This is a genomic window from Bacillus sp. 05T22, assembly GCF_056396765.1.
In genome coordinates, this window is record NZ_JBFTMC010000003.1 from 1 (window position 1) to 115,343 (window position 115,343).

Consider the following 115,343-nt stretch of genomic DNA (forward strand, 5'->3'; position numbering starts at 1 on the left):
GCACAAGATATCGTCTCAGTGGGAAACAAACTAGTAATAAGAAAATTCCATTTAACAATAAAGTAGCAAGGAGACGATCTGAGAAAAAGATATGCGCCGGTACATGAATACGTCCTAGTAGCGTTAAAAATCCATATACATAATACTCTAATGCTGCAATTCCCGTTAATACGATAAAAGAAACAATAAATAAATTCAATTGCAATACTCTCATCGTACTATACACAAGATACGCCAAAATTGGATAAGCAAATATATATACACCAACAAGTTCTGTATATACAGTATCAAATAAAAAACCAAATAATAGCCCATAGTAAATACCTTGTAAAGGACTAAAATAAACGGTAATAAAACACAGCACAATCATAAAGAAATGCGGAGCTGCAATACTGTCTTTCCAAAACAATGCTGTTGGAACTACAGTAGAAAACATATTTTCGAATAAAAACACAAAAAGAAGCAGCAGAGGAAGAATTGCTCTTTTCAAAATAGCCATATCTTCTCCCCCTTACTGTTCTAACGCTGCTGAGGGCATAACTCTTTTTGTAACCATAATATGGTCTACATCATTTAAATCCGCAGCAGGTTTTACGTAAGCTGTTTGTGTTAATCCATATTCATCTGGTGCAACATCTACAATTTTCCCAATTACTAATCCTTTTGGGAAAATATCACTTAATCCTGATGTTACAACCGTTTGATCTTTTTCTACTTTTACATCAGATGGAATCTTTGTGAAAACAAGAGTTTGTTTTTCCTTGTCGTATCCTTCAATCAATCCAAAAATACGCTCTTGCCCTTCTACTACAGCAGAAATACGATTTGTTCGATTCAGTGAGCTCAATAATTCTACAGTTGATGTAAATTGAGACACACTTTTCACTCGTCCAACTAACCCTTTTGAAGTCATAACAGCCATATCCTTCTGGATTCCTTGCTGTGCACCTCTATCAATTCCGATTAAGTCATACCACTTGTCCGGATTGCGTGCAATCACTGTAGCTTGGATTGGCTTATAGTCACGAAGAGAATCTTTTTTATCAATCGTTTCACGAAGCTTCGCATTATCTTTTTCTAAATCTTTTACTTTCACGGATAATTCCGCATACTTATCTAATTTTTCTTTTAATGTTTTATTTTCTTCATACGTGCGCTTTACATCTTCTACGTTCTCAAAGAATCCGGCAACATAATTCGCTGGCTTTTGGAATACACGTTCTACAACACCGACAGTATCTTTTACAAACTGCTCTGGCCATGTTAGATTTTTTCGTTCTTTCAATGAGATTCCAATCAATGCCACGAGAAGAATAATACTAACTAGCAAAACAATTAATCTTTTGTTTAAGAAAAACTGTGGCACGTTCACACCCTCTTAATTTCATTGATTTTTATTTTGAAATATTATCGAGCAGTTTTGAAAAGGTCGATATTATCTAAAGCTTTACCTGTTCCAATTGCTACACAGTCAAGTGGATTTTCTGCAACAAGAACTGGCATTTTCGTTTCTTCACTAATTACTTTGTCCAAGTTGCGAAGTAATGCACCGCCGCCTGTTAATACAATTCCACGGTCCATAATATCCGCTGCTAATTCAGGTGGCGTTTTTTCTAATGTGTTTTTCACTGATTCTACAATTGCATCTACTGTATCTTTTAACGCATCTGCAATCTCTTCTGGCTTGATTAATACTGTTTTTGGTAAACCACTTACTAAATCACGGCCACGAATTTCCATTGGCTCAATACCTTCTGGCTCGCCTGCAGAACCGATTTCTAATTTTAATGCTTCTGCTGTTCTTTCACCGATCATTAAGTTGTAGCTTTTCTTAATGTATTGAATGATTGAATCGTCCATATCATCACCAGCAACACGAACAGATTGACTTGTTACAATCCCGCCTAAAGAAATGATCGCAACTTCTGTTGTTCCGCCGCCAATATCAACAACCATACTACCAGTTGGTTCCCAAACAGGTAAGTTTGCACCAATTGCTGCTGCAAATGGCTCTTCAATTGGATATGCATCACGCGCACCTGCTTGGCGAGTTGCATCGATTACTGCACGTCTTTCTACAGCAGTAATACCAGATGGCACACATACCATTACATAAGGCTTACGAGAGAAAAATCCATTTGATTTTTGCGCTTGTTGAATATAGTATTTCATCATTGTCGCTGTTGTTTCATAATCAGCGATTACACCATCTTTCATAGGGCGAAGAGCCACTACGTTTCCTGGTGTACGACCAATCATTTGTTTTGCATCGCTACCAACTGCAACGATTTGTTTCGAATCTGTTTGCAATGCTACAACTGAAGGTTCACGTAAAACTACACCTTTTCCTTTCACGTATACAAGCGTGTTTGCTGTTCCTAAATCAATTCCAAGATCACGAGTAAAACCACCAAATCCAAACATATCATCTATCTTCCTTTCTCATTTTCACGGACTCATTTTCTTACTTTATATTTATAATAAAACAGTACGTTTTTATATTTTCTATCTTTTATTGTAAGCGAATGCCTACAAAAAACTCATAAATCACATTATAAAACAAAATAAGTAAAAAGAATAGTCTTAAATATGACCTTTTTCTTTTAAACTCACAAATTTATGGTCGCCTATAATAATGTGATCAAGGACTTCAATCCCAATGATCCTTCCACATTCCACCAATCGTTTTGTCACTTCAATATCTTCCCGACTCGGCGTAGGATCTCCTGAAGGGTGGTTATGCAGACATATAATAGAGGCTGCTGCGCGACGAAAAGCTTCTTTGAAAACCTCGCGAGGATGCACAATTGAGGCATTTAAACTCCCAATAAACACAGTCTGCCGATGCATAACTTGATTTTTCGTATTCAAGTATAAACAGACAAAGTGCTCTTGTTGTAAAAAGCGCATCTCTTCCATCATATAACTAGCGCAATCTTCTGGACTCCGAATACTATATCGATTTTGGTACTCTAAACGCACCATCCTTCTCCCTAGTTCAAAAGCAGCGATTAACTGAGAGGCCTTTGCTATTCCTACACCATGAATACTCGTCATCTCTTCTATTGTAGCATCTTTTAACATTCGTAATCCGTCAAAATGATATAAAATTTGATCCGCTAATGTTAGAACTGATTCTTCTTTAGAACCAGTTCTAAGTAGCACTGCGAGAAGTTCCCGATTCGATAAACTGCTTGCTCCTTCTACTAATAAACGCTCCCGTGGTTGTTCTTCTTTCAAAACATCACGAATACCGTTCATATTTTCACTCCTTTTTCAATTTTCCGCAAAGAAAACCCCATGCAATTTTACGCATGGGATGCATCATTATCGAACTGTTTTAATTCACGAACAAGTCGTGCAATTGGTAATCCCACTACACTGTAGTAATCTCCTTGAATATGTTGAACAAAGATAGAACCTTTTCCTTGAATACCGTAACTTCCAGCCTTATCAAGCGGTTCTTTCGTCGCAATATACGCATCAATCTCTTCTTCTGTTAACTCCCAAAACATAACTTCTGTACGTTCGTAGAAAGTTACTGTTTTTTCTTTTGAAATGAGCGCAACGCCTGTATATACTTCATGTGTTTTTCCTGATAATAGCTGCAGTATTTCTTTCGCTTCCGCTTCATCTTTAGGCTTTCCAAGAATACGCGATTCATATGTAACAATTGTATCTGCACCTAATACCACACTATCTTCGTGATGTTCTACTACAGCAGACGCTTTTTGCAAAGCAAGTGACATCACAATATCGGCGGGCGATGAATACGCACCGATTGTTTCTTCTATTTCACTCACAACAATTTCAAATGGTACACCCGCTAGTTCAAGTAATTCCTTCCGGCGCGGTGACCCAGATGCTAAAATAAGTTTTTTCATATATGCTCCTTTCTTACATAAAGCAGAAAAATATAGCTTGATCGTATCAAACGAATACCTTTCCTACAAATTGCAAAAACATCATTTTCTTTTTAAGAAATGATGTTTTCTCACTATAAGGTGAAAACATTTCTATAGCTATATAATTCAAAAGAAAAGAAAGAAGTATGCATACTTCTTCCCTCTTATTTCATTATCCTACTCTTTTGCTTTTTGCGAAACCACTTTTTCATAAGAAAGCAAACCATCCATGATAACTTGATTCAATTTAGCTACTGCTTCTTTATCAGTCTTTCCCTCTTTTATTGTTTGCACAGCTACTGATGCATACGTATATATTTTTTTTACATCCTCACGCTTAATTGATTTCCCCTCTTTTTCAATTGCCCTCCATTCCTTTTCAATCGCTTCTATTTCTTTTGAATTACTTTTACTTCCAGGTTGTATACTAGTCGAGTATTTTACAAAATGGACGTATAAGGGTTGCAACTTACTTAACAATGGACCAGACTCTTTATCGCTTTTCAGCAATGCCCGATCTGTAATTTCCCATTTCTTTTTCAAAACTGATACGCCATCTTTCTTATATTGTCCGATTAATTTATCTAGCGATTCTTCATCACTAGCAATTCCAACTACAAGTGAATATTTATCATCAGTCGGTTTAATCGCTGCTATGCCCCCATTGTCTTTCCATTCCTGAGTGGCTGCCTGTCCTTTTTCTTCAGAAGAATAGAGACCTCCCTGAACGAAATATAAAGTGATTGGTTCTAAAGCAGCTGCATTCCCCACCTTTTGTTTTTCTTCTTTTTTCTCTCCAGCTGTTACTTCTTTTTGCTCTGCTCCATTATTCTTTTCTCCACTTGTTATCGTAGTTTCCCGAACTGTACCTTGTCCCGTTAACAAGTGAAGCATTCCCATCCCTAACACTGTGCCAATGATAACCGCAGTAGCAACTGTAAAAACAAGCACATTATTCCATTTTTTTCGGTGCTGCCGGATAGATGGTAACTTGTTTTTTTGAAAGGGCACTACATTTTGCGACGTTTCACTATCAACTACCATCCAATCAAATTCTTCCTTTTCTTTCTGCTTTTCTTCATACTTTGCTTCCGTTCCGTTTACTTTAACCGAGATTGTTCGTGATTGCTTGTCCATACCCTCACACCTCACCTCTTATCATTGTCCGCATCATATCATATTCACTTCACAAAAAAACGAGATATCTGTCGGAGGGATTCGTCAAATTTTCCCATATAGTTATCTTATCCCGCATTAATGGGCAGTACTATTCCCTACCTCAAAATTGCGGATAAAAATTATGAAGGTTGCTAGGGGATAAACTGCCCCTAAAAGCCCGATTGGTGAAGGCTAACCATCAGTGGGAAATAAAAAAACCTTCACTGATGGAAATTTCACTTTATATGTATGCATTTGACTTCATTTGTAGAACAAAAAACTAGGGCAGCAAGTTGCTGTCCTAGTTTTTTTCACGAATGTATTTTCGAACTTCTGAAATGAAGTAAAGAGAGCCTGTTATGATGAAAACATCATTTTCTTGGAGGTTGTTCATTTTCGCATCAATAGCTTCTTTCCAATTCTCAAAAACTTGTTTTGTTTCCTTACGCGAGTAGGCTGCAAGCTCCTCAGCAGAAATCGCACGATCAAATGTGAATGTTGTAAAAATCATTTCATCTGCAATTGTTTCTAATTTCCCTACCATATTGTCTAGCTGTTTATCACCTAAAGCGGTAAATAAAACAAGGATGTTTTTATCGTTATAATGAGCCTTTACTGTTTTCACAAGGCTTGCAATTCCTTCTGGATTATGAGCGCCATCTATAATTACGTCCGGATTGCTTTGCAGTCGTTCAAATCGGCCAATCCAATATGCTTCACTTAATCCTACGCCAATATGCTCTTCCTCCATTAAGAATGATAGGTATGTTTTAAGATACATAATCCCCATCAACGCCAATGCCGCATTTCCGACTTGATGACTTCCTTTCATCGAAATCTGAACTTCCTCAAATGAAGCAAACGGGCAAGAAAAATCAAAATGCTCTCCATCTTCATCGGAACGCTGATGAACAGCTGTAAATTGCTTTCCAAACTCATAAAGATTTGCATTCTTTTCCTGAGCAACCTTTTTGATAACCTCAAGTGCTTCTTCATCCTGCACACCAGTAATAACAGGAACTCCTGATTTAATAATTCCTGCTTTTTCATATGCAATTTTAGCTAATGTATTCCCTAAAATATGCATATGATCATGGCCGATATTTGTAATTATTGTAAGAACTGGATGAACTACATTTGTAGAATCAAAACGACCACCAAGTCCTGTTTCAAACAAGACGATGTCACAGAAGTTTATTTTACCAAAATAGCAGATTGCCATTACTGTAATAATTTCAAACTCCGTTGCTTCTCCTAAATCTGTTTCATCTAATTTTTCAACAACCGGTTTTACCATATTTACAAGCTCAGTAATTTCTTTATCTGCAATCGGTGTACCGTTAACACTAATTCGCTCATTAAATGTTTCAATGTATGGAGACGTAAATGTACCAACTTTATATTTTCCCGCCTCTAGCATATAACGCATATATGTTAAAGTTGAACCTTTTCCATTTGTTCCTGCAAGATGAACGCATTTTATGTGACGCTCAGGATTTCCAAGCTCCCCTAGCATCCACTGCATTCTCTCTAATCCTGGTTTAATTCCAAACTTTAATCGGCTATGAATCCAACCTATCGCTTCTTCGTATGTATGTACCACGCTTGCCATTCCCCTTTCAAATCAATAAAAAAGAACTAAAACAAAGAATTATCCTAGCTCTATTATACGCAAATAAAAGAGACTCACCAATATGGCGAGTCTCTTTCGAATGACTTTATTTTTGAAGATCAGCTAGACGTTGACGAACTGCTTCGCGTTTTTCTAGATAATCTTGCTCTTTTGCACGCTCTCCTTCAATAACTGCCGCTGGAGCTTTTGCTACGAAACCTTGGTTTGCAAGTTTCTTCTGTACACGTTCTACTTCTTTATCGAACTTCTCAAGTTCTTTTTCAAGACGCGCTTTCTCTTCATCAAGATTGATAAGATCAGCTAACGGTAAGAATAACTCTGCACCTGATACGATTGCAGTCATCGCTTTTTCTGGCGCTTGTAAATCAGTCTTAATTGTTAATTCACTTGGATTACAGAAACGCTCAATGTAAGAGCTGTTTTTCATAAGCTGTGCTAGTACTGCTTCGTCTTTTGCTTTAATTTGCATTTGAACTTTTTTGCTCATTGGCGTATTTACTTCAGCACGAATGTTTCGAACAGAGCGAATGATATCAACTAGAAGGTGCATTTCTGCTGCCGCTTCTTTATCTTGTAAATCTTCGCGAGCTGCCGGCCATGCTGCTACTGTAATAGATTCACCTTCATGCGGTAAGTGTTGCCAAATCTTCTCTGTTACGAATGGCATGAATGGGTGTAGTAGACGCATCGTTTGGTCTAGTACGTATGCTAGAATTGAACGAGTTGTTTTCTTAGCCACTTCATCTTCACCGTATAATGGAAGTTTCGCCATTTCAATATACCAATCACAGAAATCATCCCAAATGAAGTTGTATAATGAACGGCCAGCTTCACCGAACTCATATTTATCCATGTTACGTGTTACACTTTCAATTGTTTCATTTAAGCGAGTTAAAATCCACTTATCTGCAACTGATTTTTCGCCAGTTAAATCGATATCTTCATATTTCATGTCATCCATGTTCATTAATACGAAACGAGATGCATTCCAAATTTTATTAATGAAGTTCCAAGTAGATTCTACTTTCTCCATGCTGAAGCGTAAATCTTGTCCTGGTGCACTTCCTGTTGATAAGAAGAAGCGCATTGCATCTGCACCGTACTTATCAATAACATCCATTGGGTCAATACCGTTACCAAGAGATTTACTCATTTTACGTCCTTGCTCATCACGAACTAAACCGTGAATTAATACGTCTTTAAATGGGCGCTCTCCTGTAAACTCTAAACCTTGGAAAATCATACGAGATACCCAGAAGAAGATGATATCATAACCCGTTACTAGAGCATCTGTTGAATAGTAACGTTTGAAGTCTTCTGCATCTTCATTCGGCCAACCAAGTGTTGAGAATGGCCATAACGCTGAGCTAAACCATGTATCAAGTACGTCGTTATCTTGATTCCAGTTTTCAATATCTGCTGGTGCTTCCGTACCTACGTATACTTCACCAGTTTCTTTATGATACCAAGCTGGAATGCGGTGTCCCCACCATAATTGACGAGAAATACACCAGTCGTGAATGTTTTCCATCCAGCGTAAGTATGTGTTCTCGAAACGTTCTGGTACGAACGTTACTTTTTCTTCTTCTTTTTGTTGAAGTTCTACTGCCTTTTCTGCAAGTGGTCCCATTTTTACGAACCATTGTGTTGATAAGTAAGGCTCAACAACTGCACCGCTACGCTCACTATGTCCTACCGAATGCATATGAGGCTCGATTTCTACTAATACGCCAGTATCTTGTAAGTCTTTTACTAACTCTTTACGGCATTCGAAACGATCCATACCGTTATACTTACCAGCTTTTTCGTTCATCGTTCCATCTTCGTTCATTACTAAAATACGAGGTAAGTCATGACGGTTACCTACTTCAAAGTCATTCGGATCGTGAGCTGGTGTAATTTTCACAACGCCTGTTCCGAAATCCTTTTCTACGTACTCATCAGCAATAATCGGAATTTCACGGCCTACGATTGGAAGTGTAACTGTTTTTCCGATTAAATGCTTGTAACGATCATCTTCTGGATGAACTGCTACTGCTGTATCGCCAAGCATTGTTTCTGGACGAGTTGTCGCAAGTCGAATGTGACCAGATCCATCTGTTAATGGGTAGTTCATATGGTAGAATGCACCTTGAATCTCTTTATGAATTACTTCAATATCAGAAAGAGCTGTGCGTGTTGCTGGATCCCAGTTAATGATATATTCACCGCGGTAAATTAAACCTTTTTCGTATAATTGAACGAATACTTTATTAACCGCATCAGATAAACCTTCGTCTAATGTAAAGCGCTCACGAGAGTAATCTAATCCTAAACCAACTTTTCCCCATTGCTGACGAATGTGAGAAGCATATTCTTCTTTCCATTCCCATGCTTTCTCAAGGAATTTCTCACGGCCAAGATCGTAACGTGAAATACCTTCTTCACGAAGTTTTCCTTCTACTTTTGCCTGCGTTGCGATACCAGCATGGTCCATTCCTGGAAGCCATAATACATCGTAACCTTGCATACGCTTTGTACGCGTTAAAATATCTTGAAGCGTCGTATCCCAGGCGTGCCCTAAGTGCAGTTTACCTGTTACGTTTGGAGGCGGGATTACAATTGTATACGGCTGCTTTTCCGCATCTCCTTTTGCTTCGAAATATTTGCCGTCTAGCCACCATTTATAAAGACCTTCTTCAACGGACATATGATCATATTTAGTCGGTAAATTCTTTTCCGTATTTGACATTATTTTCCCTCCTTAAAATAAAAAATGCCCCTCATCCAAAAAGGACGAGGGACATCGTGGTACCACCTTTATTTACAAACAAATTCAAAATTTGCTTATACTCTTAATTTGATAACGGACAAATCCGTCTTTTCCTAATGAGAATGACTCCGTTCAGAAAAGATGCTCCAGAGCTACCTTCTAACATGACTATCTAGAGAATCTCACAGCTAATAATTCTCCTCTCTGCAGACGTTTAATGTTATACTCTTCCCCTTCAACGCATTTATATAATTGTTATTTATTATATACAATAGTGTAAAAAACGAAACCATATTCGTCAAGATAAAAATATTTTTCAGCAAGTTTCTACAATTAATAAATTCTATTTTGATAAAAACAACATACAATTACCAATCAGCTTAACTAATTTTTCTGTAATATATACACGGAAAATGAAAGTATGCAGCACAAGCACCTTAGGTACTTACCCCGCATACTGTAATATTACCCTTTCATCTTTTAAGGTTCATGTGCAGCAATAGCCTTTCTATACGGAGGAATGATTATGCGACGATACCGACGCACCTACAATTTCTCGGCCCCTTCATGGGTTAGAAATTTACAAACGATGTTTGCTGATTTTGCAATTCCCCTTACGATTTTCCAAGGGATTCGTACATTACTACTTCCAACTTTCTTAGACTTCATCATCCTTATCATCTTTGTTGTAGCAACGATTCGCTTGCATTTTCAGCCGTAGCCTCAAGGACACTTGAGACTACGGCTGTTACTCATTCCCTTGCTGCGCTGCTTGTAATTGTGAAATAAAATATTCTATATTACTTACAAGCCAATGCGCTTGTTGTAACATTTTCACACCTTGAAGTTCTTGCTTTTCACTACGGCCCTGCTGTTTGCTTGTATAAGATTGGATTTGTCGAATAAATGGGGACGGATATGTTAGATACGCAAACATAAGGAGTTGTTCTTCTTTCGTAAACGGAAAATTCTTTTGATACACCTGATACCATTCAAAGCGATCGCTTCTCGCAATTGGATATGTGTTCAATGAGCGGGAATAAAAGCGAACAAGATCTTGAACTGGTGTTGCAAATTGAGATCTTTCTAAACTAATAAAATAACCGTTCCGTTCGTAATCGAATAAAAAATGATTCATCGATACATTGCCATGGATAAAAGAAACTCGTGTTTTTTCTTTTTCTTTCATCGTTTCATGCCACTCCGAAAGCTGTTTCGTTGCAAATTCACGTGCCCTCATCACATGATGAAAATACGTACAATACTGCAATTCAAACGGCGACATATACCATTTCGCCTCAGACTCTACGAGGAATTGCTCTAAGAATTCTCCATCTTTCTCCCAACGATCAGAGACATTTGTATAATGCTCCTCTAACGCTTCTTCAGTATACGTTTCTTCTTTTACCGTCCTTTGATGAAGCAGCGCTAGCGTCTGAAACATTTTATGATATTGATCATTGTCCTCTCCGTTCCCTTCTGCTCGCTCAAGCCAAGGCATTAAATAATAACTATATGTTTCGTCACTCAAAATATGATTTCCATCWGTCGCATGGTAAATCGGTACACAATGTGTAAATCCCTTTTCACGTAAAAATTGAACATGATACATTAAATTATTTCGCTTCAATCGATGGGATGGTAATTTTTTCAATGCATATGGACCTTGATTCGTATAAATTTTTATTACACTCCCGTGCTCTTCCATATGGTGGGCATCCAATTGATACCGCTGTACGATCGGCGCATAACGATCTCGCAATTCTATATCCATACGAATGATCCTTTCTCATTCAAAAACGTAAGATAAACTATAGTAAAAGAAAAGAGATGAGTGGAGAAAATTCTCCACTCACTTTGTCTTCGCTTTTGACACAGGTATATATATAATTTGCCCTGCAGTTAAATACACATCATCTGTTTGATTCACACGATGTAAATGCTGGACAGACGTTTCATATCGATCTGCAACCGATTCAATTGTATCCCCTTCTTGCACAAAATACATACGTAATTTCGTAAATTCTTCTTCCGGCTCTTTCGTAAACAATTTTGTTAAATATAATGCATTTTCATCCCGTTGTGAGTATGCCGTTTCTGCTTCTTCCTGTAATTCCTTTTCCTTCTTTTTCTGAAAATCCTTCCGGCCAAAGAATTCAAACTGTGGTGTAGTTTCTTTTGCTTCCTCTTCTCGTTCTTCCTCTTTATGTTCTTCTAGATCTTCTACCTCTTCTTCTAATTCTTGTTCTTTGCGCTCCTCTAATTGGAAAGGCTCAAATGCATAATCTTCCCATCCGTTTGATTCTGTATGAACTGTTACTTCTTCCACTTCTACCGGCAATGTATCCTCATCCACCGCTTTTATTTCCTCGGTTCTATCAACTTCCACATTCTCTATCTCTTCCTCTTGCACTTCATTCTGTATTCTCTCATCCTCACATAATCCAGATATCGATATATCCGCTAATAGCTGTAAACAACCATTTTCCTTTAATTCATAATCAAATTCCTCAATGGAAACATACAATTCTTCAACTTGTTTCACTCGGTTTCGTGGAATCGAAATTTCTAACGGAAAAGAGTGTACAAGTTCGTTTACACCATCTTCTCGCGTTTCTACATAATCAATGGACTTCGCCGGAGATAAATCTCGTAATGAAAAAGCAGAATCATCTTGTCTTGCAACATATTCTCCCGTTAAATCCAATTGACCTCTCACAATTACTTCGCATTCAAGCTCTTCTATCTCAACGTCTGGATCTAACGAAATTGACAAAAGTTCTTCGACTTCCTGTCCTTTTTGGAACCAAACCGATTCTTTTAATGAAAAACGTAATGAATGATCTGTTGCCACTTCTTTTCCCCCTCCCAAACTGTATGTCATTACAGGTTTATGTGTCTGGGAATCATTTTATGAGTAAAAAATCAAACTGCACATGTGATCTTCCTATTCATTTTTCATATATCGACGCTTTTTAAAATATATCGGCGTTCCGACAATATGCGACATGATCTCTAGTCATTAATAAAAAAGGTTGCCAGGACGATCCCCGGCAACCTTTTTATTTACGCTTTTAATTTCGACATCGCAATTTCTGCCGCTGCAATTGTCGCTTCAATATCTGCATCACTATGTGCTGTTGATAAGAATAATCCTTCAAATTGAGAAGGTGGTAAGAATACACCTTGCTCTACCATTTCACGATAGTAAGCTGCGAAAAACTCTAAGTTAGACGTTTTTGCTGCATCGTAGTTAATAACTGGTTCATTCGTGAAGAATATACCAATCATTGAACCTGCGCGGTTTATATGATGCGGAATACCGTATTTTTCAGCAGCTTTACGCAGGCCATTTTCTAACATTTCAGCTTTACGCTCAAACTCTTGATAACACTCTGGCGTTAATTGTACTAATGTTTCATAACCTGCAGTCATTGCTAAAGGATTACCAGATAATGTACCTGCTTGGTAAATCGGTCCGCTCGGTGCAACTTGGCGCATAATTTCCGCTTTACCACCGTATGCTCCTACTGGTAGGCCGCCACCGATTACTTTTCCTAAACAAGTTAAATCAGGTGTTACACCGTAATAACCTTGTCCACAGTTGTAAGCAACGCGGAATCCTGTCATCACTTCATCAAAAATAAGCAATGCACCACTTTGCTCTGTCACTTCACGAAGTCCTTCTAAAAATCCTTGTTGTGGTGGAACTACTCCCATATTTCCTGCCACTGGCTCTACGATAACACAAGCAATATCGTCACCGAATTGCTCGAACGCATATTTTACGCTCTCCAAATCGTTATACGCTACTGTAATCGTATTTTTCGCTACACCTTCAGGTACACCTGGGCTATCTGGTAAACCAAGCGTCGCAACACCTGAACCTGCTTTAATTAATAGCGAATCACCATGACCATGGTAACAACCAATAAATTTCAAAATTTTATTACGACCTGTATAACCACGCGCTAGACGAAGGGCACTCATCGTCGCTTCTGTTCCTGAATTTACCATACGTACAATTTCAATCGATGGCACACGCTCAATTACAAGCTGCGCTAATTTATTTTCAATCTCTGTTGGCGCACCAAAGCTCGTTCCTTTTTCAGCAACAGCTTTTAATGATTCCACAACACGTTCATTTGCATGTCCGTGAATAAGCGGTCCCCATGATAATACGTAGTCGATATATTCGTTCCCGTCAATATCATACACTTTAGAGCCTTTTCCGCGCTCCATAAAAAGCGGATTCATACCAACGGACTTAAATGCACGAACTGGACTATTTACGCCGCCAGGCATTAAATCTTGCGCTGTTTCAAATGCTTCAATCGATTTATCAAACTTTTTCATTATTGTATCCCTCCTTCTTGTAACCATCGTGCTGCGTCTTTCGCATGATACGTAATAATTAAATCTGCTCCTGCACGTTTCATGCTTAATAGTTTCTCAAGTACAATCTCTTTTTCATTAATCCAACCATTTTGCGCTGCCGCTTTAATCATTGAGTATTCTCCGCTCACATTATAAGCTACGATTGGTAAATTGAAATTGTTTTTCACATCGCGAATGATATCTAAGTAAGAAAGGGCCGGTTTTACAATTAAGAAATCCGCTCCTTCCATTACATCTGATTCAGCCTCACGGAATGCTTCCATACGGTTTGCTGGATCCATTTGATACGTTTTACGATCACCAAATTGCGGTGCACCGTGCGCAGCATCGCGGAATGGACCGTAAAATGCAGACGAGTATTTCACAGCGTATGACATAACCGGTACGTGTGCAAAACCGTTCTCATCTAACGCATGGCGAATCGCCGTTACAAATCCATCCATCATGTTAGATGGTGCGATAATATCTGCTCCTGCTTTTGCTTGGCTCACTGCTGTTTTTGCAAGAACTTCAAGTGATTCATCATTTAAAATGATTCCATCCTCAATAACCCCGCAATGCCCATGGCTTGTATATTGGCATAAACATGTATCCGCCACTACTACTAACTCTGGAAACTGTTCTTTAATTTGTTTGATCGCACGTTGTACAATGCCGTGTTCACAAAATGCAGAAGATCCAACTTCATCTTTTTCAGCAGGCAAACCAAATACGATAACAGAACGAATACCTAAATCTACCACTTCTTGCATTTCAGCTTGCAGAAGATCTAAAGAAATTTGATATACATCCGGCATAGAAGGAACTTCGTTACKAACATTCTCTCCTTCTAATACAAAAATAGGATAAATAAAATCTTCTGTATGTAAAAATGTTTCACGTACAAGCGCACGCATATTTTCGCTTTGTCTTAAACGACGATGACGATTAAATTGTAAAGAATTCATAGATTTCTATCTCCCATTCTTTTTATTTAGACTATGCATTTTGATTATATTTTGAAATGCACTGTATTAACGCTTCTACTGTATATTCTTTTGGAACGATTACATCGGCAAAATAACGCCTTGCCTCTTGCTCTGTTATCGGTCCTATACAAGCAATTGTACATTTTTTTGTCCATTCTCTCCAGTTTGTGCCCTCAAGTAATTTCACAAAGCTTGTAACGGTAGAGGGACTCGTAAATGTAACAACATCTACCTTACCTGACTCTAGAGCTGCGATAAGGTCTGACTGCTTCTCATGATTTGTTTTCGTTTCATACACAACAAATTCTTCTAAAAACACATCAAGATTACGGAGTTTATTTGGAATAATATCTCTAGCTAAATTCCCTTTAGGAAATAAAATGCGTTCTGTCCCGTTTAACTCTCTTACAAATTCTAAAACGAAAGCTTCCGCGACAAAAGTCTTTGGGACAAAATGAACCTCATAACCTCGCTTTTCTAATTCTTGCCCTGTTTTCACCCCTACTGCAGCAATGCGAACAGTAGGGGGTATTCCCTGACACAAACCATCTAAAAAAAAACTCACACCATTTTTACTCGTAAAAATAACCCAGTCATATGTGTGAAGCTGCTGAGATATACCTTGAAATTCCTGCTGGGATACACCTTCTATATGCAAAAGCGGAATTTCCAATGGAATTCCGCCCTGCTTTTTCACCGCTGCACTCATTTGTTTTGCTTGATGCTGGGCACGCGTAATCAGTACTGTTTTGCCAGCAAGAGCATCCATGATTAATGTTGCTCCTTATTCGCAGCAAGAATGAGCTCTTTTGCTCCTTGCTTAATTAAACGATCCGCTGCCTCTAAGCCAACTTGCTCTGGATTCACACCTGTGACAATTTCTTTTAACAAGACTGAACCATCCATAGAACCGACAAGAGCTGTTAATTCAATTTCATCATTCTTCTGAAGCGTTGCATAACCAGCAATCGGTACTTGGCAACCACCTTCAAGTTTATGAAGGAATACTCGTTCAGCCGCTACTGTTCGTTCTGTTACAGCATCATTCATATGTGATAATAATTGCAATAGATCTGCATCATCCTCACGACATTCAATCGCTAAGGCACCTTGTCCTACAGCTGGTACACATAATGTTTCATCTAAGTGTTCTGTAATTACATCATCATCCCAGCCCATTCTCTGCAATCCAGCCGTTGCTAAAATGATTGCATCATAATCTTCTTCTTTTAATTTACGTAATCTCGTATCAATATTTCCACGAATCCACTTCACTTGTAAATCTGGTCTAGCAGCGAGTAACTGCGCACTACGTCGTAAACTACTCGTACCAAGAATTGCACCTTCTGCTAAGTCCTCAAATGATTCCCCGTTTTTTGAGATGAACGCATCACGCGGATCGACACGTTTTGGTATACACCCAATTGTTAATCCATCTGGAAGTACAGCTGGCATATCCTTCATACTATGTACAGCCATATCGATTTCTTTCATAAGTAGTGCGTGTTCAATTTCTTTTACAAACAAGCCTTTCCCACCTACTTTAGAAAGCGTCACATCTAAAATAACATCACCTTTTGTAACAATTTCTTTCACTTCAAATTCATATGGTAAACCAAGCGCTTTTAATTGATCAATAAACCAATTTGTTTGCGTTAATGCTAGCTTACTCTTTCTTGAACCTACAATAATTTTGCGCATAATGTTCTCTCCTCATTATAAATACCAAAAGTGGAAGTTGGATAAACTGCTTAATAGAAAAATATTGATTAACATAACGAGAAAGGCTCCAATGTTCCAGTTTATAATTTTCTTACCTTGCAATATATCTGACCCTCGTAAATATAGACCCAAGCAATAGACAATCAAAACAACAAAAGACCCGATTACTTTCGTGTCATACCAATGGAAATTATCTAGTTTTGTATATCCCCATATACATCCAAGCAAAATAGCTAATAGGAAAAACGGAACAGAAAATAAATTTAATCCATATGACATCGACTCAAGCTTCGGTAAGTTTCCTAACCTTCTTAATCTTGCATTCCATTTTTTTTGTTTTAATAATCGATATTGCAACAAGTACATAATGGAAAAAATAAACGATACTGTAAACGTCGCATAGGAAATAATCGCCATTCCTACATGCACGTATACAAGCTCTGAAACTAATTGATGTGCGAGTACAGGCGACATTTTTCCGAGCGGAGTGAAAATAGAAAAAGCGCTTACGCCAAAAGCAATGACATTTGTAAAAAAGACTAAAAAGTCAATGCGCATAAATCGATTGATTACGAGTGACATTGTAATTAATAGCCACACATAAAAATAAATCCCTGACAATAATGTCAAAATCGGATTCGTCTCTGATTCCGTAGCTCGAAGTAACATAAAAATAGACTGTAATACCCATACAATCGCAAGTAACCAAAAAGCAATTCGATTCGCCTTTCGGTTACTTTGGAAATAATCTATAAAATATAAACTAATGCTACAAGCATATAAAATAATTGCGATATGATAAATAATACTATTATTTAAAAAACCCATCCGATCATCCTTCCAGTTATAAAGATGGAACGGATGCTGTCCACACTCGTTTATGCTCTGGTTCTTCAATATGTTCCATGGCCGCTTCTTGCGCTTCTAAATCAAAAATTTTCGCAAATAAAGCGAGCTTTTCCGTAGCTCCCTCTTCGGCCGCTAACTCTTTCGCTACTAAAATTGGATCCTTTAGCAGTTGATTGATAATACTTTTCGTATGCTTACTAATCACTTTTCTTTCACGATCACTAAGCGTTGGAATTTTTCGTTCAAGACTTTGCATCGTATCACTTTGAATCGCTAATGCTTTATCACGTAAAGCTGATATTAAAGGAACAACGCCAAGCGTATTTAACCAAGCTTTAAATATAACGATTTCCTCTTCGATCATAAGCTGAATTTTTTCCGCCTCTTTCAAACGTTCAGCACGATTGGCTTCTACTACACCTTGTAAATCATCAATATCGTACAAGAAAGAACCTTCTAGCTCATCGATTGTCGGATCAATATCACGCGGTACTGCAATATCTACCATAAATAATGGACGACCACAACGTATACGCTCCACTCTTGTCATCATTTCTTTCGTAATCACGTAATCTGAAGCACCAGTTGAACTAATTAAAATATCCGCTTCTAAAAGCGCACACTGTAATTCACTTAACGGTTTTGCATGCCCCATATATTTCTCGGCCATTGTTTCCGCTTTCGTAAACGTACGGTTCATAACGGTCACTTTACGAGCTCCGCTTCCATATAAGTTTTGCAGGGCAAGTTCACCCATCTTTCCAGCGCCAAGAATCAAAACATGACAGTCTGTTAAATCACCGAAAATTTTCTTTCCAAGTTCAACAGCAGCATAACTAACAGACATGGCACTTTCACCAATTGTTGTTTCTGAATGCGCACGCTTTGCTAACGTAATGACTTGTTTGAACAATTCATTAAAAATTGTCCCTGTTGCTTTCACTTTTTGCGCCTCTAAGAAGCTATTTCGAATTTGTCCTAAGATTTGTGTTTCACCCACTACCATAGAATCTAATCCGCACGTTACACGGAATAAATGTTCCACGGCACCATCTTGTTCAAAAATAGACAAATATGGTGAAACCTCTTCTATACCAAGCTGAAACCAATCAGCTAAAAATTTCTTAATGTAATATCGTCCCGTGTGTAATTGATCAACGACAGCATAGATTTCTGTGCGGTTACACGTTGATACAATGACATTTTCTAACACGCTTTTTTGATTTTGTAACGTTGTCATTGCCTGCTCTAACTCCGCTGCCTGAAATGTTAGTTTCTCACGAAATTCTACAGGGGCTGTTCGATAATTTACACCAACAACAAGAATATGCACGCAGCATGTCCCCCTTCAACCGTTTTATCACCTTATCTACTATCATAATACAACTTTCCTGTTATGAATCTGACAATCGTGTGAACATCAACAAATTATTTTTTCTGCTTTTCACACCTAGCAGGAAATACATTACTCATCTGACTATATAAATACAAATTGAAAAACGACATAAAACCTAATCTTTAGGTGGAAGAGCATCCAGCCACGCATAGAAGTGGTCAGACCCTCTTCCTGCCCCATGCCAAGTGAAAACAAAGAGAGAAAATGAGTACATGTCACCTTTTGTTCTTCATAACAGCGACTTATATGTTAGAAAATCAAAATGTATATACACCTTACTTTATAATCATTATAAAATAATAATTCTATTTGTACGTTACCAAAAAAATCTATCAGAATCAAGTGATGGAAACTATTCCATACGAATTGAAATACTCTCTTTCTCTATCTTCTTTCATCATACAGAAAAATATGTATGATTGTTCCAAAATGTAACAACTTCTTTCATGTGACACATTTCTCAAAATTTTTTCGTTGCAATGTATTTGACATCTCATTTCTTTTTCGCTATATTTATTTCACAAAATTTAATTGTGCACAATTTAAAAGGAGGGATGCTCATGAAAGATAATCCTTTGCATCTCGATAATCAGCTTTGCTTTTCTATTTATGCTTGCTCTAGGGAAGTAACACGCTTTTATCGACCCTATCTAGAAGAAATGGGTATTACGTATCCACAGTACATTACATTATTAGTACTTTGGGAGCAAGATGGATTAACTGTAAAAGAAATTGGTGAACGTCTATTTTTAGATTCTGGCACTTTAACCCCTATGTTAAAACGCATGGAAACATTAGGATTAGTTAAACGTGTTCGTTCTAAGGAAGATGAACGCAAGGTGTGCATTGAACTAACAGAACAAGGACACGCTTTAAAAGAAAAAGCATGTTCATTGCCAAAAACCATTGCTACCAATTTAGGGATTACAGAGCAAGAATACCGATCATTATTGGTTCAATTAAATAAATTAATTGAAACCATGAAACCAATTAATGATAGAAAAGGGGAATGAAAATGGAAAAATTATACACAGCAACTGTAACTGCAACAGGTGGAAGAAACGGGAAAGTTGTTTCAGAGGACGGCATTCTAAACCTTGATGTCAAGATGCCAAAAGCATTAGGCGGTATGGGCGGCGAAGCAACGAACCCAGAACAATTATTTGCAGCTGGTTATGCAGCATGCTTTGATAGTGCATTACAACTTGTTATTCGTACAAAACGTGTAAAAGTAGAAAGTACAGAAGTGACAGCTCATGTTTCAATTGGAAAAGATACGGACGGTGGTTTTGGATTATCTGCTGCACTTGATGTACGTGTAGCTGGCGTTTCTCATGCTGAAGCACAAGAGCTTATAGAAGCTGCACATGGCGTATGTCCATATTCAAAAGCGACTAGAGGAAATATTGAAGTTACATTAAACGTACTATAAGCAGATGTTCAAAAAGTCCGGTAAAGATAGCTTTCGCATTTCTTCATTACGTCGCCACTCCGGTACTCATATAGTCCGTATCCTCGTGGCTTCCGCGCCTCGAACTACTCGGCTCTCTTTATCCTCCTTTTTGAACCCGTACTATAAGTAAACAAAAAAACGTGCGACGAATCGTCACACGTTTTTTGTTTTTGTAAACTTATGAATGGCTTTCCACGCTTCTTCTTTTCCAAGCCCTGTTTCCGATGAAAATAGAACAACTTCATCACCTTGTTCAATATCAAGCGTTTCCTTCACAACCTTCAAATGCTTTTGCCATTTCCCTTTCGGAATTTTATCGGCTTTTGTTGCAATGATGATTGTTGGAATTTCATAATGCTTTAAGAAATCATACATCATAACATCATCGTTTGTCGGCGAGTGACGTAGATCCACTACTAATACAGCCGCATCTAATTGCTCACGCGTTGTAAAATAGGTTTCAATCATTCTGCCCCATGCCGCTCGCTCTGTTTTCGATACTTTCGCATATCCATAACCTGGAACATCGACAAAATGCATCATTTCATTAATTAAGAAAAAGTTGAGTGTCTGCGTTTTTCCTGGTTTAGAAGAAATACGAACTAACTTTTTACGATTTAAAATTTTATTAATAAAAGAAGACTTCCCAACATTAGAACGACCTGCTAATGCAATTTCTGGTAAGTCACCATCTGGATACTGTTCTGGTTTAACAGCACTAATGACAATATCTGCTTTTGTTACTTTCATTGTTTCACTCCTACTAATGCGTGCTCCAATACTTCGTCTAAATGAGACACAAGCACAAACGTAAGGTTTTCTTTTACGCTTTCTGGAATATCATCTAAATCTTTTTCATTTTCGGCCGGCAAAATAATTTTTGTTAAGCCTGCGCGATGAGCACTTAATGTTTTTTCTTTTAAACCACCGATTGGTAATACACGACCACGAAGGGTAATTTCACCTGTCATCCCTACTTCTTTACTAACAGGTACACCTGTCAATGCGGAAATAAGCGCCGTTGCCATCGTAATACCAGCTGATGGACCATCCTTTGGCACTGCTCCTTCTGGAACATGAATATGGATGTCATTCTTTTCATGGAAATCTGAATTGATATGAAGTTCTTCTGCACGAGAGCGAATATAACTAAATGCAGCTTGTGCGGATTCTTTCATAACATCTCCAAGTTTCCCTGTTAAAATTAATTTTCCTTTTCCTGGTGATACAGATACTTCAATTGCGAGTGTATCACCACCAGCAGCTGTATACGCTAAACCAGTTGCCATTCCAACTTGATCTTTCGTTTCAGCTTGCCCATAACGGAATATGTGTTTACCAAGTAGGTCTGTAATATTTTTTTCCGTTACAATAATACGTTTACGCTCTTCTGTAACAATGATCTTTGCTGCTTTACGACAAATCTTTGCAATTTGACGTTCTAACGTTCGAACACCAGCCTCACGCGTATAGTAGCGAATAATTTCAAGCAGGGCTTCATCACGAATTTGTAAATTCCCTTTTCGCAAGCCATGTTCTTTTAATTGCTTCGGCAATAAATGTTCACGAGCAATATGTACCTTTTCAATCTCTGTATAACCAGCAATCGAAATAATTTCCATACGATCAAGGAGTGGACCTGGAATGCTTGCAAGCGTATTTGCAGTTGCAACAAACATTACTTTTGATAGGTCGTACGGCTCTTCAATATAATGATCGCTAAAATTATGGTTTTGCTCCGGGTCTAATACTTCTAATAATGCAGCAGACGGATCGCCACGGAAATCATTGGACATCTTATCAATCTCATCTAATAAAAAGACTGGGTTGATTGTTTTTGCCTTCTTCATCCCTTGAATAATACGCCCTGGCATTGCTCCCACATATGTACGACGGTGACCACGAATTTCAGATTCATCACGAACACCACCAAGGGAAACACGGACAAAATTACGATTTAACGATGTGGCAATCGAACGAGCTAAAGATGTTTTCCCAACACCCGGAGGGCCTACTAGACAAAGAATTGGTCCTTTTAAAGAATTTGTTAGCTTTTGTACAGCTAAATATTCCAGTACACGTTCTTTCACTTTCTCAAGACCATAATGATCTCTATTTAAAATTGTTTCAGAATGTGCTAAATCGATCATATCCTCTGTCGCTTCTGTCCACGGAAGTGCTAATAACCAATCCAGATAATTGCGAATGACACCACTCTCTGCAGAACTTACTGGCAACTTTTCATAACGATCTAATTCTTTTAGGGCAGCTTTCTTCGTTTCTTCTGGCATTCCAGCCTCTTCGATTTTTTCGCGAAGTTTCTCTACTTCGCCGCCTTTACCTTCTTTATCACCAAGTTCTGTTTGAATCGCCTTCATTTGTTCACGCAAGAAATATTCTTTTTGTGTACGTTCCATTGAACGTTTCACCTTTTGTCCAATTTTCTTTTCTAAACTAAGTAGTTCCTGTTCATCTTGAATAATAGAAATGAGCGTATGTAATCTTTCTTTCGCTGATCTAATCTCTAAAATTTCTTGCTTTTGTTTTGTTTTAATTGGTAGATGAGAAGAAATTAAATCAGCTAGGCGGCCAGGTTCTTCAACATCTACTACTGTCGCAAACGTTTCATTCGATACCTTTTTCGAAACTTTAATATATTGCTCGAAATGTTCAAGTAACGTGCGCATTAGAGCCTTTTCTTCTAAATCGCCTTCTTCTTCCTCTGTTACTGTTTGAATAGAAACCTGTATTGCATTTTCTTCTTCAATAAATTCTACAATTTCTGCTCTATGTAAACCTTCTACAAGGACACGAAGCGTGCCGTTCGGCAGTTTTAACATCTGCTTTACTTTCGCTACTGTACCCACACTATATATGTCATCTTCTTTTGGATCATCGATATTCATTTCTTTTTGCATCGCTAAAAAGATGATATTTTCATCCATTGCTGCCTGCTCTAGTGCTTGTATTGATTTATCACGTCCTACATCAAGATGCAGAACCATCGTTGGATATACGAGAACGCCTCTTAATGGTAGGAGGGGCACAATTCTTTCGTTCGTATTCATACTAGACATAGCACCTCCATAATAAATTAAACTCCTGTTCAACTATTTTATATTACAATACACTTGGATGCAATTGCAGAGATTCCTTACAATTGCAAATCTCCTACTTTTTCTTTCTCTATAAAGTGAAACTTCCAGCCGTAGGGGCCTTAGTTAACCATCACCAATCGGGCTTTTACAGGTAAGTTGCCCTACCTATTTTCTCCTCTTCTCTCTTAGCTTTGAAGTAGGGGCCTATTGCCCACGAATAGCGGGATAAAAGAAAAAGGGACCTCGCTTAAGCATACAAACTTAAACGAAGTCTGGAAAATATTACATGTTCTATTTCCCATTTACCTAAAAGGAAATCACTTCTTAGAACCCGATTTAATTTACATCGATTGTACATCGCCTTCATCTAGCTCGCGGTGCACATCAATTTCACGATGCAATTTTTCCTGAACGAATGTTAAGGCAAAAACTTCTTTTAATTTTCGAACAGGAATAATCTCGATACCCTTTATCGTATATAAAAATGGCTGCATGTTTTCAGCAGGAATAATAACCTTTTTCGCTCCTGCCTTTTTTGCTGCTTTTACTTTTGCATATACGCCGCCTACTGGTTTTACTTCTCCATGAATGCTTATTTCTCCGGTCATCGCTATTTCGTTATTCACATACACTTGGTGAAGCGCTGAATATACCCCTGTTGCCATTGCAATGCCTGCTGAAGGACCATCAATTGGAATACCACCTGGGAAATTAATATGTATATCATATCCTTCTGGTAACAAGTCTAGGGAGCGGAGCACGGTTAATACATTATCAACGGATCCTTTTGCCATACTTTTACGGCGAATCGATTTTGTTTGACTACCAATACTCTCTTCTTCCACAATTCCTGTAACATTTATCGCACCTTTTTCCGCAGCTGGAATTGCCATTACTTCAATTTCTAATAGCGCCCCTGTATTCGGTCCATATACTGCAAGACCGTTTACAAGACCGATCTTCGGAATTGGATAAATACGCTTTTCATATTTTGGAGTCAGCTGACTAGAATGTACAACCCATTCAATATCCTCATCTTTAATAAAAGAACGTCCCTCATTAATCGCCATTCCTGCAGAAATTTGCACAAGATTAATGGCTTCTCTTCCATTTCTTGCATACATGCCGATCATTTCAACACCTTGTTTTCCTATCTCCATTTTCACTTTTTCAGCTGCATTCTTCGCTACTTTTTGAATTTCTTCTGTATCAAGTTCACGGAAGAAAACTTCTAAACAACGAGAACGAATAGCAGGAGGAATTTCATCTGGAGAACGAGTTGTCGCTCCGACTAAGCGGAAATCTGCTGGTAAGCCTTTTTGAAAAATATCATGTATGTATGTTGGAATCATTGAATTTTCTTCACTGTAGTATGCACTTTCTAAAAATACTTTGCGATCTTCTAATACTTTTAACATTTTATTCATCTGGATTGGATGCAACTCACCAATTTCATCAATAAATAAAATGCCACCATGTGCATCTGTTACAGCACCTTTTTTCGGTTGTGGAATTCCTGCTTGCCCCATTGCACCTGCACCTTGATAAATCGGATCATGTACCGAGCCAATTAAAGGATCAGCAATGCCGCGCTCATCAAAGCGGGCAGTTGTTGCATCTAGTTCAATAAATGTTGCATTCATACGAAATGGTGATTTTTGATTTTTCTTCGCTTCTTCTAACACAAGACGTGCCGCCGCTGTTTTCCCTACCCCAGGAGGTCCATATATAATGACATGCTGCGGGTTCGGTCCACAAAGCGCTGCCTTTAATGATCTAATTCCGTCCTCTTGACCAACAATATCTAAAAAGGATGCAGGACGTACCTTTTCGGCAAGTGGTTCTGTTAAAGAAATCTCGCGCATTTTGCGAAGTTGTTCTAATTCTTTTTTCGATTCTCGATCAATTGAAACTTTTTGTGTTCGCTGGTTTCGGAGCAAATGCCAAAAATACAATCCGACAATTACACCAAAAACAAGTTGAACAAGTAAGAATATGTTTGTCCAGCTCATAATTCATTTCCTCCCGCTATGTTTTACCATTTAGTATTTCCTGGGAGGAATAGTGCTAAACATAATAAGAAACAGCAATTATAAAAATTGCTGTTTCTTTTTTACACTATGCAGATGTTTTTGTATCAAGTACAGTACCGTCTTGTAACACCAATTTTGGCGGTGCATTGTCCGCTACTGTTTCTTTTGAAAGAATACACTTCTCGATATCTTTACGAGATGGAAGCTCAAACATTACATCTAGCATTAAGCCTTCAATAATAGAGCGAAGTCCACGAGCACCTGTTTTACGTTCAATTGCTTTTTTCGCAATTTCAATCAGTGCTCCTTCTTCAAATTCCAGCTCAACATCGTCAAGCTCCAATAATTTTTGGAACTGTTTTACAAGCGCATTTTTCGGTTTTGTTAAAATATCAACAAGAGCATCTTCATCAAGTGGTTCTAGATTCGCAATAACTGGAAGACGACCAATAAACTCTGGAATTAAACCAAATCGTAAAAGGTCTTCTGGTAATACGTGAGATAAAACATGCTTTTCATTTACATCAGCATTTTTCTTCTCTGAACCAAATCCAATTACTTTTTCACCAAGGCGACGTTTAATAATTGGCTCAATGCCATCAAACGCACCACCACAAATGAATAAGATGTTCGTTGTATCAATTTGAATAAACTCTTGATGCGGATGTTTACGACCACCTTGAGGCGGAACGCTTGCTACAGTACCCTCTAAAATTTTCAGAAGGGCCTGCTGTACACCCTCACCAGATACATCACGTGTAATTGATGGATTTTCTGACTTACGCGCCACTTTATCAATCTCATCAATATAAATGATTCCTTTTTCAGCTTTCTCTACATCGTAATCAGCTGCTTGAATAAGTTTTAGTAAGATGTTTTCTACATCTTCCCCTACATATCCAGCTTCTGTTAAAGATGTTGCGTCCGCGATTGCAAATGGAACATTTAAAATACGCGCTAATGTTTGTGCCAATAATGTTTTACCACTACCTGTTGGCCCGATAAGTGCGATATTACTTTTCGCCAATTCTACATCATCAATTTTGCTGTTAGAATTGATGCGTTTGTAATGATTATATACCGCTACCGCTAATGCTTTCTTCGCATTATCTTGTCCGATTACATACTCATCTAAGATTTCACGAATTTCTACCGGTTTCGGTACATCTTTGAATTCTACTTCTTCGTCCTTCGCAAGCTCCTCTTGCACAATCTCTGTACAAAGCTCAATGCACTCATCACAAATGTAAACACCAGGACCAGCAACAAGCTTTCGGACTTGCGTTTGTGTTTTACCACAGAAAGAACATTTTAATTGCCCTTTTTCATCATTAAATTTAAACATATTTTCACACCCCTTACAAAGTGCTAATATCTTGCCTTCGTATGTACACGATAAATGTATCGTATGTAAATACATATTATGTCACTACGTGGCGAGAAATACAAATAATATGACCAGTTATGTACAAATAAAAAATTTTTAAAACTTTTGAAATATGTATATTCGACTTTAGAAGGTTCATTTCCTTCTTCATCGAAAAAATTTATAAATATATTTATATCTATATTTATAAAACAAGGCACGATCCAAAATCGCGCCTTGTTATTTTATTATGCAGCTTTGCTGTTGTCTACTAAGAAGTCTACAGCTTTACGAACTTTAATGTCTTCAGATAAAGCATCTAAGCTTCCAAGAGCTTGTGTGATAGCGTCAACTGGCATATTGTACATTGCAGCCATTTTTTCAACTTCTGCAGTTACTTCTTCTTCAGTAACTTCGATGTTTTCAGCTTCAATGATCGCTTCAAGAACAAGGTTGATTCTTACACGTTTTTGTGCATCTTCTTTCATTTGTTCTTTTAGCTTGTCAGCGTCAGTACCTGTGAATTGGTAGTAAAGCTCAAGGTTCATACCTTGTTGGCTTAAGCGTTGTTCGAATTCACGAATCATACGATCTAACTCAGTTTCGATCATAGCTTCTGGAAGTTCGATTTCAGCGTTAGCAGCAGCTTTTTCTACTACTTCGTCACGAACTTTGTGCTCAGCTTCGTGCTTTTTGCCTTCTTCTAAGTTTGTACGAAGTTTTGCTTTTAACTCTTCAAGAGTTGCAACTTCTTCGTCTGCATCTTTAGCGAACTCGTCATCTAAAGCTGGAAGTTCTTTTGCTTTAATTTCATGAACTGTTACTTTAAATGTTGCTGGTTTACCAGCAAGTTCTTCTGCATGGTACTCTTCCGGGAATGATACTTCAACGTCTTTTGACTCGCCAGCTTTTAGACCAATTAAATGCTCTTCAAAACCTGGGATGAATGTACCAGAACCGATTGCTAGAGAGTAGTTCTCGCCTTTTCCGCCTTCGAATGCTTCGCCATCAACGAAACCTTCAAAGTCGATTACAGCTGTATCGCCATTTTCAGCAGTACCTTCTTCTTTAACAACTAGTTCAGCTTGACGCTCTTGTAAAGATTGTAATTCGTTCTCTACATCTTCGTCAGTTACAGTTGTTTCAACTTTTTCTACTGCTAGTCCTTTGTATTCACCTAATTTAACTTCAGGTTTTACAGTAACTTTTGCAGTGAAGATTAAGTTTTCATTTTTCTCGAACTTCTCGATGTCGATTTCAGGATGAGCAACTGGGAAGATACCAGTTTCATCGATTGCTTCACCGTATGCTTTTGGTAAGATAATATCTAAAGCATCTTGGTATAAAGATTCAACACCAAAGCGTTGTTCGAATAACGGACGAGGCATTTTTCCTTTACGGAAACCAGGTACGTTAATTGTTTTTACTACTTTTTTGAACGCAGCGTCGATAGAGTTGTTTACTTCTTTAGCATCAACTTCGATTGTTAAAACGCCAACGTTACCTTCTAATTTTTCCCATTTTGCAGCCATTTATTCTTTCCCTCCAACTATAATAATGTATGCACATACCTCTACAGATTGAGATTTTCATTATTTCTTTTTTAGAAACAACAAAAGCATGAGAGCCAATTTATTTAAGCTTTCTAATCTTCTAGCAATAAGCCTTAAGACACGCGATTCTCAATCTATTATTTGTCTATAAGACAAACACGGTATATTTTGTTCGAGAATAATATGAAACATATTAAGTAAGAGAATTATACTTCTCTCCTCTTACAAGCAGGCATAATTCAGCCTTTTGCAACCCTTACATTATAACATAGAATATTCTCGTTTCAATAACTGAACGATTCTTTTTCATAATTATACAGGTAAATGCCCTTCTCTCTCCACGCGTAAAAACCATTGATAGGCAATATGAAACTCTTCAACGGTAATATTATACGCCGCCATAAGTTCCTCTTCATCGATGATTAATCCGAAACGCTTTCTCCCGATTCGCTCTAAAACCGCTGCCCATACTTCTACTTTATCCATTAGTAATGGGAACGGGAAAATACTAGCTTGCATTTCTCTCCAATATGTAATAATCGCCTCAAACATATTTGGATTATCACTTTCTAAACGATTAGATAATATATGTATAACTTTCTTCGAGTACTCATCATTATGATCCAAATGAGCTGGAATAATCATTATTCTTTCGCCAAATTTCTCTACTTCTATTTCTTCTTCCATACGCTTCTCTACCATTTTGTATATAATAGAAGTTTTTAAATATGGATGTCGCGTGCTATCAACGAGAAATTTCCGTAAAGCTGGCAAAGCTTTTTCGAGATTTTTAATTAAAAGAGCATGAATTACCTGTAGCTGCTGCCCAAAATTTTCTACAAATAGACCTTTTGAAAATTCTTCCAGATCAAAATCTGATTCTACTAGCGTCGTTTCCTCACCATTTAGCATATTCTCCGCAAATTGGGCAAGCTGCGCTAACTTTTCTCTTTGCTCTACAGTCAATTCTTTCTTCTGCACAACCTCTTCAACAGTCTCAATTACACCTACATAATCATTTGTTTGAACTAAAATAGTCACGTATGTTTCAAGAATATCCCCAAACAAGACTGTTCCTGTTTCAAGCAACTTCTCACATCGGTCTTTTGATTCTTCCATTCGCTTTAATTCTAATAAACAAATAACTGAAGCTAATTCTGTTTGCTCTGTTTCTCCATTATACTGGCGTAATATTTCAAAACAGCGCAATGCATCTTCGAACTTCCGCTCCCGCAGCGCCATAAACCCTTGATCAATATAACGCTCTGACAACTGCGGAAACAATACGACCGTATTTTCTTTTTTATCCATACGTCCGCCTCTTTTTTTAGATTTTAAATATCTTCAAAGTAAATATAACAAATGGCTGTTAAGAAAACAACATTCCAAATATATTTATTTGAAATATGAAAATATTCGACTTTTATAATTAAAACGAAAAAATCATATCAGAAAATCCGCTTTATACATATAAAAAATCCTCAGCAAATAACGCAGAGGATTTCCTCATTAATGGGCAGCTTTTATAATTGTAGGATATACGAAAAGAGTAATCATTTGGAGAACAATAATTGTAACAACAACTATGCTAAAAAAGAAGATTGGCTTACTTCGTTTCATCAAAAACATAATAATAAGTATAATGCAGGCAAGTAAACACATAAAAAATAAACTTGTAGTAGGACTCAGTATTCCGCTAGGGACAAATAACAATAATATAACACTACAAACACCTATAATTCCAAATAACCATTCCATTCATTTACCCATTCCCTTTCCCTCTCATAACAATTCTCTCTATGCTACTAAATGTTTTACAACCTCAATTACATCTGTTAATTTCTCATATGCAACAAACCCGAAAGCTACTGTTAAAGCTGTTACAACTAATCCTTTCATGTTTTCTTCCTCCTCGCGTCATCTTCGTTACCTTAATTATAAAGAACTGGCATTTTGTTACCATCGAACTTTCTTACACTTACCTTACAGAATTGTAAGATTTCAAAAAAAAAGAAAAACCACCTAACAGAATTGAAAGTGGTTTTACGGGAGTTCTCTATAATCGTCTGCAAAATTAACATTCTTTTCTTAGTACTTCTTTGGTGGATTTATTCTTAAACTAATTGATTTACGAAACACCTTTGTAATCATTTATTACATCACATTCGAGATATTTCTCTCCTTCACCTTCTTATAAATTTTTAAATACAGCCTAATTCCCTTGTTAAAAAATGTTAAAATATTTTTATGCAATTCAAAATCCAGAAATTAAAGGGGAATGATCCATATGTTCAAAAAGGTAGCTGCCGATGTTCTCGGACTAAGCGATGTAGGTTCTGTAATCACACCGAAAGATTATGATAAAGTGGATGCTGATGATTATGTGATGCATGAAGATGGAGAGAAAATTTATTTTCTAATTAAATCAAAATCAGATGAATATTGTTTTACAAACAAAGGGTTAATTCATTTAGATGGAACGAGTGCAACGAGTAAGAAGCGCACATTACGCCGTTATAGTTATAGTAAATATCAAATTAGAAACGTAGCGCTAGAAACTGCTGGTACAATCGATTTAGATGTGGAGATTAAATTTCATATGGGGGATGAGTATTACTCAATTGACGTTCATAAAAAGCACATTGAAGAGCTCAAAGACTTATATAAAGCCCTTCTCAAAATTGAGGAAATTTCATATGAAAATGATATTACATTACAGTACGCTCACAAAAGTTTAGATATGGCTTCTAACACATTTAGCCGTATTACAAATGCACAAGTTAATTTAGCAGAGCAATTTAAAGAAATGAATCAAATTGCGTTTAATTGGCTTGTGGATACGAAGAAGCAATATAACGTGAAAGATTATGGGTTTGTGTTTGAAAAGTTTATTAATAACTAATGCTAAAACAAATAAAAAACCTTGCTATCAAAAGATAACAAGGTTTTTTTAGCGTCCCAGGAGAGATTCGAACTCCCGACCGACGGCTTAGAAGGCCGTTGCTCTATCCTGCTGAGCTACTGGGACATGGAGCGGGTGAAGAGAATCGAACTCTCGACCAGAGCTTGGAAGGCTCTTGTTTTACCACTAAACTACACCCGCATATTTTGTTTTCATTTCCGCCTGATGTCTTATCGACAAGTTTTATTATATTTGCACACGCAGATAAAGTCAACACCTTTTTTCAAAGAGGATAATTTTTCTTATCCTCTTTGAAAAGTTTTATGTGCGACAACTTTTCCAGCTAATGTTTCAAATCGAATTTCAATGTCCTTTTCATTTACTTCTAACAAAGTAAATGTTTTTTCTTTACGGGAACGTGGCAGTAAAATGCTTCCTGGATTGATGAATAAAATACCATCAATAAATTCCGCTCCCAACATATGAGAATGTCCAAAACATACAATATTCGCCTCCACTTCTTTTGCACGATATAAAAGTGTTTGCAAAGTCATTTTAATATTGTATCGATGACCGTGTGTAGCAAAAAAGCGTATTTCATCTACATCGGTAATGATTTCTTCTTCAAAACTATGATAAAGATCGCAATTCCCTTTTACTACTTGGAACCCTCGTAAATCTGGATGATCTGGTGCTAGTTCTGAATCACCGCAATGAATCATAACATCTACATTTCCCTCATATGTATCTTTTAATTGCTGTAATTCTTTCGTAGAACCGTGACTATCGCTTACAATTAAAGCTCTCATCGGTCTCTCTCCCTTATTCTTCTAAAAACCACGCTGAAATTTTTTCTTCTAACTTACGAAGAGCACGCCCGCGGTGACTGATTTCATTTTTCTCATCTGAAGTTAACTCTGCCATCGCTCGTTTGTATTCTTCTACATAAAAGATTGGATCATATCCGAAACCATTTTCACCACGACGTTGCTCTAGAATTTTCCCTTCGCACGTTCCATTTACAATAACCGACTCTYTATTTTCTTCTGGAAAAGCAACCGCTAACGCACAATAAAAACGCGCTGTACGCTTTTCCATCGGAATGCCATCTAATCCTGTTAAAACTTTATCGATATTTGCCTGATCATCTTTTTGCTCACCAGCATAGCGAGCAGAGCGCACACCAGGATTTCCATTCAACGCATCAACAATTAACCCTGAATCATCCGCAATAACAATTGAATTTAACTGTTTACATAAACTGTCCGCTTTCAAAAGTGCATTTTCTTCAAATGTTTCACCAGTTTCCTCAACTTCTTCAATATGAGGGAAGTCATGAAGAGATTTTACTTCTAAGTCAAATCTCTCAAATAGCTCGGCAAATTCACGTACTTTCCCTATATTTTTCGTTGCTACAACAACATGTTTCATATTTCCCACCTCTACTCTATATGAGATACGATGTCACCTAATGCTTCTTTTTGTTTTTCAATGAGTTGTAAAATCCCATTTTCAGCTGCATCAAGTAATTCATTTAACTCCGCACGGCTAAATGTTGCTTCTTCTCCAGTTCCTTGCACTTCAACAAAATGGCCTTTCCCCGTCATAATAACGTTCATATCAACATCAGCTTGAGAATCTTCTGCATAGTTTAAATCTAAAACTACACCTTGGTCTTCAACAATTCCAACGGATGTTGCAGCTAAATAATCTTTTACTGGAATTTTAGATATTTTTTCTGCTTGTAATAACTTTTCAAATGCTAACACCATCGCAACATAAGCACCCGTAATAGACGCTGTTCGTGTTCCTCCATCTGCCTGGATTACATCACAATCAATCCAAACCGTTCTTTCCCCAAGTGCTTCCAAATCAACAACCGCACGTAATGCTCGTCCAATTAAACGTTGAATTTCCATTGTGCGACCAGTTACTTTCCCTTTACTGGACTCACGAATTGTACGTTGTTCTGTTGCGCGTGGAATCATGGCGTATTCAGCTGTTACCCACCCTTTTCCTTCGCCTCTCATAAATGGTGGCACACGTTCTTCAATCGTTGCCGAACAAATAACCTTCGTATCTCCAACTTCAATTAGTACAGACCCTTCTGGATGTTTTAAATAATTTGTATGAAGATGTATATCGCGCAGTTCTGCCGCTTGTCTACCATCTACTCGCATAAAATAACCCCCTACCTAGTAACTGCTACTTGTTAGTATAGCCCGTTTTAAATTTATGATTATGTATATCAACAGAAGAAGGGGAACCCAAAAAGAAATTCCCCTTTTCTACATAAGTATATCAAATTATTTACGATTAAAAACTACCTGTATTCACGTTTTGCGGACGATCAACAGGTTTTGTTAATTTCTCACCCTTCTCGTTAACAAGATTTGCTTTTCCATTTACTTCAACAGAAACATTTTTCACACCTTGTTTTTCCGTTAAAGATAGAACGAGTGATTGCAGTACATAATTTGAAATCATACTTTTTCCTTTGTCCACATATATATTTTCATTGAAATTCAATGTAACCTTTCCATCTTGCACTTTCGGTTCACTAACGAGCTTTACATCTGGATTAAAATCATTAAGTAAAGCTGAACCCGACGGTCCTTTAACAAGCTCATTCACAACCGTTGCTACTTCATGTTCCTTTCMTTCTGCCACGCGGCGTGTTACTGGCACATAGTACTGTTTTTTATTATTTCGCGCTAGGAAATAAAGTGTAACCGGCTTCGTATTCGTTACATCCGCCACTTGCTCATCATCAAAGTTAATTCCATCCGCACGGCTAACCCCTTCACCAATCGGTGTACCAGCAACCGGCATCGTTTCTAAATTTTTACCGTTCATCTGGAATTTGACTTGCTTAATTTCTTTAAATTGCGTCAATGTCCATGCTACAGATTCCACGATTTGACGCTCTTCTTCTTTTTTATAATTTTTTATTTCCTTTGAGAAATCAACAACTGCTGTCCCATCTGTTTTCACATCAACTGACAGCGTTGTATTTGCTGGAAGAACCGCTTGAAATCCATTTGGCAACATATTTGTTACAGGACCATCCTTCACAAGATATTCCAATGTTTGCTTCACAACTGCATTCCCTTTGGGCGCAGGTAAATCAAATGTTTGCGGTACAACATAACCATTTTTATCAACGAGGTATAAATCATATTTCTTCGTTTGCCCTTGTTTTTCTTTTGTAGCAGTCTCTTTCTTCGCACCATCTGTATACGTAACTTTTTTCGGTGGATCAATTTGTTCCGTTTCTTTCTCCTGATTTAACAAACCGCATCCTGATAATAAAGCTACGCTTACTGTAACACAAACAAGCCATTTAAAAGTGGATTTAGGCATACCATTTCCCCCTAAAATCTAAGTTTGTACTATATGTATACGAGCTGTTTATCATTTTAGAACAAGCAATGACAACTTATCTTACAATTTACTAAACAAAAAAACTCCTGATTTCTCAGAAGTTTTTTATACAAATCTATTATTAACTTGTTTACAAATTAATATGTTTTACATTTTCAATGGGCTGTCCAAACCATTTAGAAGCAATTTCTTTGAATAAATCTATTTTTCCTGTGGTTAAGAAGAGATGGTCGCTTTGTTCTTCCCCTTCATTTAACATTTTACTATGATATAGTATCGTACTTACTTCACGAGCTGTTTCATCTCCAGAACTAATTAACTGCACCTTATCTCCCATTACCCGCTTAATAACCGGGCCTAGAATCGGATAATGTGTACATCCTAAAATCAGCGTATCGATTTCAGTATTTTTCAGTGGTTGCAACGTTTCTCTAACAACCTCATACGCCATCTCACTCTCAAAGTTTCCACTTTCAACAAGTTCAACAAATGGCGGACACGCTAAGCTTTCTACCATAACGCGGTTATTAATGGACTTTAACGCATCTTCATACGCACCACTTTTCACCGTTCCAATTGTTCCAATAATACCAACATGGTACGTATTCGTTACTTTTAAAGCTGTACGCGAACCAGGATGAATCACACCCACTACTGGAATTTTTAATTGTTTTTGCATCTCTTCAAGTACAACCGCAGTTGCAGTATTACAAGCAATAACTAGCATTTTAATATCAAGTGCTAATAAATACTCTGTCATTTCCCATGTGAATTGACGCACTTCCTCGCGAGAACGCGGGCCATAAGGACAACGTGCTGTATCTCCTAAATATATAATACGCTCTTTTGGCAGCTGACGAATTAACTCTTTCGCTACCGTTAATCCCCCTACTCCCGAATCAATGACACCAATTGCTCTATTCAACATAATCACCCGTTTTCTCATTCATCATCTTATTTTTTTGCATATCATTATATCTTACATACTTTAGATCTTTATAGATCCAAAATATACCTGTTAATAGATTTCCAAATATGTACCTGTATAGACCAGGACTTTTTTATTTTGCTCCTTTTCTTCGTAATTTGCAAGACAGAAAAATAGCCGACCTTCTATAAAAAAGTCGGCTCACCCATTATAATTCGAGTTCCCCCATACGAAGAAGCTCAACAACCGCTTGCGAACGCCCTTTAACCCCTAGCTTTTGCATTGCATTTGATATATGGTTGCGCACGGTCTTTTCACTAATAAAAAGTTCACTTGCAATTTCTTTCGTCGTTTTATCTTGAACCAGTAATTCAAATACTTCTCTCTCTCTCTTTGTGAGTAACGGTTTAGATTGATATGCTTTTTCCTTCAACTGGTATAACCCTCCTTGCTTAAGCCAGAGCTGTACATGTGTAAGTTGGGTGTTTATTTAGTCAAGATATTGTATGAACGAAATGTGCAGGTGGTGAATGAAAATAGGCGAAATTACATACGTTATTTACAGTCGATACACAAATAACTGAAAAACATGGTGATTAAATGAAACTTATATTTATCTCTATTGTCCTGCTATTATTTACAATGGGCATCGTCATTTCAATGGACATATTACAAGGTTTAAGTATTTTCCATACATTAAGTTCATTTACTAAATTAAAATATAAAATGGTGACGGAAGATTATATATGATCCCTCATCTTCTTTTTGCCCCTCTTCATTTCAAAATCACTTCAAACAAAACGAAAATAAACACAATGTAAAAAATACTACATTGTGTTTATTTTTTCTTAATCCATATAGTAACTAACAACAAAATAGGGATTACAATTTGTAACGGTAAGGACAAATAATATAGAGAAACCCATCCAATGCACTTGCCCCAAATTTTACATATATAAGTAGTAAGCGGCACAGCCGCGTATACTAAGAATTGTTCCCACAAACATATTGAACAACAAAAGAAAGAGATTGAAGTACAACGGATTGAAATATAGTTCCCGTTCTCTCCCTAAATTATCTTACTCCATTTATTACCTCTTTCTTTTCAGAAAGATTCACCGAAAAGCCGCGAATACTACCAAATAGGAATGTATGTATTCATAGCAATCCGCTTTGAACACAAAATTTTAAGTATTGGTGGTGTCATTATGTTTTCGACCTTCAAACGATTGTTAATCGGTAGACCACTTAAATCAACAGCACTAGGAGAACAAAAATTAAATAAACTAAAGGCACTCGCAATCCTTTCTTCTGACGCACTTTCTTCTGTCGCTTACGGAACAGAACAAATTTTAATTGTTCTTGCTGCATTTGGAGCGATTGCTTTTTGGTATTCCATCCCGATTGCAATTGGCGTTTTAATCTTATTAACAGCGCTCATTTTATCATACCGGCAAATCATTTTTTCTTATCCGCACGGCGGAGGTGCTTATGTTGTTTCTAAAAAAAATTTAGGTACAAATGCTGGACTTATTGCAGGAGGATCGCTACTTGTTGATTATATCCTTACTGTAGCTGTAAGTGTTTCAGCCGGAACCGATGCTATTACATCGGCTTTTCCAACTCTGCACACATACACCGTTCCCATCGCGATCATACTTGTTTTATTTATTACAATTTTGAACCTACGAGGCGTAACGGAGTCAGCATCAATTTTAGCTTATCCTGTCTATCTCTTCGCTTTTGCGCTTGTCGTTTTAATTATCGCTGGTGTTTTTAAAATCATTTTCGGACAAGCTCCAGCAAATTTACATACACCAATTGGAACTGTCGTGCCTGGCATTACACTCTTCTTCTTGTTGAAGGCATTTTCATCCGGTTGTTCCGCTTTAACAGGGGTAGAAGCAATTTCCAATGCAATTCCAAATTTTAAAGAACCCGCTGCGAAAAATGCTGCAAAAACATTAGTTATCATGGGAACGATTCTTGCTATTTTATTTACGGGTATTACATTTTTAGCCTATTGGTATGGAATCGCACCAAAACATAATGACACTGTTGTGTCTCAAATCGCTTCAAATATATTTGGAAGGAATTTTGTATACTACTTTATTCAAGGAACAACTGCTCTTATTTTAGTACTAGCTGCAAACACAGGTTTTTCAGCATTTCCACTTTTAGCATTTAATTTAGCATCAGATAAATATATGCCGCGTATGTATTTAATGCGTGGAGATCGCTTAGGGTATTCAAATGGGATCATTACGTTAGGTATTGGTTCTATCCTTTTAATCATTGCATTCCAAGGTAAAACCGAGCAATTAATCCCGTTATATGCTGTCGGGGTATTCATTCCTTTTACATTGTCACAAACAGGGATGATTATAAAATGGTTACGAGAAAAACCACAAGGATGGCTGCCAAAGTTACTAACGAACTTATTAGGCGCTCTTATTTCATTAACTGTGCTTCTCATTTTCTTTATTACAAAATTTGCACAAGTATGGTCCATTCTCATCTTTCTACCTATCATTGTTTTCATCTTTCATCGCATCCACAATCACTATGTTGCAGTAGGAGAACAGTTGCGCATCAATTTTAATGAAATTCCTGAAAAAGTAACTGGTAACATCGTAATCGTTCCCATCGCTGGCATTACAAAAGTAGTCGAACAATCCATCAATTACGCAGAAACAATTAGCGATCAAGTTATCGCTGTGTATGTAGCTTTTGATAAAGAAAGTGAACTACGTATGCAGGAAAAATGGAAAGAATGGCAACCGAATATTCGTCTCGTTACCTTTATCTCATCTTACCGAAGCTTAATGCGTCCTATCGCAAAATTAATTACAATTATTCAGCATAAGGCGCAAGAAAAAAATCGTTTCGTTACCGTTTTAATTCCGCAATTTATTACAAAAAAGAACTGGCATAACTTTTTACACAACCAATCGAGTGTATTACTACGTGTCTATCTTCTATATAAGAAAAATGTTATAGTCACAACAGTTCCTTATCGTTTCCGAAAATAAAAGCAATATATACGTAAAAGAAAGGAGGCTATTCTCTCCTTTCTTTTATGTGTACAACTGCCTTACAAAACTGTAATCTTCTTTCAGAAAAATGTAATATAATTCGATAGTTTACATATTCTTTTCCATGTAAGATAAAAGTATAAAGAATCACCAATACATAAAAGAAACAAAATGGTGATTAAAAAGGAGAGGGGTTTATAATGGAAAAAAAGTTACGTAGATCTGAAACTGATAAAGTTTTATTTGGTGTATGCGGTGGTTTAGGAGAATATTTTGATATAAGCGTTAGTATGATTCGCATACTTTGGGTTATTGCGATTCTATGCTTCGGAACAGGCTTTTTAGCCTACCTTGTTTGTTTGTTGCTTATGCCACGTTCTTACTAAAAAGGCACCGGTGCCCAATCGGTGCCTTTCTTTCATCTTGTCACTTTTTGATAGAGCACACTTTCTTTTTGTGTTAACAAATACTTATTTGCTAAAATAAGAAACACACTAGAAGTCCATGTAAACGCTAAATCACGCAATCCTTGCCCGGTTTGTGCATGAAAATTTTCAGCCATCCCACTTTTATTTGCCATCCTACAAAAACGAACAGCAATATCCTTTGCAAATTCATTTTTGCCAACTGCTTGTAAAGCCTCAGTCATAATAAATGTTGTCGGTGCCCAAATTGGTCCGCGCCAATATCCATCATCACGATAATATGGACTCCTTATACTCTCTGTTGCAAAACCATACTTTGTCAAAAAGTGATTTTCTTTTTTCAATTCTGCAAGTAAACTTTCAATGATTTCTTCAGGTAACCTTTTTCCTAAAATGAGAGGAATATATAACACAAGACTATCTGATACTTCATATGAATGATTCCCAGATTGCGGGGCAATAAAACGCTTTTCTCTCCAACAATGTTGAATCATACGATTGAGCGTTGTATTTGCTCGCGCTTCCCATCGCTTTGCTTCTTCTTCAAATCCAAGCTTCTCTGCGACCTCCGCTAATACCTCCATTTGTAAAATAAGAAATGAGCTTAAGTCCGGACTCTCAATAGGGGCACCACGGTGAAAAATCGTACTATTATCCCAACCGCTATCATTCCCATGATTATATTGAGGAACCCCATCCCCATCATCATCTCGATATGTAAACCACCAATCCGTCCATTTGCATAACGGTTCATACACTTCTTGTAAATGCTCTTCTGTTATAAAATCTGTATGTTCCATCATCCATTTCAGCGTCCACCCATGAATAGGTGGTTTACAGCAATTCCATAGCCCACTGTTATCGTTAATATAATCCGGTAATACACCGCACTCATCTTGCTTATCAAAGAAAATCATAAATTGATCCCACGCTACTGTCGGCTGATGCATCGCTAATGCCATCGCATTAAAACAATGATCCCAACTCCATATATTTGTCATCCAGTTTTTTGACATATACATCGCTTTTCTCGGTAAATACCCTTCCGCTTCTACCATACAAGACCATGTAATATAAGCCGCTAACTCTCTTCCTTTCAATAAGTCTTTCGGGACAGCCAATGTATGACGTAACCAATTTACAAAATCCGCTTCAGCAGCATCCACCGTCTCCGCGAATGTCTTTGTCTCCTTCGGCTTCTGCAATACTGTTTTGTATTCCGTTAGTTCCACATCAATCCCTGATTCTTCATCTTGCGCATAAATATCAACAATAATATGTTTACAACGAAGTTCTTCAAACGGGGCATCCATATGCATAACCCCTTCTATAGCAGATAAATGAAATCTCATTTCTTTTGAAAAGCTATTAATTTCCCACCCACCTTGTGCACTTGGAATACAGTAATCATACGAACTTGTAATCCCAATAAAACGTAGCTGCAATCGATCCGAATAAAAACGAATTGTATCAGAATGAGAGAAACAAATCTTCACATCACCTTCTACAGTTTGGAGCGTTAGTAAAGATGGCGACATCTTTGTTTCACATGGTAAAACCTCTCCTTTCCGATTTAATACCTCTATTTTAAACACTTCACCAAAATCGTCGTCACCACCGCGAATGTTTCGAATCAGTAATCCGTTATCATAGTTTAAAGAAATAACTAAAAAAGAACCGTACCGACTAAATGGAACTTGTTGTAAATCAAACATTTATATCCCCCTAGGAAAGAGCCCTAGCAATAGAAGGGCTCTCTTGTAATTTAAGATTCTTTTACGATCTCAAAAGCTCGTTTATGATCCCAATTAAAAGGAACAATGTACACTTCAAACTGGCACGGCTCCGGCTTCAACTGATACTCCGGAAGCTGAGCCGGCCCACAACTCGCGCTTCCTAAACCATTTTGCTTATAATCTAGATGGAATGTAACAAACTCCCTTTCTTGTAGTTCATATAAACGCTCTGCTTTCTCTAAATCTTCTGTCGTGTAAGGCAAGGCGCTAAAATTAAAATCTTGCGTACTATGCGCAACAAATCCAACATGATATTGATCATATAACGAAACCCACTTTACATCTGTTCGATTTCCCGTCTCTTGCGGAAAAACATACGGGAAAAATAAATCTTTTACAGTCATTTCATACAAATCTATTTTGTTCGCTTCTTTACTATCCACATATGATTCTCCTGGTCCACGTCCAAACCAACTTACATTTTGATATTGTTTTGGCAGACGCATTTCGAGCCCAATTCGCGGAAACATCTCTGGTAAAGTACCGCTTGGATTCAACTTTGTCTCTATTTTCATAGCCCCGCTTCTTTCAATTTCATACGTATAAGTAAAAGTAATTTTCCAGTTCACAACAAGCGGGGAAATAAATCCTTTCACAACAACTTCAACATTTCCATTTTCAAGTTGTACAGCTTCTATACTCGCTACGTCATGTTTCACAAGGTGTACATATTGTTCTTTCCATTTTTCAACTACATACATATCATTATCAATTGTTGCCCGCCAAATATTTAATTCAGGCCCTTCTTCCATAAGTGATTGTCCTTTAAAGGTCCAGTCTTTTATACGCCCTGTTACAGGGTGAAAAGAAATAGCAAAACTTTCACCAGCAACACGAATTTCCTCCTTTGTTTCATGTAAAGTTACTGGCTCATATAACTTCGAATCTCTTTTTCTTCTTATCTTTTTTAGAGCTGGAATACAAAATTGTTCCCAAGCTATTTCATGTCCTGCTACTCCCCAATTTGTATCTGCTCCTAATACAATCGATACTGTTACATAGCAATCCTTCTCTGTATGAAGGGCTATTTCATCTTTAAAAAGCAACTGAATCTCACAACTCTCTTTCGGTAACAAAGGCGGGGCATCTATAGAATCACTCGCAATTACTTTTCCTTCTTTTTTGACAGTCCACTGCACACGATAGCCTTTCAATGAGCGAAAATCATATATATTTTGTATCGAAATCCTACCACTTCGTATGTCTATCTCTCCTACTTTAATAGGTTCAATTATTTTCTTATATTGCAACAAAGCTGGCGATGGCGTTCGATCTGGCAAGAGTAGTCCATCAATGCAGAAATTACTATTATGCGGAGTATCTCCAAAGTTACCTCCATATGCAAAGTACTCTTCTCCATTTTCATTCACTTGACGTAATCCATGATCGATCCATTCCCAAACAAAGCCACCTTGTAATCTTTTATGACTATAAATCGCTTCCCAATATTCTTTTAATCCGCCTGGTCCATTTCCCATCGCATGAGCATACTCACATAAAATATGAGGTTTTTCCCACTTTTCTTCTTCTGCATAACCAATAATCTTTTCGACTGAAGAATACATTGTACTAAAAATATCAGCGACTTTCGTTTCTCGATCCCCTTCGTAATGAATGATTCTTGATTGGTCCAATTCCCTACACTTATTCGCCATTGCAATAAAATTACAACCGAACCCAGATTCATTTCCGAGTGACCACATAATAATTGAAGAATGATTACGATCTCGACGTACCATACGTTCCACACGATCTACATAAGCATTTTCCCATTCAGGATCATCACTTAATACGTTTGCATTACCAATTAACTCAAATCCATGGCATTCCAAATCAGCCTCATCAATTACATATAAACCATACTCATCGCATAGATCATAAAAACGTGGATCATTCGGATAATGTGCTGTTCGCACCGCATTAATATTATGCTGTTTCATAAGCATTACATCTTGTTTCATTGTTCCATATGTGACATATCTCCCTGTATCCGGGTGGTGATCGTGACGATTCACCCCTTTAAATATAATGGGAATACCATTGACAAGAAGATTTCTATCCTTCATCTCAATCATACGGAAACCGATCTTCTGTGAAATCACTTCTACAACTTCACCATTTTCGTTTCGAATCGTGAACAATACAATATACAAATACGGGTCTTCTGCGGACCATTTCTGCGGCTTTTTGACAAAAAACGAATGTGTATCATCTATAACCCTTTTCCCCTGTAAGTCCAAATACGATGTATGTTGATCTAATACTTCCCCATTCTTATTACAAAACTTATACTCTAGTACATAATTTTTATTCAGTAATTGTTCGTTGCAAATCTTTGTACTGAGTTGTAATACACCATTTTCATAATTTTCATCAAGCGTTGTACATAACGTCATATCATAAATATGTACAGCAGGTTCATGCACAATGTATACATCACGAAAAATACCACTTAACCACCACATATCTTGATCTTCTATATAAGATCCATCACACCATCTATACACACATACTGTCATCGTATTCTTTCCGGCATGAACAAACGATGTAATATCAAACTCTGCCGTCAAACGACTTCCCTGGCTATATCCCACTTCTTCTCCATTTATCCATAAATGAAAGGCACTATCCACACCTTCAAATCGAATACGAATACATCCTCCGTTCCAACTTTCTGGTATATAAAATTCATTTTTATAACAACCCACTTGATTTTCAAATGGAACATGGGGTGGCTGAACCGGAAACGGATAATATAAATCGGTATAATGCGGCTTTCCGTATCCTTGCAATTGCCAATGCCCAGGTACATGAATCGTATCCCATTCACTACAATCAAATTCACTTATGAAAAAATTCTCTGGAAGTTGCTTTGGGGATTCTAAGTACAAAAACTTCCACATTCCATTCAGCAATTTGTAATAAGAAGAGCTTTCACGCGTAAAAGATAGAGCCGCTTGTTCAGTTTGAAAGGGAATAAAATGTGCTCTTCCCTCCATGCGATTCCGCCCTGTTACTTGAACATTTTCTAAGTCCTCTAACATGTTATGTCCCATATCGATCCTCCTTTTTGCATTCACTTTGTCACATCATTTCTACGCTCTATTATTTAAGGCCCGTATGCCCCGATTCTTCCACAATATAGCGTTGTGCGAAAAAGAAGAGTGCAAGAGGTACAATACTAATTAACAATGTCACCGCCATAATCCCTTCCATATCAACGCCAAACATACCTTTAAACTGTGCTAAGCCTAGCGTTAATGTATATTTGCTTTGGTCATTTAAGAAAATAAGCGGTCCTAGATAATCGTTCCAACATCCTAAAATATTAAAAACAGCAACAAGAATTAAAATCGGTTTCATAATCGGTAAATAAATACGGTAGTAAACTTGAAAAGCGTTCGCACCATCCATCCTTGCAGCCTCATCTAGCTCCTTTGGAACAGACATAATAAATTGTCTCATTAAAAAGATAAAAAACGCACCGCCAAACCAAGATGGAATAATTAAAGATTTTAACGTATTAATCCAGCCGAGAGCATTAAATTCCATATAAAGCGGAATCATCGTTACTTCCCACGGAATCATCATCGTCGCTAGCACAATCATGAACAAAATATCCCGTCCTTTAAATTTAAAACGTGCAAAACCGTATGCTACTAAAGAAGATGATATTAACTGTCCGATTGTTGAAAATACTGTTACCACAATTGAATTCCATAAAAAGGTATTAAATGGTTGACTCGTCCACGCCTTTGCAAAATTACTGAATTTAAACTCAGATGGAATCCACTTTGGCGGATATAAATATAATTCTCCTGGTGATTTCACAGATGTTGTAATCATCCAAAAGAAGGGCAATAAAAATAAAATGGAAAAACCTATTAATAGTGCGTACACTACAATTCGATGTATGCGCTTCTTCGTTCTCACACTGCATCCTCCTTATTCATCTTTTACTTTGACTTCATCTCATTTTCATAATAAACCCACGCTGCTGATGATTTAAAAACAAGTAGTGTTAACCCTAAAATGATTAAAAACATAAACCAAGCATTCGCTGATGAATAGCCCATTTTAAAATACTTAAATGCATTTTCATATACATACATCGCGTAAAAATAGGTGGACTTTAATGGACCTCCGCCGGTTAATACAAGCGCTAATGTTAATTGTTGAAACGCACCGATAATTGTTGTAATTAAATTAAATAAAATCGTCGGCGTTAACATCGGCAATGTAATTTTGAAAAATTGTTGCACTTTTCCAGCTCCATCAATGGAAGCAGCCTCATACAAGTTTTGCGGGATATTTTTTAATCCTGCTAAAAAAATGAGCATAAGCGTACCTTGTCCCCATAAACTAGCAATTACCATCGCAATTAGCGACCAGTTCGGATCACTTAACCAATTTGGTCCTTTTATACCAACAAGCGATAGAAAATAATTCAAAATACCATACTCCCCGTTATACACCCATGCCCAAATCATCGCTAAAGCCACACCAGAAATAACGCTTGGCAAATAGAAAAATGTTCGAAAAAACGCATATCCTTTTACCTTTTGATTTAGCAAAATCGCTAAAAATAGGGCAATAATTAAATTAAATGGAACAAATAATGCTGCAAATTTCACCGTAACCCATAACGAGTCCCAAAACATCGGGTCATTTAGAAACATATCTTGATAGTTTTTTAGTCCAACAAATTGAACTTCTCCAATAAGCGGCCAGTCAAAAAAACTAATAAATAATGAAAATAAAAGAGGACCAAGGGTAAAGGCTACAAAGCCAAATACCCATGGAAATATAAATGCATAAGGAACGAGTTTCTCCCTTTTCATTTTCTTTTTCCTAATGGCTATATTCGTTTCACTCTCTATAGATACTCCATATTTCAACATCCACACCTCTTTGCTTTTACAATTATTTATCCATATATTTCTCTGAATCTTGAACAGCTTTATTTAATAATTGCTCTGGGTCTTGCCCAAGCATAATTGCATTTATTGCCGCTGATAAATTCCGGTTTACTTCATCCCATTTTGGGTTAAGTAAAAATGCTGGTGTATTTGTTGAACGTTCTAGCATTGTGTAGAACGGTTTAATATTCGCATCTTCCTCTTTCTTCAATTCTTTTACAACACTAATTCGAACTGGCAAATCAGAAGTTCGCATTTTAATTGCTTCTGGTGAAGAATAAAACTTAACAAACTCCCAAGCTAACTCTTTATGCTTTGCATCTTTTGCAATTGAAACAGCTGATGTACCAACAAGTCCCTTCACTGGTTTCCCTTTAAATGCGGGAGGTTCTACTGTACCAAAATCAATTTTTGCATCTTTAAATCCTTCTAATGGCCAAATTCCACTCTCCCACATCGCTAACTTCCCAGCTTTAAAAATATCATCACCGCTCTGTTGATTTTTTCCACCTACTAATACAGCCGTTTTATCCTTTAGCATACTTTGGAAAGATTTCATAACTTCAATTGTTTCTGGACTGTTCATATGTCCTTTTATTTGTTTTCCATCTTCACTTACAAAACTACTACCGTTACTCCAAATAAACCCTTGTAAATCATACGTATCTGGCTCAGGTCGTAAAGCAAAGCCATATTGTTTATTGCTTGCATCTGTTAACTTTTTCGCAGTGTCTACAAACTCATCCCAAGTCCATCCATCTTTCGGGTATGGAATATTCGCTTTATCAAATAACTTTTTATTGTAATATATAACCCGCGTTGTAAAACCTGCTGGCATACCATATAATTTCCCGTCAATACTAGAGTAGTTAAATAGCCCTTGATAAAAGTCATCTAATTTCATATCTGGATCTTTCTTTGCCAGTTCATCTAAAGGCTCAAGAGATTTATAGTAAGATGGGAAATTCCACATATACATAACATCCGGTGGGTTTTTCGCCCCGAAAGATGCTGCGAGCTTTTGATCAAAACCATCACCATAAGCCTCCACCTGTACTTTTACTCCCGGATTCTTTTCTTCAAATTTCTTTGCAATTTGCTGCTGAATCTTCAAATTCTTTCCAGCATCCCAAGTTGCAAATCGCAATACTGTTCCATCATTTGATGTTTGTTTCTTTTCATCATCCTTTGATGATTTTTTACTTGTAGTCTCATTTGAGCTACAACCAGCTAAAAAAACAATAAGTACGAGCATAAAACTAAGACATACATGTACCATTTTTCTCACTGCACACACTTCCCTTCTCCAAAAAGCTTTTTTATTTCTGTTTTTTCAGAATAAATGATTTAACCGCTTTCATTTTACCTTTTATGAAAGCGGTTAAAAACATCGATTTGTTCGATTTTTGTTATCAAATTGTTCGTTCGACGAAATCAGGTGTCAATTTGTTTTATATAAAGTTCCACATTGTTTTTCTCGATATTCTGATGGCGTTGTTCCTGTACACTTTTTAAACCATTTACTAAAATATTTACTATTTGAAATACCAATATGTTCCGCTACCTCTTGAATCGTAAGTGAGGTTGTTTGAAGCATTTGCATGGCAAGTTCAAGTTTTCTTCGTTCTGTAAAAGAATGAAAACTTTCACCTATTATCTTTTTAAAAAGCATACTAAAATGACTTCTGCTTAGCCCTACCATCTCCGCCACTTCTGAAACAACAATTGGCTCTGATAAATGATTCATTGTATACAAAATAGCCTCTTTAATTGTTTTTGGCCAATTGTTAATCGTTACTTTATACTTAATCTCAAGTTCTGCAAATTGCTTCATCGATTTAACTGAATTCATCCATTGCTCTATACTGAACAGCTCCCCTGACGTAATCCAATATAGCTCTTCGTATTTACTCTTTACATCCATAAACATTTGTTCCATCATTTCCTTATATTTTTCATTAAGAAATAAGAAACATTGATCCTTTCCACATAATATCTTCACATGCGGATTTGATACCTTTTGATCCATCTCTTGTAATATGAGATGCAATCTCGATTCTGACCTTATAAAACAGGCATAATACCCATCGTTCATCCATTTCCATTCATTACGAAATAAATCCACAAGTATCTCTTGGAACTGATTTTGAAAACCACATAACCATTGAAAAAAATCTTCGTAAAAGAGAGATTTTTGCTGTTCAATCGCTTCCGTTTCTTTATGAATGGTTAACTCTGTTTGAAATGCTCGTAAATATTGATCCAACTCCTCATCATGAAACGATGTTTTCAATAAATAACCTGAAACTCCCAGTTTAATTCCTTCTTGTGCATATTCGAAAGCACGATGACAACTTAATAATAATACCTTTGTTTTCGGCGCATGTTGTTTAATCTTTTTCACAAATTCAATTCCATTTACAACAGGCATAACAATATCTGTAATAACCACCTCTGGTTCATGCTGTACAAACTCCTCCCATCCCCTCTCACCATTGGGTACATCCGCTACTACTTCCATATTATACGCCGACCAATCTACCGCCATCTTCAAGCCCCTTCGAACAATCGTCTCGTCATCCGCAATGAGCACTTTAATGCGTTTCATTTCTGTATCCCTCCCTTTGGCCAAAGAATCTGAATTATAGTTCCTTTCTTTTCTTCTGATTGAATCGTTAATCCGTACTCTAGCCCAAAATGCAATTTAAATTTTTGATCAATATTATATAATCCAAGCCCCCCCTTTTGTTCTGCAGATGGCTCTTGTAATAAATCTCGTTTTCGCCTATCAGAAATACCACGGCCATCATCGGTAATATGTATACATAAATCTCCATTATCCTTTTCAAATGCTGATAATGTAATAGCTCCTTCTCCATCATCGAAAGCATGAAAAAATATGTTTTCAAATATAGGCTGAAGCGACATTCTTGGAATCTGCTCCTCTTTCATAGAAGATGGGACGTTTTGCGTATAAGAAAAATAATTTCCAAATCGAATCTCCTGCACCTTTAAATAATGCTCAATAATAGTTAGTTCACTTTGGAGTGTGACAAGATCATTCGCAAAATTTAAATTCCCTTCTAACACAGCAACAAGATGATAAATCATTTCACTTACATCATTTGCCCCCTGAAGCTTTGCTTTCCATTGAATCGAATTTAACGTATTAAATAGCAAGTGCGGATTAATTTGATAATGAATTGCCTTAAGCTCAGCGTCTTTTTTCAACTTTTCTTTCTCATATATTTCTTCTACTAATGATTTAATTTTGACAACCATTTTATTAAAATTCACAGTTAAATTCCCTACTTCATCTTGTGAATTTACTGGTATATTTGTATAAAAATCTCCTTTACTTACTTGAGATATTGCATGATCCAAATTCGTGACATTTTCCGTTAGCTTAGCCGAGATTAAAAATGCCAACATAAAAGCTAGGCATAGCGATACAACAATTCCAATTAATGTAACAAACAAAATAATTGTAGAAGATTGATAAAATTCTTTTTCTGGAATAATAATTTCTAGACTCCATTTATTTGATGGAATTGGCTTTTCCCAAATGATATCACCCTTGTTTTTTTTATAATTTTCATCTGTCGTATAAATCACCTGTTTTTTTTCATCACGAATGGTAATCAGTGCATGCAAATCTGTTTCTAATGAATCAATAAACTTAAATAAATCCGTCGCATCTGTTTCCACTAATATCCGGCTATCTTTCAAGCTACCGAATGATGTTTTGACTGGAACAAGTAATCCAATTACTTTGCTTTTATCAGCTACAGAGTAATGGTTCGGAACATAAATTCCATTCCAATACCCTTGTGATAAATTCCCTTGTTCTTCCCAAAATTTTTCTTTTTTTAGTTTCTGCACATCTAAATACCGATCTCCATAATAATAACCGCTAGGTGTAATTAAAAAGATTCCCTTCGTTTGTGCTGTTTTATGCGCTTCTAAAAACCTTTCAAAATTTTTCTCAATAATAAATTCCGAATACGATTTCGGTGCTTCTTTTTTTAAAACAATTAACGTCGGGTCTGATAAATATTCTTGAATATCACTAGCAATTAAATGCATATGGCTTAATGTTAATTCAATTTGAGTTTGAAGCTGCGATATAGCAAACTTTCCATAATCCCCAAACTGTTCATTTACAAGATTGGATGACTTTTCATATGACATCCAGCTAAACAACATGAGCGGAATAAGTGCGACAACTAAAAAACATGTTAATAACTTTAAACGAAGGCTTGTTCGAATTTGTTGCACCAATCTCCATAATCTAAATTTCGTCATTCGCCTCATCCCTTATCCTACTTAATTTATTTTGTTTTTCAGAATATTCCAACTTAATTGTATTTTATCAAAAATATAGTTAAAATCTATAAAAAAAGAGCGCTTTATTGCAAGCGCTCCTTTTTATAGCTAAGAAGAATACTTCATCGTTAAATGCAAAACAGCTATTTCATCTCCGGCATTTTTATAACTATGCTTCTTATTCGCTTCAAACTGAATCGAATCAAATTCATTTAATTCATACACATCATTTTCAACTTGAATAGCAACTTGCCCTTTCATAACAGTAACGAATTCAATTGCTCCTTCATGGTGAGACTCTGGCTCATAAATACTTTGCGGTCTTAAACAAGCACGATGCATCTCCATGCCCGTTTCTTTCGTATACCGGAACATTGTCTCTAACCGCCATGCCTGTCCTACGTCTACCGCAAATCCTTCCCCACAGCGCGCAACCGCTACTGGTTCTCCAACTACCATTAACCTCGACAATGGAATTGACAGCCCCTTCGTAATTTTCCAAATGACGGCTAATGTTGGATTCGTTTCACCTCTTTCGATTTTTCCTAATGTTAATTTACTAACCCCTGTTTTTTGCGCCAATTCTTCTAAACTCAGTTTTTGTTCATTACGAATTTGTCTTAATAACTGACCAACTTGCTGAATGACTTCTTTTGTTTGTATATCCTCTTTTTCTTTCATAGTAACAAAATCACCTCTAAGTATAAAATAATTTACTTTAATTAACTTTATGTATATTATAATATACATAAATGTTTCAAATCTCGAAAGGAGTGCTTACGCATCATGCGCGCAATATTATTAGGTATTTTATCATCCGCCTTTTTCTCTGCAACATTCATTATTAACAGAGCAATGAATGTATCTGGAACAAGCTGGGCTTGGACTGCTTCTTTCCGCTTTTTATTTGCTCTCCCTATTTTATTCCTTATCGTTTTATTCCGCAAAAACCTTCGGCCCTTATGGTCAGAAATGCGAAAACATCCCTTTGCATGGCTAGGATGGGGATCTTTAGCAGGGATCGGCTTTTATTCTTTATTAAGCTTTGCTGCTGTCTTTTCTCCAGCTTGGCTTGTTGCAGGAACTTGGCAAGTTACAATACTCGCTGGCTTGCTACTATCGCCATTATTTTTTATTACGATTGAAACAAAAACAGGTACAAAACGCGTACGCGGAAAAATCCCACTTCGCAGTTTATACGTATCACTTTTCATTATAATTGGTGTCATTTGTATGCAAGCAACAGAAGCTGGGCATATTACAGCCACTCAATTTATATCTGGTTTTCTTCCTGTTGTTCTTGCAGCTTTCTTATATCCATCCGGCAATCGAAAAATGATGGAAGTTGTAGGAGGACGCCTTGATACTTTCCAGCGTGTATTAGGAATGGCAATCGGCAGTCTGCCTATAGCAATTATTCTTGCAATATATGGTTTTGGGGCAACAGGCATTCCAACATCCGGTCAAATGCTTCAAGGATTTTTATTAGCATTATGTTCTGGTGTTATCGCCACAATGACATTTTTCTTTGCAACAGATTTAGCGAAAGATAACCTTTCCTTATTAGGTGCTGTAGAAGCAACGCAAGCCGGAACGATGGTATTTACTGTTCTTGGTGAAATGATTTTCTTAAATGGTTCATTCCCTATCGGACTCTCACTTATTGGGATGATTATCATTATGGCTGGAATGGTAGCAAATAGCATTTTAAATCGGTCTGTTCCAGTTGCTAAACGAAAGAAAACAGCATAACAAATGAAAACACTGCATAAATAAAAAACATGATTATTCTTTGAGAATCATGTTTTTTATTTGATTAAAATTGTATAATCCTTCCCAATTTTTTTATCAGAATAATATTTCATTTTCCATTTATACTTAAAACCACCTAATTTTGTGTTACAATGCGATTTATGTGTACAAGAGGAGGGAAATTATGTCAAAAAAGGAATCGCTGAATTGATTGGTACTTTTGTACTTGTATTATTCGGAACTGGAACAGCTGTTTTAGGCGGTGGAATTGAAGGAATTGGAACTTTAGGGATTGCAATGGCTTTCGGATTATCAATTGTTGCTATGGCATATAGCATTGGAACAATTTCTGGATGTCATGTAAACCCGGCAGTATCAATTGCCATGTTTGTAAACAAACGAATGAATGCTATGGAACTTAGCTACTATTTATTAGCTCAAGTTTTAGGTGGTTTATTAGGAACTGCAACATTAGTGACAATTCTAAAATCTTCTAATATGTCTTTAGATAACTTTGGACAAAATGCTTTTGGAAATCTTGGTTTGTCAGGATCTTTCTTAGTGGAATTTGTTTTAACATTCGTCTTTATTTTAGTAATTATTGCAGTAACAGGTAAAAAGGGCAACGCACAATTAGCTGGATTAGTAATTGGCTTTACACTGGTATTAGTTCACTTATTAGGTATTCCATTAACAGGCACTTCTGTTAACCCTGCACGTAGCCTAACACCAGCTTTATTTGCTGGCGGAGAAGCTGTATCCCAATTGTGGGTATTTATTGTTGCACCAATTCTTGGTGGTATCGTTGCTGCCATTGTAGGAAAATTTGTATTAAATACTGAAAAATAGAATCTTCGATCTTTCTGAAAGTAAAAGAAGCGAGCCCACTTATACGAGGCTCGCTTTTTTTACTTTTTAATTTTTGATTGTAAATTTGTAACAAGTTGCTGAACTGTTACATTCGCAAGTACGCTTTCCATCGCTTCTTGCGCCTGCATTAATATAATTTCTAATACCGATTGAATATTCGCACCTACTGGACATTCAATATTTGGATTCTCATGGAAAGAAAATAGATGTCCTTCTTCTACTACTTCCACTGCTTTATATACATCAAGTAATGTAATCTCATCTAAATCACGAGCAAGTGATGTACCACCTTTCCCTGCTTGTACATCCACTAGACCTGCTCTTTTTAACATTCCTGTAATGCGGCGAATCACAACTGGGTTTGTATTCACACTGCCAGCAATCCATTCAGAGGTACAGCGAGAGTTTCGATCTATCGCAAGTAACGTTAACATATGAACACCTACTGTAAAACGGCTACTAATTCCCATCTGCACACCCTCCTTTACGTTCATTCTGTCAAAAGACGATACATACTATTATATACTATTTTTTATTTGTGCATAAAGAAAAAGCATGATTCTCTTAGAAAATCATGCTTTTATGATTATTGACGCTTAATAAATTTAGTTAAATCTTTGAATTTCACCTTATCAGAGTAATTCATAACACCGTTGACGTAAATGCGGCTTGTAACAGCATTCAATATACCAATTGTCCCAATTAAAATAGCTAGTGTTATAGTAATTTCTAATGTACCTGCTTCTCCAGCTACAACTCTTGAGAATGTAACCATTGGTGTAAAGAATGGAACGTAGGAACTCAAGACAACGATTGTACTATTTGGATCACTTAATGATTTAATACTAATAAAGAATGCGGCCATTATTAAAATCATTATAGGAAGAGAGACTGCCTGTAAATCCTCCGTCTTGGATACAACCGCCCCAGCAGCTGCATACATCATCGCATATAGTAAATACCCTGTAACAAAGTAGATAAGAAACATACTTACAACTTTTGCATCTAATTTTGTAAAATCAATTGGAACCCCAAATAATGACGCACTTTCTAAATTTACCCATCCTAATACGTATGGAATGAGATAACCACATGCTAATATGATAAGTTGTAATAAAGCCGTTGAAACAACTGCCAAAATTTTTGCATACATCATCGTAAGAGGCTTTACTTTCGGAAGCATCACTTCCATAACACGAGATGCTTTTTCAGAAGCAATATTCATCGCAATTGTATTACCAAAAGCGATAATAAACATATACAATGCAAACGTAAAGAAATATGCAATACCGAAAGAAGACGTACGATCTTTTATCGCTTCTTGTTTCACAGGAATTTCTGTTTGTAATTGTTTGGCTACTTCTGGTGAAACATTATTTTTAGCAATTGTTACCGCTGTATATTGTTGTTTTAAATAACTTGCCATAATTGCAGAAGTTGCTTGACTTGGGAATCCGTTATACATATACGTAACTTCAGGTACTCCATTCTCTTCTGTTACATGGAATAAACCGTCTAAATCCCCTTCTTCTACTTGTTTATGCAGTTTATCAAAATCCTCTTTTGAACCAACAGTTATTTTCGCTGATGGTAGTAACTTGTTTAATTCCTCTTTTTGCACTTTATATGTGGAACTTTCCGTTACAACTGCAATCTTATCTTTCTCCTTACTTTTATCTCCATCAGAAGTGAAATGGTTAAATGCAAAGATTCCAAACACAACTAAAAATAAAATCGCACTCGTAATCAATGATTTTTTAGAAAAAAATGCTTCCCTGAAATAAAATGAAAATACATGAGAAAATTTACGCATTGTTATTTCGCCCTTTCTACAAATATTTCGTTTAGCGTCGGCTCTAGCATTTTAAATTGCCTTAAGCTTACACCTTGCTCTTGTAAATTTTTTAAAATAGTTAAGGCCTCTGCATCATCATGAACTTTCATATAAAGCAGTCCTTGTTGTTTTTCATACGAAATATGTAAGGCTTGCAATGCCTGTTCATTTTCCACCGCATCTTCAATTGTTAAATTACGAAAACCGTATTCTTTCTTAATATCACTTAGCTGTCCTTCTACAACCGCTTCACCTTTCTTTAAAATACAAACGTGCTGACAAAACGCCTCCACTTGTTCCATGCGGTGGCTTGATAAAATAATTGTTTTTCCTTTTTGTACTTCTTCTTCAATAATATTTGCCAGCATTCCAGCATTAACTGGGTCAAGTCCACTAAACGGCTCATCTAAAATAAGAAGCTCTGGATCGTGAAGAAGTGCAGCAATTAATTGGATTTTTTGCTGATTTCCTTTTGAAAGTTCTCCAGCCGTTTTATATTTATATTCCGGGATTGCTAGTTTTTCTAACCAACGATCAATCGCACGGTCTACTTCTTTTTTCGTCATTCCTTCTAATCTACCGAAATAGCGAAGTTGATCTATTACTCTACTTTTTGTATATAATCCTCTTTCTTCCGGAAGATAACCAATCGTTACATCACTTTGAGAAATCGCTTTCTCATTCCATGTAATAGAACCTTCATTTGGGGTTAATAAACCAAGGAGCATTTTAATTGTTGTCGTTTTCCCTGCGCCATTCCGGCCAAGTAGTCCTAATACTTCACCTTTTGGTAATGAAATTTCTAATTGATCGACCGCTTTTGATTCTCCGAATATTTTCGTTAAGTTTTGAATTTGTAAACTCAAAGTATAAACCCTCCCCTTTTTCACTATTCTTACAATCTTCTAAATGGTATGTTGCATATAGGAAAAATATTGTAACATATATAAATCCATCAATTTCTATAATAAAATTCTAAAATTAACGTTATATATCCCGCACCTTTCCTATCCACCATTTGTTTTATTTAGTTAAAATTGTAAATAAAAAACTGACTTTTATCAATTATAATTGTCATTACTCATCATATATCCCCTTACTTATTATACTGAAGTAGGACATACTACTGTATATACAAATAATAGTATGTAAAAGTTCATAAAAAAGGTATAAAAAATATTATATTTTAATAWATAATATTAAAGGATTTAGTTACATCAAGGAGGATACATATGAAGATGAAAAGAGGCATTACCACATTATTATCTGTAGCAGTTCTTTCTACATCACTTGTAGCATGTTCAGGAACAGCTGAAAAAACTGTAGCAAAAGAAGAAAAAGTAAAATTAACAGATCAACAGCTAATGGCTGATCTATGGTATCAAACAGCCGGTGAAACAAAAGCTTTGTATTATCAAGGTTATAACATCGGGCAATTAAAACTCGATGCAGCTCTTGCAAAAGGGACAAGTAAAAAACCAGCAATTGTACTAGATTTAGATGAAACCGTTTTAGATAACAGCCCCCACCAAGCGATGACTGTGAAAGAAGGAAAGGGCTATCCTTATAAATGGGATGAGTGGATTAATAAAGCAGAAGCGGCAGCTCTTCCTGGTGCAATTGACTTCTTAAAATATACTGAATCTAAAGGTGTCGATATCTACTACATTTCAAACCGTAAAACAAATCAATTAGATGCAACGATTAAAAACCTTGAACGCGTTGGCGCTCCACAAGCAACAAAAGAACATATTTTACTACAAGACCCGAAAGAAAAAGGGAAAGAAAAACGTCGTGAACTTGTTTCACAATCGCACGATATCGTCCTATTCTTCGGTGATAACTTATCTGACTTCACTGGATTTGATGGAAAATCTGTAAAAGATCGCAATCAAACAGTTGAAGAAACAAAAGCACAATTTGGCGAGAAATTCATCATTTTCCCTAACCCAATGTATGGTGATTGGGAAGGCGCTCTATATGATTACAATTTCAAAAAATCTGATGCAGAAAAAGATAAAATTCGTCGTGATAACTTAAAATCATTTGAAGTAAACAAATAACGTGAAACTTCCATCAGTTGGGGTTTTCTTTATCCTTCACCTATCTTCTTTACTTTCGCTGAGTCTTGAGGTGGGGGTCTTACTGTCCGCGAATAACGGGATAAAAGGATGGCTTAAGCCATCCTTTTATCTTATTCCTTCTTTCTTAACTCACAGTTTATTCCAATCCATTCATGTGTATATCCGAACAATATACATATCCATTTTGATTTTTCAACATATAAGTCGCGGCTGTGAAAATAAAAAAGAATCTCCACTCGTTTTCTCCCTTTGTTTTCACTCGGCATGGGGCTAAAAAAAGCCCGGACCGCTTCTATGCATGGCCGAACGCTCTCTCCCACCCAAAAGAGAGGTTTTGTATTGTTTTTTCCATTTGCATGTATATAAACCGACAAAATTACACATTTTTTGACATTTTCTTTGCAATTCTATTACGTTACGACTCTAATATTTCTTTTTATAGAAACTAGACTTATAATTAACATACTAGAAAAATTATAAGAAAGGACTGAGATTACACAGCGTTATGAAAAAGGTAATTATTATTTCTGCCACCACGATTGTAATCGGTATCACATCCTTCGCTTACTTCGGCTCGAAGTCTCCACTACAAAATGAAGCGAAAGCTGTAGAAACAAAGAAACATATTGAACATCCAAAAGAAGAGATTCCTGCWTTTCCAAAAGCWRATCATAMWGCAAARAAAMTAGATGAKAAYTTYTCCSTTGTWACAAAYCCRGATTCWSCTCTTGTRTTAGTMAATAARCATCGTAAATTACCAGATGGCTATACACCAGATGATCTTATAAGACCAGACGTTCCATTTGCATATCCAAAAGATAAAGAGAAAACATTACTTCGTAAAGATGCTGGTGCAGCTCTCGAAAAAATGTTCCATGCAGCAAAAGAACAAGGACTAGAGCTTACTGCTGTATCAGGATACCGTTCTTATAAACGACAACAATCATTACATAATATGTATATAAAACGACAAGGACAAGCTGAAGCAGATTCGGTAAGCGCAATCCCTGGAACAAGTGAACATCAAACAGGCCTTACAATGGATATTAGTTCTAAATCAGCAAATTATCAATTAGAGCCTATTTTCGGTGAAACAGAGGAAGGTAAATGGGTAGCAGCACATGCCCATGAATTTGGATTCATTATTCGTTATTTAGAGGATAAAACAGATACGACGGAATACGCATACGAACCATGGCATATTCGCTATGTTGGTAATCCATATGCTACATACTTACATAAACATCACTTAACATTAGAAGAAGCAATGGATGCAAAAAAATAAGAGAGCATAGCGCTCTCTTATTTTTTTTGCATTCATTATTGCAGTAGCTTTTGCTTCCATTCTTCAAGCCAAGGTGCCCCTTTTCCCGTTTTCTTTGAGGCTTGCACCATTGCCCCGCGCCCTACTAAGCAAACTTCTCCCGCTTCATTTTTCACCATATAGTGTAAATCCAAAGAAGAATTCCCAATTGTTTCAGCTTTTACATATACCTTTAAATGTTCATCGAAGAAAATTTGTTTAAAAAAATTACATTGTAAATCAGCAACAACAATCATTGTTTCTGATGCTTCATGTGTCCATTCTTGCATAAAACCAAGCTCTTTAAAAAATTCAATACGTGCTTCTTCAAAGTATGTAAAAGCAACACCATTATTCATGTGTCCAAACATATCTGTTTCACAAAAACGAACTTTCACAGGAATGTAAAATGAAAAATCTTTTTCCCAGCTAGCAAAGTTTTCAATATAGGAAATCTTCTTCATGTTTTTCTCTCCTTTTTCTCTCATTCTCATAAGTCACATAATAACTTTCGGAATAAACAAAAAATTAAAACGATAAAAAGCCATATATCCATTCTGATTTTCCAACATATCAGTCGCGGCTATGGAAAACAACAGGTGACCTACACTCATTTTCTCCCTTTGTTTTCACTCGGAATAGGGCTACCGTTTCTATGCATGGTCGGATCCTCTCTCCCACCCAAAAAGAAGAATTTCATGTCGGTTTTTCCATTTGTATTTATATAAATATTGCCTCTTCGATTCGAAGAGGCAATATAAATTAATAGTTATTGTCGCTACCAAAGAAATCTTTAAACGACTGAATTGTTGTATCGCGGTTTAATGCTGCAATTGAAGTTGTTAACGGGATACCTTTTGGACATGATTGTACGCAGTTTTGCGAGTTACCACAGTTCGCAAGGCCACCATCACCCATAATTGCACGTAAGCGCTCTGCTTTATGCATTTCACCAGTTGGATGTGAGTTAAATAAACGTGCTTGTGAAAGCGGCGCTGGTCCGATAAAGTCAGATTTACTGTTTACGTTCGGACATGATTCTAAGCAAACACCACATGTCATACATTTTGAAAGTTCATATGCCCATTGACGCTTTTTCTCTGGCATTCTTGGTCCTGGTCCTAAATCATACGTACCATCGATTGGAACCCAAGCCTTAACACGTTTCAAAGCATCAAACATACGACTACGATCAACTTGTAAATCACGTACTACCGGGAATGTCTTCATCGGTTTTATACGAACTGGTTGTTCTAATTTATCGATAAGCGCTGTACATGATTGACGTGGTTTACCGTTAATCACCATAGAACAAGCACCACATACTTCTTCTAAACAGTTCATATCCCATGCAACAGGAGTTGTATGGTTTCCTTTTGCATCAACAGGATTACGACGAATTTCCATAAGAGCCGAAATAATATTCATATTTGGGCGATATGGAATTTCAAATTCCTGATCAAACGATTGTGCATCTGGTCCATCTTGTCTCGTAATGATGAGGCGGATTGTTTTCTCAGACATGTTGTTTATCCCCCTTCTCTTCACCCTTAGCAGCTACATCATGTTTTGAAGAATAGTCACGCTTACGTGGTTTGATTAATGAAACATCAACGTCCTCGTAATGGAATGCCGGTGCATTTCCTTCTCCTTCAAACTTCGCCATTGTAGTTTTTAAGAAGTTCGCATCATCACGATTTGGGAATTCTGGTTTATAATGCGCACCGCGGCTTTCATTACGGTTATACGCACCAATTGTAATAACACGAGCTAATTCAAACATATTTGCCAGTTGGCGTGTAAACGAAGCACCTTGGTTACTCCATTTTGCTGTATCGTTAATGTTAATGCGTTTATAACGTTCCATTAACTCTTCGATTTTCGCATCTGTTTCTAATAACTTTTTATTTTCACGAACTACTGTAACGTTATCCGTCATCCATTCTCCAAGCTCTTTATGAAGAACATATGCATTTTCATTACCATCTAACGTTAAAATATTGTTAAATTTCTCTGTTTCGATTAATTCATTTTGCTCGTATAAAGTAGATGAAACAGCATCAGATGATTTTGAAAGACCTTTCATATATTCAATCGCATTTGGTCCCGCTACCATACCGCCATAAATCGCTGAAAGTAACGAGTTAGCACCTAGTCTGTTACCACCGTGCATAGAGTAATCACACTCACCTGCTGCAAATAACCCTGGAATACTTGTCATYTGCTTATAATCAACCCATAGTCCGCCCATTGAATAATGAACAGCAGGGAAGATTTTCATCGGTAGTTTACGAGGATCATCACCTGTGAACTTTTCATAGATTTCAATGATTCCACCAAGTTTAATATCTAGTTCTTTCGGATCTTTATGAGAAAGATCTAGATATACCATGTTTTCACCATTAATACCTAGTTTTTGCTCGACACACACGTCAAAAATTTCACGCGTTGCGATATCACGAGGCACAAGGTTTCCGTATGCAGGATATTTCTCTTCTAAGAAGTACCATGGCTTACCGTCTTTATACGTCCAAACGCGTCCACCTTCACCACGTGCAGATTCACTCATTAGACGTAACTTATCGTCCCCAGGAATTGCTGTTGGGTGAATTTGAATGAACTCACCATTCGCATAATATGCACCTTGTTGATATACAGCAGATGCTGCTGTACCTGTATTAATAATAGAGTTTGTTGATTTTCCGAAGATGATACCAGGGCCCCCTGTTGCCATAATTACAGCATCAGCTTGGAAACTCTTAATCTCCATAGATTGTAAGTCTTGTGCAACGATTCCGCGACATACGCCTTCGTCATCCACAACAGCACGTAAGAAATCCCAACCTTCATATTTCGTTACAAGTCCTGCTACTTCATGACGGCGTACTTGCTCATCTAATGCGTACAATAATTGTTGGCCAGTTGTTGCACCAGCGAATGCTGTACGGTGATGTTGTGTTCCCCCGAAGCGACGGAAATCAAGAAGTCCTTCTTCTGTACGGTTAAACATAACACCCATACGGTCCATTAAATGAATGATACCAGGCGCTGCTTCACACATCGCTTTAACTGGTGGCTGGTTCGCTAAGAAGTCACCACCATAAATTGTATCGTCAAAGTGGATCCATGGAGAATCCCCTTCACCTTTCGTATTTACAGCACCGTTCATGCCACCCTGTGCACATACAGAATGCGAACGTTTTACTGGTACTAAAGAGAACAGTTCCACGTTTACTCCTGCTTCTGCTGCCTTAATCGTTGCCATTAAGCCGGCTAAGCCACCACCGACTACTATAAGTTTCCCTTTCATGCTCTCCCACTCCTTACTGATTTGCTAGCTGTGGATCGATGAACGCTAATAATGCACTCACACCTACATAAGATAAACCTAAGAAAATAGCTAATGTTACATAAGTAGAGATACGTTGTGAACGTGGCGATACTGTAATTCCCCAGCTAATGCAGAATGTCCATAGTCCATTCRCAAAGTGGAAAATTGTTGATACAACCCCAACTAAATAGAARCCAAACATAGCTGGRTTGCTTAAAATATCTGCCATCATATCATAATTTACCTGTTTACCTAACAATGCTTGAATACGAGTTTCCCAAACGTGCCAAGATATGAAAATCAGCGTAACGATACCTGAGATTCGTTGGAAGACGAACATCCAGTTACGGAAGTAACTATAAGATGTCGCATTGTTCTTAGCTGTAAATGCAATATATAATCCATATATAGCATGGTACAGTATCGGTAAAAAGATGACGAAAATTTCTAGCGCATACCGGAATGGAAGGAGCTCCATAAAATGAGCAGCTTTGTTAAAAGCCTCTGCCCCTCTTGTTGCAAAATTGTTTACTACTAAATGTTGCGTCAAAAAGACACCAACCGGAATGACCCCCATTAATGAGTGCCACTTGCGAAACGTATACTCGCGGCCTTTCATGTCCCCATTACCCCCCTTGAGTGTTTGACTGCTGCTTTCAGTATTAGTTTATAACAATAATGTTTTTTCACTATTGCTATAAGAAAAACTGAAAAAATTATTCGAAATATTTCAGCATAATTTGATACCAAATTCATTTTACTCCTATTTTTGTCGAAGCGTCAAGAAAACGTATACATAATTTGTACATAATTTGCATATAATTTGCCACTTCCGTTTTTCTTCCTATATATTTAGATTTTCCTAAAGAAAGTACTGTTTTTATAAATGGGAAATGTTATATAATAATCCCTATAGAAAGAGGGGAATATTGTGAGCAAAAATACACTTGATATAGCATCTTTAGAAGATGTTTCATTGAACGCTTTCGCTTATGAGCTGCTGCGTGAAGAAGTACTACCTGACCTAATTGGTAAAGAATTAGATGACATCTTATACTGGGCCGGCAGAAACCTAGCACGAAAATATCCGCTAGAGACGATTGAAGAAGTCATTCATTTTTTTGAAAAAGCTAGCTGGGGCCGCTTGAACATCATCGAGCATAAACGCCGTGAAATGCATTTTCAGCTAACAAGTCCGCTCATTACAGAGCGTCAAAAGCAAAATAGACATTCTTCTTACCAATTAGAAACTGGATTTGTTGCAGAGCAAATTCAAAAACAACGAAATGTTGTTGCAGAGTCATATGAAGAGCAAAAAAAACGTTCGGAATCTATCACGTTTCTTGTAAAATGGGACGTAAAAGATCCTATCGAAGTGTAGAATCTACACTAACAGTCAACTAGACATATAGGTTTAGTTGACTTTTCTATATAAATCCAAATTAAAAAAACGACATACACCATTTCTTTTAGGTGGGAGAGAGCATCCGGCCATGTATAGAAGCGGTCAGTGCCTTTTTCCCCCCATGCCGTGTGAAAACAAAAGGAGGAAATGAGTGGAGAACTGTTTTTGTTTTCATAGCCACAGCTTATATGTCGAAAAATCAAAATGGATTTATATATTTTTGCATATTCATTCGTTTTCAATGATTTTTAATCTTCTGAAATTATACCAAAAAATAAAAGACATTGTAAACTACAACGTCTTCTTATCTGTTAAATAGGAATAAATAGTTTCTGCAACATTTTGCGGCATTCCCGCTTCGACAAATTCCATCACAGAAGCTTCTTTCATCTTTTTTAGGGAGCCAAAATGTTTTAACAATACTTTTTTTCGCTTTTCACCAACTCCAGGAATCCCATCTAAAGCAGATTGAATCACTGATTTCCCGTGAAGCTGACGGTGAAATGTAATTGCAAATCGGTGTACCTCGTCTTGAATACGCTGCAATAAATAAAATTCTTGGCTATTTCTTTCAAGCATAACAGGCTCGGGAGGATCACCAATCATTAAATGTGATGTACGGTGCTTATCATCCTTAACAAGTCCAGCCATCGGAATATATAAGCCAAGTTCATTTTCAAGCACATCACTAGCAGCTGCAAGATGTCCTTTCCCGCCATCAATCACAATTAAATCAGGTAGTGGCAAATTCTCTTTTAAAGCACGCGTATACCGCCGGCGCACAACCTCTCGCATCGATTCATAATCATCTGGCCCTCGAACTGTCTTTATCTTATATTTTCGATACTCTTTTTTCGCTGGTTTTCCATCAATAAAGACAATCATTGCTGAAACTGGATTCGTCCCTTGAATATTTGAGTTATCAAATGCTTCAATACGATATGGTGTTTCAATGCCAAGCTGCTTACCTAAATTTTCAACAGCCTTAATTGTCCGCTCTTCATCACGTTCAATTAAATAAAACTTCTCCCCTAAAGCGATCTTCGCATTCTTGTTTGCTAATTCAACGAGGTCTTTTTTCTTTCCTCGTTTTGGCTGCGTTACATCCACTTCTAAAAAACGCTCTACTAATTCAGGATCAATACTGCCTGGCACTACAATTTCCTTTGGTTTAAAATGATTGTTTTGTTCATAAAATTGACCGATAAATGTTAAAAACCCTTCTTCAGGCTCATCATAAATTGGGAACATAGAGACATCGCGCTCGATTAACTTACCTTTTCGGACAAAGAAAACTTGCACGCACATCCAGCCTTTATCCACCGCATAACCAAACACATCGCGGTCAACTAAGTCGCTCATAATCATCTTCTGCTTTTCCATAATCGCATCTATATGAGAAATTTGATCCCGTAATTCTTTTGCACGTTCAAACTCTAATTTTTCCGATGCTTCATACATTTTCGCTTCTAATTCTGAACGAACTTCTTTATGTCCACCATTCAAAAACTTAACAATTCCATCTACAATTTCTTGATTCTGTTCATCCGTTACCTCTTGTACACAAGGTGCTAAGCATTGTCCCATATGATAATATAAACAAACTTTATCTGGTATATTTGTACATTTCCGAAGCGGATACATGCGATCTAACAGTTTTTTTGTTTCATGAGCTGATTGCGCATTTGGATACGGACCAAAATACTTTCCTTTATCCTTTTTTACATTTCTCGTAATGAGCAAACGTGGCTGTTTTTCAGCTGTAATTTTAATAAATGGATATGTTTTATCATCTTTTAATTGGATATTATATTTTGGATCATATTTTTTGATTAAATTTAATTCTAAAATAAGTGCCTCCAGATTTGAGGAGGTAACAATATATTCAAAATCAACAATTTCTCCGACAAGACGGAGTGTCTTCCCATCATGTGAACCAGTAAAATACGAGCGCACACGATTTTTTAACACCTTTGCCTTCCCGACATATATAACCGTTCCTTGCTTATCTTTCATTAAGTAACAGCCTGGTTGATCTGGTAAAATTGATAATTTTTCTTTTAAATGCTCGTGCACTCGCAAACCCCCGTTTCTACATATTTATCATTATTATTCCAAAACACCCAACATACGTTCTTTTATTGTAACGGAAAGAACAAAAAAATGAAAACATTATACATATTTTCTTCTTTTCACATAGAATTGTACTATTAATTTTCATGTTAAACTAACAAAATAGAATTTTTGATTTTGTTTTTTAACCTTTGATCATGATGTATTATATAAACAATTCGTGCATGAAATATCCAAAAGAAGCTTTCAAATAAAACATCAAAGAAAAGCGTAAAAAGGAGGATACAATGGAGAAATATTTTGAAGAAGCACACCGTTTCTGTTCTCAGAATAGAATTTACTAAAAAAAGACACTATGTGTGGTTGTTTTTATTGTTTAGAAATTTTCATCCCAAGTAAAATTAATGAATGGTGGGATGATGATACAGCAGTTTGCCCCTATTGTGGTATTGACTCTATTATAGAAGAGGGTTCTGGATTTAAAATCACTGAAACCTTTTTAAAAGAAATGCGCCAAAGATGCTTTGAATAATTAAATTTATTCTCCTCATTACACAAACCATAACGTGAAATTTTAATCAGTGGTGGGCTTTATCCCTCACTGATTATCAGCCCTCACCAATCAGACTTTTACGGGCAGCTGATCCCCACCTAACTTCTTTGCTTTCACTGAATTTTGAAGTGAAGTCTTAATACCCATTAATGAGGGGTAAAGTGAAACTTTAATCGGCGGGGTTCTTCATCCCTTACTAATTGTATTATTATCGTCTAACAGAGACTTAAAACAAAAAAGCTACCTCATGGCAGCTTTTTTGTTTTAGAAGTGTTTAGAAACTAATTCTACTAACGCTTCTTTTGGTTTGTATCCTAACGCTTGGTCAACCACTTTACCATCTTTTAATACGAAAAGAGATGGAATGCTCATTACTTCAAAACTGCGAGCTGTTTCTTGGTTTTCATCAACGTCTACTTTTACTACTTTTACTTTATCGCTTAATTCTGCATCGATCTCCTCTAATACAGGAGCGATCATTTTACAAGGACCACACCATGGTGCCCAGAAATCTAATAATACAATCCCTTCGCTTGTTTCAGCTGCGAAGTTTTGGTCAGTTGCGTTTACAATTGCCATTTTATTTCCTCCTTCAAGTGTATTCTACCAAAAGTATATCATTAAGTTATATACGTGGCGAATATTATGTATCGTTATGTATTGTAACAAAAAAATGTTCCTTTATACTATACAAAAATATAAAGTCTATGCTAAAAAACGAGAGGCAGGGGACCTCTCGTTTTTCTATATATAGGGGTATTTCACTTGGAACTCAAGGGTTACTCAAATTAAGAATGTACTTTTAACTTTTTAAACTCTTCTGTTAATAAAGGAACCACTTCGAATAAATCGCCAACAATACCATAGTCAGCTACTTTGAAGATACTTGCTTCTGGATCTTTATTAATTGCAACGATTACTTTTGAGTTAGACATACCAGCTAAATGCTGAATTGCGCCAGAAATACCGCATGCAATATATAAGTCTGGCGTAACAACCTTACCTGTTTGTCCAATTTGTAATGAGTAATCGCAATACTCTGCGTCACAAGCACCACGTGATGCACCAACAGCACCACCTAATACATCTGCTAATTCTTTTAACGGTTTAAAACCGTCTTCACTTTTCACTCCGCGTCCACCAGCAATAATAACTTTCGCTTCTGAAAGGTCTACACCTTCTGCTGTTTTACGCACAACATCTTGAATGATTGTACGTAAATCTTTTACATCAACTGTAATAGAAGATACATCACCTGTACGCGCTTCATCTTTTTCAAGTGGCGTAATGTTATTTGGACGAACTGTCGCAAATAGAATGCCATCTGTTACAACCTTCTTCTCAAACGCTTTACCAGAATAAATTGGGCGTGTGAAGACAACATTTCCACCTGCGACTTCTAATGCAGTTACATCAGAAACAAGGCCAGCTTCAAGCTTAGCAGCTAACTTTGGTGATAAATCTTTACCGAGTGCTGTATGTCCAAAGACAATACCTTCTGGCTTCTCTTCACCATACACAGCTAAAAATGCTTGTGCATAACCATCGGATGTATATGATTTTAATTTATCATTTTCAACTGTCACAACGCGATCTGCACCGTAATGAATCAATTCATTTGCAAAAGATGCAACGCTCTCTCCAACTAGAAGGCCAACCACTTCACCGCCTTCTGCGATTGTTTTCGCTGCTGCTACTGCTTCAAAAGAAACGTTACGTAGTGATCCGTCACGAACTTCACCCATTACTAATACTTTACGAGCCATAGATTTTCCCTCCTGCATATATAATTTCGTATTTTATTAGATTACTTTCGCTTCTGTATGGAGCAACGATACAAGTTCTTTTACTTGATCTTGCAGCTCGCCTTGTAACACTTTTCCTGCATCTTTCTTAGGAGGTAAATAGATTTCGATTGTTTTTGTTTTTGCTTCCACATCATCTTCCTCTAAATCTAAATCATCTAATTCTAGTTCTTCAAGCGGTTTTTTCTTCGCTTTCATAATACCTGGAAGCGATGGATAACGCGGTTCATTTAAACCTTGTTGCGCTGTTACTAAAAGTGGTAGTGATGCTTCAATCACTTCAGTATCACCTTCGACATCGCGCTCAATTTTCACGCTTGTACCATTAATTTCAAGCTTCGTAATTGTTGTTACGTATGGAATATTTAGCGCTTCCGCTACGCGTGGTCCAACTTGTCCAGACGCACCATCAATCGCTACGTTTCCACCTAAAATTAAATCTACTTCTTTATCTTTTAAATATTCAGCAAGCACTTTCGCTGTTGTAAATTGGTCACCATTCTCAACATCATCTTCAATATTGATTAATACCGCTTTATCACAGCCCATCGCTAGCGCAGTGCGAAGTTCTTTTTCACTATCTTCTCCGCCAACTGTTACAACCGTAATTTCACCGCCTTGTGCGTCTCTTACTTGAATTGCTTCTTCAATCGCATATTCATCGTAAGGGTTGATGATGAATTCCGCTTCGCCATCATAAATTGCACCGTTTTTAATTACGATTTTCTCTTCTGTATCAAATGTTCGTTTCATGAGTACGTAGATGTTCATTCCATTTACCCCCTTGTTTTTCAGAAAGATTCTATCAATTTTAATATTCCGTTAATTTATATTAAAAAAATAATTTGAACTACCTGCCACTAAATGAAGGTTTGCGTTTTTCTAAGAATGCCGCTACACCTTCTCTTCCATCTTCACTCGTAAACACTTCACCAAATATTTGTGCCTCACGCTGTACACCTTCATAATAATGAGATGATTTTGTTGTTTGTAATAGCTCTAACACAGCACGAGTTGTCGCTGGGCTTTTGCCAGCAATTTGTTTTGCGATTTTGAGAGTCTCTTCTAAAAGTATTTCTTCTGAGAACACGCCGTTAACAAGTCCCCATTCTAATGCCTGTGCACCTGTAATTGGTGTACTTGTTAGCATCATTTCACAAGCCTTCGCTTTACCAACATAGCGTGGCAAACGCTGTGTACCTGCAAAGCCAGGAATAAGTCCAAGCGTTAGCTCTGGTAAACCAAGCTTTGCACTTTCAGTTGCAAAGCGCATGTGGCAAGACATAGCGAATTCAAGGCCACCGCCAAGTGCCGCTCCATGAATTGCCGCAATGATTGGTTTTGAGCACTTTTCAACACGCTCAAACGTAACTTGTCCAAGCTGTGCTAACTCTGTTGCTTGTTTCGCTTCCTCAACAGAWGTAAAYTCTTTAATATCTGCYCCTGCTGARAAGAAGCGKCCTTCACCATGWAGAACAACAACRCGRATRTTWTCATCCTTTTCSACTTGATCRATTARYTCAGTAACGTCATGCATAACTTGTGAAGACATCGCATTAGCTGGTGGATGATTTAACGTTGCCACCGCAATATGGTCTTCTACTGTTACAGATAGGAATTTCAACATGATCCCTCCCATTATTGACGATAACCACAAGCTGAAATAAGCAGCCCATGTACCGTTTTTGAAAGTGCGACCAAATCATATTTATGATCGCTCATTACCCAATTGGTCACAACTTCATCTACTGTTCCGAAGATCATTTGTCTTGCTACGCGAACATTTAAATCCGCTTGGAATTCTCCTTGTCTTATACCTGTTTCCAAAATCTCATCGATGACTTGTAAGTATCCTTTTAATACTTCATTTATTTTGAGGCGTAACTCTTGGTTGGATTGACGAAGCTCTAGTTGCGTGACAATAGCAAGAGGATCATTTTGTGACAACAGCAAGAAGTGCGTTTCTACCAACATAAATAACTTCGCTACAGCGCTTTCAATTCCTGCTGTTTTTTGGCGAATTTTTTCTATAAATTCTCCCATCTTCTCTTGGAATAAGGATATTAATATATCTTCTTTATTTTTAAAATATAAATAAATAGTTCCATCAGCAACACCAGCTTGCTTTGCAATTTTAGAAACTTGCGCTTGATGGTATCCATTTTCTGCAATCACAATAACCGCAGCATCAATAATTTGGTTATATTTTGGTCGATTTTTTTTCACTTTACTGTCCCCTTCAAGAAGATGACTGAATGAGTGGTCATTCATATTTCATATAATACTGACTATTTAAAAAAATGTCAATCCTATATCCTATATTTTCAAAAAGAAAGGGCCTTTAGCCCGTCTTCTCATCCTCTTTCTTCTTCTGTTCTTCATCTATAAGGACACGGCGTAAAATCTTCCCTACTGTTGTTTTTGGTAACTCGCTCCGAAACTCATATACTTTTGGGACTTTATAAGCAGCCAAATATTTACGAGCAAATTGATCTAACTCTTCTTCAGAACAAACTTCTCCTTCTTTTAGCACAACAAAAGCTTTCACAGTCTCACCGCGATACGGATCTGGAACACCAATCGTAACCACTTCCTGCACTTTTTCATGCTCATATAATACTTCTTCCACTTCGCGCGGATAAACATTGAATCCGCTGGCAACAATCATGTCTTTCTTGCGATCTTTCACATAGAAAAAACCCTCTTCATCCATATACCCAATATCACCTGTGTGTAACCACCCGTCCTGTAATACCGCTGCTGTTTCCTCAGGCTTATTCCAGTATCCTTTCATCACTTGCGGGCCCTTCACTACAATTTCACCAATCTCACCGGGTGGCAAATATTCTCCTGTTTCAAGTGACATAATGCGTGCATCTGTATCTGGCCACGGAACACCAATACTTCCCGGCACACGTTTTTTCCATAAGAAATTGCCGTGTGTAACTGGAGATGATTCTGTGAGTCCATATCCTTCTACCAGCTTACCGCCTGTAATCTTTTCAAATTTCTCTTGTACCTCTACTGGAAGTGGGGCAGAGCCACTAATACAAGCCCGAATCGAAGAAATATCATATTCCCGAAGTAGAGGACTATTTAAAAGGGCAATATAAATTGTTGGAGCTCCCGGAAATAGTGTAACTTTATGTTTTTTAATCGCTTCAAACACCATTTTCATATCAAACTTCGGAACCAGTACCATTTTATACCCTTGCATAATAGCCAAATTCATTACAGCAGTCATTCCATACACATGAAAAAATGGAAGAACACCGAGAATGACTTCCTCTCCCTCTGTACAGTTATATAGCCAATGCACACCCATCAGTGTATTCGATACAAGGTTTTTGTGTGTTAACATAACTCCTTTCGGAAAACCTGTCGTACCTCCAGTATATTGTAAGAGTGCTAAATCATTTTCAGGGTCACACGGCACTTCTACCGTTTCATCACTTTCTTTTTCTACCGATTTCCAAACATGAATCGTATCACTTTCCGTTACTGTTACAACCAGGTTGCTTTGCTTCTTTTGTACAACTGGATAGAGTAAATTTTTTGGAAATGGCAAAAAGTCAGCAATGCGGGTTACAATAACGTGCTCCACCTTTGTAGCAGATTGAACATTGGTGACTTTCGGAAAAACTAGGTCAACACAAAGAATAACTTTCGCCCCGGAATCATGGAGCTGATATTCTAACTCCCTCTCTGTATAAAGGGGATTTGTTTGTACCACTATACCACCTACAAGTAACGTACCATAATATCCAATCACAGCTTGCGGACAATTTGGTAACATAATCGCAACTCGGTCACCTTTTTTCACACCAAGCCTTTTAAGGTAATTTGCAAATTGTCTCACCTTACGATCTAACACTGCAAATGTAATATCTTTCCCTAAAAAATGAAGCGCTTTCTTTTCTGGGTACCGAGAAGACATCTGCTGTAAATATACATGGAGCGGCCGCATATCATTAGAAATTGTATGTGGAATTTCCTTTGGATAATTTTGTAACCAAGGTTTCTCCATTCCCATTCCTCCTTCCTGTTCTTACACAAATAAAATGAATGTCCATTCATGATGATTATTTTCATTATATTATAGTCATAACAGTGTTACAATCATAATATTCTGACTCTTACACAACTATTCATTTATAATCTCACCCTATATGTACTAGCCCTCCTACAAGATCTTTTGCATCTATTCTAATTGTATAGGGGAGCCAAGATGTACATTCTAATATTTATTACATACAGCTTTTTTCTCTTTCGGCTTATATTTTTTGTCTTGATTGTATAATCTAAATTCAGTTGATCTATCTAATGTATGAAAAAGGAAGGCTTCCTCATCATTTAGAAGCCTTCCCCCTTTTATGCACTATTTTTTATTTTTCTCTTCTCGCACCAAATCAATTACTACCTCTTTACCATCCACATCTTTTAGTAGTACTTTAAACTGTTGGATATTATCAAAGGAAAAACCTCCTCCTTTCACGAATTTACCCTATGAATGTAACCATAGGGGGGATAACATGTATCAAACAATTGAAGGCTTTTTAAAAACGTGGAAATACGAGGCTGATTCTACGCAAAAGGTATTGGATGCATTAACGGATGAATCGCTGACTCAAGAGATTGCACCTGGTCATTGGACTTTAGGTAGAGTTGCTTGGCATATCGTCACCGCGATTCCAGTAATGCTGTCAGGGACAGGTTTACAGTTTGAGGAGGAAACAAAAGATTCTCCTGTACCAACTTCCGCAAAGACGATTGCAGAAAATTACCGTAAAGTAAACACAGCTTTTGTTGAAGCAATTCAAACGCAGTGGACCGATCAAGATTTAACAACAATTAACGATTTCTTTGGACGTCCCATGCCGAATTCTATATTTTTAATGACTCTCATTAACCATCAAAACCATCACCGCGGTCAAATGACTGTTTTAATGCGCCAAGCTGGCTTGAAAGTTCCGGGTATTTATGGACCTACAAAAGAAGAATGGGATGCTACTGGTATGGAAGCTCCGAAAATGTAGCAGTATGTTATAATGCTAAATAAGACAAGGAGACTAAATACCTTGTCTTTTTCTGTAACTTGTTTCATGTGAAACTATTTTCTATACAACGATTACTTTATTATCGAGTATAAAGGACCGAACCGCTTTGACATTTCTCCAGAAGTTCAGGAGTATTTAAGTCAACATTCTAAAATTACAAAGTAATACGGCTAAAACATAGAAGTAAAAAAGAGCTAGCGTCATGCTAACTCTTTTTTACTTCTTTTGGTCACGCTGCTATATCTTCGTTCTCAATATTTTTAATCCCATAATAAGCAATTATAATCCCAATAGCTGCAAGCGCGAATTGAAGCGGGAGAAAGGTCGCTGGTGAAAACTCTGGTTGATTTTGACATGCAATCGCCACAACAACTAAGGAAGAGAGAATTGTTGTTGGTACAGAATATTTACGCATACCAAAGTATAACGGAATTAAACTTGTTCCTGCAGCTGCAATGGCAAAAGGAACCACTTTTATACTTTCTTGAATCAACGCATCTATCGTTATTGTATTCGGAATAACTAACATATAGCTATTTAACATAAAGAAAACACTTACTACAAAAATGTTAGATAATACAACTGTTATAAAGGTTAGCATTGCTGTAATTAATAACTTACTAGCGATGATTTTTTTTCGATTAATCGGATACGAAAACATGAGCAATATTGTTCTGTTTTTATATTCTTCAATTACTAATTTTGCAATTAATACTCCTGCAAAGACAATAAATGTTCCTCTCACCATTGTACTAGCCATTAAAAGCATCATTTGAGAATTTCTTAGTTCTAAACCTCCTTCAATTTGTGACACATAGCCTACAAAAAACAAAAGCGCAACCATCAATATATTTGCGATAATCGTACCCTTCACATACCACCCAAGCTTAAATTTCTTCATTTCTAGCTTCATGAGTTGCAGCATTTCATTCCCTCCCTAGTTCATCTATGTTTATTTAACAAATCGATTCGATCTTTCTTACTGGCATATAAGCAACAAGTAGGTCAATACAAACTAATATAATTGGAATAACGATAAAACTTAGCAATTAATCATGTATTTTAAAAACATTCTAATTCCAGTTATAATGACGCTTACTATCCCTATTGCCATTAAAAGCAAAAAAACCTTCTGCTTTGGATTTCTGTAATATAAGATTCCTCCTATTAAAAGTGCTATAAACCCACCGACTATATTAAGTACCAGTAAATCCATAACCATTCCTCCCTAATTGCATTTATTATTCTGAACACTGTTGCTATTCCTATCAAAACAGCACTTAGTATAGAGTAAATCACTGGCATTCTCATACGTATTGATTCATGAGTAAATCCAAGAAAATCAAAGTTATGAATTTATATTTATAGTTCCTTTTTTGCTTAAGAGCTCTAGTGTATTTAATGCATCACCAATCGTGCCTTCTTTTGATTTTTCCGTATTCGTTTTTTTGTTAAATCCATTTAAATTCACTGCTATATCAGATGAATTACTGTTAGCAGTAAGCTTTAATGAAGTAGGAATTTCTTTATAAGACACCTCAATATCTCCTGACTTTGTTTCTACAAGTAATGTTTTTCCTTCTTTTATATCTTTAATTGATACTTCACCATCTGTTGAAGTGATTTTCATATTATTGCCGTTCACATTTGTCATATAGCTATCACCAGTAGTAGAAGATACGAATAGTTCTTTTAATGAACTATCTTTTAAACTTAGTTCCCCAGTTTTTGATGTAAACATACCTTTTTCTGCTGATAGTCCTACGATCTTTTCAGAACCAGAGACGTTTGAAAATACAATATTTTTAGTCGTTATATCATTCATTTTTATATCACCAGAGCTATTATTCAATTTAATCGTACCTACTCCATTTTTGGGGATGGAAATATAAATAGTACCGTTCTTTCCAAAACTGAATCCTCCCCAAAAACCTTCCTTTTTCTCTTTCTGACTAACTACAATTTTCTCCCCATCATTTTTAATTGTTACAGGATCATTTTTCTTATCTTTTTGTTTTCCTTCAACTGTGATTGTTATTTTTTTTGATTCCGTATTTTTGAATTCAACATCCCAATCTTCGTTATTTATTTCTATTTCTTCCACACTATCTACTGCAAAGGAGATTTCTTTTTCAAAACTCTTTGTCCCTACTTCTTTGAGACTAAAAGCTACTCCAACAATTACAATCATTAAAATAGAAGCTAATATAATTTTCTTCACTCTTTATTCCCCAGTTCATTTTAAATCTACGCATTATTCATGATCTTATCTTTATTTAAGCCACATCCATTTTGTCAACTTTATGATACGAAAGATAGCCAATTGTAAGACCTAATAGACAAAATGCAATTGGTACTACAATGAAGTCAAACAAACTAATCTGTAATTCCCCATTAGAAACAGTTGAATTAATCAATAGTCCAATTAATATAGATGACGTAATCGTTGTAGGAGTTGACTTTTTTCTCATACCAAAATATAAGGGAACTAAGCTGATTCCAGCCATCATAAATGCGCTAAGAAAAGTAGCTGGAATGGTAGCAATGATTTGATCCATAGTAACAGGTGTTTCAAAGAATCCTATCATTGGATTTAAGAAGAAAGTTAACACATTGATCATAAAAGTAGTAACAATTATGCTGCAAAAACAAAATCCAAAAACAATTGCTAACTTTGCTTGCATGATTTTTTTTCGTTGTAATGGATAGGTAAATAATAATTGCATTGTTTTACTCCTGTATTCATCAATGACTAAACGTGATAAAATGACAGCTGAAAAAATGATAAATGTTACTCTAATAAAAATATTCGCTAAAGACATAAATCCCGCATAATCCGTAAACATTAAATCACTATCAACTTTAGAACCCCATGCCATAAGACCAACTGCGGCAAAGATTGCTACAATACAAATTGCGACTCCTCTAAAGTAACCAGATAAGTGATGTTTTCTCCATTCTAGCTTCATTAGTTTAAACATGTTAACTGCCTCCATTAATATGATTTAAGACGTATTTTTCTAGATTCACCTTATTGAAACAAATCTACCTGTTCGATTTTTCTTATTGCCATATAAGCAATCAACAGACCAACACAAGCTAATGTAATGGGAATTACGATAAAATCAAAAACCGAAATTTCCCCATTCAAACTAGCAGTAACTAAACATACGATAATAATTGCGGATACGAATGTTGTCCGAACTGAATACTTTTTCATTCCGAAGTAAAGTGGGATTAAACTAATTCCTGTTGTCGCTAATGCATTTACAAATAATTTGACCGCGTTCTCGGCTAAAATAGATATCATTAATGGTTCAGTAATAACTGGATAATATATATTCACAACATAAACGAAACTAAATATGATAATTTCTGAAATGATAATTGCGCATAAAGTAAACAAAATAACGATAAGCATTTTTGCTGCCATCATTTTTTTACGATTAATCGGGTACATGAACATAACCGTCATCGTCTTATTTTGAAACTCTTGAATAATAAATTTGGCAATTAAACTTGCTCCAAAAATCATAAATGCCGCTCGTGGAAAACGATCAATCAATTGAAATGCACTATCATAACTATTCACTTCTCCATCAAGCATAATTAATGAAATAAGTATAGAAATAATAAAAGTTGCAAGGAATGCCCCTCTAATAACCGGCCACAACTTAAATTTCATAAGCTCAAGTCTCATTAAATTAAGCATGGATCCCCTCTCCATTCACGAGATTCAAGAAATATTCTTCTAATGAACTATGCTTTTTGTTTATACTTTCAATTTCTACGTCATTCATGATGAGCGCTTTAGAAATCGCTTGCTGCGTCGCTGTCACTTCATACACGCGAATCATACTCTCACTCATAATTTTGTAGTTTGTTATACGTAGTTTATTTTCTAAAACATAAGCTGCTCGTTTCACATCTTGAACTTGAATTTCAATATACTCTGTTTGCTTACCATTAATACTTTTCATAGAAACTTCTTTTATTAATTTTCCATTTTGAATGACCCCAATTGTATCTGCCATCTGCTCCATTTCACCTAAAATATGACTAGAAACTAATAGAGTAATTCCATATTCTTTGCAAAGCATTTTAAATAAGTCGCGCAGTTCTCTAATACCGATTGGATCTAAACCGTTGATTGGTTCGTCTAAAATTAATAGCTCCGGTTTTGTCAAAATTGCTCTGGCAATTCCTAACCTTTGCTTCATCCCCAGTGAAAAATCTTTTACTTTTTTATTCTCCACGTTGTGTAAATTGACAAGATCTAATGCATGCTCAATCTCCTTCTTGTCGTAATAACCCATATATTCACAATGTAAATATAAATTTTCTTTAGCTGTTAATTTGTCATAAAAGATTGGATATTCAATAATTGTTCCCATTCGTTTTAACACGTCATAAGATGTATCGGTTAATTTCTCACCGAAAATTTCAATATCCCCACTCGTTGGTTTTATTAAATTGGTAATCATCTTCATAATCGTTGTTTTACCAGCACCATTCGGTCCTAAAAAGCCATAGATTTCTCCTTTTTTCACATGCATATTAACCCCAGAAATCACTTCTTTCCCCTCAAATACTTTTGTTAACTGATTTGTTTTTAATACATAGGACATATCATTTTCCCCTTTCGCTTTCACTTCATACTTCCCCCGCATTAACGGGCAGTAAGATTTCCCTAACTCGAAGGAAGATAAAACTGCCCGTAAATGCCCGATTGGTTCAACTAACCATCAGTGGGGGATAAAGCCTCCCCACTGATGGAAGTTTCACTTTATATCATAGACAATGAAAGTCTCTTTTTTCTTACCCATTCCTTACAAATTCCTTACGTTCAAAAAAAGCTTGTAGAATACTCTTTTCTACAAGCTAAAACTCTATTTTTTTCAGCATAATTGTAAATATTGTTTTCTCATACGGCGTACTGGAAAGATGAATTTCTCCGCCTAAAGCTTCTACCAATCGTTTTGTAATCGTAAGCCCAAGGCCGCTTCCTTGATACAATCGGTTCCTTGAATCCTCTAGCGTATACATGCGTTCAAATACTTTATCAATATGAGATTCATCAATTCCTTTCCCGCGGTCCCATACCTCAACATACACGCACCTATCATCTTCTCTTAATGTAATACCGAGTGTTTTTCCGCCATATCCATACGCAATCGCATTGGATATTAAATTATTTAACACCCTACCTAGTACTTCTGCATTTCCAAGTGCATACACATTCTTCTCAGGTATATCAATATGCACCTCAAACCCTTTCGTCGTCAATAAATCATAAAAGGATAAAATCTTTTCTCGGCACACTTCATTCATGTTTACCTTTGTCATTTCGATTGCTTTATCTCCAGACTCTAACTTTGCCAAATCAAAGAATTTATGAATGAGTTCCATGACTTCGAGTGTTTTCAAATGTACCTTTTCTAGCAATGCTTGTTGTTCCTCTTTATTCATCGTTTTATCTGTATTTAACATTTCTGTATATCCAAGAATAACAGTGAGCGGTGTTTTTAAGTCATGTGAAATGTTAGAAAGCATCTTTCTCATCGAAATTTCAACCTTCGCATGATCAGCATTCGTTTTTTGTTTCGCATCTAATAAATGATTAATTGCTACTAATAATTTTTGCAGTTCTTTATCATCCGTCACAACTAATAATTTCTCACCTGTTTGCTGCTTTACAATATCCTGTAACTTTTCATATGTATAGCGTACATTTGCACTTTTACTTTTCTGTATTCTATATTGAAAATAAATAACACCTAATAATATGAAGATAACGATCGTTAAAAGAGAGATCATACTACATCACTTCCAACTTATAGCCAATGCCCCATAATGTTTTAATATATTCTGGATTAGAAGGATCATCTTCAATCTTCTCACGCAACCGTCTCATGTGAACATTAATCACGTTATCATCACCATAATATTCTTCATTCCAAATCAGGTTATAGATTTGTGCTTTTGTAAATACACGATTTTGATTCTTCACAAATAGTTTTAAAATCTCAAATTCTTTCAAAGTCAGTTTTAGCTGTTTTTCTTTTTTTTGCACAGTGAAATTGATCAGATCAATTTTTAAATCACCAATCTCAATCGTTTCTTCTTTCTGCTCCGTGGCTGAATACTTTGTAGATCTTCGAATGCTTGCCTTTACCCGAGCTGCCAGTTCAATCATAGAAAATGGTTTACAGATGTAGTCATCTGCTCCAAGTCCTAAACCGACCGCCTTATCCACATCCGTATCTTTTGCGGACATCATTAAAATCGGCACAGCACTTTTTTCGCGAATGATTCTCACAACTTCTAATCCGTCTAGCTTTGGCATCATGATATCGAGAATGATTAAATCAAATGAGCCTTTTAGAAATGTGAGAACTCCTTCTTCTCCATCGGATGCAATTGTTATTTGAAAGCCCTCTTTGATTAAATATTTCTCGACCATTTCTTGAATCGCGCTATCATCTTCCACGAGTAAAATATGATGTGACATGCTTCTATCCCCTTTTTTTACAAACATTAACAATTTAATTGTAACTGAAGTCGATAAAGGTGAAAAGAATTATATGAAAATTCAATCCGACTTCATTTCTTTTCATAACAATGTTATGATGGAACTCACAACTATTGTTTACAATTAACCTAATATAAAGGAGTTTTACCATGTCAGAAAATAAAAAAGTAAGCTTAGCTGATTTAATGCGCGAACAACTTGCAAAGAAAAAGCAAGGAAATGGAAACGGATCAAATACTGCAAATCAAAGTCAAGCAACGAAAAAATTACAAAATCAACAAACAAAGAAAACAAACAACCAACGTAGACGTACAGGTGTGTAAATGAACGGGCAAAAACGAGCTAACATTTCACCAGGTCTTGAAGTTGACATTGTCTTAAAGAAAGATCAACGTACTGGCACACTCACTCGAGGGATTGTAAAAGATATTTTGACAAATTCATCGTCTCATCCACACGGCATTAAAGTGCGCTTACAAGACGGACAAGTTGGCAGAGTGCAGCATATTGTTCAATAGGAAAAGGAGCTCATTTTGAAATTGAGCTCCTTTTCTTATATCGTTTTTTATCTGTAAGTCGATATCCTTTGTCAAAATGCTGATATGTTTTAATTATCCTTTAATTTTTTCAATAAAAACAACCTTTAAATAGTCGCCTTCTTTAAATTGGTCAATCGTACGGAAATCTTCTGGCAAAGAATGTTCTTCTAATATTTTATATTTGCCATTCATTTCTTTGAACGCTGTATCAATAAAACCTTTAAATTTTTTCATATCAAATGTACTGCAGTTTGTAGAAGCAACGATAATACCGTTGTTTTCTGTAATGGCGATTGTTTCTTTTAATAGGTTTTTATAGTCGTTTGCTGCACTAAATGTATATTTTTTAGACCGTGCAAAGCTTGGTGGATCTAATACAACCATGCCAAACTTCATCTGTTTCTTCGCTGCGTATTTAAAGTAATGGAAAACGTCTTCTACAATAATATCTTGTGCTTCATAGTCAATGCCGTTCACGCTAAATTGTTCAATTGTTTTACTTAAACTACGATTCGCAAGATCAACACTYGTTGTTTTWSTCGCTCCGCCAAGCGCTGCRAATACAGAGAAAGCMCCTGTATAAGAGAACATATTTAACACTGTTTTACTTTTCGCGTATGTGTCACGAATTTGTTTTCGAACGTTACGCTGATCTAAGAATACGCCAACCATCGCACCATCATTTAAATACACGGCAAAGTTTACACCGTTCTCTTTCACGATGATTGGGAACTCGCCGCGCTCTCCAGCAACAAAATCATCGTCTTCAATATACTTTCCTTTTGTATCAAAACGCTTCTTCTGATAGATTCCTTTGAAGTTTGCTACTTTCTGAAGAGCCTCAATGATTTCATTTTTGAATGAATAAATCCCTTCGCTATACCAGCTTATTACATAAAAACCGTCATAATAATCAATGATTAAACCGCCAAGTCCATCACCTTCACCATTTACAACACGAAATGCAGTTGTATCATTCGCTTTGTAAAAACCTTTTCGTTTATGTAGCGCCGATTTGATTTTTCTTTCAAAGAAAGCTTGATCAATATGCTCTTGCTCTTTTCTTGTTAAAACCCAGCCATATCCTTTATTTTGCTTTCCGTAGTAGCCTTTACCAAGAAATTGGTTCTTCTCATCAACAATTTTGATGATTTGCCCCTCTTCACGTATATCATTTAAGTTTTGAATTGCATCTTTTAAAATAAGTGGATAGCCACTTTTAATTTCTTTTATAAATTTCGGTTTTATCTTTACAGTTACTTCTGATCGCATGTAATGTCTTCCTTTCCATTTGAATGCTTTCTATTTAGTAGGAAGCATTTAAAAAACGAGGCTCAAAAAACAGCCTCGTTTCACTATACCATATTATTGCTTTGCGGGTACAACTAGCTCTTCATCTAGCACGACCGTTATATATTTATACAATGTAGAAGATGAGACTCTTATCTAGAGATCAGTCTTAGAGCACTGTCCAATGGAAAAAACCTGTACATAAATAAGGATTTTCATTCCTCTCAAAAATCAAATAATTAATTTTAAATATTGTGGTTTTTCACGAAACCATAATGTAGCAATCCATTTTTCCCCTTCATGTACTGGGCTACAAAAGGATCATCATGGAGAACAATTGGCATTTTATTCATAATGTACAATCCTCCTCAAACTTTATTGAACGACGATATTATAACCGAATAGGTGTTACAAACAAGGATTAATAAAATGACAGTCTTTTTTAGTTCAAAAACTCCTTCATCAATGAATAATAGATTTAGATAACGTGAAACTTTCATCAGTGAGGGTTTTCTTCATCCCCCACCAATCGGGCTTTTACAGGCAGTAATACAGGATAAATCCCCCTATAAATGTGTGTGTAGGCTTTTCTATCAAAAAGAGACTTCCTTTACATGAAAGTCTCTTTTCCTCATTTTTCGACGACAACCTCTCCCTTTCGAAAAGCAGAAACGACATACCCAACAAACATACCGATCATTCCTGGAATTAACCATCCAATCCCTACACTATAAAACGGAACTTTTTCTAAAATCGGCGCTAATGCTGCAATTTGAATGTGTGCATTATTTAATCCATCGAAAAAGCTAATAACAAATGCTCCTATAATACCACCCACATACATTGCCAACGGGATACGAAGGTAATTTTCAATTAGCGATAATATGATTAATACGATTCCAATTGGATAGATTGCTATTAAGATTGGTAATGCTAATGCATTTAATTGTGTTAAACCTAGGTTTGCTACCATAAATGCTAACACGCAGAAGATAAAAACAACCTTTTGATAAGACAGCTTTGGTAGTAGTGCTGAGAAAAAATCTCCACAAGCTGCGACAATCCCAACAGAAGTTGTTAAACATGCAGCCGCAATTGCTACCCCAAGTAGTAGTATGCCGTAATTTCCAAATAAATGATGAACAACGTTTGTTAAAATAACACCGCCGTTTTCTCCCACTCCAAGCGATACACTAGAAGCCCCAAGGTAAGCGAGCGCTAAGTAAACGATAAGTAAGCCAAGTGCTGCAATAATCCCTGCAAAGATTGTTACTTTCGCAATACTTTTCTTATTTGTAATCCCTTTTCCTTTTAAAGCATTGATAACCACATTTCCGAAAACAAGTGCTGCTAATCCGTCTAATGTTAAATATCCATCAATAAATCCTTTAAACAGTGGATCTTTGTATGTTTCTGTCGGTGCACCGAACTCTCCAATTGGTGTAATAAGTGCTTTAATAACAATAATTGCAATGACAGCTAATAAAATTGGTGTTAATACTTTTCCGATGCGCCCTACTAATTTTGAAGGGTTTAATGCTAAATAGAAAGTAACTGCAAAGAAAATGAATGTAAAGATAACAAGTGGATATGCTTGGCCCGCTACTGAACTTGATAAAAATGGAGCGACTCCCATTTCATAAGCAACCGTTCCTGTACGCGGAACGCTGACGAATACACCTAAACATAAATAAATCACAACTGTAAAAACAAGTGCAAATAACGGATGTACGCGACCTGCTAATTCATTGATATCTCCTTTTAAAGCAATGACAATAACCCCTAGTAAAGGAAGTCCTACCCCTGTAATGATAAAACCAAGCAACGCAATCCATACATCTGTTCCAGCACCTTGTCCTAACGCTGGTGGGAAAATCATATTACCTGCGCCGAAGAATAGCGCAAATAACATTAAACTTATTGCAAACATCTCAGATAACTTTAAAGATAATTTCACTTTGATTTACCTCCTAAAAATTAATAAATAGACAAAATATTCAGAAATAAAAACTCGTTACATTTCCTCTTTCAATCCTACTTCCCCTATAAAAGAACGCAAAAAACACCCGTCCCTAACAAAGGGACGAGTGTTGAAATCGTGGTTCCACCCTTATTCTAATAAAATGAATGTATAACGAAATAAACTCATTTTATAGCTCGTGTAAATTGATAACGGTTTTATCCGTCAAGAATTACAATGCATCACGCCGTTCACTCTTGAAGTTTAGAGGTGGTAAGTATATCTTTTCGTATTAGGAAGCTCACAGCCTAAGGCTTCCCTCTCTGAGAATCGTAAAAAATAACTCGTGTCCTCATCATTACTTTTATAAAATATATTGTCGAATATTGTTGTTTTTTATTATATGGGCTATTTTAAAAAAAATCAATAGTTTTATTTTTTTTAAAATAAACACAGAAAAACAACTATAACTGCTTCAATAATTCCTGTAACTCTTGCTCTGTGACATTCCGCCACTCTCCAGCCTCTAATCCATCAAGCTTAATATTCATAATTCGTACACGCTTCAGTTTTGTTACTGTATATCCAAAAGCACGGCTCATTCGACGAATTTGTCTGTTCATTCCTTGCGTTAAAATAATTCGAAATGTAGAACTATTTACTCGTGTCACTTTACACTGCTTCGTTATTCCATCTTTAATCTTCACGCCACGGGACATTCCGTCAATAAACCAATCTGTAAATGGCTTATCGACCGTTACAATATATTCTTTTTCATGCTCATGATCTCCGTGTAAAATTTGATTGGCAATCCTTCCATCATTCATTAACAAAATCAATCCTTCCGACGCTTTATCTAAGCGGCCAACTGGAAAGATTCTTTCGGGATGATTGATATACTCGATGATATTCCCTTCAATATGATCCGCAGCTGTACAAGTAATGCCAACTGGTTTATGGAAGGCAATGTAGATTTTTTCTTTGTCCTCTTTTTCAATCGTTTTGCCATCAATCGTTACAATATCATTCTCCGTAACAATCGCACCGTGCGTACACACTTCACCGTTAATTTCCACGCGGTCCGCTTTAATAAGGCGGTCTGTTTCTCGCCTTGAGCAGGATAATGCTTCGCTTATAAATTGGTTAATTTTCATGTCATATTCCTTTTTTCTTATAGATTATCCGAAAAGAAAAAGCGTCAATCTCAGGCGGTATACTGATGCCGAGATTGACGCTCCTTTACTTCGCAAAAACCACTAAATAAATAACCCCAATCACCAAAAATATTCCGCAACAAGCTAACAATACTTTTGCAAGTTTGTCCATAAACATATAATGGTTTCCCCTTTTGCTTGGTTTTGTGCTATTTTAATTCGACAACTGTTACGCCTAGGCCTCCCTCGCCCATGTCACCGTAACGGTAGTTTTTCACGCCGCGATGCTTCTTCAAGTAATCTTGTACACCTTGGCGAAGTGCTCCTGTTCCTTTACCGTGAATGATTGATACGCGAGGATAGTTCGCAAGCTGTGCATCATCTAAATATTTTTCAACGCGCATCATCGCATTTTCAAAACGCTCGCCACGAAGGTCAAGCTCTAAGGAAACGTGATAGTCTCTTCCCTTAACAGTCGCGACTGCTTTCTTCTCAACCGGTTGTGGCGTATTAATGTACTCCATATCGGATTCTTTCACTTTCATCTTCAGAATACCAATTTGAACGTTCCACTCATTATCGCTTACTTTTTTCAGCAGCTGTCCTTTTTGACCGAACGTTAATACTTTYACTTCATCRCCTGCTCGYAAYTGTTGTTTTGGCGCTGTGTTTTTCACTTTTACTTTTTGTTTTTTCACAAGCTCTGGCGCTGCCCCTTCTAGACGACTTTTCGCTTCAATGAGCTCATGATCTTTCACGTTTGCAAGCTGCGCTTTACGCAATTGACGCAGTTCATGAATGATGCCTTCTGCTTCTTTTTTCGCAGCTTCTACTTTTTCTTCGCCCTCTTTTTGTGCTTTTAATAATCTCTCATCACGCTCATCGTTAAATTCAATGATTTGACGCTGTAATTCACGATGAAGTTTTTCAGATTGTTTACGATGCTCTTCTGCTTCGTTCCATTCGCGCTCTGCATTTTTTTGACTTTCTTCTAGCTTCGCAATCATATTTTCGATTTTATTCGTGTCTGTACTAATATGATTACGAGCACGGTCAATCACGCGATCAGATAATCCAAGGCGTTTGGAAATTTCAAAAGCGTTACTGCGTCCTGGTACACCGATTAATAATTTATACGTTGGGCTTAATGTATTTACATCAAACTCAACACTTGCGTTAATAACTTGTTCACGATTGTAACCATATGCTTTTAGCTCTGGATAATGCGTTGTTGCGACAACGCGCGCTCCGCGGTTATATACTTCATCTAAGATTGAAATGGCAAGCGCAGCCCCTTCTTGCGGGTCTGTTCCGGCACCTAATTCATCGAATAATACTAAGCTTTCAAAATCAGCTTTTTCTAAAATATCTACAATGTTCACCATATGTGAGGAGAACGTACTTAAGCTTTGTTCAATCGATTGTTCATCACCGATATCAGCAAAAATGTTTTTAAACACACAAATCTCTGATTCGTCTAACACTGGAATATGAAGGCCAGATTGCGCCATTAATACACAGATACCAACTGTTTTTAATGTAACTGTCTTACCACCTGTATTCGGACCTGTAATAACGATTGTTGTGAAGTCTTTACCAAGCATAATATCGTTTGGCACAATAATTTCCGGGTTGATAAGCGGATGACGCGCTTTTCTTAAATCCATATAGCGTTCATTATTTACAATTGGTTTTGTAGCTTTTATTCGCTTTGCATAAAATGCTTTCGCAAAAATGAAATCAAGATTCGCAATAACCTCTACGTTTGCTAATACAGTATCTGCTTCTAATGCTACTTCTTCTGTTAACATCATTAAGATACGCTCTACTTCTTGTTTTTCTTTCACGCGTGCTTCTTGCAATGCGTTATTTAGTTCTACAATGACTTGTGGCTCAATAAATAACGTTTGTCCAGACGCCGATTGGTCATGAACAATACCACCATATACACCGCGGTATTCCTGTTTTACAGGAATTACATAGCGATCATTACGGATTGTTACGATTGCATCTGATAGCATCTTCTGTGCATTAGAAGATCGCGTCATATTTTCAAGTTTCTCACGAATGCGGCTTTCCGCAGTACGGATTTGGTTACGAATGCCGCGCAGTTTATCACTGGCACTATCAACTACTTCGCCACCATCACCAATGCAGCTTGTAATTTTCTTTTCTAAATCATATAAAGACACAATTTGCGCCACATAAGTTTCTAAGATTGAAAGCTCTACGCCATTATCGACCATATCTTCAATAAATCGCTTCATTTGGCGGCTACCATACATCGTACTTGCAATATCAAGAAGTTCATGTGGGCTTAACATACTTCCAATTTTCGCACGTTTTACATTTGGACGAATATCAAAAATCCCACCGAGCGGCACATGTCCTTTTAAGCGAATGACTTTTGCTGCTTCATCCGTTGTCTCTTGCATTTCTACAATTTCTTCAAAATCTGTACTTGGCACAAGGCTCTTCACTTTATCACGACCAAGTGAAGAAGCAACATGCTCAAGTAATTGTTCTTTTACTTTGTTATATTCTAATACACGCAACGTTCGTTCTAACATAAGTTGCCTGTCCCCCTTGTGTTACTTATTCCGTTTAATAAAATCTAATAAACGGTTCATATCCCATGTGTTAATCACGGTATCTTTTTGAATCCAGCCTTTACGTGCTGCCGCTACACCTGTTTCCATATCTTCTAACATTTCAAGTGTATGAGCATCCGTATTAATTGCTACTTTCACACCAGCATCTTGCGCTTGCTTTAGTAATTTTGCGCTTAAATCTAATCGGTTCGGATTCGCATTTAACTCTAAAACTGTATCTGTTTCTTTCGCAAGTTCAATGAGTAAATCTGTATCTACATCATACCCTTCGCGTCGTCCAAGGAGACGACCTGTTGGGTGGGCAATCATTGTAACATGCTTATTTTCAATTGCTGTGCGCAAACGTTTCATAATCGTTTCACGGTCTTGTGAGAAACTAGAGTGGATTGCACCAATTACATAATCAAGTTCTGCTAATACTTCATCATCAAAATCTAGCGTTGCATCTGGTAAAATGTCCATTTCGATTCCGCGTAAAATTGTGATATCCGGGTATTTTTCGTTAATGCGCTCAATCTCTCTTCCTTGTTCACGAAGACGCTCTTTCGTTAAACCATTTGCTACTTTCAAATATTGCGAGTGATCAGTAATTGCCATAAATTTATACCCACGTCCGCGGCACGCTTGTACCATTTCTTCAATGGAAAAAGCACCGTCGCTCCATGTTGTATGCATATGTAAATCACCTTGTATGTCAGAGAACTGAATTAAATTCGGATATTCTTTAATTAATTCGACCTCTTTTCCATCTTCACGTACTTCTGGTGGAATGAACGGCAATCCAAAATGAGCAAAGAATGCTTCTTCTGTTTCAAACGTCTTCACTTCTCCCGTTTCTAAGTTTTCCACACCGTACTCACTAATCTTTTCACCTTTATCTTTCGCAATTTGGCGCATTCTTACGTTATGATCTTTTGAACCTGTGAAATGATGAAGAGTTGTAATAAATTCTTCAGGTTTTACAAGACGGAAATCAATCGAAATATCATATTCATATTGAAGACGAACGGATACTTTTGTATCACCGCTTGCAATGACTTCAATCATATTATCAAACTGTAATAAATGTTCACGTACCGCTGCTGGCTCTGCCGTTGCGATGATGAAATCTAAATCTTTCACTGTTTCGCGAACGCGTCGTAAACTACCAGCGCGAGAGAATCGAACAATTTCCTGGATATTCGACAATTTCTCTTCTATTTCCCCGGCAATAGGTAGGACCATTGCAATCGGTAAACGCTCTGGACGAGATCCAACTTGAGCAATCGCTTCTAATATTTTCTCTTCCGTTTTCTTACCGAACCCTGCTAATTCCTGTACTTTATTTTCTTCACAAGCCCTTTGCAATGTTTCCATATCAATAATGCCAAGCTCTTTGTACAACTTTGCTACTTTCTTGCCACCAAGCCCCGGTAATTTTAATAATGGTAATAGGCTACTCGGCACTTCTTTTTCAAGTTCCTGCAATACTTCTGAAGTTCCAGCTTCAATATATTCTTGAATAACTGTCGCTGTTCCTTTTCCAATGCCCGGAATCTTTGTGAAATCTTCAATTTCAGAAAGACTACGATCATCGCTTTCTAATGCTGCTGCCGCTTTACGAAATGCGGATATTTTAAATGGATTTGCGCCCTTAAGCTCCATAAAAAGGCCGATTGTCTCTAGTAATTTAATCACTTGTTTTTTATTCACTTTCATTCTTGCCCCACCTTTCTTTCATAGAAAAAAACTTCTCTTTCCGAGAAAAGAGAAGTTATACTTTGCTACCTGTCTGCCATAGTTCCTTCACTTTTTCAGAAAGAATCGGTGTATCGTCTACAATTATTTTGCTGATTGATGATTTTTGCAGTGGCGTTTGTACTTGTTCAATCGGAAGAATTGTTCCAATAATAATTAAGACAAACAAAATAATGTACACTTCTAAAAAGCCAAGAAGTGCCCCAGCAAACGCATTCACCTGTTTTATAACTGGGATTTCTGTAAACATATTCAGCAAATTCCCAAGCAATGAAAGTGCGATTTTTGTAATAATAAATAATACAATGAACGCAATTGCTTGATAGAATACTGCTTCGATATTATTCGCATCAATCCATTCTGGAACAGATACGTTCTTATCAAATGGATATGGAATAAATTTCTCAAATGTTGGTGCTAAATCTTTGCAGTACCAGTACGCAACAAGGTATGCGATAATAAAGCTTGTTAACTTTACAAGTTGCAGGACAAATCCTCTTTTTAAACCGAGGAAAAATCCCATAACAAGCAGTAAAATGATAATAATATCAATCATGTTATTCCATTCCTTTTTTTGTCATACTTTCTTTCAATTTCTCATGTTCATCTTTTAATTTTATGTAATCGTGTATGACGTTTACCGCCGTCAATACCGCTAGTCTACTCGTATCAAGCGAAGGATTCTTGGCATTGAGTTCGCGCATTTTATCATCCACAATCGCTGCTACCATGCGGATATGACTTGTACTTTCATCGCCAACAACTGAATATTGTTGACCATAGATTTCTACATTAATTCGACTTTTATTTCCCTTTTGTTGTGACAACTCACCGGCCTCCAATCACGTACAGAATCCTAAAGTTTATCATACCATGAACCATCATAATATGGAAACAGAAAGAACAATCCGATATGATAAAAATAACAATATAAAAAAGGAGCGACTACTTTGTCAAATTCTATCGTAATCCAAACAAGTTCTAGAACAATTGAAGATATGAAACAGCAATATAAACAAGCAATTGCACCGAAAGTTCCGCAAGGCGGTGTCTTTATGGCAAAAGTCCCATCTTGTACAATTACAGCCTATAAATCAGGCAAAGTAATGTTTCAAGGTACTCGTGCTCTAGAAGAAGCAGCACGTTGGCAAAATGTTTCTCAAGCACCTAAATCTTCTGTTAAAAAAACGGCAAATTCACACTGCTATGCCCCGCCTTCTTCCATTGGAACAATGTCTATAGCAGGATCCGATGAAGTAGGTACTGGAGATTACTTCGGACCGATGACAGTTGTTGCTGTATATGTAGATGCAAAGCAAATTCCATTGTTAAAAGAACTTGGTGTAAAAGACTCTAAAAATTTAAACGATGCGCAAATTGCTGAAATTGCAAAGCAACTACTTAGCGTTGTTCCTTACAGCTCTCTCGTTTTGCATAATGAAAAATATAACGAACTGTTCGAAAAAGGGAACAATCAAGGTAAACTAAAAGCGCTCTTACACAATAAAGCTCTTACAAATTTACTAAAAAAGATCGCGCCGACAAAGCCAGAAGGCATCCTAATTGACCAATTTACACAACCTGATACATATTATAAATACTTAACAAAACAAAAAGAAGTCCAGCGTGAAAACGTGTATTTTGCAACAAAAGGCGAGAGTGTCCATTTAGCAGTTGCAGCAGCCTCCATTTTAGCTCGCTACTCATTCGTAAAACAGTTTGATGAACTAAGCAAAAAAGCGGGTATGCCACTTTCGAAGGGGGCAGGCAAGCAAGTTGATATTGCCGCGGCTAAATTGATTCAAAAACTTGGAAAAGAACGACTTCCTGAGTTTGTGAAACTTCACTTTGCAAATACAGAAAAAGCATTTCGTTTACTGAAAAAATAACTATTTTTCAGTATCGACAATATATAAATGAACTAAACAAAATAAAAACATATAAATAAGAGTAGTCGACATGACTACTCTTATTTATATGTTTAGCTTCGTTTTTGTCTCTTATTTGATGAAGATACTTTAAAAGAACCCGTTTCGTTTGTTGTAGTTCCTTGCCCTTCGACTTGCGAGGAACCAAGACTTGCTCTAGAAGGATCTTTTTTAATCTTTTTGCCCATTTTATTCACCCCTTCGCGTTACTTTTTACTTAGAGGCGAGAAACTATACAGCATAATAATCAAAATATATACTGCCGATCCAATCAGTATAAAGTCACTCTTACACTTTCATTTCTATTAACGCTAGTTCTATTTTCCTGAGAGATGAGTCTGCTCTTCACTAATATCCCATAGACGCTTTGCGGCATCCATATCCAATGCAACCTCAGCTGTGCGAGAGAAAGGCTTCAATATAAAAAAAGCGAGAGCAATTGCTCTCGCTTTTTTACCATCTTAAAACTCCGAAGAACCTGGAGTTCTTGGGAATGGAATTACGTCACGAATGTTAGCCATACCAGTGATGTACATTAGGAAACGTTCGAAACCTAGGCCAAATCCAGCGTGTTTTGTGCCGCCGTATTTTCTAAGTTCTAAGTACCACCAGTAGTCTTCTTCATTCATACCTAATTCTTTAATTCTGTCTACTAAAACATCCATTCTTTCTTCACGTTGACTTCCGCCGATTAATTCACCAATGCCAGGAACGAGAAGGTCAGTAGCAGCTACTGTTTTACCGTCATCATTCATACGCATGTAGAATGCTTTAATGTCTTTCGGATAGTCAGTTACGAATACAGGGCGTTTGAAGATTTCTTCTGATAAGTATCTTTCGTGCTCTGTTTGTAAGTCAATACCCCATTCTACTGGATATTTGAAGTCTGCACCTGACTCTTGAAGCACTTTAATTGCTTCTGTATATGTGATACGGCCGAAGTCAGAGTTAATTACGTTGTTCATGCGCTCTAGAACTGTTTTATCAACAAAGCTGTTGAAGAATTCCATTTCTTCTGGTGCATGCTCTAGTACATATTTCATTGCATATTTCAGCATATCTTCTGTCAGATCCATTACATCTTCAAGTTCAGCGAATGCAATCTCAGGCTCAACCATCCAGAACTCAGCTGCGTGGCGAGTTGTGTTTGAGTTTTCTGCGCGGAATGTAGGTCCGAATGTGTATACATCACGGAACGCTAATGCATAAGCTTCAGCATTAAGTTGTCCACTTACTGTTAAGTTTGTTTCTTTGCCGAAGAAGTCTTTTGATTCATCAACTTTTCCATCTTCACCTTTTGGCACGTTATTCATGTCTTGTGTTGTTACGCGGAACATTTCGCCTGCACCTTCTGTATCACTACCAGTAATAATTGGTGTATGAACATGTACAAAACCGCGCTCTTGGAAGAACTGGTGAATCGCAAATGCCGCGATAGAACGCACTCTAAATGTTGCAGAGAATGCATTTGTTCTTGGACGTAAATGAGCAATTGTACGTAAGTATTCAAACGTATGACGTTTCTTTTGAAGTGGGTAATCAGAATCTGATAAGCCCTCGATATCAATTTTTTCTGCTTTAATTTCAAATGGTTGCTTTGCTCCAGGTGTTGCAATTACTTTACCTTCTACTTTAACTGAAGAGCTAAGTGGAAGTTTCGCAATTTCTTTGAAGTTATCTAATTCTGTATCGAAAACGATTTGAACGCTTTTGAAGAAGCTACCGTCGTTTAATTCGATGAAACCAAATGCTTTTGAATCACGTAAGTTACGAATCCAACCTGATACTTGTACTTTTTGATCTACGTATTTATCTGTATCTCTATACAGACTTTTTACTAATGTGTTTTCCATAGTGAAATTCTCCTTTGCTGATATATTTGAATACAAAAAAACCTTTCATCCATAAAGGGACGAAAGGTTAAACTTCGCGGTACCACCCAATTTGTCATAAAGACCAACTTTAACTCGTATGTATGTACATACTTCCCGGTTTGTAACAGGCCGGATTCCCGTCTAAGTCTACTCTTGAATACAAGCTTCAATTTCGGTTAGCAACTCCAAGGTGTTCTTCACATATACCGCCTCATCAGGCTCTCACCGCCCCTGACTCGCTATGGATTATAGTATATACTACTTTTCCTTATCATCGTCTTTCATTTTGTTAAACTAAAATTAATGTACTACATTCGTAGGAAAGATGCAAGTTGTCTTATATCTTTCACTTTATTTCCTAACTAATTCTATTTCTCCAAACTTCTTCATTTGGAGCTTCAATGTATTCGCTTTGTCATAAGAAGTAATCGAGAAATTAACATAGACAATCGTTTTACCATTCTCAACATCCTGACTATACCCTTTTGATTTATATTCTTTTCCTGTTTCGTCTACCATCTTCATAGCGTTGCACAAGAGAAACAAAAGCTTCCCCATCTCCCTTTTTCGCCTTTTTCACCAAGGCTTCTAACTTTCCCATTCAAGAACCCCCTTGCTAATTAATTTCAATATACGATTGTTTTCATGTTCTTTACACCCTATTAGATACAAAAAACTAGTATTTGGTTGCATTGATTTTTTCTTTTCATAAAAAAAGAGGATCATCACTCTTATCATGAGTGATGATCCTCTCTTTCACATGTAAAAATTATTTACGTAACTCCGCACCAAACTTCTCTTCTACTACCGTTAATACACGGCTATGTGCTTCTGTTACTTCTTCGTCTGTTAATGTACGTTCTGGATCGAAGTAGTTCATAGAGAATGCAAGTGACTTCTTGCCTTCTTCCATTTTCTCACCTTCGTATAAGTCAAATAGTGTTACTTCTTTTAGAAGTTCTCCGCCCGCTTCGCTAATAACTTGCTTCATTTCGCCTGCTTTTACATCTGTCGTTACGACAACAGCCATATCACGTGTCATAGATGGGAAACGCGGGATTGCTGTATAGTAAGTTTCTTCTACGTCTGCACCGAATACTTTTACAAGAGATAGTTCGAATACGAATGTATCTTTCACATCTAATTGTTTTTGCGTTTCTGGGTGCAACTGACCGATGAAACCAATTACTTCTTCGTCTAGTAAGATATCGGCTGTACGTCCTGGGTGCATACCTTCACGTTTTGCAGGAGCATATGTGATATTGCTTGCAACGCCAAGTCCGTCGAATAATCCTTCTAACACACCTTTTGCAACGAAGAAGTCAACGACTTTCTTCTCACCTTGCCATGCATGATGAAGAGCAAGACCTGTCATAACACCAGCAAGATGCTGTTCTTCTTTCGGAAGTTCACCTGCTTCTGTTGGTAAGAAGATAGAACCTACTTCATATAATGCAACACTGTCATTTTTACGAGCGTTGTTATATGAAACTGCTTCTAGCAATTGTGGTACTAAGCTTAAACGAAGTTGACTGCGCTCTTCACTCATTGGAAGTGCAAGGTTAACAGGTGCTTTTTCGTTCGGCTCAACCATAAATTGTTTCGCTTTGTCAGCGCTTGTTAATGAATACGTAATTGCTTCATATAAGCCAGCGCCTTCTAAGTAACGACGTACTTTACGGCGTTTTGTTTGTGCAGCTGTTAATTTACCACGTGTCATTGTACCAGTTGGTAATGTAACTGGAATATGATCGTAACCATACAGACGACCTACTTCTTCTACTAAGTCTTCTGAGATTGTAATATCAGGACGACGTGCTGGTACGTTCACATGGAATGTTCCTTCTACTTCTGTGAATGGGAACTTGAAGTTTGTGAAGATTGTACCCATCTCACTTGCAGAGATTTCTGTACCTAATACACGGTTTACTTTTTCAGCTGTCACAGACACTGTGCGCTCTTGCACTTGTAAGTTATCAACTTCTGCTACACCTTCAAGCGCTTCTCCGCCAGCGTATTTTGCCATTAAAGCAGCTGCATGTTGAATTGCTTCAAATGTACGTGTTGGGTCGATTCCTTTTTCAAAACGTGCACTTGATTCACTGCGAAGACCTAAGTCTTTTGATGTGCGGCGCACTGTTTGCCCTGCAAAGTATGCAGACTCGATCAGAACGTTTACTGTATCGTTGTCAACTTCAGATTCTGCTCCGCCCATTACACCAGCAACCGCTAACGCTTTTGTGCCGTTTGTAATAACAAGGTGATGATCATGTAATTTACGCTCTTGATCATCTAATGTTTGAATTGCTTCGCCTTCTTTTGCAAGACGAACAATGATTTCTTTTGAACCTAATTTATCATAGTCAAATGCATGTAATGGTTGGCCGTATTCAATTAAAATGTAGTTTGTAATATCAACTACGTTGCTAATTGGACGAATGCCCGCTGCCATAAGGCGAGTTTGCATCCACATTGGTGATGGACCAACTTTTACGTTTTTCACCATTTTTGCGATATATAATGGGTTTTGCTCTGTTGCTTCTACACTTACAGAAATATAGTCAGAAGTTTTTTCTGCTATTTCTTGTAAGTCACTAGCTGGAAGCTTCACTTCACGGCCATAAATAGCAGCTACTTCATATGCAACACCTAACATGTTTAAGCAATCTGCACGGTTTGGTGTTAAGCCAAGCTCAAGCACTTCATCGTGTAAGTTTAAGATTTCAAGTGCATCTGCACCAACTTCTGCATCGCTTGGGAAAATGAAGATACCGTCTGCATATTCTTTCGCAACTAGTTTTCCGTCAATGCCAAGCTCTTGCAATGCACAAACCATACCATGAGAAGCTTCACCGCGTAGTTTTGCCTTTTTAATTTTGAAGTTACCAGGAAGAACAGCGCCAACTTTCGCAACTGGTACTTTTAAACCTTTTGCAATGTTAGGAGCACCGCAAATGATTTGTACCGGCTCTTCTTCACCGATGTCGATAAGACATTTACTTAATTTATCAGCTTCTGGGTGTTTTTCACATTCTAATACGTGACCAACGACAACACCTTTTACACCTTTATTTAATACTTCAATACCTTCTACTTCAATACCACTTTTCGTGATTTTATCTGCTAGTTCTTGTGCCGTTACATCTTTAATATCTACATACTCTTGTAACCAACGATATGATACGAACATATTTATCCTCTCCTTCCCTTACGCTCGTTTGAATTGTTGTAAGAAACGTACATCATTTGTATAGAAATGACGAATGTCATCAACGCCGTATTTTAACATTGCGATACGCTCTGCACCCATACCGAATGCGAAACCTTGATATTCTTTTGAATCATAACCAGCCATTTCAAGTACGTTCGGATGAACCATACCTGCRCCTAAAATTTCAATCCAGCCWGTYCCTTTACAAGTGCCGCAACCTTTMCCGTGACACATCATACAAGAAATATCCATCTCWACAGATGGTTCAGTGAATGGGAAGAAACTTGGACGAAGACGRATTTCACGATCTTCACCGAACATCTTTTTCACGAATACTTGYARTGTACCTTTTAARTCACTCATGCGAATRTTYTTRTCAATTACAAGACCTTCAATTTGCATGAAYTGRTGTGAATGCGTCGCATCGTCATCATCGCGGCGATACACTTTACCAGGACAAATAATTTTAATTGGGCCTTTTTCTGCATTCTTTTCCATTGTTCTTGCTTGCACAGAAGATGTATGTGTACGTAGTAACGTTTCTTCTGTAATGTAGAATGTATCTTGCATATCACGCGCTGGGTGATCTTTCGGTAAGTTTAACGCTTCGAAGTTGTAGTAATCTTTCTCTACTTCTGTTCCTTCAGCCACTTCATATCCCATACCGATAAATACATCTTCAATTTGTTCAACAACCGCTGTTAATGGATGGTGGCAGCCTGTTTCTACAGGACGACCTGGTAATGTAACATCAATTGTTTCAGATGCTAATTTTTCTTCGATTACTGCTTTTTCTAAGTGGTTAATTTTGTCTTCTAAACGTGTTTGAATTGCTTCACGTACTTCATTTACTAATGCTCCCATACGTGGACGCTCTTCTGCTGATAATTTCCCCATGCCGCGTAACACTTCTGTAATTGGACCTTTTTTTCCTAAATACGCAACGCGTACATCGTTTAAGCCTTTTAGCTCTTTCGCTTCTTCAATCAGCTCTAACGCTTTTTGCTTTAGCTCTTTTAAACGTGCTTCCATTTGGAACCCTCCTAATTTTAAAAATAAAAAAACCTCGCTCCCTAAAAAGGGACGAGGTAAATTCGCGGTACCACCCTAAATTGACAGAACAAGTCTGCCCACTTAATTGTTATAACGGCCAACTTTGGCCGGAACGCCTTTACATATCAATGGTCCTGGCGTCAACTCCAGAGGTGAATTCACTTCCGTCTACCATAAGAATGCTTTCAGTCTACGGCACTCTCTCCCTATATGGCGATTTTGCAAGCTACTCTTCTCTATCAACGTCTTTTCATTATTTCACTTTTATTATATGTTCATCATGAACATGTACTTCAATTTATTATAAGAAGTTTTTTACCTGTTCGCAACTGGGCTTTGTAAATAATACGTTAAAATTCCAGCAGCAACCGCAACATTTAATGATTCTGCCCCGCCATAAATCGGAATATACAAGTTTTGATTACATTTTGTAAGAATTTCTTGGCGTACACCATTTCCTTCGTTTCCTACAATTAATGCAAAACTTCCTGTCGGCGTTACTTTACCATATGGAACTCCGTTTTCAAGCGCTGTTCCGTATACAGGAACGTTCTTTTCTTTTAACTTATCTACCCATTCTTCTAAGCTTCCTTTTACAATCGGTAAATGGAAGATCGAACCTTGTGTAGAGCGGAGCACTTTACTATTATAAGCATCCACGCATCCTTCTCCAAGCACAACGGCCTGGATACCAGCTGCATCTGCTGTACGAATAATTGTTCCTAAATTACCTGGGTCTTGTAGACCATCTAATAATAGAAATTTCCCATCTGTAAGAGCGATTTCTTTCTCACGCTTCTCACAAACAGCAAATACACCTTGCGTCGTTTCTGTTTCACGAAGTACCTTTACAATTGCTTCCGGCACAATATACATTTCAACATCAGTAACCGTCCAATCTTTCGGAAGATCTGTCTGATCTGAGACGATAAGTTCTGTTATAACTCCTGCTTTTAAAGCTTCCTCTACTAAATGAAATCCTTCTACAAAGAATAAACCTTTTTTATCGCGCTCTTTTTTCGTCTGTAGCTTTTTCCACTGCTTTACACGCGGATTTTGTACTGAATCAATGTTTTTCATTCTATGTATTCCCTCTCTTCTTGTCTTCTCATTATAGCCTATTTTTCATACATATTTACATAAAAAAGAACAAAAACTAACGTCAGTTTCAATTCAGAAGAAGAGGTGAAAAGAATGAACTTTAATCTACGCGGTGCTGTATTAGCAAACATTGCAGGAAATACGCAGGGCGAGTTACAAGAGACAATTGTAGAAGCAATTCAAAGTGGTGAAGAAAAAATGCTTCCAGGGCTTGGTGTTTTATTTGAAGTCATTTGGCAAAATGCCAACGAAAATGGAAAACATGAGATGTTAGAAACACTTGAGCAAGGGCTAAAAAAATAAAGAATAGGAAATCACCTTGGCATGAGCGAAGGTGATTTTTATATGCATAAAAAATTCTCTCCTCCTAAACATTTCTACTTTACTAACATAACGTGATGGAGTACAATGTTCAAAATACATTTAAACCTATCGATTTTCTTTATATACATCAATAGATAAAAGGAGTGAATGTTTTATGCACCGTATTACGCTTGAACAAATTTTTCAACATCATATCACACAAAAATATGTCAACCGTTCTGGAATGGTCCATGCGATTGCAGTCGCTTACCATGCGTTTCACTTAGCCAAAAAGCATCACGCCTCAGTCGATGCGGCAACAAAGGCTGGTTTTCTTCATGACATAGGACATCATACATGGTACACAGGTGGAGAATGGGACTATGAATTGTATAAAAAGAATGATATACATGCGATTAAAGGAGCGGAAAGAGCTCATAAATTATTAATCCGATTAGGAGAACACCCGAAGCAAGCAAAGGAAATTTCTGTTGCTATTCTCCTGCATACCGATTCTTTTCTAGTAGAACAAACAATTGAAAGAACACCTCTACAAAATATTATTAAGTGGGCGGACGAAGCAGATGAAGAGCCAGGCGGAGTGCATCACTACCGGACAATTTCTTATGAAAAAGCTCTCAAAGCAATTCAGCAATTAGACAAAATGGTAGCTCGCGAATTACAAACACAAGCCACGTCCTATGCCCATATTTCTGTAAATAAAAAAAAAGAACAGAGCGAATTTGTTAACCAGTAATATATTTTTAATATACCGGATTGGCAATCCATACAACACCCATCACACATATAAGTGAATGGAATTAGGATAATCATAAATTGAATTATAAAAAGAGGCACCGCTACATAGCGATACCTCTTTTATGATTTTACAACAACTTCAAACACTTCCTCATTTAACACTTTTCGGTAATCTGTTTTCTTCTCTCCCTCTTCACCTGATGTGACTGTGGGTGTAAAAATAATTTATATCAGACTATATTCTATTTTTCAATGTTCCCCCGAATAACTAACTGTATATCATCCATACATTCTTCATGTGCGTCGTCTAAAGAAATTAAATACTTTTGAATAAATACCTTTGATGAGTCCATCCTATCAATCAATAACGAAATGTAGTACTTTTCCATTTTGTTTCTTAATCATTCATTTCTAACTTTAAATGTCTGATTATTATGTAATATTAGACAATGACATACCGAAACTAAATGTGTATAATTTTTATATATAAATATAAAGAGGAGATTCGATATATGCAAGCGACTACGCAACTTACATACGGTCCAAAACACTCTATGTCCTGGTTACAATTTTTGGGTTCTTCTTTATTTGCCTTTTTTGGAACAGGACTACTAAGCGGCTTATTTATATTACTCCCGCTTACGATTTATAGTGAAGGCATTACAAATAAAAAGACAATTGCTCTATATGAATCACTTGGAAATACTGCGAGCACTTTATTACAACTGCTCGTTTTATTGTTATTCATCTATAAGTATGAACCAGCAAAAAAGTTATTATCATCCGCCTTCAATTTCAAGGCACTAAAAAAAGTGAGTACTTACGTATACTTAGTTCTTTTCTTCATCTTAAATATCGTCTTGAATTCATTAATCTTAACACATCTATTTCCTGATGCGACAACGCAACAAGCATCAGCTTTAAACTTGGATGTTCTAAAGCAATATCGAATTTTATTAATTATTGGATCTGCAATTTTCATTCCTATTTTTGAAGAAATTATTTTCCGGGGTATCATCCTTCGTTTCTTCTCAGAACGTTTTCCATTTTGGATTGCTGCAATTGGGACGAGCTTAATCTTTGGTATTGCTCATACATACTCACTCGGCGTTATGGTTGTAACTTTCCTTATGGGGCTATTGATGGCTATTTTATGTAAACGAACAAACTCCATCCTTCCAGCCATGCTATTTCATATTATGAATAATACGCTAGCGTTTTTGTAAAGCGAAACTTTAATCAGTGGGGGTTTTCTTCATCCCCCACCTATCTCCCTTGTTTCTCTCTGAATCTTGAGGCGTGGAGTCTTACTGCCCACAAATAACGTGATAAATTGAAACTTTAATCTATTAAATGAAAAAGGAGTATAGCTTTGCAAATACGTACACAGTTAGATCATTGGACCAAAACATCATGGCTTCAATTTCTTGGGATTTTGTTAGTTCTCTTTTTCTGTTTTCCACTCATAAATTCTGCTTTTACCATACTTCCAATTTGGTTGTATGAGCAAGCTAACCAAAATACAAATGCACCTTTACTTGAATCGTTAAAAAATATTAGCTATGAATTCGTAGCTCTACTCTTTTTGGTACTATACACGATGAAGTATAAGCCACTTAGACAACTTGTTTTACCAGCTGTTGATTTTCAATGTTTAAAAACTTTTCGCATGTACATCTATGTACTAATTTATTATGTGATTGGTGCTTTTATCGACTTCTTTATATTAGATAAACTATTCCCTGAATCCTTACAAGAACAGCTAGATGTGCTAGATTTCGCTACTTTAGAGCACTATAAATTTCTATTAGTTCTCGCAGTCGGAATCATTACACCTATTTATGAGGAACTTGTATGCAGGGGATTGCTTTTACGTTTCTTTGAAGAGAAGTTTACATTTTGGCCAGCTGCGCTTTTATCCAGTCTATTATTTGGCATCGCTCATACATATTCAGTTGGTGTGATGGTGAGTGCATTTATTACTGGACTATTTGCCGCATTGTTATATAAACAAACAAAATCTATCATTCCAGCTATGCTACTTCATATCATTATCAATACTTCTTCTTTCTTTTATTAAATAAACCTTTTATTGTAAAATACAACTTACAAATTAGGAGGAATTTATAATATGCAAATATTAAGCTTTCTGTGGGTTTTCTTTATGCCCGTACTTGTATCATGTGGAATAGTTGGTGGAATTTATTTAGTTATAGCAGGAGTCAGGTATCGAAAGCTACTTGTTATTACAATGGGGATTATTTGTTTCTCATTCGTCGCTATGCCTTTTATTTTCTGGGGAATGGGGATTGATGGCAATAAGATCTTACCAATTCCAACTGTCCTGTACTGGATTCTTTTCGCTTTAGCTGGCTTATTGGCAGGTATAAGCGGGATACGTAATCAAATTAAGAGCATTCGCAATATGGGGATTATCATTTGTTCGGCAGGAGTACTGGGAGCTATTTTCTATCAATTGATGTCTCTGCCGATGTAGTTTTTTAGAATATAAGAACACAGAAAAAGCAGAGAAAATTAATTCCCTGCTTTTCGGTTCGGCTTATTGCCTGATGGCAAGAATAATGATAATACCCAGGCAATACCCGCTAATATTGTTGCAATTAAGAAAGCATCATTAATACCATTAATCGCAGACAGCTTCGAAATTTGCCCGAATAATAGTTGTGAGCTCATCGCATCTCCAGCTTGTGCTGATCCAGCTACGGATGCCAAGCTTTGTCCCATTCCGTGCACTTTATCAACTAAAATTGGATTTGTTTTTGTTATCATATTCCCATAATCCGCTACGTGATTGGTTGTTTGCTGCGTCATAATTGTAATTAAGATTGCTGTACCAATTGAACCTGCTACTTGTCTAGATGTATTTTGTGTTGCTGTACCGTGAGAAATTAATTTCATCGGCAGTGCGTTCATACCTGCTGTCATAATTGGCATCATAATGAATGACATACCAAATGAACGTATAATATAATCCGTCATAATGACGCTATATGGTGTATCCATCGTTAGCTGCGTAAATTCATACGTTGCATATGTCGTAATCGCTAATCCAACTATTGCTAGCGGGCGAATACCATACTTATCAAATAACTTACCTGCGATTGGTCCCATAATCCCCATAATTAATGATCCTGGAAGAAGTAGGAGACCTGATTCAATTGGCGTAAAGCCACGAATATTTTGAAGGTATACAGGAAGTAGTAACATACCTCCGAATAATGCCATTGTTACAATGGCGTTAATTAATAATGTAAAAGTAAACGTTGGATATTTAAACACTTGTAAATCCAGCATTTTGTTATCCGTCGTCATCTCTCTCCAAATGAATAATGCTATACCAATTACACCAATGATAAGTGAAATCACAACTTCGGCACTGCTCCAGCTGTTATTTCCAGCTTCACTAAATCCATACAGTAAGCTACCAAGTCCAATACTTGAACTAATAACGCCAAACATATCTAACTTTATTTTATAAACTGGCTGAGCTAGTGTAAAGAATTTTAAAGATAGTACTATGATGATTAAACCGATAGTGAACATCCCGTAGAACATTAAGTTCCAGCTATAATTTTCAATAACCCAACCTGTTACAGTTGGTCCGATAGCTGGCGCTAAAATCATTGCCACTCCAAGTAATCCCATTGCAGCTCCGCGCTTATGCGGCGGGAACAAAGTCATGAAAATATTCATACCAACTGGCATTAAGATACCAGCGCCTACCGCTTGAATTACACGCCCTATCATCATCATTGTGAAGGTTCCAGATAACGCACAAATAATAGAGCCGACTGTAAAGAATAGCATAGCTGCTACAAACAATTTTCGATACGTAAACCGAGAAACTAAGAAGGCGCTAATTGGCACTAAAATCCCGTTCACAAGCATAAATCCTGTAATTAACCATTGCGCTGTTGAAGTTGATACGTTGAATTCATTCATTAATGGTGGCAAAGCAACATTAATGATTGTTTGATTTAAAATCGAAACGAACATACCGAGAATTAATACTGCTACAACTGCTTTTACATTGACATTCTCTACCGGCAATTGCTTTTTCGGTGCTTCTTTTTCAAGTTTTGATGTTTCTTGCTTTGTTGTTTCTAATTCGACTACATTTGAAGGTTCTTGCTCTGATTGCGTTGTTTCTATCTTACTTACGGCTGGGACTTGTTCTTCTCCCGCGTTCGTTTTTTTCTTTCTTAAAAGACGATTTACAAGGAAGAAGACGATGATACAAAATAATGCATATCCTACAATTAAACCTGAGGACATTTTATCTTCCCCCCCCTTACTTATGAATGCGAACTGTCACATTCATTCCAGGAACAATATTTACTGATTTGCTATGATCTAAAGAAACTTTAACTGGTACAACTTGTGTTACTTTCGTATAATTTGCTGTTGCATTGCTTGATGGTAACATAGAGAACGTATTTGCTGTTGTTAATCCAACTCGTTCTACTTTTCCTGTTAATGTTGTATCAGGATATGCATCTACATATACGTCTACTTCTTGACCTTTTTGTACACTATCAATGTCTGTTTCTTCAATATTTGCTGTTACCCATAAATCGTTCATATCGTATGCATATGCAATTGGACTACCTGCTCCGACAAACGCATTTGTTGTTGCGTTGGATTGAACAACTGTTGCATTTTGAGGAATTGTTACGTCGATTGTTTGCTCACCATTTTGTCCTGATACAGTAACAGCACCTAATTTATCGTTTTCATTGTAGCTCTTACCTACTTCGGCTTTCCATTCTGCTAATTTCCCTGCTACTGGTGATGCAATTGGAATCACTTTTCCATCAATTTTTGCATTATCTGTTTTCAAGTAATTTTCAGATTGGTTGTAGTAGTAATAACCGCCGATACCGCCGCCAACTAATACAATTAATGTGATAATATTAATAATCACCATTCTTCGAAATTGATTCATTGCTTTCCTCTCCTTATATCGCATATAATTTTTTTACTAAACTATTTATATTCCTTTTGTTTATACTCTTTAATTGTTAATTATGTTAACCATTAACCAAAAAAAAGCACACCTTTTGCATAACAAAACAGATTCTTGTTTGCATGCGAGCGGTGCAGTTTTCTAAAGGAATATCCTTTATAATTATAAATAATTATTTTGAATCTACAACCAACAATTTAAGTATGTATGTTGTTTATCCAACAATTAACTACATTTGTGTTGATTAAGTAAATAAAATTCAGCAAGGAGAAATAAAATGTCTATTAAAAATACAAACGATCCGCGTGTAAAACGAACGAGACAATTGATACAGGATGCTTTTGTCGCTTTAGTAGGCGAAAAAGGGTTTGAAAATGTCACAGTGCAGCATATCGCTGAGCGTGCTCCTGTCAATCGCGCTACCTTTTATAGCCATTATCATGATAAGTACGATTTATTGGATAAGAGTATAGAGGAGATGTTAGCATCTTTATCAGAAGTGATTAAGCCAAAAAAGCAAACAAAAGAAGATTTTCAGCTTACATTTGATTCACCTAATCCAATTTTTCTAGCCTTATTTGAACACATCGCTGAGAATGCAACCTTTTATAACGTAATGCTCGGAGACAAAGCAGCCGGAAACTATTCTTATAAAATGATGAAGACGATTCAGACACATTTAACGTTAAGTCTGTCTATTTCACAGCCAGACGATGACGAACTTATGGTTCCTCGTGATATTCTCATTAGCTATGTAACAGGTGCGCATATCGGGATGATTATGTCGTGGTTAAAAAGAGGGATGATTTATACGCCGCACTTTATGGCGATGCAGCTTACACGTTTAATTATTTTAGGGGCTCATACTGCGGCTGGATTAGAGAGACCTTTTTGAAACAGATAATAAAATAATGGAAGGTACTGACCTTGAAAATCTATTGGTAAATAATGTGTATTGTATTATTTTCGCTGATTTACAAGTATATCCGAAAGACAAAGTTTCAGAAATTGAAACTTATGAAGAATTCGTTGAAAGTGAGTGTGAACTCGTTCTTTTCGTAGTGGACAGCTGTTATACCGTTATTTACTGCAAAGATAAAGAAAAACTCGAATTGCTTTACAAAAATGCAGACAGCTTCGGATTTAAAAATATACAATTTATTACTGATGAAAATGACACAAGAACAAGAATAACTGCATGGTAAAACATAAAAAAGCGAAGGGAACCCCCTTCGCTTTTTCTTATTAATTAAATGTGATATTATGTACAGCCTCTTTATCAAGACGTTTGATAACTTCTACAATTAACTTCACTGCATTCTCATAATCATCACGATGTAACATTGCTGCATGAGAGTGAATATAACGAGTTGCAATCGTAATCGCCATAGATGGAATACCATTGACAGAAATATGAATTGCCCCTGCGTCAGTCCCGCCACCAGCTACAGAATCATATTGATAAGGGATATCTAATTCATCCGCCACATCAACTACGAAATTGCGAAGCCCAGTATGTCCAATGACTGATGCATCATATAAAATGATTTGTGGCCCATCGCCCATTTTACTTTGCGCTTCTTTTTCTGTTACTCCTGGTGTGTCGCCGGCAATACCAACATCTACAGCAAACGCGATATCTGGTTTAATATAATGTGCAGATGTTTTCGCACCGCGAAGACCTACTTCTTCTTGAACAGTTCCAACGCCGTATACAACGTTTGGATGCTTTTCATCTTTTAATTGTTTTAACACGTCAATTGCAATAGCACAGCCAATGCGATTATCCCATGCTTTTGCAAGTAGCATCTTTTCATTTTTCATCACTTGGAATTCAAAGTATGGTACAACCTGATCCCCTGGTCGTACGCCCCATTCCATTGCTTCTTCTTTGCTAGAAGCACCGATATCAATAAACATGTCCTTAATTTCAACCGGTTTTTTACGAGCTTCTGCTGGTAAAATGTGTGGTGGTTTTGAACCAATTACACCTGTTACATCACCTTTACGTGTTACAATTGTTACGCGCTGCGCAAGCATAACTTGTGACCACCAGCCACCAACTGTTTGAAAGCGAAGGAAACCTTTGTCATCAATTTGCGTAATCATAAAGCCAACTTCATCTAAGTGGCCAGCTACCATAATTTTCGGACCGTTTTCTTCCCCAACTTTTTTCGCAACTAAACTTCCTAAATTATCTGTAGAAAGTTCATCTGCAAACGGTTCAATATATTTTTTCATAACTTCACGTGGTTCGCGCTCATTACCTGCAATCCCGCGTGCATCTGTTAATTCTTTTAGCATTGTCAATGTCGAATCTAATTTTGTCATTGCCAACACCCTCCTTTTTCTTCATTCACTTCATTATACAAAATTAAATTGAAATATTCAAAAAAACAAATCAATACCCTTGTGTTTGACGCTGATGATTGACTTCGTTTTTATCTAAATATGCTTTTTCAATTTCTTCTTGACCAAACTCAAGAGCTTGTCCTAAACGAAGGTAGCTTGTAAATAGTTCAATATAATTTGTAATAGACGGTTGGTCCGTAAAACGAATTACTTTCGCATACGTGTCTAAGAAAATTTCAACTTGTGTTTTGTTCGTTTGAGCACATTTATAAAATAGGAAGTTTTTATCAATTCCTAGGTCAATTCCAATCGATAAAATAAAGTGCAGACCATCTACATATTCTTCAAGTATAACTTCACGTTCAGCTGCTGGTTTTTTGCTCCAATATTTAAAACAACGTGTTTCATTTGCAAGTTCTCCAATTTCAACAAGGAGTGCTAGCATTTTTTCTTTTAATAATTTCTTCGGTTGTAAATCATGTTCTTTCACAATACGATCATCTAACTCTTTTTGTAATTTAAATAGCTGTAGTAAATCCATTCTATTCCTCCTCCAACATCGCATAAAAACAATGTTGTTTCATCTCATATTTATTGTAAGCTTTAAAAATCCTACCCTTTATTATCTAATTAGCTTCCTAGCCCCTTATAAAATAGCTTGTCCCTAAATCATCAATACGTTTCAGACATCATCTACATATGATGAAACTTCCATATCATCTTTCCATTATAGCAGTGTCGTTTCTACTAGGAAAGATGCCTTTAAACGACAGTAAAAAAGCCAGAGGAAATCCTCCGACTTTTTTACTGTATATTCTTCTATATTGTTATAGCTTTTATACTTATTTTGTCATATCAAGTACAACACGTCCATTAATCTTTCCTTCTTCCATTTCACTAAAAATCTCATTAATTTCATCAAGATGACGTGTTTCTATAATTGCTTTTACTTTTCCTTCTGCGGCAAATTGCAATGTTTCTTGTAAGTMTTTTCTTGTCCCTACGATAGAGCCAATAATTTTCACGCCATTTAAGACGGTATCGAAGATTGGTACTTCCATCATTTCTGGTGGTAACCCTACTGCTACACACGCGCCACCTCGTCTAATAGAACGGTACGCTTGATCAAATGCCGGTTTTGATACAGCTGTGCAAATAGATGCATGCACACCTTTTACTTTCTCGAATATCCACGCTACCGCATCTTCTTTAAGTGGATTCACGGCTAAATCTGCACCAAGTTCTTTGGCGAGCTCTAATTTATCATCTACAGTATCAACAGCAACAACATGTAATCCCATTGCTTTTGCATATTGAACAGCTAAATGCCCAAGGCCACCGATACCAAAAATCGCAACCCAATCGCCAGGTTTTGCTTCTGATACTTTTAATGCTTTATATGTTGTAACACCGGCACAAAATAGCGGTGCTGCATCAACGAATTCTAAGTTATCCGGTACTTTCACAACATAATCAGCTGCTGCAACGCAATACTCTGCATAACCACCATCAACTGAGTAACCTGCATTATGTTGATCTAAGCAAAGCGTTTCACGGCCAGATAAACAATATTCACAATGACCACACGCTGAATATAGCCATGGTACTCCAACCCGGTCACCAACTTTTACGTGAGTAACACCTTCCCCTACTTCTTCAATAACTCCAACACCTTCATGTCCTGGAATTAGTGGGAGTTTCGGTTTTACCGGCCAATCACCGTGCGCCGCATGTAAATCTGTATGGCAAACGCCGCATGCTTCAATATGTACAAGAACTTCACCAAGTCCAGCTTTTGGTTTTGGAACTTCTTTCACTTCTAACTTCTCTTTGAACTCATTTACAACTGCTGCTTTCATGTAAACGCCTCCTAGTTATAGATACAAAAAGTTCTTACAAGTTCATCTTAATATAATAGAAGAAACGAGAGGCAGTTGAATTATGACAATAATTTGCGAAATATATCACAAATTATTGAACGATTATATTAATTATAAAAGCAGCTCCAAACAATAAAAAAACCTCAGAAGAAAATTCTTCTAAGGTTTTTGAACAATTAGTTTAAGTTGTTTTTTGCAACTGTTGCTAATTCAGCGAAAGCTTTTTCGTCATGAACAGCTAAGTCAGCAAGCATCTTGCGGTTAACTTCGATACCAGCAACTTTTAAACCGTGCATTAAACGGCTGTAAGAAAGACCGTTAATACGAGCAGCTGCGTTGATACGAGTGATCCATAATTTACGGAAGTCACGTTTCTTTTGACGACGGTCACGGAATGCATATAGTAAAGATTTCATAACCTGTTGGTTAGCAACCTTAAATAATGTATTTTTAGAACCGTAGTAACCTTTTGCTAATTTTATAACTTTTTTACGACGTTGACGAGTAACTGTACCACCTTTTACTCTTGGCATAATATTACCTCCTATTTGTTCTATATATCAGCCGAACTTATTTTAAGTTGTCAAGCATTTGACGAATGCGTTTGAAGTCACCAGCGCTTACTACACCAGCTTTACGTAGTTTACGTTTAGCTTTCGTAGATTTGTTAGCGAATAAATGGCTTGTGTAAGCGTGTGAACGCTTAAGTTTACCAGATCCAGTCTTTTTGAAACGCTTTGCAGCGCCGCGATGAGTTTTTTGTTTAGGCATAGGTATTTCCTCCTCTATCTATTACTTATCGTTTTTCGGTGCTAAAACTAAGAACATACTACGTCCTTCCATTTTAGGCTTAGATTCGATTGTACTAACTTCAGCACAAGCTTCTGAGAAGCGATCTAAAACACGTTGACCGATTTCTTTATGAGTAATGGCACGTCCTTTAAAGCGAATTGACGCTTTAACCTTGTCGCCTTTCTCTAAAAACTTGATAGCATTACGAAGTTTTGTGTTAAAGTCGTGTTCATCAATTGTTGGACTTAAACGAACTTCTTTCATGCTAATTACTTTTTGATTTTTGCGCTGTTCTTTTTCTTTCTTTTGTTGCTCAAAGCGGAATTTACCGTAGTCCATAATGCGGCATACTGGCGGTTTCGCATTTGGAGCAACCAATACTAAATCAAGATTAAGATTTGCAGCTAAGTCTAAAGCGTCATTACGAGACTTGATGCCAAGTTGATCACCGTTCGCACCAACTAAACGTACTTCACGTGCACGAATTTGCTCGTTAATCATCATATCCTTGCTAATAGTAAGCCACCTCCAAGGTTTTCTTAGAATACGTTTGTAGTCATAGAACCCAAACAAAAAAGTGTGGGCATACGGACACCCACACTTGTACAATCTTAAGTAAGAAAGACATTTACCTGCTAACTGCGTATGCGTCAATCAGGTGAGAAGCGGGTGCTTCTACTTGTTCTACAAAACAATATTCTATTATCCTTGATGAGTTTACCATAGGATATAACGTCTGTCAAGAAGACGCATTTTACTAACAACAAGAAATATTGTAACAAACAACACGAATACATGCAATACTTTTTTATGATAAGTCTTGTTTGGTTATTATTTCTAATTTTTGTTCCCCTTATCCATAAAACAAAGGCGCGGCATGCCGCGCCTTTTCCTTAGCGTTTTCCTTCAACTTTAATCATATCAACAAACGCATCTAATGCGATTGTTTCTGATTTTTGTTCACCGTATTTACGTACGTTTACGCCGTTTTCAGCAACTTCATTGTCACCTACTACAAGCATATACGGAATTTTTTGCATTTGTGCTTCACGGATTTTATAACCGATTTTCTCTTCACGAGTATCCACTTCCACACGGATACCAGCACGTTGCAAGTCTTCCTGTACTTTCTTCGCGTAGTCTAAATGTACTTGCGGAGAAACTGGGATTACTTGTACTTGAACTGGCGCTAACCATGTTGGGAATGCACCTTTGTACTCTTCGATTAAGAAAGCAACGAAACGTTCCATAGTTGATACAACACCGCGGTGAATAACAACTGGACGATGAGGTTTACCATCTTCCCCAACGTAAGTTAATTCAAAGCGCTCCGGAAGTAAGAAGTCTAATTGTACAGTTGAAAGTGTTTCGTCTTTTCCAAGTGCAGTACGAACTTGAACGTCAAGTTTTGGACCGTAGAATGCAGCTTCACCTTCAGCTTCATAGTACTCAAGACCCATTTCATCCATAGCTTCTTTTAACATAGATTGTGCTTTTTCCCACATTTCATCGTCAGCATAATACTTTTTAGTATCTTCTGGATCACGATAAGATAAGCGGAATGAATAATTTTCTAAACCGAAGTCTTTATATACTTCTAAAGTTAAGTTTACAACGCGTTTTAATTCTTCTTTAATTTGATCTGGACGAACGAAAATGTGCGCATCATTTAAAGTCATTCCACGTACACGTTGTAATCCAGATAGTGCACCCGACATTTCATAGCGGTGCATTGTTCCAAGCTCTGCAATACGAATTGGTAATTCACGATAGCTGTGGATATCGTTTTTATACACCATCATATGGTGAGGGCAGTTCATTGGACGAAGTACTAATTCCTCATTATCCATTTCCATTGATGGGAACATGCCATCTCGGTAGTGATTCCAGTGACCAGAAGTTTCATAAAGCTCTCTGCTTCCTAATACTGGAGTATATACGTGGTCATATCCTAAGCTCGCTTCTTTATCAACAATGTAACGCTCAATAATACGACGGATTGTTGCACCTTTTGGTAACCAAAGCGGTAAACCTTGTCCTACTTTTTGGCTATTTGTAAATAATTTTAACTCTTTACCTAATTTACGGTGGTCACGCTCTTTCGCTTCTTCAAGCATACGTAAATGCTCATCTAATTCTGCTTTCTTCACGAATGCAGTACCATAAATACGCTGTAGCATTTTATTATTGCTATCGCCACGCCAGTAAGCACCTGCAACACTTAACAATTTAAACACTTTAATTTTCCCTGTAGATGGAAGGTGAACCCCACGGCAAAGGTCGTAGAATTCGCCTTGTTCATAAATTGAAATAACCGCATCTTCTGGAAGATCGTTAATCAATTCTAATTTTAGTTCATCGCCAATTTCTTCATAACGGCGAAGTGCTTCCGCACGTGGCACTTCATGACGAACGATTTCTAAATTCTCGTTCACAATCTTTTGCATCTCTTTTTCGATTTTTGGGAAGTCCTCAACTGTAATTGCTTCTTCCATATCGATATCGTAGTAGAAACCATTTTCGATTACTGGACCAATACCAAGTTTTACATCTTTATATAAGCGTTTTAACGCTTGTGCTAAAAGATGGGCTGTTGAGTGGCGTAAAATGTATAAGCCATCTTCAGAATCTAATGTAATGATTGAAACTGCACCATCTTCTTCAATTGGTGTACGAAGATCGATCATCTCATCATTTAATTTTCCAGCCACAGCTTTTTTCTTTAAGCCTGGGCTAATAGAAGCTGCGATTTCTTCAGTTGTTGTTCCTTTTGGAAACTCCTTCACAGCTCCATCAGGGAAAGTAATTTTAACTACATCTGCCATCACTGGTCACTCCTTTTTTTCTCAAAATAAAAAACACTCATCCCGTAAAAAGGGACGAGTGTTGAATTCGTGGTTCCACCCTTGTTCCAATTAACTAAACTGTCAATTGCTCAAGTTCAACATAACGGTGTTGGCCGTTAGCAATTACTAGAAAAAATGTTCACTGCTAAAGTTTAGAGGTGGTAAGTAATAAACCCGTACTAGGAAGCTCGCACCCTAAGGCTTCCCTCTCTGAAAATCGTAGTAAATCACTCATGTCCTCATCGTAACATTTCAATATATTTCATTTATGTAGGTAATTATATGCTCAAAAACTTAGAAAATCAAGGGCGTTCCCTTTATTTTTTAAATTTTTCACGTTGTGTTCAAATTCATGCAGTGCACATAACTGAACTCGTTCTTGAAATACATTTTGAAGGGTAACAATCATATTGTGATCTTGCTCTTTCGTGTACAAATAAATCATTCTCGGCGCAATAGAAAGAAGCGGTGCAATTACCTTCGTGTCAATATATACGCCCTGCTTATTTAGTAAATCCTCTTCTATATATTGAACCAATTTTTCTTGTTTTAAACGTATTCCCTTTTCATCATAAAAAATAAAACTTTCATCAAATACAAGATGTAGACACGGTAAACGTGATTTTCGGCTGCTCACTTGTTGCCTTAGCATTTCTACAAACATTTGATATTCTTGCTCCATTTTATATTCATCGATCGCCACTTCCGCAAGTCGGTGTACCATCTCCCTATATGCGCGGAGGCGAAAACGAATATAAGATGAAAAAGAAAAAGAAAGCGGGTCACAGAGCCATCCTTTTAAAGAAGACATAATACGGACTTCAATTTTATTACGTGTTAGATCACGGGCAATTCCTTTTCGTTTTCCATTTAAGATAGCATGTGCCATATGTAAAATTTGATGGCACTCTTCTTGTTCTTCATAAAAAAATTTCTCTTTTAAAATAGTACGAAGCCATTCGTTTTGTTTTATATTAACAATAAAATAAAGAAGTACTGGTGTTAAAACTTTCTCAATATAATTCGATTCGCATATTGGTATATGAATCGTTACCTTTTGTTCATATAAATAAACACTTGTTTCTTTATATAGCTTTTCCGTTCTCTTTATCAGTTGTTGATATACGTGCGCAGCATCATTTTTTTCTTCGAAGCAGATTTCAATCACTCTTGTCCCCCCTTTTATCCCGCTCTACGGAGTTACTTTCTCTCAAGCCCCCATAAGAGTCCAGTTCACGAAAGCTAGGCGCTAAGTAGCAATACCTTCTCCCGCTTCACTCTACAATCCTTGCTAATTTTATATATATTAAGGGACTAGAAAAAAAATGATACAAGCTCGTATGAAATTTCAAACATATACTGAAGAAACAAAAAAAGAGCAAGCAGTATGCTCACTCTTTACGTATGACGACGATTTTTCCCACCAATTGGAACTGGCTTTGCCAAATACTTAATACGCTCCATAATACGCGCCGCTTTCATTTCTTCTGCTTCTCCACGCTGTGTGTAGGTTAAATGATGTTCTAGCTGTTTAAAGTCAAAATTAGACGTAAAGAACGTCGGTAAGTTTTCAAGCATACGGAACTGCAGTATAGCACCAAGCACATCATCACGCACAAAGCTTGACATTGCTTCCGCCCCAATATCATCTAACATTAATACTTGTACACGCTTCACCGCATCAATCTTTTCACCTATCGTATTATTTTGCAGTGAGCTTTTAATTTCTCGTAAAAATTCTGGTAAGTATACGATCATTGAACTTATTTTTTTTAAGGCTAATTCATTCGCAATCGCTCCTAAGAGATACGTTTTCCCTACACCAAATTTACCGTAGAAATATAACGCTTGTACTTTTTTTCCAGGTTCGTATGCACTTAAAAATTCATTCGCTGCACGAATCGCCTCAATTCGCGGTTCTAAATCTGATGGATCTAAATTTTCCATAGAAGCCTGTAAAATATCACTTGGCATATAGACACTTTGAACTAACTTTTCATATTTCTTCCGCTCATCATAAGCCACTTTTCTTACGCAGCGATCATATTGAATATCAATCATCTTACCTTGAATAATCAGTTTCGGCTCATACCCTTGAATCATATTTTCACATGATTCTAAGTTTGGACAATCTGCACATCCAACACTTTGTCCAATGTATTCATACAGTTTCACAAGACTTCGCTCTATCATGGAAGTCGTCACTTCACCTTTATGTTCTTCTACAAACTCTTTCACACGCGGATGAGCCATAACTTCCGCTTTTAACACTTCATATCTATTTTTAAAATTCTCATTTTGCATTAACTTTGCAAATGAATTTTGAATATGCTCCATTCTTTCACCTCAAAGAGCGTTCATTCTCCTCTATCAATCACGCTTATATTTTTTTAACTCTGCTTCCAATTTCTTTCGTTCTTCTTCTAACTTGCTCGATTTTCCCGCCACATTCGTAAGTTCCTTAGGCTGTTCTTTTGGTTGTTCCTTGGATTGTTCTTTCAACCAATCGGGCACCATTTCTTTCCGCACTGTTTTCTTCGAAGTATGACCCTTTTTCTTCGTTTCAGCCCATTCTTGATATTGGCGATTCTCTTCTTTCGCCAATGCCATCGCTTCTGATACCGTACCTACTTTTTTTCGTGCCCAGTGCCCCGCAATTTTCTCAACATATGTTTTGGCAAGCTTCATATCCGAACGCAGCATTACATAATAAATAAGTACATTGACCACACCTGGCGTTAGTTTTTGGTTCATCATTACTTCTTCTACAATTTGCAAATCTGCTTTCGTTGCTTCTGCCCCGCCTGAAATTTCTTTTAACAATTGTTTTGGAGAAATTTCTTCTAGCTGTTTAATAAGCATCTCTTCTTGCGTAGACGGCTCTTTCTCTTTCATCGTACGTGCAGCATGAGGCTGTACTCGTTCACTTAACACTGGGAGCGCTTGACCATTTTCAAATTGATACCAATCACGCGCTCCTTTCCGAAGCCTTTCCATATCAATCGTTTGCAATTCTGTCATTGCACCAAGCACAATACTTTGCATCGACAGCACATCCACACCATACACGTAAGAGAGTGTAACAACACATTCACGCACTTGGTCCGTAATCGCTTTTCGCGGCACAAGAGTCGATAACCCTTCTACAAATAAAGAAAAATCAAAGAAATCGTTCCAAAGTTGTGGGGCAGTTCCTTTTTCATTGCCCGGCATAACTGCGCTACTTGGAATTCGAAGTTCCTCTTGCGCATGCTCAAATTGCCCTGGATTAAAAGACCCAAATACATCATTAAAGGAATGTGTAACATTTTCATAAGAAGCAAAGTCAAACTCTTCTTCTAAAAAATATTGTTTAACTTGATTATATTTTGCACGGCTTAATCGATTATACAAAAAGATGCTCAGGACAATATCATCAAAAAATTGTTTTGGTGATAACGGCGGCTGCAATTCGTATATAAACATTCGAATATCTTTTTCTTTTTTAATATATACGTTTAAAAGCCCAATTGCTTCTAATTTCATCCGTTCTTCATATACTTCAGGAAGCTGCATTTGCATTGTCACCATAAGAGAGTGGTGTGTATTCTCTTTTCCAAATACACGATCCTGCTCTAGCTCTCCCCACAGCGTCATGTATAAGCTAAAAGCCTTGCTACCCACTAATGGTTGATATAACGTCGTTAATACCTTCCGATCGTAACTATGCAGCAACCCTTTTGCACTTACTTTATAACGATCAATTGGCAATAGCTCCATCCATGACTGTTTTTCCATCCTTGCAATTCCTTTCTTTCTTCCATTCTACGTATATAATTCCTTAGTGAAAAAGAGCTAATAGCTTTCGCTTCTAGCTCTTTTTCACCACTATTTGCGGGCTCAAAGTTTCACTTTATTCTCGTTCTTTTTGCAGTATATCTTTTAATTCTTCAATAAATACATTTAAATCTTTAAATTGACGATATACGGAGGCAAATCGTACATAAGCAACATCATCAATATCTCGAAGTGCTTCCATTACGATTTCACCGATCATATCACTTTTCACTTCTGATATTCCTAAATTACGAAGTTCACGCTCCACATTTTGTGTTACTTCTTCTAATTGTTTTAACGATACAGGTCTTTTTTCACACGCTTTAATTAATCCACGTAAAATYTTTTCTTTATTAAACTCTTCTCGTGTTCCCTCTTTTTTTACAACAATAAGAGGTGGTTCTTCTACTCGTTCAAATGTCGTAAATCGATTTAAACAACTTTCACACTCTCTTCTTCTTCGAATAGAGCGTCCCTCATCTACCGGACGTGAATCCAATACTCTTGTACCATTATGAAAACAGGCTGGACAACGCAACTCATTCACTCCC

107 protein-coding genes, 2 tRNA genes, 3 pseudogenes and 6 other annotated features are annotated in these 115,343 nt (G+C 36.8%); of the genes and pseudogenes, 25 read left to right on the forward strand and 87 right to left on the reverse strand.

The window, feature by feature from the left end; all coding sequences use genetic code 11:
- The 8 genes from mreD to AC1DIT_RS01705 form a co-directional block, all read right to left on the reverse strand.
- Window positions 1-499, reverse strand: a 499-nt coding sequence (gene mreD / locus AC1DIT_RS01670; protein ID WP_476998027.1) for a rod shape-determining protein MreD, incomplete at its 3' end; no start/stop codon positions are given.
- A gap of 12 nt (window positions 500-511) precedes the next feature.
- Window positions 512-1,366 carry a rod shape-determining protein MreC gene (mreC, locus tag AC1DIT_RS01675; protein ID WP_016116484.1) on the reverse strand — a complete coding sequence of 285 codons (855 nt, stop codon included), beginning with the start codon at window positions 1,364-1,366 and terminating at the stop codon, window positions 512-514.
- 41 nt (window positions 1,367-1,407) lie between these two features.
- Window positions 1,408-2,424 (reverse strand): cell shape-determining protein MreB, encoded by a 1,017-nt coding sequence (gene mreB / locus AC1DIT_RS01680; RefSeq protein ID WP_003200832.1) that lies wholly within the window; start codon window positions 2,422-2,424, stop codon window positions 1,408-1,410.
- Window positions 2,425-2,583: 159 nt separating this feature from the next.
- Window positions 2,584-3,261 carry a RadC family protein gene (gene radC, locus AC1DIT_RS01685; protein WP_003200830.1) on the reverse strand — a complete coding sequence of 226 codons (678 nt, stop codon included), beginning with the start codon at window positions 3,259-3,261 and terminating at the stop codon, window positions 2,584-2,586.
- A 47-nt stretch (window positions 3,262-3,308) separates the two neighbouring features.
- The gene (locus AC1DIT_RS01690) at window positions 3,309-3,884 is read right to left on the reverse strand and encodes a Maf family protein (RefSeq protein WP_016116485.1); all 576 of its coding nucleotides are present in this window, start codon (window positions 3,882-3,884) and stop codon (window positions 3,309-3,311) included.
- A gap of 198 nt (window positions 3,885-4,082) precedes the next feature.
- A complete protein-coding gene (locus AC1DIT_RS01695; RefSeq protein WP_016116486.1) occupies window positions 4,083-5,042 on the reverse strand; it encodes a hypothetical protein in 960 nt (319 codons plus the stop codon).
- Window positions 5,043-5,364: 322 nt separating this feature from the next.
- Window positions 5,365-6,666, reverse strand: a complete 1,302-nt coding sequence (locus AC1DIT_RS01700) for a bifunctional folylpolyglutamate synthase/dihydrofolate synthase (RefSeq protein ID WP_016116487.1) — start codon at window positions 6,664-6,666, stop codon at window positions 5,365-5,367.
- A 115-nt stretch (window positions 6,667-6,781) separates the two neighbouring features.
- Complete coding sequence (locus tag AC1DIT_RS01705) at window positions 6,782-9,427, reverse strand: valine--tRNA ligase (RefSeq protein ID WP_016116488.1); 2,646 nt, start codon at window positions 9,425-9,427, stop codon at window positions 6,782-6,784.
- 37 nt (window positions 9,428-9,464) lie between these two features.
- Window positions 9,465-9,696, reverse strand: a binding site (T-box leader).
- Window positions 9,697-9,974: 278 nt separating this feature from the next.
- On the opposite strand from AC1DIT_RS01705, the gene AC1DIT_RS01710 reads away from it, so the two are divergent.
- Window positions 9,975-10,169: a hypothetical protein gene (locus tag AC1DIT_RS01710; RefSeq protein WP_018764391.1), complete on the forward strand. Its 195-nt coding sequence runs from the start codon at window positions 9,975-9,977 to the stop codon at window positions 10,167-10,169.
- Window positions 10,170-10,196: 27 nt separating this feature from the next.
- Here AC1DIT_RS01710 and ysxE read toward each other — a convergent pair whose 3' ends face one another.
- The 8 genes from ysxE to hemA all read right to left on the reverse strand — a co-directional run bounded on the left by ysxE (window position 10,197) and on the right by hemA (window position 18,718).
- Entirely contained in the window at window positions 10,197-11,222 is a 1,026-nt protein-coding gene (gene ysxE / locus AC1DIT_RS01715; RefSeq protein WP_016133270.1) for a spore coat protein YsxE, read from the reverse strand.
- 78 nt (window positions 11,223-11,300) lie between these two features.
- Entirely contained in the window at window positions 11,301-12,332 is a 1,032-nt protein-coding gene (spoVID, locus tag AC1DIT_RS01720) for a stage VI sporulation protein D (protein ID WP_098116748.1), read from the reverse strand.
- 182 nt (window positions 12,333-12,514) lie between these two features.
- On the reverse strand, window positions 12,515-13,804 hold the full coding sequence (hemL, locus tag AC1DIT_RS01725) for a glutamate-1-semialdehyde 2,1-aminomutase (RefSeq protein ID WP_016116491.1): 1,290 nt from the start codon (window positions 13,802-13,804) through the stop codon (window positions 12,515-12,517).
- Window positions 13,804-14,793: a porphobilinogen synthase gene (hemB, locus tag AC1DIT_RS01730; protein WP_476998028.1), complete on the reverse strand. Its 990-nt coding sequence runs from the start codon at window positions 14,791-14,793 to the stop codon at window positions 13,804-13,806. The genes hemL and hemB overlap by 1 nt, the downstream gene beginning before the upstream one ends.
- A 31-nt stretch (window positions 14,794-14,824) precedes the next feature.
- Entirely contained in the window at window positions 14,825-15,583 is a 759-nt protein-coding gene (hemD, locus tag AC1DIT_RS01735; protein WP_016116493.1) for a uroporphyrinogen-III synthase, read from the reverse strand.
- A gap of 2 nt (window positions 15,584-15,585) precedes the next feature.
- On the reverse strand, window positions 15,586-16,515 hold the full coding sequence (hemC, locus tag AC1DIT_RS01740; protein ID WP_003200809.1) for a hydroxymethylbilane synthase: 930 nt from the start codon (window positions 16,513-16,515) through the stop codon (window positions 15,586-15,588).
- Between the two features lie 15 nt (window positions 16,516-16,530).
- Window positions 16,531-17,364 (reverse strand): cytochrome c biogenesis protein, encoded by an 834-nt coding sequence (locus AC1DIT_RS01745; protein WP_016116494.1) that lies wholly within the window; start codon window positions 17,362-17,364, stop codon window positions 16,531-16,533.
- A gap of 16 nt (window positions 17,365-17,380) precedes the next feature.
- Window positions 17,381-18,718, reverse strand: a complete 1,338-nt coding sequence (gene hemA, locus AC1DIT_RS01750; RefSeq protein ID WP_016116495.1) for a glutamyl-tRNA reductase — start codon at window positions 18,716-18,718, stop codon at window positions 17,381-17,383.
- Between the two features lie 623 nt (window positions 18,719-19,341).
- Between hemA and AC1DIT_RS01755 the strand changes: the two genes are divergently transcribed.
- Together AC1DIT_RS01755 and AC1DIT_RS01760 are read left to right on the forward strand one after the other, a co-directional pair.
- Window positions 19,342-19,794, forward strand: a complete 453-nt coding sequence (locus AC1DIT_RS01755) for a MarR family winged helix-turn-helix transcriptional regulator (protein ID WP_016116496.1) — start codon at window positions 19,342-19,344, stop codon at window positions 19,792-19,794.
- Window positions 19,795-19,796: 2 nt separating this feature from the next.
- Window positions 19,797-20,213 (forward strand): organic hydroperoxide resistance protein, encoded by a 417-nt coding sequence (locus AC1DIT_RS01760; RefSeq protein ID WP_016132075.1) that lies wholly within the window; start codon window positions 19,797-19,799, stop codon window positions 20,211-20,213.
- Between the two features lie 174 nt (window positions 20,214-20,387).
- Here the strand turns inward: AC1DIT_RS01760 and ysxC are convergent, their stop codons facing one another.
- The 7 genes from ysxC to AC1DIT_RS01795 all read right to left on the reverse strand — a co-directional run bounded on the left by ysxC (window position 20,388) and on the right by AC1DIT_RS01795 (window position 30,042).
- Window positions 20,388-20,984 (reverse strand): ribosome biogenesis GTP-binding protein YsxC, encoded by a 597-nt coding sequence (gene ysxC, locus AC1DIT_RS01765; protein WP_016116498.1) that lies wholly within the window; start codon window positions 20,982-20,984, stop codon window positions 20,388-20,390.
- Window positions 20,981-23,311, reverse strand: a complete 2,331-nt coding sequence (lon, locus tag AC1DIT_RS01770; RefSeq protein WP_016116499.1) for an endopeptidase La — start codon at window positions 23,309-23,311, stop codon at window positions 20,981-20,983. The genes ysxC and lon overlap by 4 nt, the downstream gene beginning before the upstream one ends.
- A 362-nt stretch (window positions 23,312-23,673) precedes the next feature.
- Complete coding sequence (lonB, locus tag AC1DIT_RS01775; RefSeq protein ID WP_016116500.1) at window positions 23,674-25,344, reverse strand: ATP-dependent protease LonB; 1,671 nt, start codon at window positions 25,342-25,344, stop codon at window positions 23,674-23,676.
- 106 nt (window positions 25,345-25,450) lie between these two features.
- A complete protein-coding gene (clpX, locus tag AC1DIT_RS01780; RefSeq protein WP_016116501.1) occupies window positions 25,451-26,710 on the reverse strand; it encodes an ATP-dependent protease ATP-binding subunit ClpX in 1,260 nt (419 codons plus the stop codon).
- Between the two features lie 269 nt (window positions 26,711-26,979).
- A complete protein-coding gene (gene tig, locus AC1DIT_RS01785) occupies window positions 26,980-28,263 on the reverse strand; it encodes a trigger factor (RefSeq protein ID WP_016116502.1) in 1,284 nt (427 codons plus the stop codon).
- A 333-nt stretch (window positions 28,264-28,596) separates the two neighbouring features.
- Window positions 28,597-29,595, reverse strand: a complete 999-nt coding sequence (locus tag AC1DIT_RS01790) for a hypothetical protein (RefSeq protein ID WP_016116503.1) — start codon at window positions 29,593-29,595, stop codon at window positions 28,597-28,599.
- A 198-nt stretch (window positions 29,596-29,793) separates the two neighbouring features.
- The gene (locus AC1DIT_RS01795; protein ID WP_016116504.1) at window positions 29,794-30,042 is read right to left on the reverse strand and encodes a hypothetical protein; all 249 of its coding nucleotides are present in this window, start codon (window positions 30,040-30,042) and stop codon (window positions 29,794-29,796) included.
- Between the two features lie 529 nt (window positions 30,043-30,571).
- Here AC1DIT_RS01795 and AC1DIT_RS01800 point away from each other — a divergent pair.
- Window positions 30,572-31,186: a PH domain-containing protein gene (locus tag AC1DIT_RS01800; RefSeq protein ID WP_016116506.1), complete on the forward strand. Its 615-nt coding sequence runs from the start codon at window positions 30,572-30,574 to the stop codon at window positions 31,184-31,186.
- A gap of 52 nt (window positions 31,187-31,238) precedes the next feature.
- Here AC1DIT_RS01800 and AC1DIT_RS01805 read toward each other — a convergent pair.
- From AC1DIT_RS01805 to gerE, 8 genes are all read right to left on the reverse strand, one after another.
- Window positions 31,239-31,312: transfer RNA gene (locus AC1DIT_RS01805), tRNA-Arg, on the reverse strand.
- Between the two features lies 1 nt (window position 31,313).
- Window positions 31,314-31,387: transfer RNA gene (locus tag AC1DIT_RS01810), tRNA-Gly, on the reverse strand.
- Between the two features lie 101 nt (window positions 31,388-31,488).
- Entirely contained in the window at window positions 31,489-31,995 is a 507-nt protein-coding gene (locus AC1DIT_RS01815) for a metallophosphoesterase (RefSeq protein ID WP_016116507.1), read from the reverse strand.
- Between the two features lie 13 nt (window positions 31,996-32,008).
- Window positions 32,009-32,617, reverse strand: coding sequence for an XTP/dITP diphosphatase (locus tag AC1DIT_RS01820; RefSeq protein WP_476998029.1), 609 nt, complete (start codon window positions 32,615-32,617; stop codon window positions 32,009-32,011).
- An 11-nt stretch (window positions 32,618-32,628) separates the two neighbouring features.
- Window positions 32,629-33,366 carry a ribonuclease PH gene (rph, locus tag AC1DIT_RS01825; RefSeq protein ID WP_016116509.1) on the reverse strand — a complete coding sequence of 246 codons (738 nt, stop codon included), beginning with the start codon at window positions 33,364-33,366 and terminating at the stop codon, window positions 32,629-32,631.
- A gap of 136 nt (window positions 33,367-33,502) precedes the next feature.
- Entirely contained in the window at window positions 33,503-34,549 is a 1,047-nt protein-coding gene (locus AC1DIT_RS01830; protein ID WP_476998030.1) for a GerMN domain-containing protein, read from the reverse strand.
- A gap of 151 nt (window positions 34,550-34,700) precedes the next feature.
- Window positions 34,701-35,516 (reverse strand): glutamate racemase, encoded by an 816-nt coding sequence (gene racE, locus AC1DIT_RS01835; protein WP_003208646.1) that lies wholly within the window; start codon window positions 35,514-35,516, stop codon window positions 34,701-34,703.
- 190 nt (window positions 35,517-35,706) lie between these two features.
- On the reverse strand, window positions 35,707-35,931 hold the full coding sequence (gene gerE / locus AC1DIT_RS01840) for a spore germination transcription factor GerE (RefSeq protein WP_000659494.1): 225 nt from the start codon (window positions 35,929-35,931) through the stop codon (window positions 35,707-35,709).
- A gap of 167 nt (window positions 35,932-36,098) precedes the next feature.
- On the opposite strand from gerE, the gene AC1DIT_RS01845 reads away from it, so the two are divergent.
- From AC1DIT_RS01845 to AC1DIT_RS01855, 3 genes are all read left to right on the forward strand, one after another.
- On the forward strand, window positions 36,099-36,248 hold the full coding sequence (locus tag AC1DIT_RS01845; protein WP_154214644.1) for a YczF family membrane protein: 150 nt from the start codon (window positions 36,099-36,101) through the stop codon (window positions 36,246-36,248).
- 458 nt (window positions 36,249-36,706) lie between these two features.
- On the forward strand, window positions 36,707-38,530 hold the full coding sequence (locus AC1DIT_RS01850) for an APC family permease (protein ID WP_016116512.1): 1,824 nt from the start codon (window positions 36,707-36,709) through the stop codon (window positions 38,528-38,530).
- Between the two features lie 203 nt (window positions 38,531-38,733).
- Window positions 38,734-38,919 (forward strand): PspC domain-containing protein, encoded by a 186-nt coding sequence (locus AC1DIT_RS01855; RefSeq protein WP_016116513.1) that lies wholly within the window; start codon window positions 38,734-38,736, stop codon window positions 38,917-38,919.
- A gap of 32 nt (window positions 38,920-38,951) precedes the next feature.
- On the opposite strand, the gene AC1DIT_RS01860 is transcribed toward AC1DIT_RS01855, so the two are convergent.
- The 8 genes from AC1DIT_RS01860 to AC1DIT_RS01895 all read right to left on the reverse strand — a co-directional run bounded on the left by AC1DIT_RS01860 (window position 38,952) and on the right by AC1DIT_RS01895 (window position 50,680).
- On the reverse strand, window positions 38,952-40,673 hold the full coding sequence (locus tag AC1DIT_RS01860; protein WP_016133272.1) for an amylo-alpha-1,6-glucosidase: 1,722 nt from the start codon (window positions 40,671-40,673) through the stop codon (window positions 38,952-38,954).
- 50 nt (window positions 40,674-40,723) lie between these two features.
- On the reverse strand, window positions 40,724-43,810 hold the full coding sequence (gene lacZ, locus AC1DIT_RS01865) for a beta-galactosidase, LacZ type (protein ID WP_016116515.1): 3,087 nt from the start codon (window positions 43,808-43,810) through the stop codon (window positions 40,724-40,726).
- Window positions 43,811-43,859: 49 nt separating this feature from the next.
- Window positions 43,860-44,687, reverse strand: coding sequence for a carbohydrate ABC transporter permease (locus AC1DIT_RS01870; protein ID WP_016132084.1), 828 nt, complete (start codon window positions 44,685-44,687; stop codon window positions 43,860-43,862).
- Between the two features lie 23 nt (window positions 44,688-44,710).
- Window positions 44,711-45,655, reverse strand: a complete 945-nt coding sequence (locus AC1DIT_RS01875) for a carbohydrate ABC transporter permease (protein ID WP_016132085.1) — start codon at window positions 45,653-45,655, stop codon at window positions 44,711-44,713.
- Between the two features lie 22 nt (window positions 45,656-45,677).
- Window positions 45,678-46,928: an ABC transporter substrate-binding protein gene (locus AC1DIT_RS01880; RefSeq protein ID WP_077294914.1), complete on the reverse strand. Its 1,251-nt coding sequence runs from the start codon at window positions 46,926-46,928 to the stop codon at window positions 45,678-45,680.
- A gap of 186 nt (window positions 46,929-47,114) precedes the next feature.
- Window positions 47,115-48,281 carry a response regulator transcription factor gene (locus tag AC1DIT_RS01885; protein ID WP_016116519.1) on the reverse strand — a complete coding sequence of 389 codons (1,167 nt, stop codon included), beginning with the start codon at window positions 48,279-48,281 and terminating at the stop codon, window positions 47,115-47,117.
- The gene (locus tag AC1DIT_RS01890; protein WP_016116520.1) at window positions 48,278-49,987 is read right to left on the reverse strand and encodes a sensor histidine kinase; all 1,710 of its coding nucleotides are present in this window, start codon (window positions 49,985-49,987) and stop codon (window positions 48,278-48,280) included. The genes AC1DIT_RS01885 and AC1DIT_RS01890 overlap by 4 nt, the downstream gene beginning before the upstream one ends.
- Before the next feature lie 120 nt (window positions 49,988-50,107).
- A complete protein-coding gene (locus AC1DIT_RS01895; protein ID WP_016116521.1) occupies window positions 50,108-50,680 on the reverse strand; it encodes a helix-turn-helix domain-containing protein in 573 nt (190 codons plus the stop codon).
- Between the two features lie 105 nt (window positions 50,681-50,785).
- On the opposite strand from AC1DIT_RS01895, the gene AC1DIT_RS01900 reads away from it, so the two are divergent.
- Window positions 50,786-51,751, forward strand: a complete 966-nt coding sequence (locus AC1DIT_RS01900; protein WP_016132089.1) for a DMT family transporter — start codon at window positions 50,786-50,788, stop codon at window positions 51,749-51,751.
- A 144-nt stretch (window positions 51,752-51,895) separates the two neighbouring features.
- On the forward strand, window positions 51,896-52,600 hold the full coding sequence (locus AC1DIT_RS01905; RefSeq protein ID WP_051124597.1) for an aquaporin: 705 nt from the start codon (window positions 51,896-51,898) through the stop codon (window positions 52,598-52,600).
- A 59-nt stretch (window positions 52,601-52,659) separates the two neighbouring features.
- On the opposite strand, the gene AC1DIT_RS01910 is transcribed toward AC1DIT_RS01905, so the two are convergent.
- The 3 genes from AC1DIT_RS01910 to AC1DIT_RS01920 all read right to left on the reverse strand — a co-directional run bounded on the left by AC1DIT_RS01910 (window position 52,660) and on the right by AC1DIT_RS01920 (window position 55,321).
- Window positions 52,660-53,091: an Rrf2 family transcriptional regulator gene (locus tag AC1DIT_RS01910; protein ID WP_016116523.1), complete on the reverse strand. Its 432-nt coding sequence runs from the start codon at window positions 53,089-53,091 to the stop codon at window positions 52,660-52,662.
- 116 nt (window positions 53,092-53,207) lie between these two features.
- Complete coding sequence (locus AC1DIT_RS01915) at window positions 53,208-54,434, reverse strand: ABC transporter permease (RefSeq protein WP_016133274.1); 1,227 nt, start codon at window positions 54,432-54,434, stop codon at window positions 53,208-53,210.
- A 2-nt stretch (window positions 54,435-54,436) separates the two neighbouring features.
- Entirely contained in the window at window positions 54,437-55,321 is an 885-nt protein-coding gene (locus AC1DIT_RS01920) for an ABC transporter ATP-binding protein (RefSeq protein WP_016132091.1), read from the reverse strand.
- Between the two features lie 366 nt (window positions 55,322-55,687).
- Here AC1DIT_RS01920 and AC1DIT_RS01925 point away from each other — a divergent pair, with 366 nt between their 5' ends.
- Both AC1DIT_RS01925 and AC1DIT_RS01930 read left to right on the forward strand, forming a co-directional pair.
- On the forward strand, window positions 55,688-56,518 hold the full coding sequence (locus AC1DIT_RS01925) for a 5'-nucleotidase, lipoprotein e(P4) family (RefSeq protein ID WP_003200718.1): 831 nt from the start codon (window positions 55,688-55,690) through the stop codon (window positions 56,516-56,518).
- A 526-nt stretch (window positions 56,519-57,044) separates the two neighbouring features.
- The gene (locus AC1DIT_RS01930) at window positions 57,045-57,824 is read left to right on the forward strand and encodes a M15 family metallopeptidase (protein WP_476998031.1); all 780 of its coding nucleotides are present in this window, start codon (window positions 57,045-57,047) and stop codon (window positions 57,822-57,824) included.
- Between the two features lie 35 nt (window positions 57,825-57,859).
- Here the strand turns inward: AC1DIT_RS01930 and AC1DIT_RS01935 are convergent, their stop codons facing one another.
- From AC1DIT_RS01935 to sdhC, 4 genes are all read right to left on the reverse strand, one after another.
- Complete coding sequence (locus AC1DIT_RS01935; protein WP_016116527.1) at window positions 57,860-58,306, reverse strand: acyl-CoA thioesterase; 447 nt, start codon at window positions 58,304-58,306, stop codon at window positions 57,860-57,862.
- Window positions 58,307-58,604: 298 nt separating this feature from the next.
- Window positions 58,605-59,366, reverse strand: a complete 762-nt coding sequence (gene sdhB / locus AC1DIT_RS01940; RefSeq protein WP_016116528.1) for a succinate dehydrogenase iron-sulfur subunit — start codon at window positions 59,364-59,366, stop codon at window positions 58,605-58,607.
- Window positions 59,359-61,152, reverse strand: a complete 1,794-nt coding sequence (gene sdhA, locus AC1DIT_RS01945) for a succinate dehydrogenase flavoprotein subunit (protein WP_016116529.1) — start codon at window positions 61,150-61,152, stop codon at window positions 59,359-59,361. Before sdhA ends, sdhB begins: the two co-directional genes overlap by 8 nt.
- A gap of 13 nt (window positions 61,153-61,165) precedes the next feature.
- Window positions 61,166-61,792 carry a succinate dehydrogenase cytochrome B558 gene (sdhC, locus tag AC1DIT_RS01950; RefSeq protein ID WP_476998032.1) on the reverse strand — a complete coding sequence of 209 codons (627 nt, stop codon included), beginning with the start codon at window positions 61,790-61,792 and terminating at the stop codon, window positions 61,166-61,168.
- A gap of 312 nt (window positions 61,793-62,104) precedes the next feature.
- Here sdhC and AC1DIT_RS01955 point away from each other — a divergent pair, with 312 nt between their 5' ends.
- The gene (locus AC1DIT_RS01955; RefSeq protein WP_016116531.1) at window positions 62,105-62,554 is read left to right on the forward strand and encodes a YslB family protein; all 450 of its coding nucleotides are present in this window, start codon (window positions 62,105-62,107) and stop codon (window positions 62,552-62,554) included.
- A gap of 315 nt (window positions 62,555-62,869) precedes the next feature.
- Here the strand turns inward: AC1DIT_RS01955 and uvrC are convergent, their stop codons facing one another.
- A complete protein-coding gene (uvrC, locus tag AC1DIT_RS01960) occupies window positions 62,870-64,654 on the reverse strand; it encodes an excinuclease ABC subunit C (protein WP_016116532.1) in 1,785 nt (594 codons plus the stop codon).
- A gap of 284 nt (window positions 64,655-64,938) precedes the next feature.
- On the opposite strand from uvrC, the pseudogene AC1DIT_RS01965 reads away from it, so the two are divergent.
- Window positions 64,939-65,183 (forward strand): annotated as a pseudogene (locus tag AC1DIT_RS01965) (cytoplasmic protein).
- 285 nt (window positions 65,184-65,468) lie between these two features.
- Here the strand turns inward: AC1DIT_RS01965 and trxA are convergent.
- The 6 genes from trxA to AC1DIT_RS01995 form a co-directional block, all read right to left on the reverse strand.
- Window positions 65,469-65,783 (reverse strand): thioredoxin, encoded by a 315-nt coding sequence (gene trxA / locus AC1DIT_RS01970; RefSeq protein WP_016116533.1) that lies wholly within the window; start codon window positions 65,781-65,783, stop codon window positions 65,469-65,471.
- Window positions 65,784-65,992: 209 nt separating this feature from the next.
- Window positions 65,993-66,970, reverse strand: coding sequence for an electron transfer flavoprotein subunit alpha (etfA, locus tag AC1DIT_RS01975; RefSeq protein ID WP_016132092.1), 978 nt, complete (start codon window positions 66,968-66,970; stop codon window positions 65,993-65,995).
- A 36-nt stretch (window positions 66,971-67,006) separates the two neighbouring features.
- On the reverse strand, window positions 67,007-67,780 hold the full coding sequence (gene etfB / locus AC1DIT_RS01980) for an electron transfer flavoprotein subunit beta (RefSeq protein WP_016116535.1): 774 nt from the start codon (window positions 67,778-67,780) through the stop codon (window positions 67,007-67,009).
- A 79-nt stretch (window positions 67,781-67,859) separates the two neighbouring features.
- Window positions 67,860-68,636: an enoyl-CoA hydratase gene (locus AC1DIT_RS01985; protein ID WP_476998033.1), complete on the reverse strand. Its 777-nt coding sequence runs from the start codon at window positions 68,634-68,636 to the stop codon at window positions 67,860-67,862.
- 11 nt (window positions 68,637-68,647) lie between these two features.
- Complete coding sequence (locus AC1DIT_RS01990; RefSeq protein WP_018764425.1) at window positions 68,648-69,235, reverse strand: TetR/AcrR family transcriptional regulator; 588 nt, start codon at window positions 69,233-69,235, stop codon at window positions 68,648-68,650.
- Window positions 69,236-69,350: 115 nt separating this feature from the next.
- Complete coding sequence (locus AC1DIT_RS01995) at window positions 69,351-71,036, reverse strand: long-chain-fatty-acid--CoA ligase (protein ID WP_016132093.1); 1,686 nt, start codon at window positions 71,034-71,036, stop codon at window positions 69,351-69,353.
- A 505-nt stretch (window positions 71,037-71,541) separates the two neighbouring features.
- On the opposite strand from AC1DIT_RS01995, the gene AC1DIT_RS02000 reads away from it, so the two are divergent.
- The gene (locus AC1DIT_RS02000; RefSeq protein WP_016116538.1) at window positions 71,542-72,045 is read left to right on the forward strand and encodes a DinB family protein; all 504 of its coding nucleotides are present in this window, start codon (window positions 71,542-71,544) and stop codon (window positions 72,043-72,045) included.
- A 96-nt stretch (window positions 72,046-72,141) separates the two neighbouring features.
- Window positions 72,142-72,231: pseudogene (locus AC1DIT_RS02005) on the forward strand (YfjL-like protein); the annotation flags it as partial.
- Window positions 72,232-72,295: 64 nt separating this feature from the next.
- Here the strand turns inward: AC1DIT_RS02005 and AC1DIT_RS02010 are convergent.
- From AC1DIT_RS02010 to AC1DIT_RS02045, 8 genes are all read right to left on the reverse strand, one after another.
- Window positions 72,296-72,991, reverse strand: a complete 696-nt coding sequence (locus AC1DIT_RS02010; RefSeq protein WP_016116539.1) for an ABC transporter permease — start codon at window positions 72,989-72,991, stop codon at window positions 72,296-72,298.
- Window positions 72,992-73,108: 117 nt separating this feature from the next.
- A complete protein-coding gene (locus tag AC1DIT_RS02015; protein WP_016116540.1) occupies window positions 73,109-73,282 on the reverse strand; it encodes a hypothetical protein in 174 nt (57 codons plus the stop codon).
- Between the two features lie 132 nt (window positions 73,283-73,414).
- Entirely contained in the window at window positions 73,415-74,287 is an 873-nt protein-coding gene (locus AC1DIT_RS02020; RefSeq protein WP_016116541.1) for a DUF4097 family beta strand repeat-containing protein, read from the reverse strand.
- 55 nt (window positions 74,288-74,342) lie between these two features.
- Entirely contained in the window at window positions 74,343-75,047 is a 705-nt protein-coding gene (locus tag AC1DIT_RS02025; protein ID WP_016116542.1) for an ABC transporter permease, read from the reverse strand.
- Between the two features lie 50 nt (window positions 75,048-75,097).
- Window positions 75,098-75,778 carry an ABC transporter permease gene (locus AC1DIT_RS02030; protein WP_016116543.1) on the reverse strand — a complete coding sequence of 227 codons (681 nt, stop codon included), beginning with the start codon at window positions 75,776-75,778 and terminating at the stop codon, window positions 75,098-75,100.
- Window positions 75,771-76,694 carry an ABC transporter ATP-binding protein gene (locus AC1DIT_RS02035; protein ID WP_033671547.1) on the reverse strand — a complete coding sequence of 308 codons (924 nt, stop codon included), beginning with the start codon at window positions 76,692-76,694 and terminating at the stop codon, window positions 75,771-75,773. Before AC1DIT_RS02035 ends, AC1DIT_RS02030 begins: the two co-directional genes overlap by 8 nt.
- Before the next feature lie 253 nt (window positions 76,695-76,947).
- Complete coding sequence (locus AC1DIT_RS02040; protein ID WP_016116545.1) at window positions 76,948-77,883, reverse strand: sensor histidine kinase; 936 nt, start codon at window positions 77,881-77,883, stop codon at window positions 76,948-76,950.
- A gap of 1 nt (window position 77,884) precedes the next feature.
- Window positions 77,885-78,577, reverse strand: coding sequence for a response regulator transcription factor (locus AC1DIT_RS02045; protein WP_016116546.1), 693 nt, complete (start codon window positions 78,575-78,577; stop codon window positions 77,885-77,887).
- A gap of 170 nt (window positions 78,578-78,747) precedes the next feature.
- Here AC1DIT_RS02045 and AC1DIT_RS02050 point away from each other — a divergent pair, with 170 nt between their 5' ends.
- Both AC1DIT_RS02050 and AC1DIT_RS02055 read left to right on the forward strand, forming a co-directional pair.
- Complete coding sequence (locus AC1DIT_RS02050) at window positions 78,748-78,921, forward strand: hypothetical protein (RefSeq protein WP_016116547.1); 174 nt, start codon at window positions 78,748-78,750, stop codon at window positions 78,919-78,921.
- Window positions 78,922-79,116 carry a YwbE family protein gene (locus AC1DIT_RS02055; RefSeq protein WP_016116548.1) on the forward strand — a complete coding sequence of 65 codons (195 nt, stop codon included), beginning with the start codon at window positions 78,922-78,924 and terminating at the stop codon, window positions 79,114-79,116.
- Window positions 79,117-79,209: 93 nt separating this feature from the next.
- On the opposite strand, the gene AC1DIT_RS02060 is transcribed toward AC1DIT_RS02055, so the two are convergent.
- From AC1DIT_RS02060 to zapA, 7 genes are all read right to left on the reverse strand, one after another.
- Window positions 79,210-80,409, reverse strand: a complete 1,200-nt coding sequence (locus AC1DIT_RS02060; RefSeq protein ID WP_476998034.1) for a class I SAM-dependent rRNA methyltransferase — start codon at window positions 80,407-80,409, stop codon at window positions 79,210-79,212.
- A gap of 649 nt (window positions 80,410-81,058) precedes the next feature.
- Complete coding sequence (brnQ6, locus tag AC1DIT_RS02065; protein ID WP_016133275.1) at window positions 81,059-82,384, reverse strand: branched-chain amino acid transport system II carrier protein BrnQ6; 1,326 nt, start codon at window positions 82,382-82,384, stop codon at window positions 81,059-81,061.
- Window positions 82,385-82,503: 119 nt separating this feature from the next.
- Window positions 82,504-82,755: a binding site (T-box leader), on the reverse strand.
- A gap of 96 nt (window positions 82,756-82,851) precedes the next feature.
- Window positions 82,852-83,541 (reverse strand): 23S rRNA pseudouridine(2604) synthase RluF, encoded by a 690-nt coding sequence (locus tag AC1DIT_RS02070; protein ID WP_016116552.1) that lies wholly within the window; start codon window positions 83,539-83,541, stop codon window positions 82,852-82,854.
- A gap of 209 nt (window positions 83,542-83,750) precedes the next feature.
- Entirely contained in the window at window positions 83,751-86,111 is a 2,361-nt protein-coding gene (locus AC1DIT_RS02075; protein WP_016116553.1) for an endonuclease MutS2, read from the reverse strand.
- 21 nt (window positions 86,112-86,132) lie between these two features.
- Window positions 86,133-87,851: a DNA polymerase/3'-5' exonuclease PolX gene (polX, locus tag AC1DIT_RS02080; protein ID WP_016116554.1), complete on the reverse strand. Its 1,719-nt coding sequence runs from the start codon at window positions 87,849-87,851 to the stop codon at window positions 86,133-86,135.
- 55 nt (window positions 87,852-87,906) lie between these two features.
- Complete coding sequence (locus tag AC1DIT_RS02085; protein ID WP_016116555.1) at window positions 87,907-88,446, reverse strand: CvpA family protein; 540 nt, start codon at window positions 88,444-88,446, stop codon at window positions 87,907-87,909.
- A 1-nt stretch (window position 88,447) separates the two neighbouring features.
- Window positions 88,448-88,717, reverse strand: coding sequence for a cell division protein ZapA (gene zapA, locus AC1DIT_RS02090; protein WP_000082702.1), 270 nt, complete (start codon window positions 88,715-88,717; stop codon window positions 88,448-88,450).
- Between the two features lie 123 nt (window positions 88,718-88,840).
- Here zapA and rnhC point away from each other — a divergent pair, with 123 nt between their 5' ends.
- Complete coding sequence (rnhC, locus tag AC1DIT_RS02095) at window positions 88,841-89,779, forward strand: ribonuclease HIII (protein ID WP_016116556.1); 939 nt, start codon at window positions 88,841-88,843, stop codon at window positions 89,777-89,779.
- Between the two features lie 92 nt (window positions 89,780-89,871).
- Here rnhC and AC1DIT_RS02100 read toward each other — a convergent pair whose 3' ends face one another.
- The 5 genes from AC1DIT_RS02100 to AC1DIT_RS02120 all read right to left on the reverse strand — a co-directional run bounded on the left by AC1DIT_RS02100 (window position 89,872) and on the right by AC1DIT_RS02120 (window position 97,036).
- Window positions 89,872-90,006, reverse strand: coding sequence for a YuzL family protein (locus AC1DIT_RS02100; protein ID WP_077294892.1), 135 nt, complete (start codon window positions 90,004-90,006; stop codon window positions 89,872-89,874).
- A gap of 273 nt (window positions 90,007-90,279) precedes the next feature.
- Entirely contained in the window at window positions 90,280-91,671 is a 1,392-nt protein-coding gene (gene asnS, locus AC1DIT_RS02105; protein WP_016116557.1) for an asparagine--tRNA ligase, read from the reverse strand.
- Between the two features lie 52 nt (window positions 91,672-91,723).
- Window positions 91,724-91,976: a binding site (T-box leader), on the reverse strand.
- Window positions 91,977-92,461: 485 nt separating this feature from the next.
- The gene (gene pheT / locus AC1DIT_RS02110) at window positions 92,462-94,882 is read right to left on the reverse strand and encodes a phenylalanine--tRNA ligase subunit beta (protein ID WP_016116560.1); all 2,421 of its coding nucleotides are present in this window, start codon (window positions 94,880-94,882) and stop codon (window positions 92,462-92,464) included.
- A gap of 18 nt (window positions 94,883-94,900) precedes the next feature.
- Window positions 94,901-95,935, reverse strand: a complete 1,035-nt coding sequence (gene pheS / locus AC1DIT_RS02115; protein ID WP_016116561.1) for a phenylalanine--tRNA ligase subunit alpha — start codon at window positions 95,933-95,935, stop codon at window positions 94,901-94,903.
- A 44-nt stretch (window positions 95,936-95,979) separates the two neighbouring features.
- Window positions 95,980-96,208 (reverse strand) — a binding site (T-box leader).
- A 63-nt stretch (window positions 96,209-96,271) separates the two neighbouring features.
- The gene (locus AC1DIT_RS02120; protein ID WP_016133276.1) at window positions 96,272-97,036 is read right to left on the reverse strand and encodes a TrmH family RNA methyltransferase; all 765 of its coding nucleotides are present in this window, start codon (window positions 97,034-97,036) and stop codon (window positions 96,272-96,274) included.
- 114 nt (window positions 97,037-97,150) lie between these two features.
- Here AC1DIT_RS02120 and sspI point away from each other — a divergent pair, with 114 nt between their 5' ends.
- Both sspI and AC1DIT_RS02130 read left to right on the forward strand, forming a co-directional pair.
- Complete coding sequence (gene sspI / locus AC1DIT_RS02125) at window positions 97,151-97,360, forward strand: small acid-soluble spore protein SspI (RefSeq protein ID WP_016116563.1); 210 nt, start codon at window positions 97,151-97,153, stop codon at window positions 97,358-97,360.
- 175 nt (window positions 97,361-97,535) lie between these two features.
- Window positions 97,536-98,117 (forward strand): HD domain-containing protein, encoded by a 582-nt coding sequence (locus AC1DIT_RS02130; RefSeq protein WP_016116564.1) that lies wholly within the window; start codon window positions 97,536-97,538, stop codon window positions 98,115-98,117.
- Between the two features lie 122 nt (window positions 98,118-98,239).
- On the opposite strand, the pseudogene AC1DIT_RS02135 reads toward AC1DIT_RS02130, so the two are convergent.
- Window positions 98,240-98,344, reverse strand: a pseudogene (locus AC1DIT_RS02135) (sigma-70 family RNA polymerase sigma factor); the annotation flags it as partial.
- Window positions 98,345-98,631: 287 nt separating this feature from the next.
- Here AC1DIT_RS02135 and AC1DIT_RS02140 point away from each other — a divergent pair.
- The 3 genes from AC1DIT_RS02140 (at window position 98,632) to AC1DIT_RS02150 (ending at window position 100,616) form a co-directional block, all read left to right on the forward strand.
- Window positions 98,632-99,345 (forward strand): CPBP family intramembrane glutamic endopeptidase, encoded by a 714-nt coding sequence (locus tag AC1DIT_RS02140; RefSeq protein WP_016116565.1) that lies wholly within the window; start codon window positions 98,632-98,634, stop codon window positions 99,343-99,345.
- A 146-nt stretch (window positions 99,346-99,491) separates the two neighbouring features.
- On the forward strand, window positions 99,492-100,199 hold the full coding sequence (locus tag AC1DIT_RS02145; protein WP_016116566.1) for a CPBP family intramembrane glutamic endopeptidase: 708 nt from the start codon (window positions 99,492-99,494) through the stop codon (window positions 100,197-100,199).
- A 51-nt stretch (window positions 100,200-100,250) separates the two neighbouring features.
- Window positions 100,251-100,616, forward strand: a complete 366-nt coding sequence (locus AC1DIT_RS02150) for a hypothetical protein (protein ID WP_016116567.1) — start codon at window positions 100,251-100,253, stop codon at window positions 100,614-100,616.
- Between the two features lie 38 nt (window positions 100,617-100,654).
- Here AC1DIT_RS02150 and AC1DIT_RS02155 read toward each other — a convergent pair whose 3' ends face one another.
- The gene (locus AC1DIT_RS02155; protein WP_016116568.1) at window positions 100,655-102,415 is read right to left on the reverse strand and encodes a DHA2 family efflux MFS transporter permease subunit; all 1,761 of its coding nucleotides are present in this window, start codon (window positions 102,413-102,415) and stop codon (window positions 100,655-100,657) included.
- A gap of 16 nt (window positions 102,416-102,431) precedes the next feature.
- A complete protein-coding gene (locus tag AC1DIT_RS02160; RefSeq protein WP_016116569.1) occupies window positions 102,432-103,085 on the reverse strand; it encodes an HlyD family secretion protein in 654 nt (217 codons plus the stop codon).
- A 298-nt stretch (window positions 103,086-103,383) separates the two neighbouring features.
- On the opposite strand from AC1DIT_RS02160, the gene AC1DIT_RS02165 reads away from it, so the two are divergent.
- Window positions 103,384-104,001 (forward strand): TetR/AcrR family transcriptional regulator, encoded by a 618-nt coding sequence (locus AC1DIT_RS02165; RefSeq protein WP_006096191.1) that lies wholly within the window; start codon window positions 103,384-103,386, stop codon window positions 103,999-104,001.
- Between the two features lie 16 nt (window positions 104,002-104,017).
- Complete coding sequence (locus AC1DIT_RS02170; protein ID WP_016116570.1) at window positions 104,018-104,311, forward strand: DUF2691 family protein; 294 nt, start codon at window positions 104,018-104,020, stop codon at window positions 104,309-104,311.
- A 40-nt stretch (window positions 104,312-104,351) separates the two neighbouring features.
- On the opposite strand, the gene AC1DIT_RS02175 is transcribed toward AC1DIT_RS02170, so the two are convergent.
- The 11 genes from AC1DIT_RS02175 to nrdR form a co-directional block, all read right to left on the reverse strand.
- The gene (locus AC1DIT_RS02175; RefSeq protein ID WP_016116571.1) at window positions 104,352-105,437 is read right to left on the reverse strand and encodes a M42 family metallopeptidase; all 1,086 of its coding nucleotides are present in this window, start codon (window positions 105,435-105,437) and stop codon (window positions 104,352-104,354) included.
- Between the two features lie 70 nt (window positions 105,438-105,507).
- On the reverse strand, window positions 105,508-105,999 hold the full coding sequence (locus AC1DIT_RS02180) for a dUTP diphosphatase (protein WP_003200923.1): 492 nt from the start codon (window positions 105,997-105,999) through the stop codon (window positions 105,508-105,510).
- 301 nt (window positions 106,000-106,300) lie between these two features.
- On the reverse strand, window positions 106,301-107,317 hold the full coding sequence (adhP, locus tag AC1DIT_RS02185; protein ID WP_476998035.1) for an alcohol dehydrogenase AdhP: 1,017 nt from the start codon (window positions 107,315-107,317) through the stop codon (window positions 106,301-106,303).
- Between the two features lie 197 nt (window positions 107,318-107,514).
- Window positions 107,515-107,871, reverse strand: a complete 357-nt coding sequence (gene rplT / locus AC1DIT_RS02190; protein ID WP_003201011.1) for a 50S ribosomal protein L20 — start codon at window positions 107,869-107,871, stop codon at window positions 107,515-107,517.
- A gap of 37 nt (window positions 107,872-107,908) precedes the next feature.
- Window positions 107,909-108,109, reverse strand: a complete 201-nt coding sequence (gene rpmI, locus AC1DIT_RS02195; protein ID WP_001125945.1) for a 50S ribosomal protein L35 — start codon at window positions 108,107-108,109, stop codon at window positions 107,909-107,911.
- A 21-nt stretch (window positions 108,110-108,130) separates the two neighbouring features.
- Window positions 108,131-108,634, reverse strand: coding sequence for a translation initiation factor IF-3 (gene infC / locus AC1DIT_RS02200; protein WP_000973214.1), 504 nt, complete (start codon window positions 108,632-108,634; stop codon window positions 108,131-108,133).
- Window positions 108,635-108,695: 61 nt separating this feature from the next.
- Window positions 108,696-108,817 (reverse strand) — a sequence feature (ribosomal protein L20 leader region).
- 206 nt (window positions 108,818-109,023) lie between these two features.
- Window positions 109,024-110,955: a threonine--tRNA ligase gene (thrS, locus tag AC1DIT_RS02205; RefSeq protein ID WP_016116573.1), complete on the reverse strand. Its 1,932-nt coding sequence runs from the start codon at window positions 110,953-110,955 to the stop codon at window positions 109,024-109,026.
- Window positions 110,956-111,002: 47 nt separating this feature from the next.
- Window positions 111,003-111,231 (reverse strand) — a binding site (T-box leader).
- 31 nt (window positions 111,232-111,262) lie between these two features.
- A complete protein-coding gene (gene ytxC, locus AC1DIT_RS02210) occupies window positions 111,263-112,144 on the reverse strand; it encodes a putative sporulation protein YtxC (protein ID WP_016116574.1) in 882 nt (293 codons plus the stop codon).
- Window positions 112,145-112,374: 230 nt separating this feature from the next.
- Window positions 112,375-113,313, reverse strand: a complete 939-nt coding sequence (dnaI, locus tag AC1DIT_RS02215) for a primosomal protein DnaI (protein ID WP_016116575.1) — start codon at window positions 113,311-113,313, stop codon at window positions 112,375-112,377.
- Window positions 113,314-113,346: 33 nt separating this feature from the next.
- Window positions 113,347-114,753 carry a replication initiation and membrane attachment family protein gene (locus AC1DIT_RS02220; protein ID WP_016116576.1) on the reverse strand — a complete coding sequence of 469 codons (1,407 nt, stop codon included), beginning with the start codon at window positions 114,751-114,753 and terminating at the stop codon, window positions 113,347-113,349.
- A gap of 115 nt (window positions 114,754-114,868) precedes the next feature.
- Window positions 114,869-115,330 (reverse strand): transcriptional regulator NrdR, encoded by a 462-nt coding sequence (gene nrdR, locus AC1DIT_RS02225; protein ID WP_016116577.1) that lies wholly within the window; start codon window positions 115,328-115,330, stop codon window positions 114,869-114,871.
- Window positions 115,331-115,343: the final 13 nt, after the last annotated feature.

What these genes read in the sequence shown, in the direction of transcription:
- lacZ (WP_016116515.1), bottom strand. Translation starts at nt 43,810, where the DNA reads ATGGGACATAACATGTTAGAGGACTTAGAAAATGTTCAAGTAACAGGG.
- AC1DIT_RS01880 (WP_077294914.1), bottom strand. Translation starts at nt 46,928, where the DNA reads ATGCTCGTACTTATTGTTTTTTTAGCTGGTTGTAGCTCAAATGAGACT.
- AC1DIT_RS02140 (WP_016116565.1), top strand. Translation starts at nt 98,632, where the DNA reads ATGCAAGCGACTACGCAACTTACATACGGTCCAAAACACTCTATGTCC.
- AC1DIT_RS01915 (WP_016133274.1), bottom strand. Translation starts at nt 54,434, where the DNA reads ATGCGTAAATTTTCTCATGTATTTTCATTTTATTTCAGGGAAGCATTT.
- AC1DIT_RS01890 (WP_016116520.1), bottom strand. Translation starts at nt 49,987, where the DNA reads ATGAGGCGAATGACGAAATTTAGATTATGGAGATTGGTGCAACAAATT.
- ysxC (WP_016116498.1), bottom strand. Translation starts at nt 20,984, where the DNA reads ATGAAAGTAACAAAAGCAGATATTGTCATTAGTGCTGTTAAACCAGAA.
- AC1DIT_RS02170 (WP_016116570.1), top strand. Translation starts at nt 104,018, where the DNA reads ATGGAAGGTACTGACCTTGAAAATCTATTGGTAAATAATGTGTATTGT.
- infC (WP_000973214.1), bottom strand. Translation starts at nt 108,634, where the DNA reads ATGATGATTAACGAGCAAATTCGTGCACGTGAAGTACGTTTAGTTGGT.
- AC1DIT_RS01705 (WP_016116488.1), bottom strand. Translation starts at nt 9,427, where the DNA reads ATGTCAAATACGGAAAAGAATTTACCGACTAAATATGATCATATGTCC.
- AC1DIT_RS01800 (WP_016116506.1), top strand. Translation starts at nt 30,572, where the DNA reads ATGTTCAAAAAGGTAGCTGCCGATGTTCTCGGACTAAGCGATGTAGGT.
- etfA (WP_016132092.1), bottom strand. Translation starts at nt 66,970, where the DNA reads ATGGCTCGTAAAGTATTAGTAATGGGTGAAGTTCGTGACGGATCACTA.
- AC1DIT_RS02035 (WP_033671547.1), bottom strand. Translation starts at nt 76,694, where the DNA reads ATGTCCTATGTATTAAAAACAAATCAGTTAACAAAAGTATTTGAGGGG.
- hemC (WP_003200809.1), bottom strand. Translation starts at nt 16,515, where the DNA reads ATGCGCAAAATTATTGTAGGTTCAAGAAAGAGTAAGCTAGCATTAACG.
- AC1DIT_RS02045 (WP_016116546.1), bottom strand. Translation starts at nt 78,577, where the DNA reads ATGTCACATCATATTTTACTCGTGGAAGATGATAGCGCGATTCAAGAA.
- lon (WP_016116499.1), bottom strand. Translation starts at nt 23,311, where the DNA reads ATGTCTAGTATGAATACGAACGAAAGAATTGTGCCCCTCCTACCATTA.
- AC1DIT_RS01935 (WP_016116527.1), bottom strand. Translation starts at nt 58,306, where the DNA reads ATGAAGAAGATTTCCTATATTGAAAACTTTGCTAGCTGGGAAAAAGAT.
- AC1DIT_RS02150 (WP_016116567.1), top strand. Translation starts at nt 100,251, where the DNA reads ATGCAAATATTAAGCTTTCTGTGGGTTTTCTTTATGCCCGTACTTGTA.
- AC1DIT_RS02070 (WP_016116552.1), bottom strand. Translation starts at nt 83,541, where the DNA reads ATGAAAATTAACCAATTTATAAGCGAAGCATTATCCTGCTCAAGGCGA.
- AC1DIT_RS02085 (WP_016116555.1), bottom strand. Translation starts at nt 88,446, where the DNA reads ATGATTGATATTATTATCATTTTACTGCTTGTTATGGGATTTTTCCTC.
- AC1DIT_RS01695 (WP_016116486.1), bottom strand. Translation starts at nt 5,042, where the DNA reads ATGGACAAGCAATCACGAACAATCTCGGTTAAAGTAAACGGAACGGAA.
- AC1DIT_RS02100 (WP_077294892.1), bottom strand. Translation starts at nt 90,006, where the DNA reads ATGGGCAAAAAGATTAAAAAAGATCCTTCTAGAGCAAGTCTTGGTTCC.
- sspI (WP_016116563.1), top strand. Translation starts at nt 97,151, where the DNA reads ATGAACTTTAATCTACGCGGTGCTGTATTAGCAAACATTGCAGGAAAT.
- rplT (WP_003201011.1), bottom strand. Translation starts at nt 107,871, where the DNA reads ATGCCAAGAGTAAAAGGTGGTACAGTTACTCGTCAACGTCGTAAAAAA.
- pheT (WP_016116560.1), bottom strand. Translation starts at nt 94,882, where the DNA reads ATGTTCGTATCATATCGTTGGTTACAAGAGTATGTAGATATTAAAGAT.
- hemL (WP_016116491.1), bottom strand. Translation starts at nt 13,804, where the DNA reads ATGAAAAAGTTTGATAAATCGATTGAAGCATTTGAAACAGCGCAAGAT.
- AC1DIT_RS01855 (WP_016116513.1), top strand. Translation starts at nt 38,734, where the DNA reads ATGGAAAAAAAGTTACGTAGATCTGAAACTGATAAAGTTTTATTTGGT.
- AC1DIT_RS01745 (WP_016116494.1), bottom strand. Translation starts at nt 17,364, where the DNA reads ATGGGTTTTTTAAATAATAGTATTATTTATCATATCGCAATTATTTTA.
- AC1DIT_RS01860 (WP_016133272.1), bottom strand. Translation starts at nt 40,673, where the DNA reads ATGTTTGATTTACAACAAGTTCCATTTAGTCGGTACGGTTCTTTTTTA.
- AC1DIT_RS02160 (WP_016116569.1), bottom strand. Translation starts at nt 103,085, where the DNA reads ATGAATCAATTTCGAAGAATGGTGATTATTAATATTATCACATTAATT.
- AC1DIT_RS01995 (WP_016132093.1), bottom strand. Translation starts at nt 71,036, where the DNA reads ATGGAGAAACCTTGGTTACAAAATTATCCAAAGGAAATTCCACATACA.
- AC1DIT_RS01925 (WP_003200718.1), top strand. Translation starts at nt 55,688, where the DNA reads ATGAAGATGAAAAGAGGCATTACCACATTATTATCTGTAGCAGTTCTT.
- AC1DIT_RS02120 (WP_016133276.1), bottom strand. Translation starts at nt 97,036, where the DNA reads ATGAAAAACATTGATTCAGTACAAAATCCGCGTGTAAAGCAGTGGAAA.
- AC1DIT_RS02055 (WP_016116548.1), top strand. Translation starts at nt 78,922, where the DNA reads ATGAACGGGCAAAAACGAGCTAACATTTCACCAGGTCTTGAAGTTGAC.
- AC1DIT_RS02130 (WP_016116564.1), top strand. Translation starts at nt 97,536, where the DNA reads ATGCACCGTATTACGCTTGAACAAATTTTTCAACATCATATCACACAA.
- trxA (WP_016116533.1), bottom strand. Translation starts at nt 65,783, where the DNA reads ATGGCAATTGTAAACGCAACTGACCAAAACTTCGCAGCTGAAACAAGC.
- AC1DIT_RS01790 (WP_016116503.1), bottom strand. Translation starts at nt 29,595, where the DNA reads ATGGATAAAAAAGAAAATACGGTCGTATTGTTTCCGCAGTTGTCAGAG.
- AC1DIT_RS02030 (WP_016116543.1), bottom strand. Translation starts at nt 75,778, where the DNA reads ATGCTTAATTTAATGAGACTTGAGCTTATGAAATTTAAGTTGTGGCCG.
- AC1DIT_RS01895 (WP_016116521.1), bottom strand. Translation starts at nt 50,680, where the DNA reads ATGAAAGAAAAAGAGGATATACAAACAAAAGAAGTCATTCAGCAAGTT.
- AC1DIT_RS01850 (WP_016116512.1), top strand. Translation starts at nt 36,707, where the DNA reads ATGTTTTCGACCTTCAAACGATTGTTAATCGGTAGACCACTTAAATCA.
- hemD (WP_016116493.1), bottom strand. Translation starts at nt 15,583, where the DNA reads ATGGATGCTCTTGCTGGCAAAACAGTACTGATTACGCGTGCCCAGCAT.
- lonB (WP_016116500.1), bottom strand. Translation starts at nt 25,344, where the DNA reads ATGAGCTGGACAAACATATTCTTACTTGTTCAACTTGTTTTTGGTGTA.
- AC1DIT_RS01845 (WP_154214644.1), top strand. Translation starts at nt 36,099, where the DNA reads ATGAAACTTATATTTATCTCTATTGTCCTGCTATTATTTACAATGGGC.
- AC1DIT_RS01815 (WP_016116507.1), bottom strand. Translation starts at nt 31,995, where the DNA reads ATGAGAGCTTTAATTGTAAGCGATAGTCACGGTTCTACGAAAGAATTA.
- radC (WP_003200830.1), bottom strand. Translation starts at nt 3,261, where the DNA reads ATGAACGGTATTCGTGATGTTTTGAAAGAAGAACAACCACGGGAGCGT.
- mreB (WP_003200832.1), bottom strand. Translation starts at nt 2,424, where the DNA reads ATGTTTGGATTTGGTGGTTTTACTCGTGATCTTGGAATTGATTTAGGA.
- AC1DIT_RS02025 (WP_016116542.1), bottom strand. Translation starts at nt 75,047, where the DNA reads ATGTTTAAACTAATGAAGCTAGAATGGAGAAAACATCACTTATCTGGT.
- AC1DIT_RS02165 (WP_006096191.1), top strand. Translation starts at nt 103,384, where the DNA reads ATGTCTATTAAAAATACAAACGATCCGCGTGTAAAACGAACGAGACAA.
- AC1DIT_RS02010 (WP_016116539.1), bottom strand. Translation starts at nt 72,991, where the DNA reads ATGCTGCAACTCATGAAGCTAGAAATGAAGAAATTTAAGCTTGGGTGG.
- AC1DIT_RS02000 (WP_016116538.1), top strand. Translation starts at nt 71,542, where the DNA reads ATGTATCAAACAATTGAAGGCTTTTTAAAAACGTGGAAATACGAGGCT.
- AC1DIT_RS01760 (WP_016132075.1), top strand. Translation starts at nt 19,797, where the DNA reads ATGGAAAAATTATACACAGCAACTGTAACTGCAACAGGTGGAAGAAAC.
- racE (WP_003208646.1), bottom strand. Translation starts at nt 35,516, where the DNA reads ATGAGAAAACGGGTGATTATGTTGAATAGAGCAATTGGTGTCATTGAT.
- tig (WP_016116502.1), bottom strand. Translation starts at nt 28,263, where the DNA reads ATGGCTGCAAAATGGGAAAAATTAGAAGGTAACGTTGGCGTTTTAACA.
- AC1DIT_RS01900 (WP_016132089.1), top strand. Translation starts at nt 50,786, where the DNA reads ATGCGCGCAATATTATTAGGTATTTTATCATCCGCCTTTTTCTCTGCA.
- spoVID (WP_098116748.1), bottom strand. Translation starts at nt 12,332, where the DNA reads ATGACATACAGTTTGGGAGGGGGAAAAGAAGTGGCAACAGATCATTCA.
- AC1DIT_RS01690 (WP_016116485.1), bottom strand. Translation starts at nt 3,884, where the DNA reads ATGAAAAAACTTATTTTAGCATCTGGGTCACCGCGCCGGAAGGAATTA.
- AC1DIT_RS01795 (WP_016116504.1), bottom strand. Translation starts at nt 30,042, where the DNA reads ATGGAATGGTTATTTGGAATTATAGGTGTTTGTAGTGTTATATTATTG.
- AC1DIT_RS02155 (WP_016116568.1), bottom strand. Translation starts at nt 102,415, where the DNA reads ATGTCCTCAGGTTTAATTGTAGGATATGCATTATTTTGTATCATCGTC.
- AC1DIT_RS01875 (WP_016132085.1), bottom strand. Translation starts at nt 45,655, where the DNA reads ATGTTGAAATATGGAGTATCTATAGAGAGTGAAACGAATATAGCCATT.
- AC1DIT_RS01885 (WP_016116519.1), bottom strand. Translation starts at nt 48,281, where the DNA reads ATGAAACGCATTAAAGTGCTCATTGCGGATGACGAGACGATTGTTCGA.
- AC1DIT_RS02050 (WP_016116547.1), top strand. Translation starts at nt 78,748, where the DNA reads ATGTCAGAAAATAAAAAAGTAAGCTTAGCTGATTTAATGCGCGAACAA.
- polX (WP_016116554.1), bottom strand. Translation starts at nt 87,851, where the DNA reads ATGAAAGTGAATAAAAAACAAGTGATTAAATTACTAGAGACAATCGGC.
- rpmI (WP_001125945.1), bottom strand. Translation starts at nt 108,109, where the DNA reads ATGCCTAAACAAAAAACTCATCGCGGCGCTGCAAAGCGTTTCAAAAAG.
- AC1DIT_RS01910 (WP_016116523.1), bottom strand. Translation starts at nt 53,091, where the DNA reads ATGGGAATTAGTAGCCGTTTTACAGTAGGTGTTCATATGTTAACGTTA.
- clpX (WP_016116501.1), bottom strand. Translation starts at nt 26,710, where the DNA reads ATGTTTAAATTTAATGATGAAAAAGGGCAATTAAAATGTTCTTTCTGT.
- dnaI (WP_016116575.1), bottom strand. Translation starts at nt 113,313, where the DNA reads ATGGAGCATATTCAAAATTCATTTGCAAAGTTAATGCAAAATGAGAAT.
- AC1DIT_RS02180 (WP_003200923.1), bottom strand. Translation starts at nt 105,999, where the DNA reads ATGGATTTACTACAGCTATTTAAATTACAAAAAGAGTTAGATGATCGT.
- AC1DIT_RS02015 (WP_016116540.1), bottom strand. Translation starts at nt 73,282, where the DNA reads ATGGATTTACTGGTACTTAATATAGTCGGTGGGTTTATAGCACTTTTA.
- etfB (WP_016116535.1), bottom strand. Translation starts at nt 67,780, where the DNA reads ATGAACATCTACGTACTCATGAAACGAACATTTGATACAGAAGAGAAA.
- rph (WP_016116509.1), bottom strand. Translation starts at nt 33,366, where the DNA reads ATGCGAGTAGATGGTAGACAAGCGGCAGAACTGCGCGATATACATCTT.
- AC1DIT_RS01755 (WP_016116496.1), top strand. Translation starts at nt 19,342, where the DNA reads ATGAAAGATAATCCTTTGCATCTCGATAATCAGCTTTGCTTTTCTATT.
- AC1DIT_RS01710 (WP_018764391.1), top strand. Translation starts at nt 9,975, where the DNA reads ATGCGACGATACCGACGCACCTACAATTTCTCGGCCCCTTCATGGGTT.
- asnS (WP_016116557.1), bottom strand. Translation starts at nt 91,671, where the DNA reads ATGGAAAACACATTAGTAAAAAGTCTGTATAGAGATACAGATAAATAC.
- thrS (WP_016116573.1), bottom strand. Translation starts at nt 110,955, where the DNA reads ATGGCAGATGTAGTTAAAATTACTTTCCCTGATGGAGCTGTGAAGGAG.
- AC1DIT_RS02175 (WP_016116571.1), bottom strand. Translation starts at nt 105,437, where the DNA reads ATGACAAAATTAGATTCGACATTGACAATGCTAAAAGAATTAACAGAT.
- sdhB (WP_016116528.1), bottom strand. Translation starts at nt 59,366, where the DNA reads ATGTCTGAGAAAACAATCCGCCTCATCATTACGAGACAAGATGGACCA.
- AC1DIT_RS02040 (WP_016116545.1), bottom strand. Translation starts at nt 77,883, where the DNA reads ATGATCTCTCTTTTAACGATCGTTATCTTCATATTATTAGGTGTTATT.
- AC1DIT_RS02220 (WP_016116576.1), bottom strand. Translation starts at nt 114,753, where the DNA reads ATGGAAAAACAGTCATGGATGGAGCTATTGCCAATTGATCGTTATAAA.